The sequence below is a fragment of the Streptomyces sp. NPDC001532 genome (assembly GCF_040298625.1).
Taxonomy (GTDB): Bacteria; Actinomycetota; Actinomycetes; order Streptomycetales; family Streptomycetaceae; genus Streptomyces.
This window is the reverse complement of sequence record NZ_JBEPAL010000035.1, coordinates 1-93,009: the sequence shown is the minus strand read 5'-3', so window position 1 is coordinate 93,009 and position 93,009 is coordinate 1. Positions and strand designations below refer to the sequence as shown.

The window sequence follows — 93,009 nt, the reverse complement described above, 5'->3', positions numbered from 1 at the left end:
GGCTGCCGTACCCGATGAAGCGCTCCATCGGGACCCCTGGTGACCAGGGGCGCCCCCACCGTCGTACTCCCGCAGGGCCTGTCGCGCCCGGCGCGGGGCGCGGGCTCAGCCCGCGAGGAACTTCTTCACCGCGGCGGCGACCCGGCCGCCCTCCGCCAGACCCGCGACCTTCGGGTTCACGATCTTCATGACCGCACCCATGGCCCGCGGGCCCTCGGCACCGGCGGCCCTGGCCTCCTCGACAGCCTGGGCGACGATCTGGTTCAGCTCGTCGTCGCCGAGCTGCCTGGGCAGGTAGCCGGCCAGCAGCTCGCCCTCCGCCTTCTCCCGCTCGGCCTGCTCGGGGCGGCCACCCTGGGCGAAGGCGTCCGCGGCCTCGCGGCGCTTCTTCGCCTCACGGGTGATCACCTTCAGCACCTCGTCGTCGGAGAGCTCGCGCTTCTCCTTGCCCGCGACCTCCTCCTTGGTGATCGCGGCGAGCGTCAGCCGGAGCGTCGAGGAGCGGAGCTCGTCGCGCTCCTTGATCGCGGCGTTGAGGTCTTCCTGCAGCTTCGACTTGAGCGTGGTCATGTGGGTGATTGTCGCAGGTGCCCCAGGGCCGACGCCCGTTCATTTACGGGCCGCCGGGTCTGACACGATGGGCGTATGCGCGCGCGATACGGAGTTCCCCTGGGAATCGCGGCGGTTGGCGCCGCCGGACTGCTCTACTCGGCGGGCTTCGAAGCCCGCTCCTTCCGACTGCGGCGGGTGACCGTCCCCGTCCTGCCTGCCGGGATGCGCCCGCTGCGGGTGCTTCAGATCTCCGACATCCACATGGTCGGCGGACAGCGCAAGAAGCAGCGCTGGCTGAACTCGCTGGCCGGACTGCGCCCCGACTTCGTGCTCAACACCGGTGACAACCTGTCCGACCCGGAGGGCGTCCCGGAGGTGCTGGACGCGCTGGGCCCGCTGATGGACTTCCCGGGCGCGTACGTCTTCGGCTCCAACGACTACTACGGCCCCAAGCTCCGCAACCCGGCCCGCTACCTGATCGAGAAGGCCCAGGGCCGCCACGGCCTGAACGGCAACGCGCCCGCCGTCGGCGTGGTCCACAACCCGTGGGAGGACCTGCGGGACGGCTTCGACGCGGCCGGCTGGCTGAACCTGACGAACACCCGCGGCACGCTGAAGATCGACGGTGTGTCGGTGGAGCTGACCGGCCTGGACGACCCGCACATCAAGCGCGACCGGTACGCGCGGGTGGCGGGTGGCCCGTCGGCCGAGGCGGACTTCTCGATGGGCGTGGTGCACGCGCCGTATCTGCGCGTCCTGGACTCGTTCACCGCCGACGGCTATCCCCTGGTCCTGGCCGGCCACACCCACGGCGGCCAGCTCTGCATCCCCTTCTACGGGGCGCTGGTCACCAACTGCGATCTGGACACCGACCGGGTGAAGGGCCTGTCCACGCACACGGTGGAGGACCGCACCTCGTATCTGCACGTGTCGGCGGGCTGCGGCACCAACCGCTACACGCCGGTCCGGTTCGCGTGCCCGCCGGAGGCGACGCTGCTGACGCTGGTGGAGCGGAAGTAGGTTCCCGGGAGCCGGCCGGGTAACCCGGTCGGCTCACCCGAATAGCCCGGTTTGTCCGGTCTGCCTAGCGTGAGGGCATGACCGCCCCCATACCCAGGGACATCCCGGACCTCCCCGCGGTCCCGGGCATACCCGCCGCGCTGCTGCCCTCCCCCGTCCCGGCGAGGGCGGTGGTGGCACCCGTGCGCCGCCCCCTCGCCGCGGCCTTCCGTCTGCTGACCGCCGTCACGGCCGTCGCCGGCGTCACCATCTACCTGCTGCTCGGCAGTCCGCTCAGGGTCCTGAGCTACTTCACCATCCAGAGCAGTGTCCTGCTGGCCCTGATCATGCTGCTCTCGGCCCGCCGCGCCTGGACCGCCCGCCACCCGCTGCCGGGCGCCCTGACCGGCGCGGTACTGCTCTACTCGGTGATCACCGCCCTGGTCCACCACCTGCTACTGACCGAGACGGCGACCCCCTTCACCATGGCGGACCAGGCGGCGGCATCCTCGTCCCTCTGGCACACCTTCGCCAACCACCTGCTGCACACCGCGGTCCCCGCGGCGGCCGTCGTCGACTGGCTCCTGCTGACCGGACCCGGCGGGCTCCACCTCCGCCAGGCCCCGAGCTGGCTCCTCTACCCCCTGGCCTACCTGGCGTTCTCCTTCGTCCGAGGCGAGCTGCTGCTGCCCGGCACCCCGGGCCGCTACCTCTACCCCTTCCTCGACGTGGAGGCCCACGGCTACCGCAGCATCCTCGGCAACGCCCTCCTCCTCGGCCTCGCCTTCTACGGCCTGGCCGTCCTCCTGGTCGCGCTCGACCACGTCCGCCCCAACCCGATCCGCCACCGCGCGAAAACCGGATTTCGTCTCCAGCCTCCGGTGGGCTAAAGTAAACGACGTCGCCGCGACAAGCAGCGACATCGGGGTGTAGCGCAGCTTGGCAGCGCGCTTCGTTCGGGACGAAGAGGTCGTGGGTTCAAATCCCGCCACCCCGACAGTGGCCAGAGGGCCCGGTGCAGATAACGCACCGGGCCCTCTGTCATGCCCTGGAGCCGGCGGGTCGCTCCCGGGAGCCGGCGGTTCGTGCGGCGCCGCTACCGTAGGCCTCATGAACGGGGGATCAGTGCGGACGGTGCCGTGTGACTGGTGCGGTGCGGCGGTGGTGCAGGTGCGGCGGTGGCGGACGCGGCGGTACTGCAGCAAGGCGCACCGGCGGAGGAACCGGATCATGGAAGCCATCGGGAACTTCCTGGACGGCATCAGCTCGTAGGAGTGCCGGCCGTCAGCCGGTCGGGGAGTGCGCTGCATCACTTTCGGAGTACGGCCGGGGCAGGCGGCGGTTCGGTGGACGGTGGATTGCCGGCTCCTCGCGGACGCAGAAATCTATGGTGTCCGGTGCACTTTTCCGGGGCCTGGGGAGCTAGGGTTGGCGTATCAGGCGGAACGAAGGTGCCATGCCCTCTGAGAACCCCCCTTCCGGCGGAAATCTCGACGATGACGACTACCCCGCTTACACCATGGGCCGGGCGGCGGACATCCTCGGCACCACACCCGCCTTCCTGCGGGCCGTCGGTGCGGCGCGGCTGATCACGCCGTTGCGTTCGGAAGGCGGGCACCGGCGCTACTCGCGCCGGCAGCTGCGCATCGTCGCGCGGGTCCGGGAGCTGGTGGACCAGGGGACACCGATCGAGGCCGCGTGCCGGATCGTCGACCTGGAGGAGCAGCTCCGCGAGACGCGGCTGCGGAACGACGAGCTGCGGAAGGTGCTGGAGGAGCGCGCGGCAAATATCTAGTGTCGCCGGTACAGGAATGTGCGGGTCGGGCGGCACAGGAATTTCGACGTGGCGTTTTTGCGTCCCGAGCGCGACGGGGTCCGCCGTGTTAGCCTCGCTGTAGTTGCAGTTTTGGTTACCGATGACTTGTTTCTTTGCGGAACTTTCCGGGACTTTCCGGAGGCTTCCTGCGGGGTGATCAACGCGGCGACTCGGGTTCGCAAAGTGCGGATTCCGGCACTGCCCCAAAGGGAGATTCAATATGGCATCTGGCACCGTGAAGTGGTTCAACGCGGAAAAGGGCTTCGGCTTCATCGAGCAGGACGGCGGCGGCGCTGACGTGTTCGCGCACTACTCGAACATCGCCACCTCCGGCTTCCGCGAGCTTCAGGAAGGCCAGAAGGTTACCTTCGACGTCACGCAGGGCCAGAAGGGCCCGCAGGCCGAGAACATCGTTCCTGCCTGACGCTGACGCAGACAGAACTTGTGACTGGGGCCCACACCCTTCGGTGTGGGCCCCAGCCCTGTGTCCGGACTAGGCTTCACTGGCATGTCGCACTCTGACGGTCTCCTCCTCGGTATCGCCGAGATGGTGGAGTCGCAGCACAGCAGTCATATGTCCCTGACCGTGGTGGTCCCCGGAGCCGTCATCACCGGACGGCTGGCGCCCGAAGCCCTCTGGCGGGAGCGGGTCGCGGAAGTCCTGCGGGACTCCGAGCACCTACGGCCCTTCTCCGCCGTCTTCGCCGCCGCCCCCGGCGTCGACGACGCGTCCTCGTACGCCGGGCGGCCCACCCACCTTCATTTCCATCTCGCCCGGATCCTCCAGGGCAACTTCGGGATTCCCGACACCGGAGGCATGTACCGGGTCGCGCTCCAGGACGTGAGCGCCTGGACCGTGGGAGACATCGGCTACTCGGAGACATGAGTGACGCGGACCACACTCCGGGCGCGATGACTTTCCCGGCCGCCCGCGGTCTTCCCCTGTGACGCAGACGACCTCACAGACGGGACACCGCCGCTCATGACCGCAGCCGTGAAGGGCCCCGCCAGCTACTTCCCCTCCATCGAGAAGAAGTACGGCCGGCCGATCGCCGAGTGGAAGGAGATCATCCGGACGTCGGGGCTCACCCGGCACATGGAGCTGGTCGGCTGGCTCAAGGCCGAGCACGGTCTCGGACACGGCCACGCCAACGCGCTCGTCGCCCACACCCTCGCCGAAGGGCTCTAGGCAGACGCCGGGGCCCTCGGCCCGACCAGGACCTCACCTTCACGAACCGTCTCGGTTCGGACACGAACTGCGAGTGCCCGGTTCCGGTCCCTCCCCTCGTGGGGACCGGTACCGGGCACTCGGCTGTCGTGCTCGCGCTGCGTGGTGGAACGGCTACCGTGGTCGGAATCCGCGTCGTGATCCTGCCATCGACGGCCTCCCAGGAGGAGGCTCCGGTCCTGAAATCAGGACTAAGCCGCAGGTCAGACCTATAGAGTGAGTTTTCCGGTCCGGATGTCCAGGTGCGGCGGAAGTAAGGGGTGGAGGCCTTGGGTTCCGACTCAGGGGCACGCACAGCCTTCGCTGAACGGCTCGCGCTGCTCTACAAGGAGGCCGGCAACCCACCGCTGAAGCGGGTGTCCGAGGCGGTCGTCCGGCTGGAGCGGGTCGACGAGCGGGGGCGTCCGGTACGGGTCTCCGCGCAGCGCATCAGCGACTGGCGGCGGGCGAAGAACGTACCCGCGCAGTTCGCCGCGCTGGCCGCGGTGCTGCTCGTGCTGATCCCGCAGGCCCGCCGGGCCCGGCCGGTGCCGGTCAGTCCGGGGCTGTACGACGTGGCCGAGTGGCAGCGGCTGTGGGAGCGGGCGCTGGCCGATCCGGTCGGGGAGCGGCCCGCGGGCGATCCGGAGGAGCAGGCGGAGCCCGCCGAGACACCGGCCGTGCCGGGCGGGGTGTGTCCGTACCGGGGGCTCGCGGCCTACCGGCAGGAGGACGCCCGGTGGTTCTTCGGACGGGAGCGCAGCACCGACGCGCTCGTCACCCAGCTGTGCGCGGTGGAGGAGCGGACGACCGGCTCCGGTGGGCTCGTCATGCTGGTCGGTGCCTCCGGTGCGGGGAAGTCCTCGTTGCTGAACGCCGGTCTGGTGCCCGCGCTGCGCGGCGGCCGGGCCCGCGAGGTGCTGCAACTGGTGCCGGGCGCCGATCCGCTCGGTGAGCTGTGCCGCCGTGTACCCGGACTCTCGGCCGTGGTGGCGCAGGCCGCGGACGCGGAGGAGTGCACCCCGGAGTTCGCGCGGGCGGTGCGGGAGGTGTTCGCCCGGTGGGCGCCGGCCGGGGCGCGGCCGGTGGTGATCGTGGACCAGTTCGAGGAGGCGTTCACGCTCTGCGCGGAGGAACGGGTCAGGCGGTCGTTCGTGCAGGTGCTGCACGCCGCCTGCTCCCCCGGCGGGCCGGACGATCCGGCGCCGGTGCTGGTCGTGCTCGGCATCCGGGCCGACTTCTACGAGCAGTGCCTGCGCTATCCGGAGCTGGCCGACGCGTTGCAGCACCGGCACATGGTGCTCGGGCCGCTGACCACCGCGGAGCTGCGGGAGGCGGTGACCGGTCCGGCGAAGGCGGTGGGTCTCGAACTGGAGCCGGGGCTGGCGGAGCTGATCGTGCGGGAGGTCGGCGCGGACGGGCCGCGCGCGCATGACGCGGGCGTGCTGCCGCTGCTGTCGCACGCCCTGCTCGCCACCTGGCAGCGGCGCAAGGCGGGCCGGCTGACGCTGGCCGGGTATCGCGCCGCGGGCGGGATCCAGGGCGCGGTGGCGGCGACCGCCGAGCGGGCCTGGTCCGGCCTGGACCCGGCGGCGCGGACGGCCGCGCGGCTGCTGCTGCTGCGGCTGGTGCGGGTGGGCGAGGACACCCAGGCGACCCGGCGGCGCGGCACCCGGCGGCAGCTGGCGGAGGAGTCCACGGACCCGGGGAAGACGGAGGAGTCGCTGGAGGCGCTGGTGCGCGCCCGGCTGGTGACGCTCGACGCGGAGACCGTGGAGATCACCCATGAGGCGCTGCTGCACGCCTGGCCCCGGCTGCGGGACTGGATCGACGAGGACCGGGGCGGGAATCTGCTGCGCCAGCGGCTGGAGGAGGACGGCCGGGCCTGGGAGGACTCGCACCGCGACTCGTCACTGCTCTACCGGGGTTCGCGGCTGGAGCAGGCGGAGGGCTGGGCGAAGTCGGCCGGGGACACCTTCCTGACCCGCAGCGCGGTGGAGTTCCTGGCCGCCTCGGTGCGGCTGCGCCGCCGTACGGCGTTATTGAGCCGGGGTGCGGTGGCGGCGCTGGTGGTGCTGGCGCTGGTGGCCGTGGGGGCGGCGGTGGTCGCCTGGCAGCAGCGGGACGACGCGGTGTTCGAGCAGGTGGTCGCCGAGGCGGACCGGGTGCAGTACACGGATCCGTCGCTCTCCGCCCAGCTGGACCTGGTGGCGCACCGGCTGCGGCCGGACGACGCCGGGACGAACAACCGGCTGATCTCGATCGTGAACGCGCCGCTGGCCACCCCGCTGCTCGGCCACACCGGCGCCGTCTACCTCACCTCGTTCAGCCCGGACGGCCGGACCCTGGCCACCGCCAGCTACGACCGGACCGTCCGCCTGTGGGACGTGGCGGACCCGACCCGCCCGAAGGCCCTGGGCCCGCCGCTGACCGGTCATACGAGCTGGGTGAGCAGCGCGGTGTTCAGTCCGGACGGCCGCACCCTCGCCAGCGCCGGCGACGACGGCACGGTCCGGCTGTGGGACGTACGGGACCGCGCGCGTCCGCGTCCGCTCGGCCGGCCGCTGACCGGGCACAAGGGCACGGTCTACCTGCTGGCGTTCAGCCCGGACGGCCGTACGCTCGCCTCCGCCAGCGAGGATCGCACCGTCGGCCTGTGGGACGTGCGCGATCCCGGAGAGGCGGCGTCGATCGGGAAGCTGAGCGGGCACGACGCCGCCGTGCGGTCGGTGGCGTTCAGCCCCGACGGGCGGACCCTGGCGGCCGGCGGCGACGACACCACGATCCGGCTGTGGAACACCGCCGACCCGCACCACCCGCGGCCGGTCGGCGAGACGCTGAGCGGGCACACGGACACGGTCCACTCGGTGGCGTTCAGCCCCGACGGCCGCACCCTGGCCAGCGGCGGCGCGGACGACACGGTCCGGCTGTGGGAGGTGGCCGACGCCGAGCGGGCCGAGCAGCTCGGCGCCCCGCTCACCGGCCACACCGGCCCCGTCTGGTCGGTGGCGTTCAGCCCGGACGGCCGCACCCTCGCCGCGGCCAGCGCGGACAGCACGGCGAGCCTGTGGAACGTCAGCGACCCGGCGTACCCCTCGCAGGTCGGCGAGCCGCTGGCGGGCAGCAGCGGGGAGATGTACGCGCTGGGGTTCAGCCCCGACGGGCACACGCTGGCCACCGGCAGCGGCGACAGCAAGGTGCGGCTGTGGTCGGTGCCCACCTCGGACATGATCGGCCGGGCCGGCGCGTTCCGGCCGGACGGGCGGGTGCTGGCCACCGCGGCCCGGGACGGCCGGGTCCGGCTGTGGGACGTACGGCGGCCCGCGCGGCCGGTGCGGCTGGGTCCGGCGTTCGTCGCGGGCGACGGCGGCGACCGCTCGCTGGTGTTCTCCCCGGACGGCAAGCTGCTCGCGGTGCTGACCGCGAAGCGGTCGGTGTACCTGTGGGACGTGACCGACCCGGCCCATCCGGTCGCGGCCGGCCCGCCGATCACCCTGCGCACCCGGTTCATGGGCCCCGACGCGCTGGCCTTCACGCCGGACGGGCGGACGCTGGCCACCGCGTACGACGACCGCACGTTCCGGCTGTGGGACGTGACCGACCCGTCCCGGGTGCGCCCGCTGGGCACCCCGCTCACCGGCCACAAGGGGTACGTCAACGCGCTGACGTTCACCCCGGACGGGCGGATGCTGGCGAGCGGCAGCGCGGACGGCACCATCCGGCTGTGGAACGTGACCGACCCGGCCCGCTCCCGGCCGCTCGGCGCGCCGCTCACCGACCACCGGGGCCCGGTCAACGTGCTCGCCTTCGGCCCGGACGGGCACACGCTGGCCAGCGGCAGCGACGACGACACCGTACGGCTGTGGACCCTGACCGGTACCGGCGGCAAGGCCCGCCCGGACGCCACCCTCACCGGGCACACCGAGGCGGTGGTGTCGCTCACCTTCAGCCGGAACAGCCGCATCCTGGCCAGCGGCGGCAACGACAACACGGTCCGGCTGTGGAACGTCGCCGATCCGGCCGACGCCGCGCCGATCGGCCAGTCGATGAGCCCCAACGCCAAGACCGGCAACTTCCTCTCCTTCAGCCCCAGCAGCCAGATGCTCGGGGTGTCCAGCGGCACCGACACCGTGCGGCTGTGGAACCTCGACGTGGAGGCGGCGATCCGGCACATCTGCTCGACCACACGGGGCGTGCTGACCCGCGAGAAGTGGCAGGAGCACCTGCCGCGCCTGTCCTACGACCCGCCCTGTGACGACTGACGACTGACGACGACGGACGACGGACGACGGCTGAGGGCGGCTGGCGGGGACGGCTGACGGCGAGCCGGCGGCCGACGAGGCGACGGCCGGTCGAGTGATACCTCTCACACCGTCTCGGCGGGGCCGAGCACGCGGGTCCCGTCGCGCGGGCGGCCTTGTTAGGCTGGGTGTCAGCCCGATCGCTGGTGTATCCCCCGTCACCAGCGATCGGGCGCTTTCATGGCCTCCGAAGGTCCGCCGGTGGTCCGCCGTGGGCCCGCCCAAGATCCGCGCCGCATAGGCTGATCCCGTGTCCCAGGCGTACGAAGAGACCACGGACGGACGACGGCCGCGGCGCACCCCGGCCGTCCGCGACAACACCAGGCACCAGTGGGAGAAGGACCGCGCCCGGCAGCCACGGTCGACACGCGTGGGCACCGGGGCCACCGAGCGCGACACCGGGCTGGCGACCGACGATCTGACGTTCTGCGCGAGCTACCGCGAGACCGAGGCGACGGAGGAGCTGGCGGAGATCTTCGGCGTCGCGGTGGGCGCGGCGCTGCTGGAGCGCGTCTACCGGACCCGCTGCGCCACCGAGCCGGCGCCCCTCAGCCTCGTCACCTCCTACCTGCGCAGCGATCTGATCGCGGACAACCCGGAGCTGCTGGACCAGGCCAACGAGCCGTGGCCGGGCGGCACCCAGAGCCAGCTGTGCACCGTGGGCATCGAGGTGGACCGCGTCGAGGAGCGCGTCACCGCCCGCCGGCCGACGCCGCGCGAGGCCCGGGAGCTGGACCTGCCGCCGGACACCCCGGTGCTGGCGCTGCGCAAGACCTCGTACGACATCCACGACCGCGCGGTCGACGTGTCCTTCCTGACGCTGCCCGGCGACCGCACCGAGCTGTCCTTCACCACGCGCCTGGAAAGGTGGTGAGCGCCGCCGTGGACCGGCGCGTCACCGTGGTCACCGCCGTGCACGCGCCGTCGGCGCGGTTCCTGCCGGAGGCGTACGAGTCGCTGTACCGGCAGCGGCTGCCCGACGGGTGGGAGTGGCACTGGCTGATACAGGAGGACGGCGAGACGGACGGCGTCCTGCCCTACGTCCCCGACGACGAGCGGGTCTCGTTCCGGCAGGGGCGGCCCGGCGGGCCCGGCGTCGCCCGCACCCTCGCGCTGGCGCACGCCGACGGGGAGTACGTGAAGGTCCTGGACGCCGACGACCAGCTCACCCCGGGCGCGCTCGCCCGTGACCTCGCGGCGCTCGAGGCGGACCCCGGCCTCGGCTGGGCCACCTCCGGCGTCCTGGACCTCTTCCCCGACGGCTCGACTGCCCAGTTCCCCGGCGACCCGGACGAGGGACCGCTCGCGCCCGGCAGCGTCCTCGGCCACTGGGCGGCGCACGACTACCGGGCCCCCGTCCACCCCGCCTCCCTCTTCGCCCGCCGCGACCTGGTGCTCGCCCTGGGCGGCTGGATGGCCCTGCCCGCCTCCGAGGACACCGGTCTGCTGCTCGCCCTCGACGCGGTGAGCCGCGGCTGGTTCACCCGCCAGGCGGGCCTCCTCTACCGCAAGTGGGAGGGCCAGGTCACCGGCCAGGCCGCCCATGTGGACCGGGCGGAGCGCTCGGCCCGGATGGCGGTGGCCGAGGCCAGGGCGCGGGCGCTGGCGGAGTGCGGGTGGCGGTGGCCGGTGTGAGCCGGGCCGCCGGTCGGGCGGTTCAGTCCGCCAGGCGGATCGCCTGCGACGGGCAGCCCTCGGCCGCCTCCCGCACCCTCGGGTCGTCGTCCGTCTCCTCGCGGCCCCGCCGGACGGCGCCGAAGCCGTCCACCACGGTGAAGACGTGCGACGCGCGGTAGACGCAGTCGCCGGAGCCGTAGCAGAGCTCGGGGTCGACGGAGACCTTCATGTGCCCTCCAGTTCCGGTGGCGAACGGGTGTCGTCCTCGCTGAACTGCCCTGCGCGTGCCGCTTCGAACCGGGCGTAGGTTGATCGGGACCGGGAACGTCCGTCGACCCAGGGTGGGGAAATGAGCTCACAGTCCTATGTGTCCGACCTGTTCGCACTCGACGGGCGGGTCGCCCTGGTCACCGGCGGCAGCTCCGGCATCGGACGCGCCGTCGCCGGGGCGCTGGCGCGGGCCGGGGCGCGGGTCGTGGTGGTGGCGCGCAGGGAGGCGGAACTCGTCTCGACCGTGGCGGAGCTGACCGCCGACGGCTGCCGGGCGGGCTGGGTGAGCGCGGACCTCGGCACCCGGGACGGGGTGCGCCGGGCCGCCGAGGAGGCCGTCGAGGTGTTCGGTGAGCCGGACATCCTGGTGAACTCCGCGGGCATCAACCTCCGTCCGCCGATGGACGAACTCGACGACGACGTCTGGGACACCACCCTCGCCGTGAACCTTCGGGCGCCGTTCCAGCTCGGGCGGCGGTTCGGGCCCGGCATGGCCGAGCGGGGCTTCGGGCGGATCATCCACATCAGCTCGCAGCAGGCGCACCGGGCGTTCGTGCAGAGCGGCGCCTACGGGGTGTCCAAGGGCGGACTGGAGTCGCTGGCCCGCTCGCAGGCGGAGGCCTGGTCGCCGTACGGGGTCACCTGCAACACGCTCGTGCCGGGCTTCGTGATGACCCCGCTCAACGAGCGGCTGTCGTCCGATCCGGCGAAGGTCGCCGAACTGGCCGCGCGCACGATGGTCGGCCGCAACGGGCTCGCCGAGGACTTCGCGGGCGCGGCGGTGTTCCTGGCGAGCCGCGCCTCCGGCTATGTCACGGGACAGTCGATCTTCGTGGACGGCGGGCTGTCGGTGCACTGAACACCGGGGTGCGCTCGGTCAATTCCTGGCACCGGTGGTCCTCTTGGGGCAGTGTTTCCTTCCATGGGGAGCGTTCCGAACCAAGGTCAGCCGGGTGCCGCGACCGCGCACATGGTGGTGTGCGGCGACGACGGGCTCGCGCACCGGCTCGCCGCGGAACTGCGGATCGTCTACGGCGAGCAGGTCACGCTCGTCGTACCGCCCGCCGGGCGGCGGGTGCGCCAGCCGGTCGTCGGGCGGGCCCGGGCCGTGTCGGCCGCGCTGCTGGACCGGATGGTGAACGCCGCCGTCGGCGGCGGCCGCGGCACCGGCGCCCCGGAGCCCTCCGGCGCGGAACGGGTCGTCGAGGCGGCCGAGTTGACGGAGGCCGTGCTCGCCGAGGCGGGTGTGGAGCGGGCGGCGGCCCTGGCCCTGGTGTACGACGACGACGAGACCAACATCCGGGCCGCGCTCGCCGCGCGCCGCCTCAACCACCGGCTGCGGCTCGTGCTGCGCCTCTACAACCGGCGGCTCGGCCAGCACATCGAGGACCTGCTCGACCAGGCGGCGGCCCTGGCCCTCGGCGAGAGCGCCGGCGGCTTCGACGCCTCGACGACCGTCCTGTCCGACGCCGACACCGCCGCGCCCGCGCTGGCCGCCACCGCGCTCGCCGGGACCAGCAAGGTCGTGCAGACCGAGGGGCTGCTGCTGCGGGCCGTGGAGCGGCAGCCGCCGGCGCCCGGCGAGGTGGCCGACCCGGGGCTGGCGACGCTGGCGCTGCTCTCGGCGACCAGCAACGACCCGGCCGGCGCGGACGGTTCGGAGAGCAGCGGCGAGCAGGGGCCGCAGCTGCTGCCGGACGCGGCGGCGGTGCGGGCCGCGACCGGGCGCGGCGCGGTGGTGCTGGAGCAGGTGTCGTACTCGAGGTCCGCCGGGAGCACGGGACGCGGCGGTGGCACGCTGCCGTTCGCCTCGCTGTTCTCGCGGCGGCTGCGGTGGTCGCTGGCCGGGCTGGTGGCCTGTGTGGTCGCGCTGGCCGTCGCGCTGAAGGTGGTGACCGGGGAGCATCTGCTCTACGCCACCTACGTCACCCTCCTCGACCTGTTCGCCATCAACGATCCCGCGCTCCAGCAGTCCACCGCCCGGCAGGTGCTGCAACTGCTGTCCGGGCTGGTCGGGTTGCTGCTGCTGCCGGTGCTGCTGGCGGCGGTCCTGGAAGGGCTCGGCACCTTCAGGAGCGCGTCGGCGCTGCGGAAGCCGCCGCGCGGGCTGGGCGGGCACGTGGTGCTGCTCGGACTGGGCAAGATCGGCACCCGGGTGCTGACGCGGCTGCGGGAGCTGGACATCCCGGTGGTGTGCGTGGAGTCCGATCCGGAGGCGCGGGGGCTCGCCACGGCACGGCGGCTGCGGGTGCCGGTGGTGCTCGGCGATGTCACGCAGGAGGGGGTGCTGGAGGCCGCCAAGATCCATCGGGCGCATGCGCTGCTCGCGCTGACCAGCGCGGACACCACGAACCTGGAGGCCGCGCTGTACGCCCGGTCGGTGCGGCCGGATCTGCGGGTGGTGCTGCGGCTGTACGACGACGACTTCGCTACCGCGGTCTACCGGACCCTGCGGGCCGCGCATCCGCAGGCCCTCACCCGCAGCCGCAGCGTGTCGCACCTGGCGGCGCCCGCGTTCGCCGGGGCGATGTTCGGGCGGCAGATCCTGGGCGCGATCCCGGTGGAGCGGCGGGTGCTGCTGTTCGCCGCGGTGGACGTCGGCGGGCATCCGCGGCTGGAGGGGCGGACCGTGGCGCAGGCGTTCCGGCCGGGGGCGTGGCGGGTGCTGGCGCTGGACACGGCACCGGAGCGGGCCGCGCCCGCCGAGGGCGGGGACGAGGCGGCCGGCGCCGGCCGGCCGTCGCCGGCGTCCGGGCTGGTGTGGGATCTGCCGCAGACGTATGTGCTCAAGGACGGGGACCGGGTGGTGCTGGCAGCCACGCGACGGGGCCTGGCGGAGCTTCTGGGACGCAGGGGGCGGGAGCGGGCGGGGGCTTGAGCGGGCGGGGGGCCTGCGTGAGCGGACCAGGCACCCGCGCGAGCGGACCGGTGTTCGGCGGGCGGCCGGGGTGCGAGCGGGCCGGGTCGGTGCGGCCCGCTCGCACGCCGGTTCAGCCCGCTCGCGCTCCGGTTCAGCCCGCCGTGCTCTTCAGGTGGCGTTCGGCGAAGTCGAGTTCGAGGCGGACCTGCTTGAGGCGTTCCTCGACAACCAGGGAGCCGTGGCCCGCGTCGTAGCGGTAGACCTCGTGGACCGCGCCGCGGGCCTCCAGGCGCTTGACGTAGTTCTCGATCTGCCGGATGGGGCAGCGCGGGTCGTTGACGCCGGCCGAGATGTGGACCGGGGCCTTGACCTGGTCGACGTAGGTCAGCGGGGACGACGCCTCGAAGCGCTCCGGGACCTCCTCGGGGGTGCCGCCGAGCAGGGTGCGGTCCATGGCCTTCAGGGCTTCCATCTCGTCGTGGTACGCGGTGACGTAGTCCGCGACGGGGACCGCGGCGATGCCGAGCGTCCAGAGGTCCGGCTGGGTGCCGAGGCCCAGCAGGGTGAGGTAGCCGCCCCAGGAGCCGCCGGTGAGGATCAGGCGGGCGGGGTCGGCGAGGCCGGAGGTGATGGCCCACTCCCGGACCGCCGCGATGTCCTCCAGCTCGATCAGGCCGACCCGGTGCTTCAGGGCGTCGGTCCAGGCGCGGCCGTAGCCGGTGGAGCCGCGGTAGTTGACGCGCACCACCGCGTACCCGTGGTCCACCCAGGCCGCCGGGCCCGCGGCGAAGGAGTCGCTGTCGTGCCAGGTGGGGCCACCGTGGATGTCGAAGACGGTGGGGAGCGGGCCGGTGGCGCCGGCGGGCTTCTGGACCAGGGCGTGGATACGGCCGCCGGGGCCCTCCACCCACACGTCCTCCACCGGCACCGAGCCCGGCGACTTCATGCCGGGCGGGTCCAGGACCACGCCGCCGCGCGTCGACCGCACCGCCGACGGCTCGGCGGCCGACGACCACAGGTACTCCACGCTGCCGTCGGGGCGGGCGGTGGCGCCGGAGACCGTGCCGGGCGGGGTGGGGATCTCCTTGAGGGCGCGGGTGGCGAGGTCGTAGCGGAACAGCTCGCTGCGGGCCTCGAAGCTGTGCTCGACGAGCAGCGCGGAGCCGTCGGGGTACCACTCGGCACCCACGTCGCCGGGCAGGTCCAGGGCGAGGTCGGTCTCCTCGCCGGTGATCACGTCCCACACCAGCGGCTCCCAGCGGCCTCGTCGCTGGTGGCCGATGAGCAGCCGGGAGTCGCCGTCGACCGGGGCGAAGCCCAGCACCTCAAGGCCCAGCTCCTCGGTGCCGTCCTTGGTGTCGTCCAGTTCGGCGACCGGGGTGCCGTCGGGCCGCAGCACGCGCAGCGCCGAGTGCATCGCGTCGCCGTGCTCGGTGTGCTCGATGGCGATCAGCGAGCCGTCGTGCGAGAGGTCGCCGACGCCGGCGGACTCGCGGTGCCGGTAGATCTCCACCGGGGCCTCGCCCTCGCGCGCCAGGTGGATGGTGGTGCCGTCCTCGTCGGTGGAGCGGCCGACCACCGCCGTACGCCCGTCCCTGCCGAGCGCCAGGCCCGCCGGGTAGGACGGGTCCAGGCCGGGCACCGCGAGGTCGTCCTCGCCGCCCTGGAAGGGCTGGCGGCGCCATACCCCGAACTCGTCGCCGTCCTTGTCGTCGAACCACCAGATCCAGGCGCCGTCCGGGGAGAGCAGGCCGTCCGTCGTGCCGTTCGGCCGGTCGGTGACCTGGCGCTGCTCACCGGTGCTGCGGTCCCACGCGTACAGCTCGTACGTCCCCGTCGCGTTGGACACGAACAGGGAGCGGTCCGGAGCGTCCAGCGCCCAGTCGGGCAGCGACACCCTCGGTGCCCTGAAGCGCTTCTCCCAGTCCGGCATGTCCTCGGTCCGCTGCGTCGCGGCGACCCCGTTGCTCTCAGTCATGACCCCATACTGCCCGTCCCCGCCGACATTCCGCCGACGAGGTCCCCGCCCTGTGGAAAACTTCGGCGTCCGCCGCCCGGCCGTGACCCCACCGGCGGTGCCGCACCGCCGTCCCCGTACCGTTGAGGGCGTGTACCGGTTCCTGCTGACGCCTCGCTGGTGGGGCATCAACGTCTTCGTGCTGCTCGCCATCCCCTTCTGCCTGTTCATGGGGTCCTGGCAGCTGAGCCGGTTCGAGGACCGGATGGACTCCCACCGCAGCGCGGGCGAGCAGGCCGCGTCGGCCAAGCGCCAGGCGGCCAGTCCGCTGGCCGAGCTGCTGCCTGTGGACAAGGCGACCGTCGGCAGGCAGACCACCGTGACCGGCACCTACGGCAAGCAGCTGCTGGTGCCCGACCGGGAGCTGGACGGCGAGCGCGGCTACTACGTGCTGACCCTGCTGCGCACCGACGGCGGCAAGGCCCTGCCGGTGGTCCGCGGCTGGCTGCCCGGCACCGCCGACCCGGCGAAGGCGCCCGCGCCGCCGGCCGGCGAGGTCACCGTCACCGGAGCGCTCCAGGCGTCGGAGAACCCCGGCGAGAACGGGGTCAGCGGGGCGGGCGGGCTGCCGTCCGGCCAGACCGCCGCGATCAGCGCGGCCTCCCTGGTCAACCTGGTGCCGTACGACCTCTACGACGCCTGGGTCACCGTGAACGAGGCCGACTCCGGGATGACGACGGTCCCGGTGGCCGCCGCCCCGGACTCCGGTCTCGACCTCAAGGCGTTCCAGAACCTCGGCTACACCGGCGAGTGGTTCGTCTTCGCGGGCTTCGTGGTCTTCATGTGGTTCCGGCTGTTCCGCCGCGAGGCGGAGTTCGCCCGGGACGCGGAGATGGGCCTGGTGCCGGACGAGGAGGAGCGCGTCTCCAGCCCGTCCGGCGTCTGAGGCCCGTCCGGCGTCCGAGGCCCGTCCGACGTCCGAGGCCCGTCCGACGTCCGAGGCCCGTCCGACGTCCGAGGCCCGTCCGACGTCCGAGGCCCGTCCGGCGTCCGAGGCCCGTCCGGCGTCCGAGGCCTGTGAGGCGTCCGAGGCTCGTAAGGCGTCCGAGGCCGTAAGGCGCCTGAGGCCCGTGCCGGTCACCCGGCGGCCGCGGTGGGCCTACGAGGCCGACAGCACCCCGGTGCGGTAGACGGTTCCCGCGCACGCGTTGGAGATCGTCACGCCGGTCGCCGGCGCTCCGCCTTCCGCCGCGTACGTCAGGGCCACGCTGCCGTCGAGCGTGCCGTCCTCGGTCAGCAGCTGGGTGGTCACCCCGGTGTCGCCGCCCGTCGAGGTGCCCTCGGGCGTGGTGCCGGAGGTCTCGGTGGGCGTCGGGTCGGGGGTCGGCTCACCGCTGCCGCCGTTGCCGCCGTTGCCACCGGAGCCGTTGTCACCGTTGCCCGTGGGGCAGGCGTCGGACGGCACCCAGGCGAACTTCACCTCGTACGCCGCGCCCGGCAGCAGCACCAGCTGCGGCACCTCCAGGGAGGGGTCGGGCAGGCCGGCCGCCGGATCGCCGGCGACATGGCCGACGAGAGCGATCCTGGCGGGGTCGGCGGCGCCCTGGGCCAGCGGGGTCATGGCGCCGGGGCCGCTGACGGTGCAGCCGCCGCCGGAGATGTTGGTGATCCGGAAGGTGCCGTAGACCGCGCCCGTGGAGTCGGGGGCGTCCGCGCCGCCGCCCGCGCTCAGCTGGTCGGCCGTGCACGGCGCGGTCGACTCGGAGCTGGGCGCCGAGGGGTCGGCGCTGTCGCCGGAGCCGTTCTCGGTGCTGCCGCCCTTGCCCTTGTCGTCGCCCTTCTCGCCGCCGTCCTTCTCCTCGGTCCTGTCGGAGGAGCCGCCGGAGTCCTGGCCGGTGCCCTCGGTGCTCCGGCCCTCGCTGGTGCCGCCCTGGGCGGCCGAGCCGTGGCCGGCGATGGAGGGGTTGGCGTCGGGGCCGGTGGCGTTGGAGACATGGACGAGGGCCGGGACGGCGGTGCCGATGAACAGGGCGGCGGCCGCCATGCCGACCACTGCCTGCCGTTTGCGCGCGCGTCGGGCGGGCACCGCCCGGCGCAGATGGTCCAGCGTGCCGTCGCGCGGCTCGATCTCCTGCACCGCGCCGTGCAGCAGCCTGCGCAGTGCCAGCTCGTCCGAGTCGAGCCCGTCGGGGCTCTGGTCGTCGGGGCCGTGGTTCACAGTTCCGTTCCCAGCGTGCGGTTGCTTCGGGTCTTGCTCGGGTGCCTTCTTCTGATCTTCGGGGCCTGTCATGCCGCCGCCCCCATGGCCACCCGCAGCGCGGCGATGCCGCGGGAGCCGTACGCCTTCACCGAGCCCAGCGATATGCCGAGCGTCTCGGCGACCTGCGCCTCCGTCATGTCCGCGAAGTAGCGCAGCACCAGGACCTCGCGCTGGCGGCGCTGGAGGCCCTTCATCGCCTTGATCAGGGAGTCGCGCTCCAGCTGGTCGTAGGCGCCCTCCTCGGCGCTCGCCATGTCCGGCATCGGCTTGGAGAGCAGCTTCAGGCCGAGTATGCGGCGGCGCAGGGCCGAGCGGGACAGGTTGACCACGGTCTGCCGCAGATAGGCGAGCGTCTTCTCCGGGTCGCGGACGCGCTTGCGCGCGGAGTGGACGCGGATGAAGGCCTCCTGGACGACGTCCTCGCAGGAGGCGGTGTCGTCGAGGAGCAGGGCGGCCAGACCGAGCAGGGAGCGGTAGTGGGCGCGGTACGTCTCGGTGAGATGGTCGACGGTCGTACCGGCGGCCACCGTGTCCTCGGCGCCGTCACGCTGACTGGGGATGCGGGCGGGCCGCGCTGCGGGCATGGGCGCGATCACCGGCATGCCGCCGGGCGCGCCGGGCATGCGGGTGCGAAGCGGCCGGCGGGCCGGCCTGAGAGCCGTGCCGCGCGTCGGCGCTGGAAAGTCGAGAACCTCTGCCACGCCAGTTGGACACGTTTCCCCCCGAGAGGGTTGTACGTGCCGGACGTCACTTTCGCGTCAGGCAGCACGACCGACGCTGCCTCAAATGCCCTCATGCGTCCCGCTCTTCCCCTATGTCACATATGAACGGGCGTCCCCACGCCGCGCTCTCGGCGTCCCCACGCCTGGATCCCACGCGTTCCACACCCCGGTAAGGGCGACCGCATAGACGCTCCCCGCCCTCCGCGCGGTTGCGGAGGGCGGGGAGCAAATCTTGGAACGCCGACGGGGTCCAGCTCAAGTGGTCCGGACCAACATCCGTCGCACACGTCTTACGCAGATCCTACAAACCGATCAGCACATGTCAGAGACTTTTCTCGTGGGCGCGCTCCCTCACGAGAACTCCGAGGCCACCAGTTCGGCGATCTGCGCGGTGTTGAGTGCGGCGCCTTTGCGCAAATTGTCCCCGCACACGAAGAGTTCCAGCGCCGTCGGATCGTCCAGCGCCCGCCGCACCCGCCCGACCCAGGTCGGATCGGTGCCCACCACGTCGGCGGGGGTCGGGAACTCGCCGGCGGCCGGGTCGTCGTAGAGGACCACGCCCGGCGCGGTGGCCAGGATCTCGCGGGCCCGGCCCACCGTGACCTCGTTCTCGAAGCGGGCGTGGACGGTCAGGGCGTGCGCGGTGACCACCGGCACCCGGACGCAGGTCACCGCGACCGGCAGCTGCGGCAGACCCAGGATCTTGCGGGACTCGTCCCGCAGGGACATCTCCTCCGAGGACCAGCCGTCCTCGCGCAGCGAACCCGCCCACGGCACCACGTTCAGCGCGACCGGCTCCGGGAACGGCCCCGTGCGGTCGCCGACCGCGCGCCGCACATCGCCGGGGTTGGTCCCCAGCTCGGTGCCGGCCACCAGGGACAGCTGCTCACGCAGCGTGTCCACACCGGCCCGGCCCGCCCCGCTGACCGCCTGGTACGACGACACCACCAGAGAGCTCAGCCCGAACTCGGCGTGCAGCGCGCCCAGCGCGACGATCATCGACAGGGTGGTGCAGTGCGGGTTGGCGACGATCCCGCGCGGCCGCATCCGCGCCGCGTGCGCGTTGACCTCGGGCACCACCAGCGGCACGTCCGGGTCCATTCGGAAGGCGTCCGAGTTGTCGACGACCACCACGCCCTTGGCGGCGGCGATCGGCGCCCACTGCGCGGACACCTCGTCCGGTACGTCGAACATGGCGATGTCGACCCCGTCGAAGGCCTCCTCCGACAGGGCCGTCACCTCGACCTCCTCGCCGCGCACGGCCAGCTTGCGGCCGGCCGAGCGCGGCGAGGCGAGGAGTCGGATCTCGCCCCAGATGTCCGCGTGCTGGGACAGGATCTGGAGCATGACCGCGCCGACGGCTCCGGTCGCTCCCACGACCGCGAGCGTCGGTCGTCCGGTCATCGCCCGGTGCCTCCGTAGACGACGGCCTCGTCGCTGTCGGAGTCGAGCCCGAAGGCGGTGTGCACCGCGCGGACGGCCTCGTTGACGTCGTCGGCGCGGGTGACCACCGAGATGCGGATCTCGGAGGTCGAGATCAGCTCGATGTTCACACCGGCGTCGCTCAGCGCCTCGAAGAACCCGGCCGTGACGCCCGGATTGGTCTTCATGCCCGCGCCGACCAGGGAGATCTTGCCGATCTGGTCGTCGTAGCGCAGCGAGTCGAAGCCGATGCCGGACCGGTTCTTCTCCAGCGCGTCGATGGCCTTGCGGCCCTCGGTCTTGGGCAGCGTGAAGGAGATGTCCGTCAGACCGGTGGAGGCGGCGGACACGTTCTGCACGACCATGTCGATGTTGATCTCGGCATCGGCGATCGTGCGGAAGATGGCGGCGGCCTCACCCGGCTTGTCGGGCACACCGACGACCGTGATCTTGGCCTCGGAGGTGTCGTGCGCGACACCGGAGATGATGGCCTGCTCCACCTTCTGTTCCCCTTGCTCGATCGGCTCACTGCTGACCCACGTGCCCTGGAGCCCGCTGAAGGACGAGCGGACGTGGATCGGGATGTTGTAGCGGCGCGCGTACTCCACACAGCGGTGGAGCAGCACCTTGGAACCGGACGCGGCCAGCTCCAGCATGTCCTCGAAGGAGATCCAGTCGATCTTCCGCGCCTTCTTCACCACACGCGGGTCGGCGGTGAACACACCGTCGACGTCCGTGTAGATCTCGCACACCTCGGCGTCGAGGGCCGCGGCCAGCGCGACGGCGGTGGTGTCCGAACCGCCGCGGCCGAGCGTGGTGATGTCCTTGGTGTCCTGCGAGACACCCTGGAAACCGGCGACGATGGCGATGTTGCCCTCGTCGAGCGAGTCCCGGATACGGCCCGGCGTGACGTCGATGATCCGGGCTTTGTTGTGGACCGAGTCGGTGATGACACCTGCCTGGCTGCCGGTGAACGACTGGGCCGAGTGGCCCAGGTTTTTGATCGCCATGGCCAGCAGGGCCATGGAGATCCGCTCTCCGGCGGTCAGCAGCATGTCGAGCTCGCGCCCGGCAGGAATCGGGGAAACCTGCTCGGCGAGATCGATCAGCTCGTCCGTCGTGTCGCCCATCGCGGAAACCACGGCCACCACCTGGTGGCCGTTCTTCTTCGCTTCCACGATCCGCTTGGCGACGCGCTTGATGCCTTCGGCATCGGCTACGGAGGAGCCTCCGTACTTCTGCACGACAAGGCCCACGTGCGCTCCTCGCTCGATGTGTGTTCATTCCGCGTGTACGACGGTGTACTGCGGGTCGGCTCAGTCTAACGAGCGTCCGAAATCCACCTCTGCGCTCCCGCATGGTGAGACGTCGGCGTCGTCCAGGACAGTCCCTGCCCAAAGTCGGGGATTCGATGCGTACGGGTTACGCGCCGAGGAGCGCGGCGAACTCCTGTCGGAGCTGCTGGACGTACGGGGTGTCACCGAGCAGTCGCTCCCAGTCGGCGAGCAGGGGGACGACGACCTCGCGGGCGCGGGCCGGGTCGCCCGCCGGCCCCCAGAGAAACCTGGCGTAATCGGTCCGTGACTGCAGCGTCAGTCTGTCCGTGTCGCCGCGGACCCGCTCACGGCTCTCGACCAGTTCCTCGTACCTGGCCGCCGCTCCCCCGACATCCCCGGCAGCCGTCCTGGCCCACACCAGCGAGTTCCGTACTTTCCAGGTGACACGGCTGTCCGGGCCGGTGGCCGACACCGCCCGGTCCAGCAGCTCCTCCAGCGCGTCACAGGCAGGGCGGGCGAAGCGGCCGGCATCCCCCTCGGCACGTTCGACCAAGGCCTCGGCCCACACCGACCACGCTTCGAGAGTGGTCTCCGCGTCGGCGCCGAGCGCTCGTTCCGCCCTTCTGGCGTTCTTCGCGGCGAGTGACAGCGCGTCCGGCAGCCGCCCGGCGTGTCGCAGCTCGTCGGCCAGTCTCGCCCTCGCCCGGAACGTCCGTGGATCCCGGCGCCCGAACGCCCGCACATGGTCGGCCACGTTCCGTTCGGACAGACTGATGGCCCGCTCGTGGTCACCCGTCAGCCCGTACGTATGGGCCAGGTGGCCGCGTGCCTCCAGCGTCGCCTCATCACGCGGTCCACACACCCGCTCGGCTGCCGCCACGGCTCGCTCGGACAGATCGATCGAGCGCGCGGTGTCGAAGTGGAGCTGGATGCTCGCCCCCACCCCGAACAGATGGACCGAGAACGTCCCGTCGTTCTCCGGCTCCGTGCACGATGTCAGCGCGTCGAGATGGGCGAGCCACCTCCCCTCCGCCGCGACGTGACGCACTTCCAACCCGGCGTCGAGCAACAGCCGGGCGGCCGTGTGGGCGTGGTCCACGCCTTCGGAGCGCGCCACGGCCTGCACCAGCCGGTGCACCGAGATCGTGCCGTCGTCGTGCAGGCTGATCATGCTGTGCGCCGCCAGGCGCCGGATCGCGTCCGTCACGTCGGGCGGGCCGCCCAGCGGATCCAGATAGGCCCGGGGAATCCCGTCGGACGCCCACCAGGCGATGGTCCGCAGCACGACCTCCGCCAGCGGTGTGTCCGCCAGCCGGTCCAGGGTGATACGCCACACCCGCGCCACGGTCCGCTCGCTGCTCCCGCCCTCGGCCGCACTCGCGAACATCCGGTCCGGACAGCGCGCCAGCAGTTCCGCGTACTCGCCCGCCGTGATTCCCGCCTCCGTGCAGTACGCGGCGGCCTGTTCCACGGCGAGCGGCAGGCACCCCAGCTCGCGGCACAGGCCCTCGGCGTCGGCCGCGGTACCGCCCTGGACACGGGCGAACAGCTCGGTGGCCTCGGCGAGCGAGAGCACGTCCAGGGCCAGCGACTCGGCGATGCCCTGCCATCCGGTGGCCCGCCGTGTCGTGATGAGGAAGCGGCCGCCCGCCGCCCGTGCCAGGAGGTCCTTCACATCCGTCGGCGAGGAGACGTTGTCCAGCACCAGCAGCCAGCCCTCGTGCGCCGCCAGCCACTGCACCGCCCGCTCCCGCAGCACCTCCCGCGAGAGCACGTCCGCCGGCACCGGCTGCAACGCGATCGCGAGGTCGGCGAGACCGGCGTCGAGTGCGGCGGTGGTCTCGGCGTTGATCCACCACACCGGGTTGAAGACCCCCGTGTGCTCCGCCGCCCACCGCGCCGCGAGCGTCGACTTGCCGATGCCGCCGAGGCCGTGCACGGCCTGCACGACTACACCGCCGGTGGTCGCGAATGCCTCGTCCAGCGAGGCGAGTTCCCGCTCACGCCCGACGAACAGGCCTGCCCGGTCACGTGGGTTGGCCAGCCCGTCCGGCGGAGCCTTTGGCATCGCGAACGCCTCGGCGGGCAGCAGCAGGGACTTTTCGCTGTACATCCCCACCGAGCCGTCCCCGCTGATCCCCTGCCGGACGTCCCGCCCGGCGGCGATGGCCTGGCCCCCGGATGCCTCCGCCGAAGCGGTCATGTGGCGGGACCGTCGCCGGTGCGCGCGTTGTGGATGTCCCGCCCGGCGGCGACGGACCGGTCGCCGGAGGCCGTCACGTTCCGCGCCGGTGGCTCATCGCCCGCTCCGGTGGGCGCGGGCGGCGCGGGCGCGTTCGGCGGCGTGAGAGTGTCGTTGTCGCCGGTCGAGACGGAACCGATGTCCCGCCCTGCGGCAACGGCTCGCGCACCGCTGGCGGTCACGCTCGGACCGGCTGGCGCGGACGCGTCCCGCGTGAACGCGAAGACCGCCACCGCCAACCCCAGCAGACCCGCCACCCCACCGGCCACGCTCGCCCAGGGATCCGCTCCCTCGACATCCACCACAGCCCCGACGACCAGCCCCACCGCACCGAGCACGCAGAGCCCGAGCCCGGTCCACATCAACACCTTCATGCGCCCCGTCATACGGCCCATGATGACGCCGACGACGGTCGGAGGGCAGGGGTTCGGGTCGATCCGCCGGGGCTCAGACCCCGGACCCAACCGCGCGGACGAAGGCCGCCCAGGCGGCAGCGGCGACGTCCAGCCGGGGGCCGGCGGGGTTCTTCGAGTCGCGGATGTGGATGCGGATGCGTTGTGCGAAGGCGACTTCGAGGCAATCGCCGCCCTCGTCGTCGCTGTAGCTCGACTTGAACCACGTCAGCTGGTCATTCATGCTCGTCCACCATCCGCTCGATGAAACGGGCTGTCTCAGCGGGGCTGAGGGCCTGCGCCCGAATCATGCTAAGCCGCTCGGTGACACGGCTGACGATGTCCGGGTCCGCCGAGAGTTCACTGGCGAACGGACCCTCCGTGAACGCGAACCGCTCGTGGTCACGGGTCTCCAGAAGCACCATGGGGCCTTGGAGCGCGGCGGTGATGGCCCGGTCGAAGGGGAGCACCTGCATGGCGACGTTCCGCAGTCGCCCGACCTCCAGGAGGCGCTGGAGCTGTGCGGCGTTCACCAGAGGACTGCGCAGAGCGGCCTCGTAGAGCACAAAGCTCAGGGACACGAGCGGCTTCTGGTCCGTCAGGATCGCCTGGCGCTCGATGCGGGCCGCGATGCGCTCCTCGACCGTGTCCTCGTCCAGCGCGGGCAGGCGGTTCTCGATGAGCGTCCGCGCGTACTCCTTGGTCTGCAACAGTCCCGGCACCAGAGCGATGCCGTACGACCAGCGGCTGATCGCCTCCCTCTCCCGCTCCATGAACTCCCGCGCCCGCGCCGGGAACTTCTCCCGGCTCAGATACTCCTTCGCCGCGCTCAGCAGGCCCTGCGCCTCGCACAGCTCGTCCGCCACGTCGAGGACGCGGGCCGTCGGCATCCGTACGCCCTGCTCCATCGCCTTGATGGTGTCCGGGGAGTAGTTGGAGGCGGCGGCCAGTTCCTCCCGGCTGACGTTCGCCTTCGTGCGCCAACGCTTCAGCTGGTTGCCACTGAAGCGCCACATGACGGGCGACTGGGACACAGCACGCACCTCCGACCGGTACACCACAGCACGTCACACCTGGGTCACTACCGACCGTAGCCCCACCATCGGCACGGTGTGACCATGACGGACGTAATCAACCCGCCCGAGTGGGTCCCGGCCTCCGGCCATCAACTCCGCGTCGCCGGAGTGCACTTCGACGTCGTACGGATCGAGGGCGTACGAGGTGAGCTGGTCGCCTCGCGGCTGATCGAGGCGACGGACGGCGACCCCGGACCGATCGTGTGCGAGGCCGCCGGCTTCCGGTGGATGTACTTCCTGCTCGCACCCGGCGAGGTGCGCGGGCACGAGTGGCCGCTCGGGGTGCAGCGGTTCGGGGCGCGGGGCTCGCGCACGGTGACGTACATCGGTGTCCCGGCGCTGGACGGGAACACCTGGCCGCTGCGGTGGTACGGCGAACCGACGGCGACCGCGCCGTTCGTGGACGCGGCGGGGCTGCTGAAGGCGGTTCGGGGAGTGGGGCCCGGCTGCCGGGTCACGGGGTGAGGCGACCCGCTCACGTACCGCCCGTCGAGGCCTCGGGGGTCTCGGGCTCAGTGCCTTCGAGAAGATCTTGCGGCAGCAGGCCTCCCGCGGACTCCATCCACGCCAGGACCTCGGTCATCTCCTCGGCCTTGTCGCCGAAGATCTCCCGGAGGCGTTCCACCATCTCGGCCGGCGTTCTGGGGATGTCCTGCGGCGCCACGCCCTGCGGCTGTCCGCTCTGCGCCGCCTGCATGAAGGACAGGAAGATGCTCGTCAGCTGGGCGGTGGTCGTCATGGGGTGGTCGGGTCCCAGGGTCTGCTCGGCGTTGGCGGCGCTCCGTTCGGCATGGTGGAGTGCGTTGTCCATCTCTCCCACCACCATGTAGGCCTGCGACAGCGTGATCTCGGCGTGCACGGTGTCACCGTGTCCGGGCCCGAGGACCGCCTCGCAGTTGGCCAGGTGTTCCTTGAGGCTGTCGATGGATCCGCCCGCCCAGGACTGCATCTCGGCGGGGGTGACGTCCCGCAGACGGGCGAAAAGCGCTTCCACCTGGGTCCGCACCGCGTCCCCGTCCGCCGTGTCCGCCAGCCGCATGACGTTACCCGCTCCGATCACGAAGTCCCCCATGCCGGGTGCGATGACGGCCAGTTGGCCGCGCAGGTCCAGGGCCAGGGGGTGCGTGTCGCCGAGCTGCCGGGCCGCGTCCTCGTAAACCTGTGTCAGGTCCCCGATCGCGTCGGCGACGCCGCCCCGCACAAGCGCCAGTCCGGCGCGTTCCGCTCGCGCCGTCAGCGTGTCGCGGTGTCCTGGTCCAAGGATTTCGGTGCGCAGGCGTATCACCTGGTCGAGCAGGGCCAGGGCCTCCTGGATGTCGTCCCGGACCCCGCACTCCCGGGCGAGCTCGAAGAGCGCCGTGATTGTCTCGGGGTCCTCTTCGCCCAGGTTCCGCGCGCACCGCTCGACGTGCTCCGACGCGTCCTCGACGGAGATGTCGGCGACATGGATCAGACGGTTGCGGGCGGTCAGGGAGAGCCGGTGGTCCGGGCCGAGACGGCGTACGAGCCCGGCTTCCCCGCGTTCCAGGAGGCGTTCCGCGCGATCCGGCATGCCGTAGCCCGCGACGAACTCCCCCATGATGCTGAAGACCCGCGCGAGGTCCACGGAGTCCTCGCCCGCGGGGGCGTGCTCCGCCAGTGCCTCGACATGGGTCAGCAGGCTGCGCCAGCGGGGCCAGAGCGTGGGGTCACCGGTGTCGGCGGGCAGGCCTTCCACCAGCGCTTCCGCCGCCATCTCACGGGCCCGCGCGACCGCGTCGGGCCGGCGGTGCGGGTCGCCCGGATCGCTGGTGCGGGACACGGCCTGCACCAGACGGTGCAGGGACAGGGAGTCACCGCGCAGGGTGAGCATGCTGTGCGCCCGCAGGCGGCCCAGGGCGCGGCGGACCGCGACCGGGGCGCCGAGGGTTTCCGGCAGGGAGCGGGGAATGTCGTCAGGCGCGTACCAGGCGAGGGTGAGCAGGATGTGGACGGCGAGCGGGTCGTCGGCGAGCCGGTCCAGGGTGAGGTGCCAGACCCGGGCGACCGTCCGCTCGACGTCACCGCCCTCCGCCGCCGTCGCGTACATGGCGGCGGGGTAGGAGGTCAGATGGTCCAGGTAGTCGGCCGCGGTCGTGACCGTCTCCGCGCAGTAGGCGGCGGCCTGTTCCACCGCAAGCGGCAGACAGCCCAGCTCGGTGCAGAGGCGGCCGACCTGGTCGCCGGCCTCCGGGCAGATGCGGGTGAAGAGGTCCAGGGCGTCGTCGTGGGCGAGGACGTCCAGGGCGACCGTCTCGGCCAGCCCGTGCCAGCCGGAGGAGCGCCTGCTGGTGATCAGGAACCGGCCGTTGCCGGCCGCCGCCAGCAAGGGCTTGAGGTCGGCCGGGTCGGAGACGTTGTCGAGGACGATCACCCAGTTGTCGTGGACCGCGAGCCACCTCACGGCCCAGTCGCGTAACTGCTGCTGGCTCCCGGTCAGGTCCTGGTCCAGCTTGGCGGCGAGGCCGGCCAGTCCGGCGTCCAGCGCGGCCGGGCTGTCTGCGGTGATCCACCAGGCCGGCGAGTACTGGGGGTGGTCGGCGACCCAGCGCGCGGCGAGCGTGGACTTGCCGATGCCGCCGAGGCCGTGCAGTGCCCGCACGACGGCTCCGCCCGGGGTGGCCAGGGCGGCGTCCAGGAGGGCGAGTTCGCGCTCGCGGCCGACGAACAGGGCGGGCCGTACGGGGAGGTTCGTCAGTCCGGCCGGGGCGTCGACGGCCTCCGGCCGGAGCGAGGGGCGGGCGTACCCCTGGCCGGGCACGATCATGGCCTTGTCGATGTACTGATCGATGTGCTGCTGGGTGTACTGCGTCCCGACCGCACCCGCGCCGGTCACCGCGACGCCGATGTCGCGGCCTGCCGCTACCGCTTCGTCCCCTGACGCAGCCACGCCGGGCCGCCGGTCGAAAACGCCACTCATGTCTCACATCATGACGTTCGGCGCGGCGGCCGTCAGGACTACGGCGGTACTTGACTGCCTGTCAGCGGCGGTCGGGTGCCTAGCTCTTGGCCGGCTTGAGTCCCAGCGGTCCCGCGATCTCCTGGGTCATCACCCGGCCCGCCTCGAACTCCAGGGTGTCGTCGCCGAGGGTCTGGTCCGTGTCCAGGCCGTCCAGCTCCTCCAGGGGCTGGTTCAGGCGGACGTGGGCGACGACGGACTGGAGGGCCCGCAGGGTCGCCGAGGCGGTGGCGCCCCAGTTGGAGAAGTAGGAGAACTGCCACCACCACAGCGCCTCCGAGGTGCGGCCCGCGTTGTAGTGGGCCATGCCGTGGCGGAGGTCGGTGACGACGTCGGTCAGGTCGTCGGAGATCCGGGCCGCGACCGGTGCCTTGCGGGGCTCGTAGGGGTCGAAGACCTCCGAGTAGACGTCGATCGGCTCCAGCAGTCGCGCCAGGTTCTCGCGGAGCGCGTCGACGTCCGGCTCCGGGCCCGGGTCGGGTTCGTAGCGCTCGTCGGGGACGATGTCCTCGTGCGCGCCGAGCCGGCCGCCGGCCAGCATGAGCTGGGAGACCTCCAGGAGGAGGAACGGGACGGCCGAGTCGGGCTCGTCGCCCTTGGCGACCTCGGCGACGGCGACCAGGAAGCTCTCGATCTGGTCCGCGATCTGGACCGCGAAGTCGTCCGGGTTCCGCGTCGTGGAGTGCAGCGTGGCGTCAGACATCTAGGAGTCGTCTCCCCTCGAAGGCGCGGCCGAGGGTCACCTCGTCCGCGTATTCCAGGTCACCGCCCACCGGGAGGCCGCTGGCCAGGCGGGTGACCTTGAGGCCCATGGGCTTGATCATCCGGGCGAGGTACGTCGCCGTGGCCTCGCCCTCCAGGTTCGGGTCGGTGGCCAGGATCAGCTCCGTGACCGTCCCGTCGGCCAACCGCGCGAGAAGTTCTCGTATACGCAGGTCGTCCGGGCCCACACCCTCGATCGGGCTGATCGCGCCGCCCAGGACGTGGTATCGGCCGCGGAACTCGCGGGTGCGCTCGATCGCCACGACGTCCTTGGGCTCCTCCACGACGCAGATCACCGAGGGGTCGCGTCGCGGGTCGCGGCAGATCCCGCACTGTTCCTCCTGCGCGACGTTCCCGCACACCGCGCAGAAGCGGACCTTGGCCTTCACCTCGAGCAGTGCCTGGGCGAGACGCCGTACGTCCGTCGGCTCCGCCTGGAGGACGTGGAAGGCGATCCGCTGGGCGCTCTTGGGACCGACGCCGGGCAATCGGCCCAGCTCGTCGATGAGGTCCTGTACCACGCCTTCGTACAACGGACTGCCGTCCTTCCTGGGGTGCCTTCAATACGTACGGTAGACGGCCCCTGCCTGTCTTCGAAAGGCAGGACTCCGAGTCAGAAGGGCAGGCCCGGGATGCCGCCGCCGCCCAGGCCCTGGGCGAGCGGGCCGAGCTTCTGCTGCTGGAGGGCCTGCGCGTTCTCGTTGGCCGCGTGCACGGCCGCGACGACCAGGTCGGCCAGGGTCTCGGTGTCCTCCGGGTCCACCGCCTTCGGGTCGATGACCAGACCGCGCAGCTCGCCGGCGCCGCTGACCGTGGCCTTCACCAGGCCACCGCCCGCCTGGCCCTCGACCTCGGTGTCCGCCAGTTCCTCCTGCGCACGGGCCAGGTCCTGCTGCATCTTCTGAGCCTGCTGGAGCAGCTGCTGCATGTTGGGCTGGCCACCACCGGGAATCACGATCAGCTCCTGTTTCGTACGGCTGCCGGACGGGTTTTCCCGCCTGGCACGAGCCTACGTGGTCCGCGCGGCCGTCGCCCCAGCACTCTTTCGAGTGAGTTACCCATCGGGCCTATACCTGATCAAGACCCCCTTCCGGGCGGAAAAGCGATGAAAGGCTCACCTTCGCCACCCATTGGGCGGTAGGAAGGGTCCGGCACAACATCATCAGGCGTCACGCAGCGTCAGTACGCCGTCCGTACGCAGAGTCAGTAGGGAGTGCCGGGTGGGTCAGCCGGAGATGCAGCCCGAGGGTCCGCCTCAGGACGGGCGCGGCGAGGGGGCGGCCGGGCTGCGGCCGGGGGATCTGACCGGGCGGGCGTTCCCGCTCGGCGACTGGGCCGAGCCCGCGCAGCGCCTGGACGATCTCTACCGGTGGGTGGAGCGCGGGGCCCTGGACACCGCGGCCTGGTATCTCGCCGACCGGGTGTGGAAGCGGCGCGGGGCGCGGGCGTTGCGCGGGGGTGCGGCGGCGGGCGCGGTGGCGGGGGCCGCGCTGCCGCTGCTGGATCTGACCGGTGTGATGGGCGGGGTCGCCCCGTGGGGGTATCTGGCGCTGATGCTCGCGGTGGCCTGTGTGGGGGTCGACCGGTTCTTCGGGGTCACCTCGGGGTGGATAAGGGACGTGGCGACCGCGCAGGCCGTCCAGCGCAGACTCCAGGCGTTCCAGTTCGACTGGGCCTCGGAGAGCGTGCGCGAGGTGCTGGGCCCGACGGAGGGCACGGCGAGCGAGGCGGCCGACCGGTGCCTCGGGGTGCTGCGGCGGTTCTGCGAGGACGTGACCGAGCTGGTGCGCACCGAGACCGCGGACTGGATGGTGGAGTTCCGCACCGGGTCCGCGCCGCTGGGCATCCAGAGCTCGGTCGGGGCGGGCACCCGCGGGGAGTCGGGGGGCGCGCAGGGACGGTTCCCCATGCCGCCCGGCCCGGCCCGCCCGAACATGCCCCGCCAGCGCCCGCCGGAGCCCCGCTGACCGGTGGGTTCAGGAGCGGGTGTTTCGTCAGCGCTCAGGAGCGGGTGCAGGTCAGCTCAGGAGCGGGTGTAGGTCAGCTCCTCGCCGGTGCTGGTGTTGACGCGCTGGAGCGTGTCCGCCGACAGCAGGGTGATCTCGGTGGCCTCGCCGGGTGAGCAGGAGGAGAGCGGTTCGCCGGTCGTCACCGTGGACGGGCCGATCCGCAGCGGCCCGTCCCCGGCCGGCTTCTCGCTGAGCGCGGCGGCGAAGACGCAGTGGTAGTCGCCGTCGGCGGTGGGGCCGTCCGCGACGAGCGAGAGCACCGTGTCGCCCGGCTCGCCCTGCTGGATGGTCAGCTCGCGGGTGTGCACGCCGTCGGCGTTGTCGATGGTGGTCGTCCAGGTGCCTAGGTAGGCCGCCGGGATCGCGCCGTCCGCCCCTTCGGTGCTCGTCGAAGGGGAGGGCGTGGAGGGCCCTGGGGTGGGCGGGGCGGTGGTCGCCTCGGTGGTCGCGGTCGGCGTCGGGGTCGGTGACGGGCCCGCATCGGCGTCGCCGTCACCGTTCATCAGCGCGTACACCGAGCCCCCGGCGGCCAGCGCGACGATCAGCGCGACGACGACGAGCAGAGCGGTGGCCCGGCCGCTGCGGCGGCCCGGTTCCTGGAGCTGCTGATGGGGCGGGAGTCCGTACGGCGGGGTCGGGCCGAGGCCGCCGTAGGAGGCGGGCCGCGAGGGCGGGCCGCCGTAGGGCTGCTGCGGGTAGGGCTGCTGCGGGTACGGTTGACCGGGCTGCTGGGGATAGCCGTAGCCCTGCTGGGGATAGCCGTGCGGGGGCTGCTGGGGTGGCGGGGCCGGCGGAGGGCCGTAGGCGGGGTGGGCGGGTGGCGGCGGTGCCGCCGGGGCGGCCTGGCCGGCGGTCATGGTCGGCAGGTGGTTCAGCGGCGGTGCGGCGCCCGCGCCGCCGGGGCCGCCGGAGCCGGCCGGGGCGCCGGGACCACCTGGGCCGCCCTGGACGTCCGGCGCACCGGCCGCGCCGTAGCCCGCCGCGCCACCGGGGCCACCGGAACCGGCCGGGACTCCGGCGCCGCCCGGCGCACCCGGCCCACCGTGGCCCGCAGCGCCACCGGGACCACCGGGACCACCGGAACCGCCCGGGACGCCGACGCCGCCCTGGAGACCCGGCGCACCAGGCGCACCCGGCGCACCCGCCACTCCATAGCCCCCCGCTCCACCGGGACCGCTGTGCGCGCCCGCCGCGCCCGCCGCGCCCGGACCGCCCGGCGCACCCGGTCCCGCCGCGCCGCGCGGCACTCCGGCACCCTCGTCGGCCGACGCGGCGTGCTCGGGCGAGGGTCCCGCCGACTCCGGGCTCTCCGTCTCCAGCAGCCGTACCGCGTGCCGTCCGAGCTGGGCGACCAGCGCGCCCGGCAGCCAGGGATCGAGGGCGCGGCCGTCGGAGACGGTGTCCTCCGCGCCGGTGCGTTCCAGGACGGCGTCCAGGGTGGGACGGGCGGCGGGGTCCTTGCGCAGGCAGTCGCGGACGAGGTCGGCGATGCCCTCGGGGACCCGCGACAGATCGGGTTCCTCCTGCGCGATGCGGAACATCAGGGCGTGCACCCCGCTGTCGGCGCCCCCGAAGGGCAGCGCGCCGGTGGCGGCGTAGGCGAGGACGGAGCCGAGGCAGAAGACGTCGCAGGCGGGGGTGATGCGGTCGCCGCGGACCTGCTCGGGCGCCATGAAGCCGGGTGAGCCGACCAGTGCGCCGGTGCGGGTGAGCCCGCCGTCGGTGACCGTCTCCAGGGCGCGGGCGATGCCGAAGTCGATGACGCGGGGCCCGTCGATGGTCACCAGGACGTTGGACGGCTTGAGGTCGCGGTGGATGATCCCGGCGGCGTGGATGTCCTTGAGGGCATGGGCGAGGCCGGCCGCCAGGATCCGCACAGAGCGCTCGGGCAGCGGCCCGTGGTCGTGGCCGACGACCTGCTGGAGGCTCGGTCCGGCGACGTATCCGGTGGCGACCCAGGGCACGGCGGCCTCGGTGTCGGCGTCGAGCACGGGTGCCGTCCAGTGCCCGCCGACCTGCCGGGCGGCCCGCACCTCCTGGCGGAACCGGGCCCGGAACTCCTCCTGGGCGGCGAGTTCCGCGCGCACCACCTTGACCGCGACCGTCCGTCCCCGGTCCGACCGGGCCAGATAGACCTGACCCATGCCGCCGGCGCCGAGCCGCCCGAGCAGCCGGTAAGCGCCCGTCTGCCGCGGGTCCCCTGGCCCCAGTCTCTCCATGCCGCCGCCTCCCCCTCGCCGGGCCACAGCCCGGCGCGAGCCGGGCGACAGCCGGGCCGCGGCCGACGTCCGGCCGTGCCTCGGGCCGAGCCCCAGGCCGAGAATAATGCGGCCCTCACAGGGAGTCGTACGGGCCGCTGTCTACGGTTCCGTAACAGGTGGCCCCAGGTCGTCCAGCGCCTTCGACAGCCGCTCCAGCGCCTCCACCGCGGCGGCGAGTCCGGCCTCGCCGAGGGCGTCGGCGAGCCGGTCGGCGTAGGCCGCGTGGCCGGGGTCGATCCTGCCGACCGCGGCGCGGCCCTCCGGTGTCGGCGCGAGCAGTTTGGCGCGGCGGTGCGCGGGGTTGGTCCGGTACTCGGCGAGGCCGCGCTCGACCAGCAGGTCGGCGATGCGCTGGACGCTCTGCCGGGTGATGCCCATGGCGCGGGCGATCCCGGCCACCGGCAGCGGTTCGCGCAGCACCGCGCCCAGCACCTGCCACCAGGCGGCGGTCAGCCCGGCCGGCCGGGCCAGCTCCTCGGCGACGGCGAGGAACTGGCCGTTCAGCCGGAACACGCCGAGCGCGCCGCGGCTGAACAGGTCCTGGCGGGTGCGGCTCACAGGGCCCCCGCCTTCTCGAGCACCGCGTAGGCCGCCGCGTCGGAGTCGTGGAACAGCCGGTACCAGGCGTCCAGCACCTCGCCCTCGTACACCCCGAGCAGCCGCAGGATCTCGCGGGCGAAGGCGACCGGCTCGGTGGGTCCGGCGGTGATCAGCGGGCCGTCGGTGACGGCGTCCGCGTCGACGTACCGCGCGCCGCCCGCGTAGCCGGTGGCGGCCAGGTAGAAGGAGACGGCGCTGGTGTGGGCGCGGTCGTCGAGCAGGCCCTCGCGGGCGAGTCCGGCGGTGGCGCCGCAGATCGCGGCGACGGGCACGCCGGCCGCCAGGAAGGCGCGGGCCTTGCGGGCGAAGGGGGCGAGGTCGTCCGAGGTGTCCCAGAGGTCGGCGCCCGGGAGGATCAGCAGCGAGCTGTCCTCGGGCCGTACGTCGTCCAGGGCGAGGTCGGGCTGGACGCGCAGGCCGCCGATGCTGCGGACGGGGGCGGTGGTGGGGCCGACGGTGCGGATCTCGTGGCCGGCGCGGGCGAGGTGCGCGGTGGCGTGGCCGGTCTCCCAGTCGGCGAGGGTGTCGTAGACGGCGAGGTGGACGGGCTTGCGGCTCATGGTTCCTCCTCAGACGTTCTCTTGATGACAGCAGACTGTCATTTCGACAGCCTGCTGTCAACAGGCGGCGTCGACAGACTGTCGCAAAAACCCCCCGACCGCAGACAGGACGCCGATACCGCGTCCGTATCGCGGACATTTACGCTCGCCCGCATGACCCCTCATCCCGACCCCCAGGCCGGCGCCGCCGTGAAGGCCGCGGACCGCGCGCATGTCTTCCACTCCTGGTCCGCGCAGGAGCTCATCGACCCGCTCGCCGTCGCCGGCGCGGAGGGGTCGTACTTCTGGGACTACGACGGCAAGCGCTACCTCGACTTCACCAGCGGCCTCGTCTACACCAACATCGGCTACCAGCACCCCAAGGTCGTCGCCGCGATCCAGGAGCAGGCCGCGAAGATGACCACCTTCGCGCCCGCCTTCGCCGTCGAGGCGCGCTCGGAGGCGGCCCGGCTGATCGCCGAGCGCACCCCCGGCGACCTGGACAAGATCTTCTTCACCAACGGGGGCGCGGACGCCGTCGAGCACGCGGTGCGGATGGCCCGGCTGCACACCGGCCGTCCCAAGGTGCTCTCGGCGTACCGCTCGTACCACGGCGGCACCCAGCAGGCCGTGAACATCACCGGTGACCCGCGCCGCTGGGCCTCCGACTCCGGCGCGGCCGGCGTGGTGCGGTTCTGGGCTCCCTTCCTCTACCGCTCCCGCTTCTACGCCGAGACCGAGGAGCAGGAGTGCGCGCGGGCGCTGGAGCACCTGGAGACGACGATCGCCTTCGAGGGGCCGTCGACCGTCGCCGCGATCATCCTGGAGACCATCCCCGGCACCGCCGGGATCATGGTGCCGCCGCCCGGCTACCTCGCCGGAGTGCGCGAGATCTGCGACAAGTACGGCATCGTCTTCATCCTCGACGAGGTGATGGCGGGCTTCGGGCGGACCGGTGAGTGGTTCGCGGCCGACCTGTTCGACGTCACGCCCGACCTGCTGACCTTCGCCAAGGGTGTGAACTCCGGGTACGTGCCGCTCGGCGGCGTCGCCATCTCCGGCGCGATCGCCGAGACGTTCGGCAAGAAGCCCTACCCCGGCGGTCTCACCTACTCCGGGCACCCCCTGGCCTGCGCCGCGGCCGTCGCGACGATCGGCGTCATGGCCGAGGAGGGCGTCGTCGAGAACGCCGCCCGGCTCGGCGCCGAGGTCGTGGAGCCGGCCCTGCGGGAGCTGGCCGAGCGGCACCCGAGCGTCGGCGAGGTGCGCGGCGTCGGCATGTTCTGGGCGCTGGACCTGGTCAAGGACCGCGAGACCCGTGAGCCGCTGGTGCCGTACAACGCCGCCGGCGAGGCGAACGCCCCGATGGCCGCGTTCGGGGCCGCCGCCAAGGCACACGGCATCTGGCCCTTCATCAACATGAACCGCACTCATGTCGTGCCGCCGTGCAACGTCACCGAGGCCGAGCTGAAGGAGGGCCTGGCGGCGCTGGACGCGGCCCTCACGGTGGCCGACGAGTACGTCGTGTAACCGGTTACCCCGGGTGGGGGGACCGCGTAAGGTGGCGTGCTCGTGGGCACACCAGTGCACGCCATTCGAACGTGAGAGCAAGAGGGAGTCCCCCCACCATGCCCGGCACCAGCGGCAACGGCGCTGTGACCCGTAGCACCCTGCGGCAGCAGATCGCGGACGCGCTGCGCGACGAGGTGCTGGCCGGGCGGCTCCAGCCGGGGCAGGAGTTCACGGTGAAGGAGATCGCCGAGCAGTACGGCGTCTCCGCGACCCCGGTGCGCGAGGCCCTGGTCGACCTGGCCGCGCAGGGACTGCTGGAGGCCGACCAGCACCGCGGCTTCCATGTCCGCGAGTACTCCGTCGACGACTTCCGCGGGCTGGTGGAGGCCCGCAGCCTGGTCACCGACGGCATGTTCCAGGCGCTCGGCGCCGGCCACCGCGGCTTCCGCGACCCCGACGACCCGGGCACGGCCGCCGCGCTCGCGGGTGTGCGCCGCCGCGGCGAGGAGGCCCAGCGCGCCGCCACGGCCGGCGACCTCACCGTCCTCATCGGCTACGACCTGCGCTTCTGGCGCGAGCTGAGCGGCCTGTTCGGCAACCCCTACCTCGCCGACTTCCTGCACCGGCTGCGCGTCCAGTCCTGGGTCTGCGCGGTGCAGCACCTGCGCCGGCTGCCCGATCTGCGGGGGCTGCTGTGGGCCGGGCACACCGAGCTGATGGACGCCCTGGCCCGCCGGGACACCGACGAGGCGCGCACGCTGATCGCCGCGTACAACACCCACTCGCTGGCACTGATCGAGCGACTGGCGGGCGGCTGACGGCAGTTCTGGGTATGGGACCGGTACGGGAGGGGACCCGTCCGGGCCCCACCCATTACGCTGCCCTGACCACCGTGCGCGCGCCCGTACCCGAGGAGCCCTCTTTTGGCCTGTGACCTGTGGCTGGTCCCGCTCGTCGACCTGTTGTGCCACACGCCGGACAACCCGTTCGCCGAGGAACTCGCGCAATACGACAAGGCGCTCGCCGAGGCCGGGCTGCCGCCGGTGCCGGTGTACCAGTACATGCCGGGGCTGTCCGGCGAGGTCGCCCCGGTCGCCGGATTCGACTACGACGCCCTGCACTTCCTGCGCCGCGCCTACTTGTTGCAGGTCTGCGGCCTGCCGGTGACCCCGGTCGACGAACTGGGCGGGGACTACGAACAGCTGCTGGAGATGTTCGAGACGACGGCCCAGCAGTCCCACCTGGTCTGGCACTACGACCACGCGGGCGCCTATGTGCCGATCGACTTCCCGCACCCGCTCTCCAACGACGAACTCCTCGCGGGCGGCGGCCCGCTGGGCTCCGCCAGCGGGCTGCTGCGGGAGTTGGAGACCGTCGCGCCGACGCTCGGCATCGACCCGCTCAACCCCCCGGCGCCCCCGCAACCCCCGCTCGGCCCGACCGAGTTGGAGGAGCCCGCCGTGCCGGCCCCGTACGACCCGAGCCCGTTCGCCCGCGAGCGGCACGTCTGGCTGGGGCTGCACGCGGCGGCAACGCGGAGTCTGGCGCAGGGATCGATGATCGTCTTCAGCTGACGACCGCGCGCCTGCGGCTGACGCCGGCTCAGCGGCCCAGCTGGGCCAGGCCCTTCTGCACGTCGTCGTAGTTCATCACCGGCGTGTAGGTGATCTCCGCGCCGAGGTGGAGGAAGAACGGCTCGCTGAGCACCGGCATCTGACTGCTGTCCTGCATGTCGAACACCATGTAGGCGGTGCGTCTGCCCTGGTCGGAGGTGAAGTACGCCGCTTCCGGCTTGATCTGCTCCATCGACTCCGCGAGCAGCTTGGGGAGGGTGCCGTTCCGGATGGCCTCGTTGGCCATGGCCGTGTCCATCCGCACCTTCAGGAGTACGCGCATCGCAGTCACCTTCTTCTGCCGGTTCCGGCTCGTCCGCCGACGCGTCCGTACACCCTCACCCTATGCCCGATACGCACCGGATGCCCGGCTGGTCGAGGTGAGCGCCGATACCTCATGAGCAGGCCGTCGGGGTCGTCCGTTCGGTCGACCCCGGCCTCGTCCGTTCCGGTCGCCGGAGGCAGCCGGTACGCCGACGGGCGCGGCCGGTGTCCGGACCCAGCATGGAGGGCATGCAGCAGCACAAGAAGATCTCGAAGCGCACCCGTCTCGTCACCGGCGGCGCCCTCGCCGCCGCCGTCGCCCTCACCACCGTCGGCGCGGTCTCGGCCAACGCCACCTCTCCCGCCGAGGGCACCCCGGCCGCCGTCACGGCGGACGTCCGGAACCAGGACCTGTACCAGTCCTCGCATCTGAGCATCGACGCCGCGACCGAGGCCGCCCAAGCCGCCCTGGAGGCCGCCGAGAAGGAGAACCAGCGCGTCACCGTCGCCGTCGTCGACCGCAACGGCAACACCGTCGTGACCCTCCGCGGCGACGGCGCGGGACCGCAGTCCTACGAGTCCGCCGAGCGCAAGGCCTACACCGCCGTCTCCTGGAACGCCCCCACCTCCGAACTCGCCAAGCGCCTGGAGCAGACCCCGAACCTGAAGGACATCCCCGGCACCCTCTTCCTCGCGGGCGGCGCCCCCGTGACCGCCAAGGGCGCCCCGATCGCGGGCATCGGCGTCGCGGGCGCCCCCTCCGGAGCCCTCGACGAGAAGTACGCCCAGGCCGGCGTGGCGGCACTCGGCCGGTAACGGCAGGCAGCCGGCACCTTGAGCAGTACGCCCCTCCCGATCCCGGCGGCGCACGGTACCCCCCGGGCCGTGCGCCGCCGGCCGTTCGCCGCGCTGCGCGACCTGACCCGCCCGAGGAGTTCGACCATGACCCCCGCCGACCGTGCCCTGCTGTCCGCCGCCGAGGCGGGCGACGCCGGTGCCGTCCGCGCCGCCCTCGCAGCGGGCGCCGGCACCGGGACCCGCGACGCGCACCGCCGCACACCCCTGCTACTGGCCGCGCTGGGCGACCATGTGGCCGCCGCCGAGGTGCTGGTCGCCGCGGGCGCCGACGTCGACGCCGCCGACGACCGGGCGGACAGCCCCTGGCTGGTCACCGGCGTCACCGGCAGCGTGCCGATGATGCGCACCCTGCTCCCGGCGGGGCCGGACCTGACGCAGGTCAACCGCTTCGGCGGCGTCTCCCTCATCCCCGCCGCCGAACGCGGCCACGTCGGCTACGTCCGTGCCGTGCTGCGCGAGACCGCCATCGACGTCGACCACGTCAATCACCTCGGCTGGACCGCGCTGCTGGAGGCGGTGATCCTCGGCGACGGCGGCCGGGCCCACCAGGAGATCGTGGAACTCCTCGTCACCGCCGGTGCCACCCCCGGCCTCCCCGACGGCGACGGCGTCACCGCCCTGGAACACGCCGAGCGGCGCGGGTTCACCGAGATCGCGGGACTGCTGAGGGCCGTACGACGGCCCGAGCGGTAAGGACCCGCAGGAAAAACGGAGCTGGGCACCGCCCTGCTGCGACGCAGCGGCGATGCCCAGCTCAGAGGCGTTTCTCAGGGCCTCGGCCCGCAGGCCTCAGATGAACGAGTTGATCTCGATCGTCTCGTCCCGGCCCGGGCCCACGCCGATCGCGGAGATCGGGGCGCCGGACATCTCCTCCAGCGCCTTCACGTAGTTCTGGGCGTTCTTCGGCAGGTCGGAGAAGGACTTCGCCTTGGTGATGTCCTCGGACCAGCCCGGCAGCGTCTCGTAGACCGGCTTCGCGTGGTGGAAGTCCGACTGCGAGTACGGCAGCTCCTCGACGCGCTTGCCGTCGATCTCGTAGGCGACACAGACCGGGATCTGCTCCCAGCCGGTGAGCACGTCGAGCTTGGTGAGGAAGAAGTCCGTCAGGCCGTTCACCCGGGTCGCGTACCGGGCGATCACCGCGTCGAACCAGCCGCAGCGGCGGTCACGGCCGGTGGTCACGCCCCGCTCGCCGCCGATCCGGCGCAGCGCCTCGCCGTCCTCGTCGAACAGCTCGGTCGGGAACGGGCCCGCGCCGACACGGGTCGTGTACGCCTTGAGGATGCCGATGACCCGGCTGATCTTCGTCGGGCCCACGCCGGCGCCGGTGCAGGCGCCGCCCGCGGTCGGGTTCGACGAGGTGACGAAGGGATACGTGCCGTGGTCGATGTCCAGCAGCGTGCCCTGGCCGCCCTCGAACAGGACGACCTTGTCCTCCTCCAGTGCCTGGTTCAGCACCAGCACCGTGTCCGCGACGTACGGCCGCAGCTTGTCGGCGTAGCCCAGCAGCTCCTCGACGACCTGCTCCACGGCGATGGCGCGGCGGTTGTAGAGCTTGGTGAGCAGCTGGTTCTTGACGTCGAGGGCCGCCTCGACCTTCTGCTCCAGGATCGACTCGTCGTAGAGGTCCTGAACCCGGATGCCCACGCGGTTGATCTTGTCCGCGTAGGTCGGGCCGATACCGCGGCCGGTGGTGCCGATCTTGCGCTTTCCGAGGAAGCGTTCCGTCACCTTGTCGACAGTGACGTTGTACGGCGTGATGATATGCGCGTTACCGCTGATCAGGAGCTTGGACGTGTCGACGCCGCGCTCGTTCAGCCCACTCAGCTCGGAGAGCAGGACAGACGGGTCGACGACGACACCGTTACCGATGACCGGCGTACAGCCGGGAGACAGGATTCCGGAAGGGAGCAGGTGGAGGGCGTACTTCTGGTCACCCACGACTACCGTGTGGCCGGCGTTGTTGCCGCCCTGGTAGCGCACCACATAGTCAACGGATCCGCCGAGCAGGTCCGTCGCCTTTCCCTTGCCTTCGTCACCCCACTGAGCACCGAGCAGCACAAGTGCGGGCACGCGCGTACACCCCTTCCGGGCGGGGCATGTCCAGGGTCAGGGGCGCGCGCGGTAGGTCTTTACCACCGCGTGCACCGCGCGACCGTCATTGGCCGCAACCGTAGGACCGGGTGCCCCGGAATAGACGAAGCCCCTGGCGCAATAGCGCAAGGGGCTCTTGCACAAAGATGCTACCCGAGGAAGCGAGGCATGACCGAGGTGGCGACTTCCGTGACGTCCGAGCAGCTGTTGGTGATCATCGATCCGGTCGCCATGCGAGTGGACTCGGAGTCCACGCGAATCGCAAAAGACGTGCTCAGGGCGGGTGCCGCCGCCAAGGTGTGTCTCCCGGACGGCCCCGAGGAATTCGCCCGGGCACTGGCCCGGCGCGGCTCGCGGCGACCGGTCGTGATCGGTGACGACCGCGCCCTGGTCCGGGCCGTGTCCCTTTTGCACCGGCAGCGGGAGCTGGCCGGATGTGTGCTGTCCGTGGTGCCGGTCGGCTCCGGCTCCGGGATGTCGCTGGCCCGGTCCCTCGGGGTCCCGGCCGGTGCCGTCGCGGCCGCGCGGGCCGTGCTGGAGGGCGCCGAGCGGCGGCTGGACCTGCTGGTCGACGACAGCGACGGGGTGGTGGTCGGAGCGGTCGGCATCCCGCCGCTGCCGGGTGGACGGGACGCGCCGGAGGGGGCCGGCGCGGTGGGGCGGCCCTGGCTGCGGACCTGCCAGTCCCTCGTCCGCACCCTGGTGCCGGCCCGGCCCACCCGGGTGACCTCCGCCTCCGTGCCGAGCGCGGCCGGGCCCGCCCGGCTGCGGGTCGAGGTCGACGGCCAGACCCTGATCGACCTCGGCCAGCCGGTGGAGGCCGTCTCGCTGACCCCGGCCGGCTCCGGCGAGGCCACCGTGGAGGTCCGCCCCCTCTCCGTCGGCGCCGAGGCGACCCCGCTGCTGGCGACGGGCCACCGGGTGACGGTGTCCGGCACGGACTTCCGCTACCGGGCCGACGCGCTGGTCTCCGGCCCGGTCCGCCGGCGGACGTGGACGGTGTGGGAGGGCGGCTTGGGACTGACGCTGCCGGCGTCTTAGGGGCGTTCTGGGGGGCGTGGCGTCTCAGGGGGCCTGGCCTCTCAGGGAGCGGCGTAGGCGGCGCAGGGAGGCCTGGGTGGTGCGGGAGGGCCTGGGTGACCGTAGAGGGCCTGGGTGACCGTAGAGGGCCTGGGTGACCTCAGGGAGGGCGTGGGGAGCCGCACAGGCGGGCGTGGGGGTGGCGCGGGAGGAACTGGGGCGCGCAGGACGTCGTAGGCGCCCCAGTGCTCGTCGATGGGCCTGGGACGGGGTGTGGCGGGTGGAGGTGTGGCGGGTGGAGGTGCGGCGCTGCCCAGTGCCGCGCCGCCCAGTGCGGCGCTTCCCAGTGCGGCGCCGCCCTCCGGGACCGTCATCGCACCTCGACGCTCAGGCCCTCCAGCCCTCTGATCACGAAGTTCGGCTTGCGGGCCGGTTCCGCCGCCAGGGCCAGGGTCGGGGCCCGCTCCAGAAGGGCCCGCATCGAGGCCGCCAGCTCGATACGGGCCAGCGGGGCGCCGATGCAGTAGTGGATACCGGCGCTGAAGGAGATGTGCGGATTGTCCTCGCGGGTGAGGTCCAGGCGTTCGGGGTCGGCGAAGACGGCCGGGTCGTGGTTGGCGGAACCGAAGAGCAGCGCGAGTTCCGCGCCGCGGGGAACGGTCGTGCCGTCGATCTCGATCTCGTCCAGCACCCAGCGTTCGAAGAGCTGGAGCGGGGTGTCGTAGCGCATCAGCTCTTCGACGGCGGACGGGATCAGGGAGTGGTCCGCGCGCAGGGCGGCGAGCTGGCCGGGGTTGCGGAACAGCGCCCACCAGCCGTTGACCGTGGCGTTCACCGTCGCCTCGTGGCCCGCGTTGAGCAGCAGCACGCAGGTCGAGATCATCTCCTGCTCGGTGAGCCGGTCGCCCTCGTCGTGCGCCGCGATCAGACCGGAGATCAGGTCGTCGCCGGGCTCCTTGCGGCGCTCCGCGATCAGTCCGCGCAAGTAGTCGGAGAACTCCCGCGACGCCCGTACCGCCTTCGCAGCCGTCTCCTCGGACGGGTTCAGCTCGTACATCCCGCAGATGTCCGCCGACCAGGGCCGCAGCGGCGCCCGGTCGGACTCGGGGACGCCCAGCATCTGCGCGATCACCGCCACCGGCAGCGGCTCGGCGACATCGGCGAGCAGATCACCACCGCCGCGCCGGACCAGCCGGTCGGCCAGCTCCCCGGCCAGCCGCTCCACGTACGGCCTCAGCCCCTCCACCGTCCGGGGTGTGAACGCCTTCGACACCAGGCGCCGGATCCGGGTGTGGTCCGGCGGCTCCAGGTCGAGCATGCCGTGGTCGTTGAGGGTGTGGAACGGCTCGTGCTCCGGCGGCGGCGGGGTGCGGCCGAAGTCCTCGTGGGTGAAGCGGTGCTGGTAGGTGCGGCCCAGCCGCCGGTCCCGCAGCAGCGCCGAGACGTCCGCGTGGTGCGGCACCAGCCACTGGTCGGTGGGCGCGTAGTGGATCACCCGGCCCCTGGCGCGCAGCTCGGCGTAGGCGGGGTACGGGTCCGCGAGGAACGCCGGGTCCCACGGGGCGAAGGCGAGGTCGGTAGGGCCTGACATGTGCGGACGCTAACGCGCGCGGGCGGGGTCTGACCAGAGGTGTCCTCGCGGGGCCGTCAGCCGGTGCGGCGGTGCCGCGCCCGGCCGTTGCCGCGCAGCCGCACGGCGACGTAGCCGAGGAGGGCCACGGCCGCCAGCACCAGCACGGCCTTGGAGGCGACCCCGACGTACGTGCCCACCACGGCCCACTGGTCGCCGAGCAAGTAGCCCGCCATGACCAGCACCGAGTTCCAGATCAGGCTGCCGAGCGCGGTCAGCGTGACGAAGACGGGCAGCGGCATGCGCTCCACTCCGGCGGGGACGGAGATGAGGCTGCGGAAGACCGGCACCATACGGCCGAAGAAGACCGCCTTCGTGCCGTGCTTCGCGAACCACTCCTCCGTGCGCTCCAGGTCGGACGTCTTCACCAGCGGCAGCTTCGCCCAGAGCGCGTACATCCGGTCCCGGCCGAGGAGCATGCCGATCCAGTACAGGACGACGGCTCCCGCGACCGAGCCGAGCGTGGTCCAGAACAGCGCGGAGCCCAGGCTGAGGACGCCCTGCCCGGCGGCGAACCCGGTCAGCGGCAGGATCACCTCGCTGGGCAGCGGCGGGAAGAGGTTCTCCAGGGCGATCGCCAGGCCGGCGCCGGGGCCGCCCATCGTCTCCACGAGACCGGTGGCCCAGCCCGCCACACCCTCCGTGGGTTTCTGCGGCGCGGCCAACGGCATGGTGTGCATCTGAGAAGCCTCCGGTGCGGTCGTGTCCTGGGCGGCCGCCCCGGCGGCCCGTCACGCTGGAGAACGCCGCTCGGCGTCGACGAGTGCCCGTCCGGCCCGTTGTGTGGTTCGCGTTACCTGTCCTCCGCACCGCTCACACGTCTTCACAGAACGTCTACGATCACCGGCATGTCGATCACGCCTTCCGTGCCGGTGCTGCGAGGCCGCAAGAACACCGTCCTCCGGTTCGACGGCGCCGCGCTGGTCCTGCGGCAGTCGGACGAGGAGCGTCACATACCCCTGGCGGCCGTCGCCTCCGTGCGGGCGGAGCGGCGCACCGTCGAGGTGGCGCTGCGGGCACCGGCCGGCAGCGCGCCGACCGTCTACCGGCTGGAGGACCTCGGCGAGGCCGCCGCCACCGCCTTCGCCGATGCCGTGACCGCCGCGCTGCCCGGCGCCGCCGAGGGCTCCGAGGCCGTCACCGACGGCCTGGCGCTCGTCAGCGTCCGCACCACCCCCGACGACGAGAGCCAGGAGCTCGCCAACCGGCGCAGGATCAGACGGGGCCTGCTGGCGCTCGCCGCCGTGCTCGTCCTGGAGAGCGTGGCCGTCTCGCTGGCCGGGGATGCGCTGGCGATGATCGCGATCTGGCCGGCCGGCATCCTCGCCGGCCTGCTGATGGTTCCGTGGGCCCGCATGATGCCCGGCATCGCCCGCGTGCGGCGGCTGCGGCGCGACGGGATCACGGTGATCGCGCAGTACTCGGGCTACGTCGACGGCCTCTATGTGTACGACTTCACCGACCTCGGCGGCCGACCGTACGCGTACACCCCGTCCGCCTACCGCGGCGAGCGGATCGAGATCGTCTACGACCCCGCCGACCCCTGCGCGGGAGGCGAGCGCAGCCATCTGCCCGGGCGGTTCGCCCTGCTGTCCCCGGCGCTGCTCCTCGGTCTGCCCGCGCTCTTCTGCCTCCTCGTGACCCTGCTCGTGGTCGCCGCGGCGTTCCTCGCCTGACCGGGTCACGAGCCCGCGCACGGCCGCCGGTCAGCCCGGTGTCACCAGCCGTGCCTCGTAGGCGAACACGGCCGCCTGGGTGCGGTCCCTGAGGCCCAGTTTCACCAGGACCCGGCTGACATGGGTCTTGATCGTCGACTCGGCGACCACCAGCCGCCCCGCGATCTCCGCGTTCGACAGGCCCTGGGCGATGAGGACCAGCACCTCCGTCTCCCGGTCGGTCAGATCGCCGTACGCCTCCTGCGCCCGCGGCAGCAGCCTCGGGGCCTCGGACAGCTTCGAGAACTCGGTGATCAGCCGTCTGGTGACCGACGGGGCGAGCAGCGCCTCCCCCGACGCCACCACCCGGACCCCCTCGGCGAGCTGGCGGGCCGAGGCGTCCTTGAGCAGGAAGCCGGAGGCTCCCGCGCGCAGCGCCTGATACACGTACTCGTCGAGGTCGAAGGTGGTCAGCACCAGCACCTTCGCGCCACCGTCCGCGGCGATGATCTCGCGGGTCGCCTCGATGCCGTTCAGCTCGGGCATCCGGATGTCCATCAGCACCACGTCGGGGCTGAGTTCGCGGACCTTCGCGACGGCCTCGCGGCCGTTCACCGCCTCTCCGACGACCTCCATGCCCGGCATCGCGTTGAGCAGGACGGAGAAGCCCTCGCGCACCATCATCTGATCGTCCGCGATCAGCACCCTGATGGTCATGCGTCGGCCTCGCTCGCCGCCGGGACCGGCAGGAACACCGCCACCTCGTACCCTCCCTCGTCCGTGGGGCCGGCCGTCATCTCGCCGTTCAGCATCGAGACCCGCTCGCGCATCCCGGTGATGCCGTGGCCCGCGCCGGGCGAGGGCTTCACCAGCGACGGCTCCGGCGGCGGGCCGTTGACTATGCGCAGGCCGAGACCGCCGAGGACATAGCCGATCTCGACGCGGGCGTCGGCGCCGGGCGCGTGCCGGAGGGTGTTGCTCAGCGCCTCCTGCACGATCCGGTACGCCGACAGCTCCACGCCCTGCGGCAGTTGCCGCACCGCTCCGGTCACCGTCTTGGTGACGCCCGGGCCGGCCTCCCGCACATTGGCGAGCAGCGCGTCCAGGTCGGCGAGGGTGGGCTGCGGGGCGTCCGGTGCCGCGTAGTCCTCGGCGCGGACCACGCCCAGGACCCGGCGCAGCTCGGTAAGGGCCGCCACCGCGTTCTCCCGGATGGTGGCGAAGGCGCGCTCCAGCTCCGGCGGCGGGTTCTCCACCCGGTAGGGGGCGGCCTCGGCCTGGATGGCGACGACCGACATGTGGTGCGCCACCACGTCGTGCAGTTCGCGGGCGATCGTGGTGCGCTCCTCCAGCAGGGTGCGCCGGGAGCGCTCGTGGGCGGTCACCGTCTGCTGGGCGGTCACCTCCTGCTCGGCCTCCCGGCGGATGTGCCGGACGGTGACGGCGAGCAGGATCAGCGCGGAGACCACCAGCATCGGCGCGGTGTTGGTGCTGTAGGGGCTCCAGCCGAAGAGGCTCTCGGCGAGGAAGCCGTAGACACCGGTCAGCAGCCACATCCAGCCCGCGGTGCGCGGCCGGGTGCGGATCGCGACCACGGTCAGCACCGTCAGGTGGCAGGCGAAGGCGCCGGGCGTCCACGGCCAGTCGCCCCAGACGCCGCCCAGCAGGCTGCCCGCCAGGGTCGCGGCCATCGACGCCCAGAACGCGGCGATCGGCCGGATCATCGTCAGCAGCACCGGGACCAGCGCCAGCAGGCCGAAGACCGGTGCGAGGCCGTCGCCCTGGACCGCGGCCGTCGCGATCAGCAGCGAGAAGAAGCCGGCCACGCAGATCAGCGCGTGCGGCGTCCAGGAGGCGTACTCCCGCATCCGGCCGCCCAGCCGACGGGTGATCGGGCCGTCCACGGCCATGCGCGGCAGCGGACGGTAGGCGAAGGCGTCGAGGAAGAGGTCCTGCCGCAGGCCGCGCAGGGCACCGGCGGCCAGCCGGTACTCGGGGCTGCGCGGCTTGTACGGGCCCGGCGGGGCGGGCTGCGTCTGGGTCGTCTCGGTCACACGAGAACCGTAGGCCCGGGCCGGGGGCGGGGTCGTCACCGTGGAGAGGGGTCCTTCGGCGTCCGTCTCAGGTACTACGGGTCGCCCCCGGTTTCACCAGGATCCGGCCCACAGGGGTCTCGCGAGGGGCGCGTCCCCGGGACGCTCTCGGGTACCGGCGACTCACCACGCCAGCTGCGCGATCTCCTCCGCGACCACCGCGCACGCGTCCGCCGCCGGGTCGATCAGCGGGAAGTGGCCGACCTCCTCCAGCAGCGTCAGCCCGGCCACCTCGCCCGACTTCGCCGCCGCGTCCGCGTAGGACTCGGCGACCGCCTGCGGCACGTCGAGGTCGGCGCGGCCCTGGACCAGGGTCGTCGCGATGCCGGTCGGCAGCAGCAGCGCCGGGTCGGCGTACGGCTGCCGCTCGGCGAAGGCGCCACCGCCGAGCAGCTGGCGCACCGCTCCCCCGCACACGTCCAGCTTCTCGGCGACCGCGAGGTCGGCGATCGGGGCGAGCGCGACGACCCCGCGCAGCGGTGCGGGGCCGCCGGTGCGCCAGGGGGCGCCGGCGGGCAGGACGTGCCGGGCGGCGGCCCACAGCGCCAGGTGCCCGCCGGCCGAGTGCCCGGTGATGACCGTACGGCTGGTGTCGGCCTGCGGCAGAGCCTCACTGACCAGGGCCGGGAGGGCGTCGAGGGCGGCGGCGACGTCGTCGAAGGTGTCCGGCCAGCGGCCCGCGCCCGCCCCGGCGCCGCCCTCCTCGGCTCCTCTGCGGTACTCCACGCTCGCCACCGCGAACCCCCTACGGGCCAGGAAGTCCGCGAAAGGGCTGATGTGCCGGCGGTCGTACGGGGCGCGCCAGGCGCCGCCGTGCAGGACGACGACCAGCGGGGCGGAGGAGGCGGGGCCGACGGGCTCGGTGCCGCGCGGGGCGTAGAAGTCGATCACCTGGTCGGGGTGGTCGCCGTAGGCGGCGGTGGCGTCGGGGGCGACGGGCGGGTGGGAGAAGGCGGACTCCTCCTCGGCGGCGGCCCGTGCTGCTGCGACGTCGTCCGTCATGCTCCAACCTCTCAGCGATGAAACGTACTTGGCGGACCGGGGAGAACAGGCCGTTGGCGGGGACGGTATCAGGCCGGTGACGTGCGCGGACATGTGGTTGTCACGCTCGGTGAGGGTTAAACGGTTCTGCTGTTTCGTTACCCTGACAGGGAGATCCGTACGGGTCCGCGCGCGCACCAAGGAGGCCGATATGTCCGCCGAACCCGGCACCGTACGTCCCGGAGGGCGCACGGCGCGTGTGCGTGCGGCTGTGCTGCGGGCGGCCGGCGACGTACTCGCCGAGCAGGGCTTCGACCGGCTCGACCTCGCGGATCTGGCCCGGCGGGCGGAGGTCGGCAAGACGACCGTGTACCGCCGGTGGGGATCGGTGACCGCGCTGGTGGCGGATCTGCTCGTGGACATGGCCGAGCAGTCGTCGCCCCGGGAGGAGACCGGATCGGTCCTCGGGGATCTGCGGGCCAACGCGCTGCTGGTGCAGCGGACCCTGGCCGATCCCCGTCAGGGGGCGCTGTTCCGGGCGGTGATCGCCGCGGCGACCTGCGACGAGCGGACGGCTCAGGCGCTGCGGCGGTTCTACGAGGTGCGGGTGGCCGAGTGGGCGCCGTGCGTGGTGCAGGGCGTGGCCCGGGGCGAGCTGCCGGCGGGGACGGACGCGCGGGCGGTCGTACGGGCGGTGTCGGCTCCGCTGTACTACGGGTTGCTGACGTCCGGGGTGGTCCCCGACGCCACCGCCGCGGAGACCGCCGCGCGGGCCGCGTACGCGGCGGCGGTGGCGGGGGTGTACGTCACGGAGTGAGCGGGTGCGCCGGACCACCGGTGGGCACGCGGCCGGGGGCGCACGCGGCGGTCGGCTTAGGGGGCCCGGAACGGCACACCGCTGCCGGCGTAGCGGGCCGGGAACGGCACACCGCTGCCGGCGTTGCGCGAAGCCGGGACGGCACCTCGCCTCCAGCCCTCCGCCGCCGACGTGTACGGCACCCCACCACCGGCGTCGCGCGTACCCGGGACGGCACGTCACCTCGGTGTCGCGGGGGGCGGGACGCGCGGCCCGGCGCGACGGGGCGCCGCCGCGCCCACCCGTGCCGCCCCAGGCGGCACGCATGCCCGCGGTTCCAGCGACGCCACGATCGCACGCGCCACGCCCCCGGCGACCCGCACCGCCACGCCCCAGGCGGCACGCATGCCCGCGGTTCCGGCGACGCCACGCCCGCGGTTCCAGCGACCCTCCCCGCCACGCCCCAGGCGCCACGCACGCCCGCGATTCCAGCGACCCGCCCCGCCCCCGGCGGCGCCACGCACGCCCGCAATTCCGGCGACGCCACGGTCGCACGCGCCGTGCCCCCGGCGGCCCGCCCCCGCTTCTACCCCTCCACCACCTCCGCCAGCACCCGAGCCGCCCGTTCCGCATCGCCGAAGCCCACGTACAGCGGGGTGAAGCCGAAGCGCAGGACGTCCGGGGCTCGGAAGTCGCCGACGACGCCCCGGTCGATCAGCCGCCGCATGACCTCGCCGGCGTCGGCGCACCGCAGCGCCACCTGGCTGCCCCGCTCCGCGTGCGCGACCGGGGTCAGGTTCTCCACCCGGTCCCGGCCGACATACCGCTCGACGCACTCCAGGAAGAAGTCGGTCAGGGCCAGCGACTTGGCGCGGACCGCCTCGACCGACACCCCGTCCCAGACGTCCAGCGCCGCCTCCAGGGCGAGCATGGACAGGATGTCCGGGGTGCCGACGCGGCCGCGCAGCGCGCCCGTGCCCGGCTCGTACTCGGGTCGCATGCCGAAGGGCTCCGCGTGGGAGTTCCAGCCGGGCAGCGGGGAGTCGAAGCGGTCCTGGAGATCACGGCGGACGTAGAGGTACGCCGGGGCGCCGGGGCCGCCGTTGAGGTACTTGTAGGTGCAGCCGACGGCCAGGTCGACGCCGTGCTCGTCCAGGCCGACGGGCAGCGCGCCCGCGCTGTGGCACAGGTCCCAGACGGCGACCGCGCCCGCCTCGCGCACGGCGGCCGTCAGGGACGGCAGGTCGTGCAGGCGGCCGGTGCGGTAGTCGACGTGGTTCAGCAGCACCGCGGCCGTGCGCTCGCCCACCGCGCGCGGCACCTCGCCGGGGGTCACCGGACGCAGCGTGCGGCCGGTGAGCCGGGCGGCCGACGCGGCGATGTACCCGTCCGTCGGGAAGGTCGTCGCGTCGACGAGGATCTCGTCCCGGCCCTCGCCGGCCAGCCGCACGGCACCCACCAGCGCCTTGAAGACGTTGACGCTGGTCGAGTCGCCGACCACGACCTGCCCGGCCGCCGCCCCGATCAGCGGCGCGATCCGGTCGCCGATCCGCTCGGGCGCGGTCCACCAGCCGCTCTCCTCCCACGAGCGGATGCGCAGCTCGCCCCACTGCCGGCCGACGACGTCGGCGACCCGGCCGGGCACGCCGGCGGGCAGCGCCCCCAGCGAGTTGCCGTCCAGGTAGACGACGTCGTCGAGGACGAACTCCGCGCGCTTGCCGGCCAGTTCGTCGGCCGCGTCCAGCTTCTCCGCGCGTGTCTCCAGCTCGGAGACGCGCCGTGCCGGCTCAGACATACGACCTCGCCGTCCACAGCTCGGGGAAGACGTTCTTCTGCGCGCGCTTCTCCAGCCAGGCCACTCCGGCGGAACCGCCGGTGCCGGTCTTCGCGCCCATCGCGCGACGGGTGGCGACGAGGTGGTCGTTGCGCCAGCGCCACACCAGTTCGGCGACGTCCGTGAGCGCCTCGCCGAGGCGGGCGAGGTCGTCGGACTCGTCGCCCGAGTAGAGCGCGGTCCACACCGCCTCCACCTCCGGCGACGGCTCGTAGCGCCGGGAGACGTCCCGCTTCAGCACCGACTCGGGGACCGGGTGGCCGCGCCGCGCCAGCAGCCGCAGCACCTCGTCGTACAGGCTCGGTTCGTGCAGCGCCTTCTCCAGCTCCGCGTGGACACGGGGCGCGCCGCGGTGCGGCACCAGCATGGACGCGGACTTGTCGCCGAGCAGGAATTCCATCCGCCGGTACATCGCCGACTGGAAGCCGGAGCCCTCTCCGAGGGCACTGCGGTACGCGTTGAACTGGGCCGGGGTGAGCTGGCCCAGCGGCTTCCAGGAGGCGTTCAGCGCCTCCAGCTCCCGTACGGAACGCTTCAGCGCGGCGATCGCCACCGGGACGTCGTCCTCGCGCAGTGCCTTCGCCGCCGTCTCCCACTCGTGGACGATGACGGTGAACCACAGCTCCATCACCTGGGTGGTGACCAGGAACACCATCTCTCCGGGGTCGTCGGAGAGGGTGTGCTGGAGGTGGGTGAGCACATCCGCCTTGACGTAGTCCTCGTACGGGGTGGTCCCCTGGAAGTCGAGATGCGGGGTCTCGGGCTCGTGGGTTTCCTGAGCCTCGTGGGACATCGCTGTCTCCTGTTATTACTCCGGGTAGCGGTCCGCCCCTGCCGTTACCGGCACGGGGGCCCCGGTCCCCACCCGCATCCTCCGTGAACCTCCAGGACCTCGCAAGGCCCGCCTGATCACAGACGGGCCCCGCGTGCGGGCTCAGCCCAGCGTCTGCGCCGCCGTCGGCGAGGAGTCCTTCAGGAACTGCGAGCAGCGCTCGTACTCCTCCTGCTCGCCGACCGACTGCGCGGCGCGCGCGAGCGCGTGCAGGGCGCGCAGGAAGCCGCGGTTCGGCTCGTGCTCCCACGGCACCGGGCCGTGCCCCTTCCAGCCGTTGCGGCGCAGCGCGTCCAGACCGCGGTGGTAGCCGGTACGGGCGTAGGCGTACGACTCCACCACGCTGCCCCGCTCGAACGCCTCGTCGGCCAGGCGCGCCCAGGCCAGCGACGAGGTCGGGTACTTCGCGGCGACCTCGGCTGCCGGCGTGCCGCCCGCCAGCAGCTCACGGGGCTCCGGGTCGTCGGGGAGGTGGGTCGGAGGCGGGCCCCCGAGCAGGTTCTCGTGAATCGTCATGCGTTCAGTCTGTCACCGGTGCGGACCGCCGGCCGGTGGCCCTCCGGAGGTGGCCGCCCGGTCGTCCTCCAGCGGCGGCGCGGTCAGGCCGCAGTGGGTGCGGCACTCCGGGTGCCGGCAGCCCGGCGCGGGCCGCCGCACCGTGGCGAAGGCCAGCGCCGCGCCCGCCACCAGGACGCCCGCGCACCACAGCATCGCCCGGCCGAACGCGGTGTCGAAGGCCTCCGGCGAGCGGTACGCCTCCGGCCCCATCCCGGCGAGCAGCGGCAGCGCGGCCACCGCGACCAGGCCCGCCGCCCGCGCGGCCGCGTTGTTGATGCCGCTGGCCAGGCCCGCCCGCGCGGTGTCGACGGAGGCGAGGACGGTGGCGGTCAGCGGGGCGACCAGGGTGACCATGCCGAGTCCCAGCACCAGCAGCGCGGGCAGCACGTCGAGGGCGTAGGAGGCCTGCGGCCCGACGCGGAGCATCAGCAGCATGCCCGCCGCGCACAGCAGCGGCCCGACGGTGAGCGGGACGCGCGGCCCGATGCGCTCCGCCAGTTCTCCGGAGCGGGCGGAGAACAGCAGCATCAGCACGGTCGCCGGGAGGAGGGCGGTGCCCGCGCCGAGCGCCGAGTAGCCGGAGACGACCTGGAGCTGGAGGACGGCGAGGAAGAAGAAGCCGCCGAAGGCCGCGTACACGCACAGGGTGACCAGGTTGACGGCGGTGAACTGGCGGGAGGCGAAGATGTCCGGCGGCATCATCGGGTCGGGCCGCCGTCGCTCCACGACGACGAAGGCGACGGCGGCGAGCAGACCGGCCCCGCCCGCGGTGAGCACGACGGCCGGGGAGGCCGTGGGGGCGTCGATCAGGGCGTAGGTGACCAGGGCGAGCGCGAGGGCGCCGAGCAGGGCGCCGAGGACGTCGAAGCGGCCGTGGGAGCCCCCGTCGGACGACTCCGGGACGTGCCGCAGCGCGACCGGCACGCACAGCAGGGCCAGCGGCACGTTGATCAGGAACACCCAGCGCCAGCCGGGCCCGTCCACCAGCCAGCCGCCCAGGAACGGCCCGACGGCGGCACCGACGCCGCCGAAGCCGGACCACAGGCCGACCGCGCGGCCCCGGTCGTCGGGGTGGAAGGAGGCCTGGATGAGGGCGAGGGAGCCGGGGGTGAGCAGGGCGCCGCCGACGCCCTGGAGGGCACGGGCGGCCACCAGCACCCCGGCGTTCGGGGCGATGCCGCACAGCAGGGAGGCTGCGGCGAACCAGATGACGCCGAGCACGAAGATCCGGCGGCGGCCGTAGCGGTCGCCGAGGGCACCGCCGAGCAGGATCAGCCCGGCGAGGGTGACCATGTACGCGTTGGCCGTCCACTGGAGCACGGCCAGGTCGGCGTCGAGGTCCTCGCCGATGCGGGGCAGGGCCACGTTGACGACGGTGGAGTCCAGCAGGGCCATGCCGGAGCCGAGCACCGTGGTGAACAGCAGCCACTTGCCCTGGGGGGAGGTCAGCCGGACGTCGGGCATGTCCCCAGGTATACAGCGAGCCCGGTGCCGGGGCACCGGGCTCGACGCGTACGGGCGGCTACTTCAGCCGGGTGCCCGCGGAGCGCAGGTTCTGGCAGGCCTCGACGACGCGGGTGGCCATGCCCGCCTCGGCCAGCTTGCCCCAGGTGCGCGGGTCGTAGGTCTTCTTGGAGCCGACCTCGCCGTCAACCTTCAGGACGCCGTCGTAGTTGCGGAACACATGGTCGACGACGGGACGCGTGAAGGCGTACTGGGTGTCCGTGTCGATGTTCATCTTGACGACGCCGTTCTCCAGCGCGGTCAGGATCTCCTGCTCGGTGGAGCCGGAGCCGCCGTGGAAGACGAAGTCGAACGGCTGGGAGCCGGCCGGCTTGCCGTACTTGGCGGCGACGCCCTCGTTGAGCTCCTTCAGCAGCTCGGGACGGAGCACGACGTTGCCCGGCTTGTAGACGCCGTGCACGTTGCCGAAGGACGCGGCCAGCAGGTAGCGGCCCTTCTCGCCCAGGCCCAGGGCCTCGGCGGTGCGCAGGGCGTCGTCGACGGTGGTGTACAGCTCGTCGTTGATCTCGTGGGTGACGCCGTCCTCCTCACCGCCGGTGGGGGTGATCTCCACCTCCAGGACGATCTTGGCGGCGGCGGCGCGGGCCAGCAGCTCCTGGCCGATGGCCAGGTTGTCGGCCAGGGTCTCCGCGGAACCGTCCCACATGTGGGACTGGAACAGCGGGTTCTCGCCGCGGGCGACGCGCTCCTCGGAGACCGAGAGCAGCGGACGGACGTAGCCGTCGAGCTTGTCCTTCGGGCAGTGGTCGGTGTGCAGGGCGACCGTCACGTCGTACTTCTTGGCGACGATGTGCGCGAACTCGGCCAGGGCGACCGCGCCGGTGACCATGTCCTTGTTGTGCTGGCCGCCCAGGAACTCGGCACCGCCCGTCGAGATCTGGATGATGCCGTCGCTCTCGGCCTCGGCGAAACCGCGCAGCGCCGCGTGCAGGGTCTGCGACGAGGTGACGTTGATGGCCGGGTAGGCGAACTTGCCTGCCTTCGCCCGGTCGAGCATCTCGTTGTAGACCTCGGGGGTTGCGATGGGCATCTGTCCGCTCCTTGGGTGTGCGGGTTGAGTCTGTGCTGCTTAAGGCCCTGACCTAGACCTGGGGTGCGACGTCATCGTCGGCCCCATCTTTCCAGACTCGGCCGGAAGGTCCACGGGGCCGTCCGAGCCGTGGTCAGTCCAGGCCCAGCTCGTCCTTGGAGAACGCGTACAGGTACGGCACCCCCGCGCCGTCCTGGATCTTCTCCGCGGCGCCGGTCGCCCGGTCGACGATGGTCGCGACGGCCACCACCTCGGCGCCCGCCTCGCGCACCGCCTCGACGGCGGTGAGCGGGGAACCGCCGGTGGTGGAGGTGTCCTCGACGACCAGGACCCGGCGGCCGGCGATGTCCGGGCCCTCCACCCGGCGCTGGAGACCGTGCGCCTTGGCGGCCTTGCGGACCACGAAGGCGTCCAGCCGCTTCCCGCGGGCGGCGGCCGCGTGCAGCATGGCGGCGGCGACGGGGTCGGCGCCCATGGTCAGACCGCCCACCGCGTCGAAGTCCAGGCCGTCGGTGAGGTCCAGCAGCACCTGGCCGACCAGCGGGGCGGCCTCACCGTCCAGGGTGATGCGGCGCAGGTCGACGTAGTAGTCGGCCTCCAGACCCGAGGAGAGGGTCACCTTGCCGTGCACCACGGCCTTGTCCTTGATCTGCTGCAGCAGCGCGCCACGTACGTCACTCATACCGGCCAGCTTAGAGGCGGCTCCAGCTCCAGGTCGTCGTGGCCTCCAGCGGCTCCAGGGGTGTGACCAGGCGCGGGAGGGTGTTCAGACCGTTGGGCGGGCCGGTCTGCGGCTCCACGCACACGGCCGCCTCCTGCTCGTCGTAGACGACGACCCACTCCTCGGGGCTGGTGACCTTCAGGCGCAGGGCGCCGGGCCAGGTCAGCGTCACGTCGACGCCGCCGGGCATCCCGAAGCAGTCGTCCCAGGGGCCGGGCTTCGGGTCGGTCCGGTCGCCGGTCGGCAGATGGTCGTCGCCGCGCTCCTCCTGCCAGCCGGGCGAGAAGTCGATCTCCACGTCCGCGCCGCCGAGGCTGCGGTTGAACCACGGGTGCCAGCCGATCTGGGCGGGGAAGGAGGACTCGTACGTCTCCACCGACATGGTCAGCGTCAGGGCGTCCGGCGTCAGCGCGAACATCTGGGTGACCCGGCCGGAGTACGGCCAGGGCTCGACCAGGTCGTAGGTGAGGACCGCCTCGTCGGCGGTGACCCGGGCGACCTTCCAGGCGCCGTCGCGGGCGGTGCCGTGGATGGCGTGCGGGGCGGCGTTGAGCGGCAGCTGGTGCTCGACCGCGCCGTCCCGGAACCGGCCGTCACGGATCCGGCCGCACCAGGGGACCATCGGGAAGCAGCCGTAGCGGTCGCCCTGGCGGAGCAGCTCGGTGCCGCCGACCCGCAGCCCTCCGACCCGGCCGCCGTTGCCGGGGAGCAGGTTCACCTCCGCGTCGCCCGCGGTCAGCGTGATGTCTTCGTTACTCACGGGACGACCCTACTGGGCTGATCAAGAGGGCGTTCGCGCCGACGGCCGGATGACGTCACCGGCGGCGGCGCAGCGCCCGGCCCGCCACGATCACCGAGGCCACGACCAGCGCCGCCGCGGGTGCGGCCCAGCGCAGGGTGCCGCCCGCGACGACGGTCTGCGGGGCGGGCACGGGGGCGTAGCGGCCCCGGGGCGGGGCGTGGTCGACCTCTTCCGCGCTGCGCCCGATCATCGTGCGGCGGGCGTGCGCCGCCTCGGCGGGGGGTTCGGCGGACTCGGCGAAGTTGCGGGTGACGGAGGCGGCGGCCCTGTCGGCGTCACCGGCGGACTCCGCGGTGTCCGCGTCCTCGTCGGGCTCCCGGTCCAGGGAGGGCGGCGGGATCTCGGTGTCGAAGACGGAGGCGGGTTCCGGGACCTCGCGGGAGGCGTTGTCGTCGGCGGCCTCGGTGGCCAGGTTCTCGGCGAAGCGGTCCAGCAGCCGGGTGACGGCGGAGGCGACCGACTCGGCCGTCAGCTCGGTGATCCGGCCGTCCGCGGCGGCGGTGCCGGCGAAGGCGAGGGTGGTGCCGTCGTCCGTGGCGGCCGGCCGCAGGGTGAGGTCCAGCTTCACCGTGCCGGTCCCGCGGGTCTCGGTGCCCTCGCCGACGACGGCGTACGAGCCGTCCTGGCGCGCGGTGATCCGTACGGCGCCCCGGTAGGTGATGGTGGTGCCGGCCACCCGCAGTCTGAGCCGCCCCGCGACGGGCTCGGCGCCGGCCTCCTGCTGGAGGCCGGGAACCGCCCGGGCGACCCGCGCGGGCTCGGCGAGCACCACCTTCAGCCGGTCGGCCGGTACCGGTACGAACACCTCGTGCTCCATGTCGTCGCAGCCTACCCAGTGACGGCCGGAACACACCCCGTGCGACAGCCGCCCGTCACCCGGCCGACGCGCCCGGCGTCACCAGTCCCGTCTCGTAGGCCAGCACCACCGCCTGGGCGCGGCTGGCGAGCCCGAGCTTGGCCATCGTGCGGTTGAGGTGGGTCTTGACGGTGGCCTCGCTGATGAACAGGCGGTCGGCGGCCTCGGCGTTGGTCAGCCCGCGGGCGACCAGCGTCAGCACCTCGACCTCGCGCCCGGTCAGCGCCTGAAGACCCGGCGGCGGCCCGCCGGACGGCTGACCGGGCCGCCCGGCCTCGCGGCTGGTGTAGGCCTCGACCAGCCGCCTGGTGACGGCGGGCGCGAAGAGGGCGTCGCCGCCGTGCACGGCGGTGACCGCGGCCAGCAGCCGCTCGGGTCCGGCGTCCTTGAGCAGGAAGCCGGAGGCACCGACCCGCAGCGCCCCGTACACGTACTCGTCGAGGTCGAAGGTGGTCAGCACCAGGACGCGCGGCGCCAGGTCGGGGGCCTCGGCAAGGATCCGTTCGGTCGCCTCGATCCCGGTGGTGCCGGGCATCCGGATGTCCATCAGGATCACGTCGGGGCGGGTCTTGGCGGCCATGGCGACGGCCTCGGTGCCGTCGGCCGCCTCACCGACGACCTCCATGCCGGGCGCGGCGCGCAGCAGCGCGACCAGTCCGCTGCGGACGAGAAACTGGTCGTCGACGACGAGCACTCTGATCATTCAGCTGCGATGTCCCCCCGGCGTGCGGTCTGCACCGACGTCGGCAGGGTCAGGTGCACGCCGAAACCACCCTCGTGGCGCGGGCCGACGACGATCGTCCCGCCGTAGAGCTTCGCGCGCTCCCGCATACCGATCAAGCCGTGGCCGCCCTGCTCCCGGAAACTGGCCGGATCCGTCCCCCGGCCGGGCAGCCGCAGGCCCCGGCCGTCCGTGCCCCGGCCGGTGCCGCGGGCCGGGGCGCCGGCCGGGGCCGGTCCGTCGTCGACCACGGACGCCTCGATCTCGCCGGTGCGGTAGGCGAGTCGTACGGCGGCGGTGGCGCCCGGGGCGTGTTTGAGGACGTTGGTCAGCGCCTCCTGGACGACCCGGAACACGCACAGCTGAACGCCGGGTGCCAGCGGGCGCGGGGTGCCGGTGACCTCCAGGGACACCGGGACGCCGCCCGCGCGGACCCGCGCCACCATCTCCGCCAGCTGGTCGAGGCCCGGCGCGGGGGCGCCCTCGGCGGTCGGGGTGCCGTCGGCGCGCAGCAGGCCGAGCATCCGCCGCAGTTCGGCCAGGGCCTCGCCGCTGGTGCCGGTGATGGTGCCCAGGGCCTCGCGGGCGGTGGCGGCGTCGGAGTCGAAGACGAACCGGGCGAGTCCGGCCTGGACGTTGATGACGGCCATGTGGTGGGCGACCACGTCGTGCAGTTCGCGGGCGATGCGCACCCGTTCCTCGGCGACCTCGCGCCGGGCCCGTTCCGCCTGTTCGGCGCGGAGTTGCCGGGACAGCTCGGTGGTCCGGCGGGCGTCGTGCCCGAACCGCCACAGCACCGCCGGGAAGCCGAGGGCCTGGGCGGCGACGGACGCCATCGCGTCGCTGTCGCTGACGATCCCGGCGTAGATCCACACCCCGGCCAGCAGCGCGGCGCACGGGGCGGCGGTGCGGGCGGGGCGCAGCGCGGCGACCGTGTAGACGGCGAGCATGGGGCCGAAGGAGTTCACGACCGGCCAGTAGCCGGCGGCGACATAGACCGCCCAGCAGGTGTGCGCGGCGAGGCAGACGGCGACCGGGGCCCGGGTGCGCAGCGCGAGCGGCAGGTTGACCAGGGCGACGAGCAGCCAGCCGGGCGGGTCGAGGGGCGGCCAGCCCTGGGTCTTCGCCTCGGTGCCGAGCAGGACGGCCACGGTGGCGAGCGCCAGGGCGATCAGGCCGTCGGACACGAGGGGGCGGATCCGCATCGCCGCAGCGTAGCGCCGGTGCCGGGGCGGGGGCGTCACTCTTTCGCCGTACCGCGGAAGTTGCAGGAACCGCGCGGGTACCGCGCGGGTTGGCGGCGGATTCCACCCGGTGCGGGATTCGGGCGGCGGGGCCGCGACCGTACGTTCTGGTGGCAGGACGGGGGACCGAACGGGGGAACCCCGGCTCGGCCGGAAGGAACACACTCATGTCTCTGCACAGGTCACCGCGTGCCGCACTGCGCGCCAAGGTCGTCACCGTCGCCGTGGCCGCGGCGGTCGCCGCCGGGGCGAGCAGAACGGCACGCCGTTAACAGCTTCTGGAGCTGCTTCACCGCGTAGGTGGTGTTGGGGCCGTACTTGCCGTCGATGTCGGAGTGGTCGACAACCGGGACTTCGGGACGGGCCTGACCGTCGACGGCAAGGCCGGGAAGAAGACCCTGGGCTTCGCCGGGGAGCACTTCCTGCTCGACAACGGCGACGGCACCGTCGGCTACATCGGCGAGAAGCACGTCGTGACCTTCAAGCGCAGCGGCGGCAAGTACCTGCTGAAGGTGAACAACTCCCGGGGCTGGAAGGTCGCTTCCTACACCACGCTGAACGCGGTCTGAGCGTCGGACCACACCTGACGGGGGTGACCGGCGGCCCGTCCCGCTCCTGGGGGAGGCGGGGCGGGCCGCCGCGGGTCAGCGGCCGTAGCGGGGGTGCATCAGGGTCGACGGGGGCGGGGCCGGCGGCCGGACCGCCTCGGCGGCGGCGCCGGCGGCGGTCAGCCGGCCGGGGGTGAGGGTGCGGGCGCGCGGGGCGTGCCGGGAGGTGTCCAGCCGCAGCGGCGGGCGGCCGTCGGGGGCGGCGAGGAGCAGGCCGCGGTCGGCGGTGTCCCGGTAGGGGGCGGTGTGCAGACCGGCGGCCTTCAACGTGGCGTCGACCGTCCAGAAGACGCGCGGGCGGGCGGTCAGCGGTCCGGCGTGCACCACCAGCCGTCCGCCGGGCGCCAGGGCGCGGCGGGCCAGCCCGTAGAACTCCTGGGAGTAGAGCTGGGCGCCGCGGGCGAGGCGGGGGTCCGGCAGGTCCGCGATCACCACGTCGTACGCCGCCGTCGGCGCCCCGCGCAGCCAGCGGAACGCGTCGGCGGCCGTGACCCGCACCCGGGGGTCGTCGAAGGCGTGGCCGTTCAGCGCGGCCAGCGCCGGGTCGGTGCGGGCCAGCCGGACCAGGCCCGCGTCGAGCTCCACCACCCGCACCCGCCGCACGTCGGGGAACCGCAGTGCCTCCCGCGCGGCGAGGCCGTCGCCGCCGCCGAGGACGAGGACGCGGGCGTGGGGACCGGCCATCGCGGGGTGGACCAGCGCCTCGTGGTACCGGCGTTCGTCGCGGGCGCTGACCCGCAGCTGCCCGTCGAGGTAGAGGCCGAGGGGCCGGCCGGAGGTGCCGCCGGTGAGGACGACCTCCTGGACGTCGGTGCGCAGCGCCACCCGGACGTCCGTCCCGTACACCGCCGTGCGGGCGGCCCGCTCGAAGTCGTCGACGCAGGCGGCGGCGGAGGCGAGCAGCCCGAGCACGGCGACGTTGGCAGCCAGCAGGAGCAGCCGGGCCCGGCGGGTGAGGTCCCGGCCGAACAGCCCGAGCACCAGCACGCCGCCCGCCACCACGTTGATCGCGCCGGTGAGCAGCGCGCCGGTGAGCTGGCCCATCAGGGGCAGCAGCAGAAAGGGGAAGGCGAGGCCGCCGACCAGCGCGCCGACGTAGTCGGCGGCGAAGAGGTCGGCCACCGCGCCGCCCGCGTCCTGGCGGCGGATGCGCTGGATCAGCTCCATCAGCAGCGGGATCTCGGCACCGATGAGCAGTCCGATGGTGAGCGAGAAGGCGACCAGCAGCCCGCGCGGTCCGTTGGCCCACAGGCCGTCCCAGTCGCCGGTCCAGGCGAAGGCGGCGTAGAGAGTCATCGCGCTGCATCCGCCGACCAGGGCGAGGGTCGCCTCGATGGCGCCGAACCCGACGGCCGCGTGCCGCCGCAGCCGCTTGGCGACCAGGGAGCCGATGCCCATCGCGAAGACCATCACGGACAGCACCACGGAGGTCTGGGTGATCGAGTCGCCGGTCAAGTACGCGGCCAGCGCGACGAGTTCGAGTTCGTACACCAGTCCGCAGGCCGCGCAGACGAACACGCCCGCGAGGACCAGGAACCGCCCGGTCGCCGGGCGGACGGGCAGCCGCGCGGGACCGCGCCAGGACGGCGGGGCGGCTGGACGGGCCGACGCGTGCGGTTCGATCACGTCTGTGACGTTACGTCACGGCTGAGGCGCACTTTGTCACCCACACGTGTGGATCTGACTGTTGGGTGCATCCATCGGGTTTGAAGCCCGCTCACACGGCGGACGCTCTCAGCCGGTGCGCCCGCTCCGGGTCGTCGGGATCCACCGGCCCGCGCATCCCGACCCGGGTCCGGGTGGCCACCAACTGCCCGTCCTGCGGGTACGCGTGCCAGGTCCGCCAGTGGACCTGGCCCTCGTGGCGCTGGGCCAGCAGCGCGGTGAAGGCGTGCGGGCTGCCGGGGAAGACCCCGACGAGGCCGTTGGGATGGTCGGAGACGAGGGCGAGCAGTTCCTGGGCGCGGCCGGCGAAGGAGCCCGGCGACAGCACCTCGACGCGGGCGGCGAACTCGTACTCCCAGTCGCCCATCCGCTTGGCCACGCCGAGCGGGAGCGGGGTGCTGCTGCCGGGGATGCACGCCACCGTCTCCGAGCAGTTGACCTGCGCCTCTTCCAGGAGCACCTGGTGGGAGGCGCCGAGCAGGCGCAACTGAAGCGCGGCACCGTCCAGTCGGAGGTCGAGGGTGGCCAGGGCGGGCAGCGGTTCACGGCCGAGGGCCCAGGCCAGGTCGGCCGCACGCGTGTCGGTGTAGGAGGTGTTCAGGGTCGTGAGCATGGATCGGCTCCGCTAGCACGCAAAGAAAGATCGACGCCGGGAGATCGGCCCGGTCAGCCCAGTCAGGAGAGGTGTCCGCAGAACGTCCGAGGGGCTGCGTTGGTGAGGTAGAGGGAATCATGAACGGTGGCGCTGCCACAGCGTTTTTACCCAACTTCGGAGGGTTTCCATCCCTCAGAGGGCTGCCCAGGTCAACTGTTCAACCAGGGCGTACGCCTGTACGGCACAAGCGTGCGCCGGAGCGGGGACACGGCAGGGCGCCCGCCGGTGGTGCCGGCGGGCGCCCGGGTTGATGCGGTTCCCCCCCTGTCGGAGCTCGGCTGCCCCGTGTCAGCTGCCTCCACCGCATCCGCCGCCACCGCCGCCGCAGGAGGAGGAAGACCCGCCTCCGCACGACGACGAGCTGCTCCCGCAGGAGTGACCGCCCGAGCTGTGGCCCGAGCCGTGGCCTGAGGAGGAGTCCGAGGAGGACGAGTCGGAGGACGACGAACCGCCTCCGCCCGACGCGTCCCCGGCGGACGCCGCTATCACCCACCAGCTGCTGTCACCGCTGCCCGAGTCGTCCCCGTAGCGTCTGCCGCCGGCCCCGCCGCGCGTGCGTCCCCCCGAACGCACCGGTCCGGTCCGCACCCGGCTGCGCCGGGCGCTCCGAGCCGCGAGCGTGCCCACCACGACCACTGCCGCGACGACCGCCAGGATGATGCCGATGACCATGGCGTCACCCTCCTTTCTTCCCCCGAAGCGGCCCCCCGTGGGCGCCTCGTGTGGTGCGTGACCGGGAGATGCCCTTCGCCGACGGCGGTCAAAGCAGAGTTGAGCAAGTTCTGAGGGTCCGCCCAGCGAAAAGGCCCCTGACCTGCGATCACACGCTGGTCGGGGGCCGTTCGGCGGGTGGTGCGGGGCTCAGGCCGCCAGGCTGAATCCGCCCGCGGCGAGGCGGGTGACGCCGGCGATGCCGGTGCGCACGAGGACGGGGGTGCCGCTGTCGGTGGTGCTGCCGTCGCCGAGCCGCCCGTCGCTGTTGTGGCCCCAGGCCCGGAGCGTGCCGTCGGACAGGCGGGCCAGGTTGTGCAGGTCACCCGCGGCGATCTGCCGGACGCCGGTGAGGCCGACGACGGGGGCGGGGGTGCCGCTCGCGCCGCCGACGCTGCCGTTGCCGAGCTGTCCGTCGCTGTTGTCGCCCCAGGCCCGGACGGTGCCGTCGGTGCGCAGGGCGAGGCTGTGGGAGTACCCGGCGTCGACGTCCCGGACGCCGGTGAGGCCGACGACGAGACCGGGGGTGCCGGTCTCGCCGCCGATGCTGCCGTTGCCGAGCTGGCCGTCGCTGTTGTCGCCCCAGGCGCGGACGGTTCCGGTGCCGCGCAGGGCGAGGCTGTGCGCGAGCCCCGCGTCGATGTCCCGGACGCCGGTGAGGCCGACGACGGCGACGGGGGTGCCGGTCGAGCCGCCGATGGTGCCGGTGCCGAGCTGCCCCGAGCTGTTGTCGCCCCAGGCGCGGACCGTGCCGTCGGACAGCAGGGCGAGGGTGTGGTCGCAGCCGGCGGCGATCGCGATCACGCGCCGGAGGGGAGCACCGGGGTTGCCGGGGTCGACGACGGTGACCGGGGTGGTGCTGAGGCCGCCGGTGGTGCCGTCGAGCTGCCCGGAGTAGTTGTTGCCCCAGGCCCGGACGGTGCCGTTGGCGAGCAGGGCGACGCTGTGCAGGCAGCCGGCGGCGACCGCGGTCACGCCGCTCAGGTCGCGCACCGTGCCGGGGGTGAGGTGGTCGGGGTCGGACAGGTCGGAGGTGGTGCCGTCGCCGACCTGCCCGTAGTCGTTGGCGCCCCAGGCCTTGACCGTGCCGTTGGCCAGCGCGGCCAGGCCGTGTCCGCCGCCCGAGGCGAGGTGCGTGACGCCGGCGGCGGTCAGTCCGGCCACGGTGACCGGGGTGTGCCGCTCGTGGGTCGTGCCGTCGCCGAGCTGCCCGTACCCGTTGTGGCCCCAGGACTCGACGCGTTGCGCCTGGGCGGCGGCGGGCGCGGCGGGCAGCGCCCACACGGCCAGGGCGGTCAGCAGGACGACGACTCCCGTCGACAGGGCGGTTCTCGGCCCGCGCCGTCCCGTTCGGAGCAATGGCATGAGTCACCTCGGGGTGTGGGGGTGCGCGGCCGTCCCGGCCGGCCCTGACAAACCGTCACGATTGTGATTCACGCGGTGACGGCGGACCGGGCGACACCGGCACCGGCAGCCCCGGTTGCGGCAGACGGCCTACGGCACCCGTCCGTGGCCGCCGGTTGAGGAAGGCCGGGGCTTCGGCGCAGGATGGCCGGCATGACCTCCACCGAGCGGCCCTTCCTCAACCGCAGCCTCGCAGAGTTCGGGACGACGATCTTCGCCGAGATGTCCGCGCTCGCTCTGCGCACCGGAGCGATCAATCTGGGCCAGGGCTTCCCCGACACCGACGGGCCCGAGGAGATCCGGGAGGCGGCCGTGCGGGCGCTGCGGGACGGGCGCGGCAACCAGTACCCGCCGGGCCCGGGCGTCCCCGAGCTGCGCGCCGCGATCACCGCGCACCAGCAGCGCCGGTACGGGCTCACCTTCGACCCCGACACCGAGGTGCTGGTGACGGCGGGCGCCACGGAGGCGATCGCCGCCGCCCTGCTGGCCCTGGTGGAGCCCGGCGACGAGGTGGTGGCGCTGGAGCCGTACTACGACTCGTACGCGGCCTGCATCGCGATGGCGGGCGGGCGGCGGGTGCCGGTGACGCTGCGGCCGGACGGCGAGACGTTCCGGCTCGACCTGGACGAGCTGCGCGCCGCGGTCACCGACCGCACCCGGCTGCTGCTGATCAACACCCCGCACAACCCGACCGGCACCGTGCTGACCCGCGTGGAGCTGACCGCGATCGCCGAGCTGGCGGTGGAGCGGAACCTGCTGGTGGTGACCGACGAGGTGTACGAGCACCTGGTCTTCGACGACGCCGAGCACCTGCCGCTGGCCGGCTTCCCGGGCATGCGCGAGCGCACGGTGACCATCGGCAGCGCCGGCAAGAGCTTCTCGTTCACCGGCTGGAAGGTCGGCTGGATCACGGCGGCGCCCGGCCTGGTCACGGCCGTGCGGTCGGCCAAGCAGTACCTGACGTACGTGGCGTCCGGGCCGTTCCAGTACGCGGTGGCGGAGGCGCTGGCGCTGCCGGAGTCGTACTTCGCGGAGTTCCGCGCGGACATGCGCGCCAAGCGGGACCTGCTCTCGGCGGGGCTCGCGGAGGCGGGATTCGGAGTGTTCCGCACCTCCGGCACCTACTTCGTCACCACCGACATCCGGCCCCTCGGCGAGAGCGACGGCTTCGCCTTCTGCCGGGCGCTGCCGGAGCGGGCGGGCGTGGTGGCCATCCCCAACGCGGTCTTCTACGACCACCGGCAGGAGGGTGCGCCGTTCGTGCGGTTCGCCTTCTGCAAGCGGACCGGGGTGCTGGAGGAGGCGGCGGAACGGCTGAAGGCCCTCCGAAGCTAGCGGGCCGGGCGAGTTCACCGAGTCCGCCCTGGCCGGCCTCGCCGCACGGCACGTACGGCACGTACGGCACGTACAGACCGACGTCGGCGCCCTCGGCGAGGGTGTCGGCGCCGTCGCTCATGGCACGGTGACCACGGCCTTGCCGCGGGCATGGCCCTGCTCGACATGGCGCACGCCCTCCGCCGCGTCGGCCAGGGAGTAGGTCCGGTCGACCACCGGAGTGAGCGTGCCGGCTTCGATGAGCGCGGTGACGACGAGCAAGTCTTCGTGGGCCGGCCCCGCCGGGGCCGCCGGGAGGATCATGCGGAGCCGCTGCCGGACGAACGCGTCGACCGCGACCAGGCGCAGCATGGCGCCGATCACTCCGAACACGCGGCCGGGCGAACCGCCGCCGTTGGCCACCAGGGTCCCCGTCGGCGTGAGCGCCCGGCGCAGCCGGCGCAGCGGGCGGTTGCCCACGTTGTCCAGGATCACGTCGTAGCGCACACCCCCGTCGGCGAAGTCCTCCCGGGCGTAGTCGACGACGTGCGCGGCGCCCAGTGAGCGCACCAGCTCGACGTTGCGGGCGCTGCACACCCCGGTGACCTCCGCGCCCAGGGCCGCGGCGATCTGCACGGCGAACGTGCCCACACCACCGGCAGCCCCGTTGACCAGCACCCGCTGCCCGGCCTGCGCCCGGCCCACGGTCCGGATGCCCCGCAGGGCGGTCACCGCCCCCATCGGCACGGCCGCGGCCTGTTCGTAGGTCAGGGTCGCCGGCTTGCGCACCAGCAGGTCCGCGGTGGTCCGCGCGTACTCGGCGAAGGAGCCCGGGCAGAATCCCAGGACCTCGTCGCCGGGCCGGAGCCCGCGAACGTCGGCACCGACCGCCTCCACCTGTCCGGCCGCGTCGATACCGGCCACCGTGGACTTGGGCCGGGTCAGTCCCATGGCTCCCGTCAGCCGCGCCACGTACGGGTCGCCGCGCAGCATGTGCCAGTCGTAGGGATTGAGCGCGGCGGCGCGCACCCGCACCAGCACCTGATCGGCCCCGACCTCGGGCCGGTCGACGTCCATCAGCCGCAGGACGTCCGGTGGGCCGAACCGCCCCTGAACGATCGCCTTCATCGGCCTCCCCCATCACCTCGTGATCGATCGGGCGTCAACCGACCAGCGGATCACCGCCGGTGTACGGCGTACACCTACACTGAGCAATGTAGGTGTACGCCGTACACCGGTCAAGGAGCGAAGGAGGTCGTTCTGGGCTGCCACGCGCGAGGGGGGTGCGCACGACCGACGAGCGGGTCACGGGGGGACGGCGGCGACGGCCCGGTCAGGCCATGCCGGTCCTACCGGTGGGTCAGGTCGTCGCGTCCCGGAGCCGTTCGAGGCCGTCCAGCGTCAGGTCCAGAGCGAACTCGAACTCGAACTGGTCGTCGCAGCCGGAGCCGACGACGGACCCGTTGTCGTGGGCGACCGCCATGGCCAGTTCGGTGATGTGGGGATAGCGGGCGGCCATCTCCTCGGGCGGCAGCGCATCCGGATCCGGCTCACGGCCGGAGCCGTCCTCGAACAGCTCCTGCGAGAAGCCCAGCAGGCGACTGCCCATCACGTGCATCGCGTGGTGGACCAGATCGATCGAGAACCCTCCGGCCCGGAAGAGGCCGATCATCGAGTCCAGATACTCCATCACGACGGGAGTCGGAGTGACCCGCGCCTTCATCCGTGACTCGATGACCCCGGACGCCCACGGGTGGCGCAGCAGCATGCGGCGGGCCGACAGCACGCGCCGGCGGACGGCGGTCTTCCAGCCGGCATCGCCTTCCGGCGGGGCGATCTCGCCGACGACGACGTCGATCATGCCGTCCAGCAGCTCGTTCTTGTTCGCCACATGCTTGTACAGCGCCATGGGCACGACGCCCAGCTCGTGCGCGATCTTGCGCATGCTGAGCGCGTCGACCCCGCCTTCGTCTGCCAGCGCGACGGCAGCGGCCAGAACCCGCTCCCTGCTCAGGGGGAGGCGGGGCCGCGCGGCGGCGTCGGCCTGCGTGGCGATCTCCACCATCCCCTCTCGTACGCGCGCCATGCTAGCTCCCGGCCCTCACCTCCCGCGCCTGGGAGGACCGTCCACAGGCCGTGGACGCGAAAGAAGCCCGGCCGGGGCGCGCGGCCGTGACGGTCGCGGCCCTCGCCGGGCTCTCGTGGCGCGGAGGCCTACTCCTCGTCCTCCGGCTTCTCCGCGTCGTCGATCTCCTGCTCCAGACCGAGCTGCTCGATCAGCCACTTGTCGAACTCGATGGCGGCCCGCACCCAGCTGACCGTCGACGAGACGAAGAACTCCAGGTTGACCCCGGGGCCGATCAGCATCTGGGCCTCACCGATGAGACGGACGGTGCCGTCGTCGTGGGTGTGGGTGTACACCTTCGGCCACAGGGTGCGGCGGTTCCAGTCGTCGATCGACTCCAGCAGCTGGGGCTTCTCGTCGATCTGGTGGGGGCGGTCGTAGAAGGTCCGCACCGAGAAGACCTGCTGGTCGCCCTCGCCACGGAACATGAAGTACGTACGGAACTGCTCCCACGGCGCCGCGAGGTCGCCCTCTTCGTCGACGACGTACTTCAGCTCCATCTGGTCCAGGAGCTGCTTCACAAGGTCCTGATTCGGGACGACGGGGCCCGCCGGTCCTTGGGGCTGCGGCTGGGGCTGGCCCCCGAAGTTCGGAATCGAGGACGGGTCGATGCTCACCGTGAATTTCCCTTCGTACGGATTCCGCCATCCTCCCCCATGCGGGGCGGGGGGTGGCAAGCCCTCGCCCCGCCTGTCGGGGGACGGCCGGAACGATCCGGCCGGTCGAGTCAGAGCGTCTTGCCGAGGTCGGCTCCGGCCGGGGCCGCCGGGCCCACGATCAGGCCGTCGCCGAAGGTGTCGACGCGGACCGTGTCACCGTCCTTGATCTCGCCGGACAGGATCTCCTTGGCCAGCCGGTCGCCGATCGCGGTCTGCACCAGCCGGCGCAGCGGCCGGGCGCCGTAGGCCGGGTCGTTGCCCTCGTCGGCGAGCCAGGCCAGGGCCGCGTCGGTGATCTCCAGGGTGAGCCGCCGCTCGGCGAGCCGCTTGGCCAGCCGGTCGATCTGGAGCCGGGCGATCCGGGCCAGCTCGTCCTTGGCCAGCGCGGAGAAGACCACGAGGTCGTCCAGGCGGTTCAGGAACTCCGGCTTGAAGGAGGCCCGGACCACCTCCAGCACCTGCTCCTTCTTCTCCGTCTCACTGGTCAGCGGGTCGACCAGGAACTGGCTGCCCAGGTTGGACGTCAGCACCAGGATGGTGTTGCGGAAGTCGACGGTGCGGCCCTGGCCGTCGGTGAGCCGGCCGTCGTCGAGCACCTGGAGCAGGATGTCGAAGACCTCGGGGTGCGCCTTCTCCACCTCGTCGAGGAGCACCACGGAGTACGGGCGGCGGCGGACCGCCTCGGTCAGCTGACCGCCCTCCTCGTAGCCGACGTAGCCGGGCGGGGCGCCGACCAGGCGGGCCACGCTGTGCTTCTCGCTGTACTCCGACATGTCGATGCGGACCATCGCCCGCTCGTCGTCGAAGAGGAACTCGGCGAGCGCCTTGGCCAGCTCCGTCTTGCCCACGCCCGTGGGGCCGAGGAAGAGGAAGGAGCCGGTGGGGCGGTCGGGGTCGGCGATGCCGGCCCGGCTGCGGCGCACCGCGTCCGACACCGCGCGCACCGCCTCGGACTGGCCGATCAGCCGCTTGCCCAGCTCGTCCTCCATGCGCAGCAGCTTCTGCGTCTCGCCCTCCAGCAGGCGGCCGGCCGGGATGCCGGTCCAGGAGGCGACGACGTCCGCGATGTCGTCGGCGCCGACCTCCTCCTTGACCATGGTGTCCTTGGCGACCTGCTCCTCCGCCTGCGAGGCGGCCTCCAGATCGCGCTCCAGGGCCGGGATCTCGCCGTAGAGCAGCTTGGAGGCGGTGTCGAAGTCGCCGTCGCGCTGGGCGCGTTCGGCCTGGCCGCGCAGGTCGTCCAGCTTCTCCTTCAGCTCGCCGACGCGGTTGAGGGACTGCTTCTCCTTCTCCCAGCGGGCGGTCAGGCCGCGCAGCTCCTCCTCCTTGTCGGCGAGGTCGCGGCGCAGCTTCTCCAGGCGCTCGCGGGAGGCGGCGTCGGTCTCCTTGCCGATCGCCAGCTCCTCCATCTTCAGCCGGTCCACGGCGCGCTGGAGCTCGTCGATCTCGACGGGCGAGGAGTCGATCTCCATGCGCAGCCGGGAGGCGGCCTCGTCGACCAGGTCGATGGCCTTGTCGGGCAGGAAGCGGGAGGTGATGTACCGGTCGGACAGGGTGGCCGCGGCGACCAGCGCGCTGTCGGCGATCTGGACCTTGTGGTGGGCCTCGTAGCGGCCCTTGAGCCCGCGCAGGATGGCGATGGAGTCCTCGACGGTCGGCTCGGCGACCAGCACCTGCTGGAAGCGCCGCTCCAGCGCCGGGTCCTTCTCGATGCGCTCGCGGTACTCGTCGAGGGTGGTGGCGCCGACCATGCGCAGCTCGCCGCGGGCCAGCATGGGCTTGAGCATGTTGCCGGCGTCCATGGCGGAGTCGCCGCCGGCGCCCGCGCCGACGACGGTGTGCAGTTCGTCGATGAAGGTGATGATCTGCCCGTCGGAGTCCTTGATCTCGGCGAGCACGGTCTTCAGCCGCTCCTCGAACTCGCCGCGGTACTTCGCGCCGGCGACCATCGCGCCCAGGTCGAGCGCGACCAGCCGCTTGTCCTTCAGCGACTCGGGCACGTCACCCTTCACGATCCGCTGGGCGAGCCCTTCGACGACGGCGGTCTTGCCGACGCCCGGCTCGCCGATGAGGACCGGGTTGTTCTTGGTGCGGCGGGACAGCACCTGCACGACCCGCCGGATCTCCTGGTCGCGGCCGATGACCGGGTCGAGCTTGCCCTCGCGGGCGGCGGCGGTGAAGTCGGTGCCGAACTTCTCCAGCGCCTTGTACTGGCCCTCGGGGTCGGCGGTGGTGACCCGGCGACCGCCGCGCGCCTTGGTGAAGGCCTCCTGCAGGTTCTTCGCGCTCGCCCCCTGCCGCGACAGCAGCTCGCCGGCCTGGCCGCCCTTGGCGGCGATGCCGAGCAGCAGGTGCTCGGTGGACAGGTACTCGTCGCCGAGGTCGCGGGCCCGGGCCTGGGCGTCGGCGATGACGGCGAGCAGGTCGCGGTTGGGCTGCGGCGGCGCGACGGTGGACCCGGTCACGCTGGGCAGCCCGGCGAGGATCTTCTCAGCGCCCGCGCGGACGGCGGCCTGGTCCGCCTCGACCGCGGCGAGCAGGTCGATGACGTTCTCGTTGTCCTGCCCCTGGAGCAGAGCGAGGAGCAGGTGGGCCGGGGTCAGGTCGGGGTGGCCCTCGGTCACGGCCCGGTTGCTGGCCGCGTTGATCGCGTCCCGGCTCCGGTTGGTCAGCTCGGCGTCCACGTTCGCGTTCTCCTCCTGGCGTCAGCCGTCGTCCGTACCGACGAGCACCTCGTCCGTACTGACTTGAGCAACGTACACAAAGTTGAGTCTATTCCACTCAAGGTGTGGAACGGGAGACGAACGGGCCGGGTTCCACTAGGTTTCGGAGCCATGGCCACACACCTCAGGGATCCGGGTGCCCCGGATCCGGCGTACCTCAGCTTCTGGCGCGAGCGGCACCTGTGCACGCTGACGACCCCCCGCCCGGACGGCAGCCCGCACGTGGTGCCCGTCGGGGTGACCTACGACCCCGAGGCGCGGCTCGCCCGCGTGATCACCAACCGGACCAGCACGAAGGTACGCAATGTGCTGGCGGCGGGGCCGCAGGGGGCGCGGGTCGCGGTCTGCCAGGTGGACGGCAGACGCTGGGCGACGCTGGAGGGGCGGGCGTTCGTGCGCGCCGAGCCGGAGCGAGTGGCGGAGGCGGTGGAGCGGTACGCAGAGCGCTACCAGCGGACACCGCGGCCCAATCCCGACCGGGTGGTCATCGAGATCGAACTGACCCGGGCTCTGGGCAAGGGCTGAGACACATGCGCTTTCAGCCAACCGCCGAACTGGCCGGAACCGTCTTATACCCCGCAAAACTGCAGCGGCGTCACCGTGTTCAGGTCACGGTGACGCCGCTGCGGGGGGAAGTACCTGAGCGATCTTTTACGACGGGGGAATCGCGTCAGGCACTGCGGGGGGTGGCCGAGATGGTCATGGGGTCCGGGGTCTCCGGTTCCGCCAACCGGTGGTCACGCTGGTCGAGATTCACAAAGATCATTCCGTACCGGATGGCGCACCGCACGGGCTGCGGCGCACCCCGGGGCCTGCGCAGACACCGGTACGCCCGTACGTCGTCGTCCTCGTCCCGGGTGACGACGACCGGCTCACCGAAGACGGTCACCATGAGCGAGTCACCGTTGTGGGGGATGGCGGTGGCCAGGTCGATGAAGTGCCAGCCGGAACGGTACGCGGTAGCCATTTCACGCCGGAAGGATCGGTCGTCGGGTGGGGTGGTCATGCGTCCGCGCCCACCGGCTCCGACCAGCCGACGTCCTCGCCGCCGGCCACCGTGCGCCAGCCGACGTCCAGGCTCGCCGCCTCGACGGACCAGCCGACGTCCCCGGTCACCTGCGCCGCGCTCTCCACCTGGGCAGGGGTCCGCCAGCCGACGTCGAGAGGACCGGCCGCACCGAAGGCCAGGGCCGTAGCAACGACGGCAGTAGCAAGCACCGAGCGAAGCATTCTCTTATTCATGGTCGGCTTCGTCCTCACTTGATGGCTTCCTCTCCCCCGCGAAACAAGACGATGGCTCATTCAGGCACGTCAATGCCACACAAGAGATGCATCATGTTCCTGCACGTTCAGGACCCTGGGGGGTGGAGATTTGTCACCGAAGAGCACAAACCCGACACATCCTCACGGCATCACTGAGCTGTGCGCCGACGGAACGCGGCTCTACGCCGCCGCCCTCAGCTCCGGCCGGATCGCCCGCGACGAGGTCAAGCCCGCTCCCTGCCTGCTTGAGTTCGCCCTGCTGCACCCCGACCCGGATGACGCGAACTGGCTGCGCCCCGTCCCTCCGTCGATCGTGCTCGCCCAGCAACTCCAGCCCCTGGAACGCGAGATACAGGACCGTCGACGGCTCTCCGTCGACCTCACGGACACCTTCCAGCCCTTCCTCGCCATCAGCGCCCAGCAGCCGGCCGCCACCCACGCCATCACCGTGCTGGAGGGCATCGACCGGATCCACACCGCCCTGGACGTGGCGATAGCCGAAGCCCGCTCCGAGGTGCTGACCGTACAGCCGGGCGGCAGCAGGCCCGAGCACATCCTCAGCCAGGCGCTCACCCGCAGCAAGCCGCTGATCGAACGCGGCATCTCGGTGCGCACCCTGTACCAGCACACCGTGCGGCACAGCCAGAGCACCTTCGCGTACATGGAGGGCATGGCCGGCGCCAAGGTCGAGATCCGCACCCTGGAGGAGCTGATCGAACGGCTCATCATCTGCGACAGCACGGTCGCCTTCATCCCGGCCCAGGACGACCGGCAGGTCGCCCTCGAACTGCGCCACCCCGGCCTGGTGCAGTACCTCATCAGGGTCTTCGAGCAGCTGTGGCAGCGGGCGGTGCCGCTGATGGAGGAAGTACCGTACGAGTCCACCCCGGAAGGCATCACCGGCGTCCAGCGCTCGATAGCCAAGCTGCTCATCGAGGGCCATGTCGACGAGGCCATCGCCCGCCGCCTCGGCATGAACGTCCGCACCTGCCGGGCCCACATCGCCAAGCTCGCCGCCGCTCTGGGCAGCGGCAGCCGGGCCCAACTCGGCTTCCTCATCGCCCAGTCCGGGATATTGGACCGCGACCGCTGAGCCAGACCTGCGACCGGAAGGGGGACCGGGTGAGGACCGCGACACACCGTCACGAGCCGGAGGAGGTGTGCCCGGCGGGACTGGCCCTGTACGCCCGGGCGCTCCAGGCCGGCCGGATACCGGCCGCGGAGGCGGACCGGCTGCCCTGTGTGGTCGAGGGCGGTCTGCTCCAGCCGGACGCCGACGACCAGCTCTGGCTGCTGCCCGCCGCGCCCTCGGTCGCCCTGCCCCGCCTGCTGTGCGCCGTCGAGGACGACATCGCCCGGCGCAGACGCCACGAGGCCTGGCTCGCCGAGGCGTTCGCGCCGCTGCTGATGCTCGACACCCCGGACGGTGCCGCGACCACCGCCTTCGGCATCCGGGTGCTCAGCGGCCTGGAGCGCATCAACACCGCCATCGGCGAGGCCATGGCGACGGCCGCCGGCGAACTGCTCACCATCCAGCCCGGCGGCAAACGCCCCGCCTCCGCCCTGGAGGTGGCCCTGCCGCGGGACCGGGCGGTGCTCGCCCGCGGCTGCCGGATGCGCACCCTCTACCAGCACACCACCCGCCACGACCCGGCCGTCCTCGCCTACTACGAGCGGCTGTCCGGCGACGCCGAGGTGCGCACCCTCGACGAGCTTCCCGAGCGGCTGATCGTCGTCGACCGCGCCGTCGCCTTCGTCCCCGCCAGCAAGGACCGCGGCCTCGCCCTGGAGATCCGCAATCCGGCCCTGGTGGAATACCTGGTGACCGTCTTCGAGCGCCTGTGGCGGCTCGCCACCCCCATGCACCCGCAGGCCGCCCCACAGCCCGTCAGGGACGGCATCACGGCCCGCCAGCGCGCCATCGCGGGCCTTCTCATAGAGGGCCACACCGACGCGGTGATCGCCGAACGCCTCGGCATGAACATCCGCACCGCCCGCGAGCACATCGCCAAGCTCGCCGCCACTCTCGGCAGCGAGAGCCGGGCGCAGCTCGGCTACCTCATCGGACGCTCGGGGATTCTCGGCCCGGAACGGTGAGCCCGGCGGCCCGCGGCGGCCCGTCCAGCCCCACCTGCGCGATCCGCACCCCCAGCTGGGTACGGCTGGCCGCGCCCAGCGTCTCCGACAGCCGGGCGATATGGGCACGGCAGGTGCGCACGCTGATGCCGAGCCGCTCGGCGATCACCGCGTCCTGGTGGCCCTCGGCGAGCAGCGCGGCGATCGACTGCTCGCGGTGCGAGATGCCCTCGATGCCGGTGTCGGGCAGCGCGGCGGTGAGCGGGACGGCGAGCCGCCACAGCCGGTCGAAGACGGTCACCAGGTAGGCGACCAGGCCGGGGTGGCGCAGCTCCAGGGCCATGGTGCGGTCGGCGTTGGCGGGGATGAAGGCGACCGTGCGGTCGAACAGGATCAGCCGGTCGACCACCTCGTCCAGGGTGCGCGCCTCGACCGCGTCGCCCATCAGCTCCAGGTAGTTGAGCAGGCCCTGCCCGTGCCGGGCCACATGGTTGTACAGGTCCCGCATCCGCACCCCGCGCCCGCGCAGCGCCAGCGCCCGGTGCAGGCCCTCGGACAGCTCGTGCTCGCGCCGGATGCCGCCCGGCTGGACCGTCAGCACCTCGGTCGTACAGGCCGCCGTCGCCTCGTCCAGCGCCGCCTGGATACGGGCCGGGCCGTCGAGGACGCGGATCGCCGCGGTGCCCTCGCCGGGCGCGGAGGCGGTCGTACGGCCGCCCAGGCCCGCGTACCACTCGAAGGCGGCCACCGCCGAACCCATCCGCCGCTGGCTGGCGCTGATCTCGTCGTACACCCCGCGCAGCAGCCGGGTCATGACCTCCTGCGGGGAGGTCGGCACCAGCCATTCCATGTCGTCGGGGTCGGGGTGCAGCAGGGCCAGTTCCAGCAGGCAGGGGACCGCCTCGGCGTCCCGGCGGGGCACGCGGCCGCGCCGTACGGCCCGGGAATACACCCGATCCCCGGCCTCGCACAGTCGGTCAGCACCGTGTGGATGCTCGTCCGTCCCGTGCCCGGCCATCGCCCATCCCACCCCCGGTCTCCGCCTCTTCCGCAGCGCAACTATGCGCGGAGCGAACCTGCTCCGCAACACGCCTCTCTCCACTGTGACCGCCGGAAACCACCGGTATGCAGGTTTTTGATCCGGCGCCGTTCCGTCACAGTCCGACAACGGAAGGCGACCGCTCATTGCCCGGCACGCACATTCCCTCCTTCTCGCCTACGGGGAACGTTCACACGAAAAAAGGGAGTTCACGCCACAATGGCGCGAACTCCCCTTCACAACGGCCCGCACGGGCCGTCCGGGTCCTACTTGAGGCCCAGCTCCGCACAGGCCGCCTGGTACGGGGCGGTGCAGATCTCGGCCACCTTGTAGATGCCGTCGGCGACGACGGTCTGCTCGATGTTGTCCTGCGTCAGCGCGACCACGGACACCAGCTGGGCCGGGATGCCCTTGTCGGTCGGGCTGTCCACCCGGTCCCGGGTCAGCGCGTCGAACTGGATGTCCTTGCCCTGCACCTTGGCGACGGCCATCTCGGCGGCGGCCTCGGCCTCGGCCGGGTAGGACTTGTAGACGCTCATGTACTGCTGACCGGCGACGATCCGCTGCACCGCCGCCAGCTCGGCGTCCTGGCCGGTGATCGGCGGCATCTTGGTCACCCCGGCGGCCCGGAGGGCCTCGATGACACCGGCGGCCATGCCGTCGTTGGCGGAGTAGACGCCGGCGATGTTGCCCACGCCGATCTTCTGGATCGCCTCGGTCATGTTGGACTGGGCGTTCTCCGGCTTCCAGTCCTTGGTGTCGTAGCTCTTCGCGATCTGCACCTTGCCGGTCAGCTCGGACAGCGCGCCCGCCTTGAACTGCTTGGCGTTCGGGTCGGTCGGCGACCCGTTCATCATGACGATCTTGTCGGAGCTGCTGAGCTCCGGGCCCATCGCGTCGAGGAGGGAACGTCCCTGCACCTCGCCGACCAGCTCGTTGTCGAAGGAGATGTACGCGTCGATCGGGCCCTCGGCCAGCCGGTCGTAGGCGATGACCGGAATGCCCGCGTCCTTGGCCTTCGTCACACTGCCGGCGATGGCGTGCGAGTCGACCGCGTCGAGCAGGATGACGTCGACCTGGTCGTCGATCATCTGCTGGAGCTGCTGGGCCTGCTTGCCGGCGCTCTGCTCGGCGTTGGCGTACTCGACCTTGCCCCGGTTCTCGGTGAGCGCGGCCACCTTCGCCTTGATGATGGGGTAGTCGAACTTCTCGTACCGCGTGTTCGCCTTCTCCGGCAGCAGCAGCCCGACCGTGAGGTCGTTCCCCTTGGTGGGGGTCGCGTCGCCGCCGTCGCTCGTCGCGTTCAGCATGCCGCAACCGGCGAGCGACAGGGCCAACGAGCAAGCGGCCACGGATATGGCGATACGACGACGCATGGAGGAGCTCACTTCTGGTGTCTTCCGGACGTGGGCGCAGCCTTGCGACCCATGTGACTGAAAAGCCAACGCGGCGGCAGCCCCCAGCGTCAAGCAAAACTACTTAACGAGATGACAACAGCACATTCCGCTTCACCTCGTACAACCAATCCCGGCCGACGTGAGTCGTGATCAGGAGGGCCCCCTTCCTGGGGGCGGATCCCGACCAGAGGACCGAATGAACCCAGCCAGACGCACCACCGCCACCGCCCTGGTGCTGGCCACGGCAGGCGGAGTGCTGACCACGGCCGCGACCCCCGCCTCGGCGGCCACCACATGCACCTCCCCCGTCTTCAAGCGGCAGTTCTTCGCGAACACGACGTTCTCGGGCACTCCGAAGAAGACGGACTGCGACAGCGCGATCGACCAGAACTGGGGCACGGGCGCGCCCGTCTCCGGCGTCCCGTCGAACAACTTCGGCGTCCGCTGGTCCGTGACCCGCGACTTCGGCTCCGGCGGCCCCTTCAGCTTCGCCGCCTCCGCCCAGGACGGCGTACGCGTCTACCTCGACGGCGTCCGCAAGATCGACCTGTGGAAGAACGTCTCCACCACCGCCAAGCAGACGGTCAACGTGACGATCCCGTCCGGCAGGCACACCCTGCGCGTCGACTTCGTCAACTGGACCGGCACCGCGAACGTCAAGTTCGCCTACACCCCGCGGACGTCGGCCACCGTCGACAAGGTCAAGCCGCTCACCCCGACGGGCACTGCGGTGTCGTACGACACGGCCACCGGCAAGGCCAAGCTCACCTGGTCCAAGAACAAGGAGATGGACCTCGCGGGCTACCGCGTCTACCGCCGGCTCAAGGGGGCGGCCTACCCCGGCGCCCCGCTGGCCACGACCACCGCCACCACGTACACCGACACCGGCCTCCCGATGACCGGCGCCGCGTACTACTACGAGGTCCGCGCGGTCGACAAGGCGGGCAACGAGTCCGGCGGCAGCGCCGACCAGCTGGTCACCACCGTCGACCGCACCCCGCCGAAGGCGCCGGTGCTGACAGCGACCCACCACGACCTGTTCGGCGTCAGCGTCCAGTGGGACGGTCCCGACGAGGGCGGACTGCGCCTCACCACCTACCGCGCCGACTCTCCCACCGGTCCGTGGGTCAAGCTCGGCTCCGGTATAGGCGGCAGCGGATGGACGGACCCGGACGCCCCGTTCGGGAAGACGTCCTACTACCGCGTCACCGCGACCGACCCGGCCGGCAACTCCGCCGAGTCCCAGGTCCTCGCCTTCGACCGTCCGCTGCCCGTGCCGTACCTGGACAGCGTGCGCACGACCGAGGACGAGACCGGCGTCGAGCTGCGCTGGACGGTGGCGAAGAACGCGCCGACGCGGTACCGCGTCTACCGCACCGAGCGCTTCGCCGAGAACCCCGTGACGGAGTCGTTCGACTGCGAGCCGTCGAACGTGGGCCCCGCCGACGACCCGTACACGCGCTACGCGTGCACCGACTTCTCGGCGGCGCCGGAGACCGACTACTGGTACCAGGTCGCCAGCCTCGGCGACGGCGGCACGGAGTCCGTGCGGTCGCAGACGCACAGCGGTGGCCTGTACGACACCACTCCCCCGGCCGCCGTCACCGGCCTGCACCACACCAGCACGGAGTACGGCACGGTCCTGGAGTGGGACGAGAGCCCCGACCCGGGCCTGGCCTCCTACGCGGTGTACCGGGGCACGAGCGCCAACGACACCTTCACCCACGAGCGGATCGCCACCCTGCCGCCCGGCACCACCCGGTTCGTCGACGCACAGGTGCCCGACGACCAGAACTGGGTCTACTTCGTCGACGCCATCGACAAGGAGAACAACTCCTTGTACACGCTGGCCGGTTACCCGGCCGATGTGGTCGCCAACGTGAGCGTCAACGAGTTCTACCTCACCCCGGGCCACACGCCTCATCCGAACACCGCGGCGTGGATCCTGTCCGGCGAGGCCGACCAGGCGGGCCTCGCCGCACTGTCGTGGACCTGCGGCACCGGCTGCGAGGCCACCGGCTTCCACGTCTACCGCTTCGACCGCGCGAGCGACCAGTACGTCCGGCTGACGGATCTGCCGCTGACCGCCGACGCCCGCGCTTACACCGACCCGGCCACCCCGGCCGCCACCACCAGCTACTACGTCATCTCGGTCGTCGCCGCGGACGGCTCGGAGTCCTTCTCCGGCCTCGCTCCCGTCGTCGTCACGCCGAGCGGAGCCTGAACATGAACGCCACCATACGTACGACCGCGACAGCCCTGGTGCTGGCCACCGCGGGCAGCCTGATCACGGTCGCGACGGCCGTGCCCGCTTCGGCGGCGGTCAGCTGCACCTCTCCCGTCTTCAAGAGGGAGTTCTTCGCGAACACGACGTTCTCCGGTACGCCGAAGAAGACGGACTGCGACAGCGCGATCGACCAGAACTGGGGCACGGGCGCGCCCGTCTCCGGTGTCCCGTCGAACAACTTCGGCGTCCGCTGGTCCGTGACCCGGGACTTCGGCTCCGGCGGCCCCTTCACCTTCTCGGCCTCCGCCCAGGACGGCGTACGCGTCTACCTCGACGGCGTCCGCAAGATCGACCTGTGGAAGAACGTCTCCACCACCGCCAAGCAGACGGTCAACGTCACCGTCCCCAGCGGCAAGCACACCCTGCGCGTCGACTTCGTCAACTGGACCGGCACCGCGAACGTCAAGTTCGCCTACACCCCGCGCACCTCCGCCACCGTCGACAAGGTCAAGCCCCTCACCCCGACCGGCTCGGTCGTCACCTACGACGCCACCACCGGCGCGGCCAAGCTCACCTGGTCCAAGAACAAGGAGATGGACCTCGCGGGCTACCGCGTCTACCGCCGCCTGAAGGGCCAGGCGTACCCCAGTACTCCGCTGGCGGCCACGACCGCGACGACTTACACCGACACCCCACCCGCGACCGGCGCCGCCTACTACTACGAGGTCCGCGCCGTCGACAAGGCGGGCAACGAGTCCGGCGGCAGCGCCGACCAGCTGGTCACCACCGCGGACAGGACGGCACCGGGCGTTCCCACGGGGCTCGTCGTGGCCGACGACTTCGACGGGCTGCGGCTCAACTGGGACGCGGTCGAGGGCGCGGTGACGTACAAGGTGTACCGGGCGACGAGCGAGACCGGCACCTACACCGCGGTCGGCACCACCGACCATCCGTCGTACCTCGACACCAAGGCCCCCGAGGAGGCCACCTCCCACTACCGGGTGACCGCTCTCGACGCGGCCGGCAACGAGTCCACGCGGTCCGTCGCCGCGAGCGGCGAGCGCGGGGACAACACCCCGCCGTCCCTCGTCACCGGTGTGAAGGTCGAGCCCACCGACTACGGCTTCTTCGTCAGCTGGGACCCCAACCCGACGCCGGACCTGGCGCGCTACGTGGTGCGCAGGGGCGAGCTGTGGGGGGACGAGGAGGAGCAGGTCTGCTCGCTCTACCCCGGTTACCACGTGTCGGCCGACACCACCTCGTACCGGTACGAGACCGTGCCGGACGGCGAGGAGTCCTGCTTCATCGTCGACGCCGTGGACGACGACTGGAACTCCCGGTTCGAGATGACCGGCGAGGCCACGGTCGTGGTCGCCACCGAGCTGGACCTGACGCCGGCCGAGCCGACGGCCGGCTGAGGTTCGTACAACCATTTGCCCTTCCTTCCGGTCCTGTTCGGCGACGTCTGATCCACTCCGTCGCCGAACAGGACCGAAGGCCCTCATGACCCCAGCCAGACGCACCACCGCCACCGCCCTGGTGCTGGCCACCGCAGGCGGAGTACTGACCGCCACCGCCGCACCCGCCGCAGCGGCGGTGAGCTGCACCTCTCCCGTCTTCAAGCGGGAGTTCTTCGCGAACACGACGTTCTCCGGTACGCCGAAGAAGACCGACTGCGACAGCGCGATCGACCAGAACTGGGGCACCGGCGCACCGATCGCCGGTGTCCCGTCGAACAACTTCGGCGTCCGCTGGTCCGTGACCCGCGACTTCGGCTCCGGCGGCCCCTTCACCTTCTCGGCCTCCGCCCAGGACGGCGTACGCGTCCACCTCGACGGCGTCCGCAAGATCGACCTGTGGAAGAACGTCTCCACCACCGCCAAGCAGACGGTCAACGTCACCGTCCCCAGCGGCAAGCACACCCTGCGCGTCGACTTCGTCAACTGGACCGGCACCGCGAACGTCAAGTTCGCCTACACCCCGCGGACGTCGGCCACCGTCGACAAGGTCAAGCCGCTCACCCCGACCGGCTCGGTCGTCACCTACGACGCCACCACCGGCGCGGCCAAGCTCACCTGGTCCAAGAACAAGGAGATGGACCTCGCGGGCTACCGCGTCTACCGGCGGCTCAAGGGCCAGGCGTACCCCACGGCCCCGCTGGCCACGACCACCGCCACCACGTACACCGACACCCCGCCCGCGACCGGCGAGACCTACTACTACGAGGTCCGCGCCGCCGACAAGGCGGGCAATGTGTCGGCGGGGACGGCGGACCAGCCGGTCACCACCCCCGACCGCACCGCGCCCGCCGCTCCGACCGGGCTCTACGCCAAGGTGGTCCCGGGTTCGGTGAGTCTCGGCTGGGACACCGCCGACGCCCTGCACACCTACCGCGTCTACCGTGCGACCGCGCCGGATGGGCCGTTCACCCGGATCGCCGACGCTCTCGACAGCGCCTGGTACCGGGACACCTCGGCCGACCTCACCCAGCGGCTGTACTACCGCGTCACCGCCCTGGACCCGGCGGGCAACGAGTCGGCCCCGGCCACCCGTGACACCGGCGCACCCGACACCACCCCGCCCGCCCAGGTCACCGGCGTGACCGTGGAGGGCACCACGGCGGGCAACGCGGTGCGCTGGCAGGCCCCGTCCGCCGACGTCCACCACTACGAGGTGTGGACGGCGCCCGAGGGCGGTTCGGACCCGGACGGTCCGCGGACCGTCTACGGCCTCTCCTACCACGACGCGCTCGCGGACACCGGTGCCGCGCTCACGTACCGCGTCCAGGCGGTCGACTGGTTCGGCAACCTCGGCCCCGTCTCCGACCCGGTCACCGCCACCCGGCCGGCTCCCGGCACCGCGTCGGCGCCCACGGGTGTCACCGGCACTCCGCGTGACGGCGGCACGGAGCTGACCTGGGGCCCCGTGAACGCCGGCTATCCGTCCGGCTACCGCGTCTACCGCCGCACCACCGACACCGCGGCCTGGACCCGCCTCGGCGACCGCCCCACCACCGCGTACCGCTACGAGGACACCGAGGCGGCGGACGGGATCACCGACTACTACGTCGTCGCCCTCGACGCCCAGGGCCGCGAGTCGGCGCCCTCGGAGGTGGTGCGGGTGCTGCGGGAGACCCCGGCCACGCCGACCGCTCCCGAGCCGCCGACGATCACGCTGTCTGCGCCGTACACCGAGTGCACGGCGAACGACTGCGTGGCACATGGCGGCACCGGGGTCACGCTCACGGTGACGCTGGAGCACGAGCGGCTGCTCTCCGGCTACCTCTACCGCTTCGTGGGTCCGGTCGACTCCGGCTGGTTCGGCACCGACCAGTCGCCGATCACCTGGAAGCCTCCGGCACGGGGCCTGTACACGCTCGAAGTGGCCGCGGTGGACGTCTACGGCCGCACCGGCCCGTTCACCAGCGTCTCCTTCAAGGTCGCGTGATCCGGCCGGACAGCGGGTGACGAGCGAGGGGCCCGGAGGAACGTGTCCTCCGGGCCCCTCGAACATTCGCGGCCGTACGTCAGTCCGACTGCTGCTGCCGCTTCGGCCGCCACACCACCAGCGCGCTGGTCTGCTGCACCTCCTGGTACGGCACCAGGTCGCGGCGGTACGAGGCGTGCACGGCGGCCTCGCGCTGGCGCATGGCCGCCGCCGCGCCGTCGAGCGCGGCCTCCATCTCGGCCACCCGGGACTGGAGCGCCGCGACCTGGTTCTCCAGTTCGATGATCCGCTTGATGCCCGCGAGGTTGATGCCCTCGTCCTGCGACAGCTGCTGCACCTGGCGGAGCAGTTCGATGTCGCGGGCCGAGTAGCGGCGGCCCCGGCCGGCGGTGCGGTCCGGGGACACCAGGCCCAGGCGGTCGTACTGGCGCAGCGTCTGCGGGTGCAGGCCGGACAGCTGGGCCGCCACCGAGATGACGTAGACCGGAGTCTCCTCCGTCAGTTCATACGGATTGCGTCGACGGCCGTCCATCTGACTCATGCTCCCTTCGCGGCCTGGAACAGCTCCGCCCGCGGGTCCTCGCCCGCGGTCGCCTCGCGATACGCCTCAAGTGCGTCACGAGCCTTCCCCGACAAGTCCGCCGGAACACTCACCTCGACGGTGACCAGCAGGTCCCCGCGGGTGCCGTCCTTGCGGACCGCGCCCTTGCCGCGGGCGCGCATCGTGCGTCCGTTGGGTGTGCCCGGCGGCAGCTTCAGCGTGACCGCCGGTCCGCCCAGGGTCGGGACGCGGACCTCGCCGCCGAGGGCGGCCTCCGTGAACGTCACGGGGACGGTCACGGTGAGGTTGTCGTCCTTGCGGCCGAAGACGGGGTGGGCGTCGACGTGCACCACCACGTACAGGTCGCCCGCCGGGCCGCCGCGCTCGCCCGGCGCGCCCTTGCCACGCAACCGGATGCGCTGCCCGTCGCTCACCCCGGCCGGGATGCGCACCTGCATGGTCCGCGAGGACTTCGCCCGGCCGCTGCCCTTGCAGATCTCGCAGGGGGTCTCCGCGATCAGGCCGCGGCCCTTGCAGCCCGGGCAGGGGTCGGTGAGCGAGAAGCCACCGCCGGAGCCGCGCGCCACCTGGCCGGTGCCGACGCAGGTCGGGCACACGCGCGGTGTGCCGTTCTGGTCGCCGGTGCCGGAGCAGGCCTTGCACGGCGCCTGCGAGGACATCCGCAGCGGGACGGTGGCGCCCTCGATCGCCTCGGTGAAGCTCAGGGTGACCTCGGACTCGATGTCCTGGCCGCGCCGCGGCTGGGTGCGCGTGGTGCCGGTGCCGCCCCGGTTGAACAGGCCCCCGAAGACGTCGCCGAGTCCGCCGCCGAAGCCGCCGCCCGCCCCGCCCTGGGCGCCTCCGAAGAGGTCACCCAGGTCGAAGTTGAACGAGCCGCCGCCGGCGCCGGGGCCGGGCCGGAAGCCGCCGTTGCCGAAGAGGGCGCGGGCGTCGTCGTACTCCTTGCGCTTCTTGGGGTCGCCGAGGACGTCGTTCGCCTCGGAGATCTCCTTGAAGCGTTCCTCGGCCTTGGCGTTGCCCTTGTTGGCGTCCGGGTGGAACTCGCGGGCGAGCTTCCGGTACGCCTTCTTGATCTCGGCCTCGGTGGCGTCCTTGGGGACGCCGAGGACCTTGTAGTAGTCCTTCTCGATGAAGTCCTTGGTGCTCATCCTCGACGTCCCTCCTCTCCGCTCACATCCGACACGTCAGCCCTCTTCAGAGCTGTTGTCCTTCTCCTCGCCCGCCGGCTTCTCGTCGGCGCCTTCGGCCTTGACCGTCTGCGCGCCCGGCTGGGGCTCGGCGACGGCGACCCGCGCGGGGCGGATGGTGCGCTCGCCGATGCGATACCCCGGCTGGAGGATCGCGACGCAGGTCGTCTCCGTGACGTCCGGCGCGTACGAGTGCATCAGGGCCTCGTGGATGGTCGGGTCGAAGGGCTCGCCCTCCTTGCCGAACTGCTGCAGGCCCATCTTGGCCGCGACGGTCTCCAGCGACTCCGCCACCGACTTGAAGCCGCCGACGAGCTCGCCGTGCTCCCGCGCGCGACCGATGTCGTCGAGCACGGGCAGCAGCTCGGTCAGGAGGTTCGCGATGGCGATCTCCTTGACCGCGATCCGGTCGCGCTCGACCCGGCGGCGGTAGTTCTGGTACTCGGCCTGAAGCCGCTGGAGGTCGGCGGTGCGCTCGCCCAGTGCGGTGCGCACCTGGTCCAGCTGGGCCACCAGACCCGCTGTCTCGTTCGCGTCCCCGGCCGGGGCCGCCCCCTCCTCCGAGGAGGAGGCGGCGGCCTTCGGCTCGGCGTCGTCAGGGGTGGCGCCGGAGGGGACGTCGGGCTTCTCCTCGAAGCCCGGGGTCTCCTCCGTCACGCGGCACCGTCCTTGCGCTCGTCGTCCACGATCTCGGCGTCGACGACATCGTCGTCGGCCTTGGCCTCGCCGGCACCGGCGTCACCGGCCGCACCCGCGGCCTGCGCGCCCTGGGCGTCGGCGTACAGCGCCTGGCCGAGCTTCTGCGAGACGGCCGCGACCTTCTCGGTGGCGGTGCGGATCTCGGCGGTGTCCTCGCCCTTGAGCGTCTCCTTCAGCTCGGCGACGGCGGCCTCGACCTCGGTCTTGATCTCGCCGGGGACCTTGTCCTCGTTGTCCTTGAGGAACTTCTCGGTCTGGTAGACGAGCTGCTCGCCCTGGTTGCGGGTCTCGGCGGCCTCGCGACGCTTGTGGTCCTCCTCCGCGTAGCGCTCGGCCTCCTCACGCATGCGGTCGACCTCGTCCTTCGGCAGCGAGGAGCCGCCGGTGACGGTCATCTTCTGCTCCTTGCCCGTGCCCAGGTCCTTCGCGGTCACGTGCATGATGCCGTTGGCGTCGATGTCGAAGGAGACCTCGATCTGCGGGATGCCGCGCGGCGCCGGGGGCAGACCGGTCAGCTCGAACATGCCGAGCTTCTTGTTGTAGGCCGCGATCTCGCGCTCGCCCTGGTAGACCTGGATCTGCACGGACGGCTGGTTGTCCTCGGCCGTCGTGAAGATCTCCGACCGCTTGGTCGGGATGGTCGTGTTCCGCTCGATGAGCTTGGTCATGATGCCGCCCTTGGTCTCGATGCCGAGGGACAGCGGGGTCACGTCGAGGAGCAGGACGTCCTTGACCTCACCCTTGAGGACACCGGCCTGGAGCGAGGCGCCGATGGCGACGACCTCGTCCGGGTTCACACCCTTGTTGGCTTCCTTGCCGCCGGTCAGCTCCTTGACGAGCTCGGCGACGGCGGGCATGCGGGTGGAGCCGCCGACGAGGACGACGTGGTCGATCTCGCCGAGGGCGATGCCGGCGTCCTTGATGACGTTGTGGAACGGCGTCTTGCAGCGCTCCAGCAGGTCCGCGGTCAGCTGCTGGAACTGGGCGCGGGTGAGCTTCTCGTCGAGGTGCAGGGGGCCCTCGGCGGAGGCGGTGATGTAGGGGAGGTTGATCGAGGTCTCGGTGGACGAGGACAGCTCGATCTTCGCCTTCTCGGCGGCCTCGCGCAGGCGCTGGAGCGCCATCTTGTCCTTGGAGAGGTCCACGCCGTGACCGGACTGGAACTGCTTGACCAGGTAGTCGACGACGCGCTGGTCCCAGTCGTCACCACCGAGGTGGTTGTCACCGTTGGTGGCCTTCACCTCGACGACACCGTCGCCGATCTCCAGCAGCGAGACGTCGAAGGTGCCGCCACCGAGGTCGAAGACCAGGATCGTCTGGTCGTCCTTGTCGAGGCCGTACGCCAGGGCGGCGGCCGTCGGCTCGTTGACGATGCGCAGCACGTTCAGGCCCGCGATCTCGCCGGCCTCCTTGGTCGCCTGGCGCTCGGCGTCGTTGAAGTACGCCGGGACGGTGATGACCGCGTCGGTCACCTTCTCGCCCAGGTAGGCCTCGGCGTCCCGCTTCAGCTTCTGCAGCACGAAGGCGCTGATCTGCTGCGGGTTGAAGGGCTTGCCGTCGAGCTCGATCTTCCAGTCGGTGCCCATGTGGCGCTTGACCGACCGGATGGTCCTGTCGACGTTGGTGACAGCCTGGCGCTTGGCCACCTCGCCGACCAGCACCTCGCCGTTCTTGGCGAAGGCGACGACGGACGGCGTGGTCCTGGCACCCTCGGCGTTGGTGATGACGGTGGGCTCGCCGCCCTCCAGAACGCTGACGACGGAGTTAGTCGTGCCCAGGTCGATGCCGACCGCACGTGCCATGGTTGATTCCTCCAGCTGACTTGAGTGGAACAGGCTCAAGTGTGCATGACGCTCGCCGCCGGGTCAACAGACCTGAGTCAGGGCGGCTCAACTCTTATCCGCTCCTTACGCGCAACACCGTTCGGGGCAGGCCGTCACTAGGGTAGAGCCCAAGCGGACATTCAGCACAAACCGCCTGGCGCCGGTGAGGCAACCCTCAGCGACTCAGATCACCTCGCGCCCGGCTACAGTGCGGCGGAAGATACGGGTAGTCTCAGACGGACTGCATAAGCTACCGCTCAGTAATCTCCCTGGCAGGCCCGAGGAGCCCCTCATGCAACTCGCCGCGATCATCGTGTCGCTGGTCCTGACCGTGGTCGGCGTTGCGCTGCTCGCACGCGCGATCGGCCAGTTCGTCAGGTACTTCAAGCTGGGCCAGCCGGTCCCGGCAGGCACCCGGACCGACAACCCCTACCAGCGCAGCGTGACCCTGGTCCGCGAGTTCCTCGGGCACACCCGGATGAACCGCTGGGGCATCGTCGGTGTCGCCCACTGGTTCGTGGCCGTCGGCTTCCTGACGCTGCCGCCGACCCTGGCCCAGGCGTTCGGCCAGCTCTTCCAGGCGGACTGGGTGCTGCCGGTCATCGGCGAGTTCCTGCCGTTCGAGCTGTACATCGAGTTCATCGGCGTGATGACGATCCTCGGCATCGCCGTCCTCATCGTCATCCGGCTGCTGAGCCTGCCCTCGCGCCCCGGCCGCAAGTCCCGCTTCGCGGGCTCCAAGGCCGGCCAGGCGTACTTCGTCGAGTACGTCATCCTCACCATCGGCCTCGCCATCTACGTGCTGCGCGGCCTGGAAGGCGCACTGCACCACGTCGACCACTACGAGGCCGGCTACTTCGCCTCGTACCCGCTGGTGCTCGCCTTCGAGGGGCTGAGCGTCGCGACGCTGCAGAACCTGGTCTACCTGTTCGCGATGATCAAGATCTCGACGTCCTTCATCTGGATGATCGTGGTCTCGCTGAACACCAACATGGGCGTGGCCTGGCACCGCTTCCTGGCGTTCCCGAACATCTGGTTCAAGCGCGAGGCGACCGGCGGGACCGCCCTCGGCGCGCTCCAGCCCATGACCTCGGGCGGCAAGCCGATCAACTTCGAGGACCCGGGCGACGACGACGTCTTCGGCGTCTCCCAGGTCGAGCAGTTCTCCTGGAAGGGCCTGCTCGACTTCTCCACCTGCACCGAGTGCGGCCGCTGCCAGTCGCAGTGCCCCGCGTGGAACACCGGCAAGCCGCTCTCCCCCAAGCTGCTGATCATGTCGCTGCGCGACCACGCCCACGCCAAGGCGCCGTACCTGCTCGCGGGTGGCGGCAAGACCATGGAGGGCGAGGAGAAGGCGTCCGAGGAGCAGCTGAAGGACGTCCCGGCCGCCGCCCTCGCCGAGGCCGAGCGCCCGCTGATCGGCACCGCCGAGGAGAACGGCGTCATCGACCCGGACGTCCTGTGGTCCTGCACCACCTGCGGCGCCTGCGTCGAGCAGTGCCCGGTGGACATCGAGCACATCGACCACATCGTCGACATGCGCCGCTACCAGGTCATGATCGAGTCTGCGTTCCCGTCCGAGGCGGGCACGATGCTCAAGAACCTGGAGAAGAAGGGCAACCCCTGGGGCCTGGCGAAGAAGCAGCGCCTGGAGTGGCTCAAGGAGGTCGACTTCGAGGTCCCGGTCGTCGGCAAGGACATCGAGGACCTGTCCGAGGTCGAGTACCTGTACTGGGTCGGCTGCGCCGGCGCCCTGGAGGACCGCGCCAAGAAGACCACCAAGGCCTTCGCGGAACTCCTCCACATCGCGGGCGTCAAGTTCGCGATCATGGGCGGCGACGAGAAGTGCACGGGTGACTCCGCCCGCCGCCTGGGCAACGAGCCGTTGTTCCAGGAGCTGGGCATGGAGAACGTGATGGCCCTGAACACGGCGTTCGGCGAGGAGCTGGACGACGAGGGCAAGGTCGTCCCCGAGTCCGCGAAGCCGAAGTCGGCGAAGAAGATCGTCGCGACCTGCCCACACTGCCTCAACACCCTCGGCAACGAGTACCCGCAGCTCGGCGGCGACTACGAGGTCATCCACCACACCCAGCTGCTCCAGCACCTCGTCGACGAGGGCAAGCTGATCCCGGTGACCCCGGTCGAGGGCATCATCACCTACCACGACCCGTGCTACCTGGGCCGCCACAACAAGATCTACACGCCTCCGCGCGAGATCATCGGCAAGGTCCCCGGCCTGCGCAACGAGGAGATGCACCGCCACAAGGAGCGGGGCTTCTGCTGCGGCGCGGGTGGCGCGCGGATGTGGATGGAAGAGCGCATCGGCAAGCGCATCAACAACGAGCGCGTCGACGAGGCCCTGTCGGTGAACCCCGACATCGTCTCCACCGCCTGCCCGTTCTGCCTCGTCATGCTGACCGACTCGGTCAACGGCAAGAAGAACGACGGCAAGGCGAAGGAGTCGATCCAGGTCGTCGACGTCGCCCAGCTCCTCCTGGACTCGGTCAAGACCCCGGCCGACCCCGAGGACGCCGCGGAGACGGAGAGCGCGCCGGAGCCGGAGCCGGTGAAGTAACCGTCACGTCACTGCCGTACCGACGCCCCCATGCCCCTCGCGGACATGGGGGCGTCGGCGTTCCCGCCGCTCACTCCCGCCCGCCCAGCCGCAGCCCACGGCTCTCGGCGATACGCAGGGCGTCCTGAAGAGCCTCGGCCAGCCGCTCGGCGAGGAACTTCAGCTCACCGGCGGGGGTGTGCGGAAGGATGCCGTGCGCGTGGGCGAGCATCTGGGCGCCCATGCCCAGCTGGACGTCCTCCGTGAGGTCGGCCAGGCGGGACAGGGGTCCCCCGCGGTCATCGCTGATCAGATAGCTCGGCTTGCCTTCGGGACTCGCCCAGGGCAGCAGCCTGATGTCCCGCCGGACCGCCCCGACCGCTTCGTCGTCAGCCCCCATCAGGCCACCTCCCTCACGGACTCGGCCCACCCCTGCCGCAGCTCGTGGAGCACGAGATACGGCCGCACGGCGACGGTGGCGGCGCCGTCGAGGGGGGTGTCGAGGCCGTAGGGGCTGCGGTGGAGAGGGAGAGGCGGCAGCGGCTCCGGCTGCGGAGCGGAAGGCGCGGGGAACACGGGCGCCAGTCGCTCCTCGCGCAGAAGACCCAGCCAGGCGGCGAGGTGGCGGATAAGGTCGGTCACGTCGTCAGGTTTCATTCACGAGTGCTGATGGCCATGCCCCCGGACGGCTCCACCCGTCGCGGGGGTTCTTTCATCGCCCACTGTAGCGGGGCAACTATGGTGTACTAGGGTTCACTAAGGATCGCACTGATGTACCCAGTCGGGCATGGTGGCGTGGTGATGCAGTTCGCACCGGACATCCCACGCTGGCGCCAGGTCGCCGAAGTCATCCGCGGCCGGATCGAGGACGGGACATACCCACCGCGCACCCGGGTGCCGTCGGTCATGCAGATCATCGCCGAGTTCGGGATCGCCACGGCGACGGCGCAGAAGGTCCTCCAGAACCTCCGCAAGGAAGGGCTCATCTACACCGAGCCGGGCCTGGGCTCATTCGTCGCCCAACGCCCTCCGGAGGAATGAACACCAGCAGGTGGGTCAGCGCGTCACTGCCGTACGTGACGCCCCGTAAGGACGAGCAGGCCGACGCCTGGAGCGCCGAGGCCGCCGCCCAGGGCCGACGCGGTACGCAGCGCATCCTGCATGCCGGCGAAGTCCCCGCCCCGGCGGAGGTCGCCGGCCTGCTGCGCGTCGCGGAGGGCGAGCCGGTCGTCGTACGCCGCCGCCTGATCCTCCTCGACGACGAGCCGAACGAACTGACCGACACCTACTACCCCGCCGAGATCGCCACCGGTACGGCCCTCGCCGGTACCGCCAGGATCCGGGGCGGCGCCGTAACGCTGCTGGCGAGCCTGGGCCATGTCGGCGCCGTCGTCCGCGAGGACGTGACCGCGGACATGCCGACGCCGGAGGAACGGCAAGCCCTGCGGACGGCACCCGCGGAACCGGTCCTACGGCTCACCAGGCTCACCCTGACCGCCGAGGACCGCCCGATCCAGGTCGACCGCATGGTGATGCCGGCGCTGCGACAGCGGCTGCGCTACGAGATCAGACTCGGCTGACTCACAGCCTGCCGAACACCACGCCCCGCCACGTCCAGCCGAGCGCCAGCACCGCGTTCCGCAGCGGCTCGCGCAGTTCGGCGCTGTCGAAGCGGAAGGTCTCCGTCGTCTCCAGCGCGCCGTCGGCTCCGCGCTGGACGGTCCAGTGGCGGGTGACGGTGCGGTCCGGGCCGCGGGAGTACTGGGCGGAGATCTTGAGCCGCGGCGGGTCGCCGACGCGTGTGACCTCCCGCGTCTCCTCGACCACACGCACCTCGCGGTCCGCTTCGACGAGCCGCATCCGGATCCGTACCGCCCGCGTCAGCTGCGACTGGACGAAGAAGTTCTCCCAGGCCGGCTCCGTCATCCGCCACTCCGCGACCAGATCGGCGGAGTCCGGCGCGGCGCCGTTGCGGATGACGTACGGCGCGTCGGCCCGGTTGCAGCCGAGCAGCGCCGCCCGCACCTGCCCCGCCGAGCCCGGCGCGACCCCGTCGGCGGGGTGCCTGGTTCCGGTCAACTTGTCGAGGAAGCCCATGGGTTCAACCTAAGGGACCGGGCGTCCGGGCGTTCGAGCGTCCGGGGAAGGAGCCCCTTCCCCGGACTGCGCTCACTCGCCCTTCGGCCCCGCCTGCTGCACCACCTCGAAGGACCACAGGGTGGAGCCGGAGGCCGCCGGCTTCGGGCGCTCGCCGCTCTCGCCGCGCTCACCCCGCTCGCCGCCGGAGGTGCCCTGGTGTGCCGCCTTCATCGGGCCCTCCATCCACGCCTGGAAGGACTCCTCGTCCCTCCAGCGCGTGTACACCAGGTAGGTGTCGGTGCCCTCGACGGGCCGGAGGAGTTCGAACCACTCGAAGCCGTCGGAGTTCTCCACCGCGTGGGCGCGGGAGGCGAACCGCTTCTCCAGGGTCTCCCGCTGCTCGGCGGGAACCGTCAGGACGTTGATCTTGACTACGCTCATGACCCCATCCTGCCGGACGGCACGCGGCCTACAGGTATTCGAAGAACCTCGTCCACCACGTCGGCTCGCCCTCGTAGGGCCCGTAGCTCGACACGAGAGGGCCGGGTTCGCCGCTCGCCAGCCAGGTCACGCCGTCGTAGGGGAGCTGGAGCAGCCGCAGCGGCACCTGTTCGTAGCCCATGTCCGCGAGGGCGGTCTCGATGCGGCGGCGGTCCGTTTCGGACAACTTGCCGTCCGCGACCGCCGCGTCGAGGCTCGGGTGGCTGTCGGGCCGCGGGGTCATCACCACGGCGAGGTCGCCGTAGTTGCTGAGCCGCACCACGATCCACTCGCCGGCTTCGGTGATCCGCGGCGGGAAGCGCAGGGCGAAGGAGTAGGAGGCGTCCAGGACCTGGTCGTCCAGTCGGCAGGTGCCTCCGAACTCGCTGTTCAGCCGCTGCCTGAGCCGGATGGCCCGCACCTTGCCCCGGTGATAGTCGAACTCGTCGGGATAGTGCAGGTGTTCGGGACCGGGGAGGCGGTCCAGGGCATGGAACAAATCGAGTAGGCGCTGGTCGTCGTCCACGGCGACAGAGTAGGGGTCCCGCTCCCTTCGGACACCCGGTTCGCGACCTCTCCACTCCCAGGGGTGTCCCCCCTTCTCGAACGCGTGCATCATTACTCAGTCGTAGTGAGCGAGGCGGACGAGGTGAGCGATGCGTATGCGAGGTGCCGGGATGGTTGTGACCGGCGTCCTGCTCCTCACCGCCTGCGGCCCCACCGCCCCCGCCGGGCACCAGGCACCGCCCACGCGGAAGGCGGCCGAGGCCGTGCCCCTGCTGCCCGTGCCGCGCGGTGACGGCAGCGAGGTCCCGGACGACTTCAACGGGGACGGCCGACGGGACCTCGTCCTGAACGACCTGGTCAAGCAGCAGAGCCACGCCGACGACGCGGGCATCGGCGTCGTCTACGGCGGCGGACCGCGCGGACTCACGCCGGGCGCCCGGCAGTTGATCAGCCCGGTGGCGCGGGGCGCGCGTACGGACGGACAGTTGCCCGCCGTCTTCGACGCCGAGGCGAGCTGCGATCTCGACGGGGACGGCTTCACCGACCTCGTGGTGTCCACCGACCCGCCGTACGACGGGCAGGGGCAGCCGCCCGTGCCGCTCCAACTGCTGTTCGGCTCTCCGGAGGGACTGACCGGGCGTGCCGTGAAGCTGGTCATCCCGGCCCGCGCCAGGGCCGGCAACGAGTGGCCCGACCAGCCGGTCTGCGGCGACTTCGACGGCGACGGCGCACAGGACCTCGTCGTTCACGCCTCCGAGCAGCAGGTCAGCTATCTGCGGGGCCCCTTCAGCCGTAAGGGTGCCCCCAAGAGCGCGGGTTCGCCGATCGCGGTGCCCGGCAACGTCCCCACGGGGCCGTCCGCCGACGTCGACCGCGACGGCTACGACGACCTCGTCGTCCGTACGACGGAGAGCGCCGGACCGTCGGCCGTGGTCCTCGGCGGGCCCGCCGGGCCGGACCGGACCGGCGTCACCCTGCCCTCCGGCATCGATGTCGCCCTGGGCCGCTTCGGCAAGGGCAAGGCGCTGGACGCGGCGGTCGGAGCGATG

At 72.2% G+C, this 93,009-nt stretch carries 89 protein-coding genes, 1 tRNA gene and 1 pseudogene; 36 read left to right on the top strand and 55 right to left on the bottom strand.

Annotated features, from left to right (window positions below; genetic code table 11):
* Positions 1 to 105 precede the first annotated feature (105 nt).
* Complete coding sequence (locus tag ABT232_RS27820) at positions 106 to 570, bottom strand: GatB/YqeY domain-containing protein (protein ID WP_351844729.1); 465 nt, start codon at positions 568 to 570, stop codon at positions 106 to 108.
* 75 nt (positions 571 to 645) lie between these two features.
* On the opposite strand from ABT232_RS27820, the gene ABT232_RS27815 reads away from it, so the two are divergent.
* The 11 genes from ABT232_RS27815 (at position 646) to ABT232_RS27765 (ending at position 10,510) form a co-directional block, all read left to right on the top strand.
* Positions 646 to 1,572 carry a metallophosphoesterase gene (locus ABT232_RS27815; protein ID WP_351844727.1) on the top strand — a complete coding sequence of 309 codons (927 nt, stop codon included), beginning with the start codon at positions 646 to 648 and terminating at the stop codon, positions 1,570 to 1,572.
* A gap of 77 nt (positions 1,573 to 1,649) precedes the next feature.
* Complete coding sequence (locus ABT232_RS27810) at positions 1,650 to 2,441, top strand: Pr6Pr family membrane protein (protein WP_351844725.1); 792 nt, start codon at positions 1,650 to 1,652, stop codon at positions 2,439 to 2,441.
* A gap of 33 nt (positions 2,442 to 2,474) precedes the next feature.
* Positions 2,475 to 2,548, top strand: a tRNA-Pro gene (locus tag ABT232_RS27805).
* Positions 2,549 to 2,661: 113 nt separating this feature from the next.
* On the top strand, positions 2,662 to 2,823 hold the full coding sequence (locus ABT232_RS27800; RefSeq protein ID WP_351844723.1) for a hypothetical protein: 162 nt from the start codon (positions 2,662 to 2,664) through the stop codon (positions 2,821 to 2,823).
* Positions 2,824 to 3,007: 184 nt separating this feature from the next.
* On the top strand, positions 3,008 to 3,346 hold the full coding sequence (locus ABT232_RS27795; protein WP_351844721.1) for a MerR family transcriptional regulator: 339 nt from the start codon (positions 3,008 to 3,010) through the stop codon (positions 3,344 to 3,346).
* Positions 3,347 to 3,587: 241 nt separating this feature from the next.
* Positions 3,588 to 3,791: a cold-shock protein gene (locus tag ABT232_RS27790; RefSeq protein WP_007383480.1), complete on the top strand. Its 204-nt coding sequence runs from the start codon at positions 3,588 to 3,590 to the stop codon at positions 3,789 to 3,791.
* A gap of 84 nt (positions 3,792 to 3,875) precedes the next feature.
* Entirely contained in the window at positions 3,876 to 4,253 is a 378-nt protein-coding gene (locus ABT232_RS27785; protein WP_351844719.1) for a GvpU-like protein, read from the top strand.
* A gap of 96 nt (positions 4,254 to 4,349) precedes the next feature.
* Complete coding sequence (locus ABT232_RS27780; protein WP_351844717.1) at positions 4,350 to 4,556, top strand: DUF4287 domain-containing protein; 207 nt, start codon at positions 4,350 to 4,352, stop codon at positions 4,554 to 4,556.
* A 299-nt stretch (positions 4,557 to 4,855) separates the two neighbouring features.
* The gene (locus tag ABT232_RS27775) at positions 4,856 to 8,836 is read left to right on the top strand and encodes an nSTAND1 domain-containing NTPase (RefSeq protein WP_351844715.1); all 3,981 of its coding nucleotides are present in this window, start codon (positions 4,856 to 4,858) and stop codon (positions 8,834 to 8,836) included.
* A gap of 289 nt (positions 8,837 to 9,125) precedes the next feature.
* On the top strand, positions 9,126 to 9,749 hold the full coding sequence (locus ABT232_RS27770; RefSeq protein ID WP_351844713.1) for a UTRA domain-containing protein: 624 nt from the start codon (positions 9,126 to 9,128) through the stop codon (positions 9,747 to 9,749).
* On the top strand, positions 9,746 to 10,510 hold the full coding sequence (locus ABT232_RS27765) for a glycosyltransferase family 2 protein (RefSeq protein ID WP_351844711.1): 765 nt from the start codon (positions 9,746 to 9,748) through the stop codon (positions 10,508 to 10,510). Before ABT232_RS27770 ends, ABT232_RS27765 begins: the two co-directional genes overlap by 4 nt.
* A 22-nt stretch (positions 10,511 to 10,532) precedes the next feature.
* On the opposite strand, the gene ABT232_RS27760 is transcribed toward ABT232_RS27765, so the two are convergent.
* Positions 10,533 to 10,721 carry a ferredoxin gene (locus tag ABT232_RS27760; protein WP_351844709.1) on the bottom strand — a complete coding sequence of 63 codons (189 nt, stop codon included), beginning with the start codon at positions 10,719 to 10,721 and terminating at the stop codon, positions 10,533 to 10,535.
* Positions 10,722 to 10,841: 120 nt separating this feature from the next.
* On the opposite strand from ABT232_RS27760, the gene ABT232_RS27755 reads away from it, so the two are divergent.
* Both ABT232_RS27755 and ABT232_RS27750 read left to right on the top strand, forming a co-directional pair.
* The gene (locus tag ABT232_RS27755) at positions 10,842 to 11,621 is read left to right on the top strand and encodes an SDR family NAD(P)-dependent oxidoreductase (RefSeq protein WP_351844707.1); all 780 of its coding nucleotides are present in this window, start codon (positions 10,842 to 10,844) and stop codon (positions 11,619 to 11,621) included.
* A 111-nt stretch (positions 11,622 to 11,732) separates the two neighbouring features.
* Positions 11,733 to 13,640 (top strand): NAD-binding protein, encoded by a 1,908-nt coding sequence (locus tag ABT232_RS27750; protein WP_351844735.1) that lies wholly within the window; start codon positions 11,733 to 11,735, stop codon positions 13,638 to 13,640.
* A gap of 133 nt (positions 13,641 to 13,773) precedes the next feature.
* Here ABT232_RS27750 and ABT232_RS27745 read toward each other — a convergent pair whose 3' ends face one another.
* Entirely contained in the window at positions 13,774 to 15,600 is a 1,827-nt protein-coding gene (locus ABT232_RS27745; RefSeq protein WP_351844705.1) for a S9 family peptidase, read from the bottom strand.
* A 130-nt stretch (positions 15,601 to 15,730) separates the two neighbouring features.
* On the opposite strand from ABT232_RS27745, the gene ABT232_RS27740 reads away from it, so the two are divergent.
* On the top strand, positions 15,731 to 16,525 hold the full coding sequence (locus ABT232_RS27740; RefSeq protein WP_351844703.1) for an SURF1 family protein: 795 nt from the start codon (positions 15,731 to 15,733) through the stop codon (positions 16,523 to 16,525).
* A gap of 213 nt (positions 16,526 to 16,738) precedes the next feature.
* Here ABT232_RS27740 and ABT232_RS27735 read toward each other — a convergent pair whose 3' ends face one another.
* The 8 genes from ABT232_RS27735 to ABT232_RS27700 form a co-directional block, all read right to left on the bottom strand.
* Positions 16,739 to 17,797, bottom strand: coding sequence for a hypothetical protein (locus ABT232_RS27735; RefSeq protein ID WP_351844701.1), 1,059 nt, complete (start codon positions 17,795 to 17,797; stop codon positions 16,739 to 16,741).
* Positions 17,798 to 17,865: 68 nt separating this feature from the next.
* Positions 17,866 to 18,462 (bottom strand): SigE family RNA polymerase sigma factor, encoded by a 597-nt coding sequence (locus tag ABT232_RS27730; protein WP_351844699.1) that lies wholly within the window; start codon positions 18,460 to 18,462, stop codon positions 17,866 to 17,868.
* Between the two features lie 450 nt (positions 18,463 to 18,912).
* Positions 18,913 to 19,965: an aspartate-semialdehyde dehydrogenase gene (locus ABT232_RS27725; protein ID WP_351844697.1), complete on the bottom strand. Its 1,053-nt coding sequence runs from the start codon at positions 19,963 to 19,965 to the stop codon at positions 18,913 to 18,915.
* The gene (locus ABT232_RS27720; protein ID WP_351844695.1) at positions 19,962 to 21,239 is read right to left on the bottom strand and encodes an aspartate kinase; all 1,278 of its coding nucleotides are present in this window, start codon (positions 21,237 to 21,239) and stop codon (positions 19,962 to 19,964) included. The genes ABT232_RS27725 and ABT232_RS27720 overlap by 4 nt, the downstream gene beginning before the upstream one ends.
* Before the next feature lie 166 nt (positions 21,240 to 21,405).
* Positions 21,406 to 23,463 carry a tetratricopeptide repeat protein gene (locus ABT232_RS27715; RefSeq protein WP_351844693.1) on the bottom strand — a complete coding sequence of 686 codons (2,058 nt, stop codon included), beginning with the start codon at positions 23,461 to 23,463 and terminating at the stop codon, positions 21,406 to 21,408.
* Positions 23,460 to 23,888, bottom strand: coding sequence for a hypothetical protein (locus ABT232_RS27710; protein WP_351844691.1), 429 nt, complete (start codon positions 23,886 to 23,888; stop codon positions 23,460 to 23,462). The genes ABT232_RS27715 and ABT232_RS27710 overlap by 4 nt, the downstream gene beginning before the upstream one ends.
* Before the next feature lie 61 nt (positions 23,889 to 23,949).
* Complete coding sequence (locus tag ABT232_RS27705; protein WP_351844689.1) at positions 23,950 to 24,138, bottom strand: DUF397 domain-containing protein; 189 nt, start codon at positions 24,136 to 24,138, stop codon at positions 23,950 to 23,952.
* On the bottom strand, positions 24,131 to 24,910 hold the full coding sequence (locus ABT232_RS27700; RefSeq protein ID WP_351844733.1) for a helix-turn-helix domain-containing protein: 780 nt from the start codon (positions 24,908 to 24,910) through the stop codon (positions 24,131 to 24,133). Before ABT232_RS27700 ends, ABT232_RS27705 begins: the two co-directional genes overlap by 8 nt.
* A 96-nt stretch (positions 24,911 to 25,006) precedes the next feature.
* Between ABT232_RS27700 and ABT232_RS27695 the strand changes: the two genes are divergently transcribed.
* A complete protein-coding gene (locus tag ABT232_RS27695) occupies positions 25,007 to 25,435 on the top strand; it encodes a hypothetical protein (protein ID WP_351844687.1) in 429 nt (142 codons plus the stop codon).
* Between the two features lie 10 nt (positions 25,436 to 25,445).
* Here ABT232_RS27695 and ABT232_RS27690 read toward each other — a convergent pair whose 3' ends face one another.
* From ABT232_RS27690 to ABT232_RS27675, 4 genes are all read right to left on the bottom strand, one after another.
* Positions 25,446 to 27,908, bottom strand: coding sequence for an NB-ARC domain-containing protein (locus tag ABT232_RS27690; protein ID WP_351844685.1), 2,463 nt, complete (start codon positions 27,906 to 27,908; stop codon positions 25,446 to 25,448).
* A 79-nt stretch (positions 27,909 to 27,987) separates the two neighbouring features.
* Positions 27,988 to 28,650 carry a DUF5063 domain-containing protein gene (locus ABT232_RS27685; RefSeq protein ID WP_351844683.1) on the bottom strand — a complete coding sequence of 221 codons (663 nt, stop codon included), beginning with the start codon at positions 28,648 to 28,650 and terminating at the stop codon, positions 27,988 to 27,990.
* Positions 28,643 to 29,242 carry a recombination mediator RecR gene (gene recR / locus ABT232_RS27680; RefSeq protein ID WP_351844681.1) on the bottom strand — a complete coding sequence of 200 codons (600 nt, stop codon included), beginning with the start codon at positions 29,240 to 29,242 and terminating at the stop codon, positions 28,643 to 28,645. Before recR ends, ABT232_RS27685 begins: the two co-directional genes overlap by 8 nt.
* 80 nt (positions 29,243 to 29,322) lie before the next feature.
* On the bottom strand, positions 29,323 to 29,664 hold the full coding sequence (locus ABT232_RS27675; RefSeq protein ID WP_351844679.1) for a YbaB/EbfC family nucleoid-associated protein: 342 nt from the start codon (positions 29,662 to 29,664) through the stop codon (positions 29,323 to 29,325).
* A gap of 265 nt (positions 29,665 to 29,929) precedes the next feature.
* Here ABT232_RS27675 and ABT232_RS27670 point away from each other — a divergent pair, with 265 nt between their 5' ends.
* Positions 29,930 to 30,676, top strand: a complete 747-nt coding sequence (locus ABT232_RS27670) for an SLATT domain-containing protein (protein WP_351844677.1) — start codon at positions 29,930 to 29,932, stop codon at positions 30,674 to 30,676.
* A gap of 56 nt (positions 30,677 to 30,732) precedes the next feature.
* On the opposite strand, the gene ABT232_RS27665 is transcribed toward ABT232_RS27670, so the two are convergent.
* The 3 genes from ABT232_RS27665 to ABT232_RS27655 form a co-directional block, all read right to left on the bottom strand.
* Positions 30,733 to 32,937: a serine/threonine-protein kinase gene (locus ABT232_RS27665; protein ID WP_351844675.1), complete on the bottom strand. Its 2,205-nt coding sequence runs from the start codon at positions 32,935 to 32,937 to the stop codon at positions 30,733 to 30,735.
* Between the two features lie 141 nt (positions 32,938 to 33,078).
* Entirely contained in the window at positions 33,079 to 33,537 is a 459-nt protein-coding gene (locus ABT232_RS27660; RefSeq protein WP_351844673.1) for a MarR family winged helix-turn-helix transcriptional regulator, read from the bottom strand.
* Positions 33,534 to 34,139 carry a type 1 glutamine amidotransferase family protein gene (locus ABT232_RS27655; protein ID WP_351844671.1) on the bottom strand — a complete coding sequence of 202 codons (606 nt, stop codon included), beginning with the start codon at positions 34,137 to 34,139 and terminating at the stop codon, positions 33,534 to 33,536. The genes ABT232_RS27660 and ABT232_RS27655 overlap by 4 nt, the downstream gene beginning before the upstream one ends.
* A gap of 153 nt (positions 34,140 to 34,292) precedes the next feature.
* On the opposite strand from ABT232_RS27655, the gene ABT232_RS27650 reads away from it, so the two are divergent.
* The 3 genes from ABT232_RS27650 to ABT232_RS27640 all read left to right on the top strand — a co-directional run bounded on the left by ABT232_RS27650 (position 34,293) and on the right by ABT232_RS27640 (position 37,204).
* Positions 34,293 to 35,648: an aspartate aminotransferase family protein gene (locus ABT232_RS27650; RefSeq protein WP_351844669.1), complete on the top strand. Its 1,356-nt coding sequence runs from the start codon at positions 34,293 to 34,295 to the stop codon at positions 35,646 to 35,648.
* A 98-nt stretch (positions 35,649 to 35,746) separates the two neighbouring features.
* On the top strand, positions 35,747 to 36,448 hold the full coding sequence (locus ABT232_RS27645; protein WP_351844668.1) for a GntR family transcriptional regulator: 702 nt from the start codon (positions 35,747 to 35,749) through the stop codon (positions 36,446 to 36,448).
* A 105-nt stretch (positions 36,449 to 36,553) separates the two neighbouring features.
* Positions 36,554 to 37,204: a putative DNA-mimic protein gene (locus ABT232_RS27640; RefSeq protein WP_351844667.1), complete on the top strand. Its 651-nt coding sequence runs from the start codon at positions 36,554 to 36,556 to the stop codon at positions 37,202 to 37,204.
* Positions 37,205 to 37,232: 28 nt separating this feature from the next.
* On the opposite strand, the gene ABT232_RS27635 is transcribed toward ABT232_RS27640, so the two are convergent.
* Positions 37,233 to 37,526: a hypothetical protein gene (locus ABT232_RS27635; RefSeq protein WP_351844663.1), complete on the bottom strand. Its 294-nt coding sequence runs from the start codon at positions 37,524 to 37,526 to the stop codon at positions 37,233 to 37,235.
* A gap of 230 nt (positions 37,527 to 37,756) precedes the next feature.
* Between ABT232_RS27635 and ABT232_RS27630 the strand changes: the two genes are divergently transcribed.
* Together ABT232_RS27630 and ABT232_RS27625 are read left to right on the top strand one after the other, a co-directional pair.
* A complete protein-coding gene (locus ABT232_RS27630) occupies positions 37,757 to 38,323 on the top strand; it encodes a GlcG/HbpS family heme-binding protein (RefSeq protein ID WP_351844661.1) in 567 nt (188 codons plus the stop codon).
* A gap of 126 nt (positions 38,324 to 38,449) precedes the next feature.
* A complete protein-coding gene (locus ABT232_RS27625) occupies positions 38,450 to 39,058 on the top strand; it encodes an ankyrin repeat domain-containing protein (RefSeq protein WP_351844660.1) in 609 nt (202 codons plus the stop codon).
* A gap of 96 nt (positions 39,059 to 39,154) precedes the next feature.
* On the opposite strand, the gene ABT232_RS27620 is transcribed toward ABT232_RS27625, so the two are convergent.
* Positions 39,155 to 40,438, bottom strand: coding sequence for an adenylosuccinate synthase (locus ABT232_RS27620; protein ID WP_351844659.1), 1,284 nt, complete (start codon positions 40,436 to 40,438; stop codon positions 39,155 to 39,157).
* 189 nt (positions 40,439 to 40,627) lie between these two features.
* Between ABT232_RS27620 and ABT232_RS27615 the strand changes: the two genes are divergently transcribed.
* Positions 40,628 to 41,500 carry a diacylglycerol kinase gene (locus tag ABT232_RS27615; RefSeq protein ID WP_351844657.1) on the top strand — a complete coding sequence of 291 codons (873 nt, stop codon included), beginning with the start codon at positions 40,628 to 40,630 and terminating at the stop codon, positions 41,498 to 41,500.
* A 349-nt stretch (positions 41,501 to 41,849) separates the two neighbouring features.
* On the opposite strand, the gene ABT232_RS27610 is transcribed toward ABT232_RS27615, so the two are convergent.
* Positions 41,850 to 43,070 carry a cytochrome P450 gene (locus tag ABT232_RS27610; RefSeq protein ID WP_351844655.1) on the bottom strand — a complete coding sequence of 407 codons (1,221 nt, stop codon included), beginning with the start codon at positions 43,068 to 43,070 and terminating at the stop codon, positions 41,850 to 41,852.
* A 56-nt stretch (positions 43,071 to 43,126) separates the two neighbouring features.
* Positions 43,127 to 43,789, bottom strand: coding sequence for a DedA family protein (locus ABT232_RS27605; protein WP_351844653.1), 663 nt, complete (start codon positions 43,787 to 43,789; stop codon positions 43,127 to 43,129).
* A 168-nt stretch (positions 43,790 to 43,957) separates the two neighbouring features.
* Between ABT232_RS27605 and ABT232_RS27600 the strand changes: the two genes are divergently transcribed.
* A complete protein-coding gene (locus tag ABT232_RS27600) occupies positions 43,958 to 44,785 on the top strand; it encodes a hypothetical protein (RefSeq protein WP_351844651.1) in 828 nt (275 codons plus the stop codon).
* Between the two features lie 30 nt (positions 44,786 to 44,815).
* On the opposite strand, the gene ABT232_RS27595 is transcribed toward ABT232_RS27600, so the two are convergent.
* From ABT232_RS27595 to ABT232_RS27585, 3 genes are all read right to left on the bottom strand, one after another.
* Complete coding sequence (locus tag ABT232_RS27595) at positions 44,816 to 45,481, bottom strand: response regulator transcription factor (RefSeq protein ID WP_351844649.1); 666 nt, start codon at positions 45,479 to 45,481, stop codon at positions 44,816 to 44,818.
* A complete protein-coding gene (locus ABT232_RS27590; protein WP_351844647.1) occupies positions 45,478 to 46,818 on the bottom strand; it encodes a sensor histidine kinase in 1,341 nt (446 codons plus the stop codon). The genes ABT232_RS27595 and ABT232_RS27590 overlap by 4 nt, the downstream gene beginning before the upstream one ends.
* Before the next feature lie 162 nt (positions 46,819 to 46,980).
* Complete coding sequence (locus ABT232_RS27585) at positions 46,981 to 47,859, bottom strand: alpha/beta hydrolase (protein WP_351844645.1); 879 nt, start codon at positions 47,857 to 47,859, stop codon at positions 46,981 to 46,983.
* Positions 47,860 to 48,049: 190 nt separating this feature from the next.
* On the opposite strand from ABT232_RS27585, the gene ABT232_RS27580 reads away from it, so the two are divergent.
* Positions 48,050 to 48,655 (top strand): TetR/AcrR family transcriptional regulator, encoded by a 606-nt coding sequence (locus ABT232_RS27580; protein WP_351844643.1) that lies wholly within the window; start codon positions 48,050 to 48,052, stop codon positions 48,653 to 48,655.
* A 565-nt stretch (positions 48,656 to 49,220) separates the two neighbouring features.
* Here the strand turns inward: ABT232_RS27580 and kynU are convergent.
* The 10 genes from kynU to ABT232_RS27530 all read right to left on the bottom strand — a co-directional run bounded on the left by kynU (position 49,221) and on the right by ABT232_RS27530 (position 58,717).
* Positions 49,221 to 50,429 carry a kynureninase gene (gene kynU / locus ABT232_RS27575; protein ID WP_351844641.1) on the bottom strand — a complete coding sequence of 403 codons (1,209 nt, stop codon included), beginning with the start codon at positions 50,427 to 50,429 and terminating at the stop codon, positions 49,221 to 49,223.
* A complete protein-coding gene (locus ABT232_RS27570) occupies positions 50,422 to 51,261 on the bottom strand; it encodes a tryptophan 2,3-dioxygenase family protein (RefSeq protein ID WP_351844639.1) in 840 nt (279 codons plus the stop codon). Before ABT232_RS27570 ends, kynU begins: the two co-directional genes overlap by 8 nt.
* Before the next feature lie 141 nt (positions 51,262 to 51,402).
* Entirely contained in the window at positions 51,403 to 51,816 is a 414-nt protein-coding gene (locus tag ABT232_RS27565; protein ID WP_351844637.1) for a DUF3151 domain-containing protein, read from the bottom strand.
* A gap of 12 nt (positions 51,817 to 51,828) precedes the next feature.
* Positions 51,829 to 53,322: an MFS transporter gene (locus ABT232_RS27560; RefSeq protein ID WP_351844635.1), complete on the bottom strand. Its 1,494-nt coding sequence runs from the start codon at positions 53,320 to 53,322 to the stop codon at positions 51,829 to 51,831.
* 58 nt (positions 53,323 to 53,380) lie between these two features.
* The gene (gene fbaA, locus ABT232_RS27555; protein ID WP_351844634.1) at positions 53,381 to 54,412 is read right to left on the bottom strand and encodes a class II fructose-bisphosphate aldolase; all 1,032 of its coding nucleotides are present in this window, start codon (positions 54,410 to 54,412) and stop codon (positions 53,381 to 53,383) included.
* A 133-nt stretch (positions 54,413 to 54,545) separates the two neighbouring features.
* Positions 54,546 to 55,094, bottom strand: coding sequence for an orotate phosphoribosyltransferase (gene pyrE, locus ABT232_RS27550; protein ID WP_351844632.1), 549 nt, complete (start codon positions 55,092 to 55,094; stop codon positions 54,546 to 54,548).
* Positions 55,095 to 55,104: 10 nt separating this feature from the next.
* A complete protein-coding gene (locus tag ABT232_RS27545) occupies positions 55,105 to 55,893 on the bottom strand; it encodes an aldose epimerase family protein (RefSeq protein ID WP_351844630.1) in 789 nt (262 codons plus the stop codon).
* 55 nt (positions 55,894 to 55,948) lie between these two features.
* On the bottom strand, positions 55,949 to 56,752 hold the full coding sequence (locus ABT232_RS27540; RefSeq protein WP_351844628.1) for an SRPBCC domain-containing protein: 804 nt from the start codon (positions 56,750 to 56,752) through the stop codon (positions 55,949 to 55,951).
* 55 nt (positions 56,753 to 56,807) lie between these two features.
* Positions 56,808 to 57,494, bottom strand: coding sequence for a response regulator transcription factor (locus tag ABT232_RS27535; protein WP_351844626.1), 687 nt, complete (start codon positions 57,492 to 57,494; stop codon positions 56,808 to 56,810).
* Positions 57,491 to 58,717 (bottom strand): sensor histidine kinase, encoded by a 1,227-nt coding sequence (locus ABT232_RS27530; protein ID WP_351844624.1) that lies wholly within the window; start codon positions 58,715 to 58,717, stop codon positions 57,491 to 57,493. Before ABT232_RS27530 ends, ABT232_RS27535 begins: the two co-directional genes overlap by 4 nt.
* A 374-nt stretch (positions 58,718 to 59,091) precedes the next feature.
* On the opposite strand from ABT232_RS27530, the gene ABT232_RS27525 reads away from it, so the two are divergent.
* Positions 59,092 to 59,325, top strand: a complete 234-nt coding sequence (locus tag ABT232_RS27525) for a hypothetical protein (RefSeq protein WP_351844622.1) — start codon at positions 59,092 to 59,094, stop codon at positions 59,323 to 59,325.
* A 75-nt stretch (positions 59,326 to 59,400) separates the two neighbouring features.
* Here the strand turns inward: ABT232_RS27525 and ABT232_RS27520 are convergent, their stop codons facing one another.
* From ABT232_RS27520 to ABT232_RS27510, 3 genes are all read right to left on the bottom strand, one after another.
* Entirely contained in the window at positions 59,401 to 60,990 is a 1,590-nt protein-coding gene (locus ABT232_RS27520; RefSeq protein WP_351844620.1) for a polyamine aminopropyltransferase, read from the bottom strand.
* 91 nt (positions 60,991 to 61,081) lie between these two features.
* Positions 61,082 to 61,642, bottom strand: a complete 561-nt coding sequence (locus ABT232_RS27515; protein ID WP_351844618.1) for a DUF2617 family protein — start codon at positions 61,640 to 61,642, stop codon at positions 61,082 to 61,084.
* A gap of 903 nt (positions 61,643 to 62,545) precedes the next feature.
* Positions 62,546 to 63,760 carry an RCC1 domain-containing protein gene (locus ABT232_RS27510; RefSeq protein WP_351844616.1) on the bottom strand — a complete coding sequence of 405 codons (1,215 nt, stop codon included), beginning with the start codon at positions 63,758 to 63,760 and terminating at the stop codon, positions 62,546 to 62,548.
* A 183-nt stretch (positions 63,761 to 63,943) separates the two neighbouring features.
* Between ABT232_RS27510 and ABT232_RS27505 the strand changes: the two genes are divergently transcribed.
* Positions 63,944 to 65,134: a pyridoxal phosphate-dependent aminotransferase gene (locus ABT232_RS27505; protein ID WP_351844614.1), complete on the top strand. Its 1,191-nt coding sequence runs from the start codon at positions 63,944 to 63,946 to the stop codon at positions 65,132 to 65,134.
* 117 nt (positions 65,135 to 65,251) lie between these two features.
* Here ABT232_RS27505 and ABT232_RS27500 read toward each other — a convergent pair whose 3' ends face one another.
* The 4 genes from ABT232_RS27500 to clpB form a co-directional block, all read right to left on the bottom strand.
* On the bottom strand, positions 65,252 to 66,241 hold the full coding sequence (locus ABT232_RS27500; RefSeq protein ID WP_351844612.1) for an NAD(P)-dependent alcohol dehydrogenase: 990 nt from the start codon (positions 66,239 to 66,241) through the stop codon (positions 65,252 to 65,254).
* A 232-nt stretch (positions 66,242 to 66,473) separates the two neighbouring features.
* Positions 66,474 to 67,178, bottom strand: a complete 705-nt coding sequence (locus tag ABT232_RS27495) for a TetR/AcrR family transcriptional regulator (RefSeq protein WP_351844731.1) — start codon at positions 67,176 to 67,178, stop codon at positions 66,474 to 66,476.
* Positions 67,179 to 67,327: 149 nt separating this feature from the next.
* Positions 67,328 to 67,855, bottom strand: a complete 528-nt coding sequence (locus ABT232_RS27490) for a YbjN domain-containing protein (protein WP_351844610.1) — start codon at positions 67,853 to 67,855, stop codon at positions 67,328 to 67,330.
* Positions 67,856 to 67,965: 110 nt separating this feature from the next.
* Positions 67,966 to 70,581, bottom strand: coding sequence for an ATP-dependent chaperone ClpB (gene clpB / locus ABT232_RS27485; RefSeq protein ID WP_351844608.1), 2,616 nt, complete (start codon positions 70,579 to 70,581; stop codon positions 67,966 to 67,968).
* 150 nt (positions 70,582 to 70,731) lie between these two features.
* Here clpB and ABT232_RS27480 point away from each other — a divergent pair, with 150 nt between their 5' ends.
* On the top strand, positions 70,732 to 71,145 hold the full coding sequence (locus ABT232_RS27480) for a pyridoxamine 5'-phosphate oxidase family protein (RefSeq protein ID WP_351844606.1): 414 nt from the start codon (positions 70,732 to 70,734) through the stop codon (positions 71,143 to 71,145).
* A gap of 145 nt (positions 71,146 to 71,290) precedes the next feature.
* Here ABT232_RS27480 and ABT232_RS27475 read toward each other — a convergent pair whose 3' ends face one another.
* Together ABT232_RS27475 and ABT232_RS27470 are read right to left on the bottom strand one after the other, a co-directional pair.
* Positions 71,291 to 71,626 carry a hypothetical protein gene (locus tag ABT232_RS27475; protein WP_351844604.1) on the bottom strand — a complete coding sequence of 112 codons (336 nt, stop codon included), beginning with the start codon at positions 71,624 to 71,626 and terminating at the stop codon, positions 71,291 to 71,293.
* A complete protein-coding gene (locus ABT232_RS27470) occupies positions 71,623 to 71,862 on the bottom strand; it encodes a hypothetical protein (RefSeq protein WP_351844602.1) in 240 nt (79 codons plus the stop codon). The genes ABT232_RS27475 and ABT232_RS27470 overlap by 4 nt, the downstream gene beginning before the upstream one ends.
* A 130-nt stretch (positions 71,863 to 71,992) precedes the next feature.
* Between ABT232_RS27470 and ABT232_RS27465 the strand changes: the two genes are divergently transcribed.
* Positions 71,993 to 72,976, top strand: coding sequence for a helix-turn-helix transcriptional regulator (locus ABT232_RS27465; protein WP_351844600.1), 984 nt, complete (start codon positions 71,993 to 71,995; stop codon positions 72,974 to 72,976).
* Positions 72,977 to 73,005: 29 nt separating this feature from the next.
* Entirely contained in the window at positions 73,006 to 73,980 is a 975-nt protein-coding gene (locus ABT232_RS27460) for a helix-turn-helix transcriptional regulator (protein WP_351844598.1), read from the top strand.
* On the opposite strand, the gene ABT232_RS27455 is transcribed toward ABT232_RS27460, so the two are convergent.
* Together ABT232_RS27455 and ABT232_RS27450 are read right to left on the bottom strand one after the other, a co-directional pair.
* Entirely contained in the window at positions 73,943 to 74,977 is a 1,035-nt protein-coding gene (locus tag ABT232_RS27455; RefSeq protein ID WP_351844597.1) for a helix-turn-helix transcriptional regulator, read from the bottom strand. The two genes, ABT232_RS27460 and ABT232_RS27455, sit on opposite strands and share 38 nt — an antisense overlap.
* Positions 74,978 to 75,264: 287 nt before the next feature.
* On the bottom strand, positions 75,265 to 76,374 hold the full coding sequence (locus ABT232_RS27450; protein WP_351844595.1) for a substrate-binding domain-containing protein: 1,110 nt from the start codon (positions 76,372 to 76,374) through the stop codon (positions 75,265 to 75,267).
* Positions 76,375 to 76,591: 217 nt separating this feature from the next.
* Here ABT232_RS27450 and ABT232_RS27445 point away from each other — a divergent pair, with 217 nt between their 5' ends.
* The 3 genes and pseudogenes from ABT232_RS27445 to ABT232_RS27435 all read left to right on the top strand — a co-directional run bounded on the left by ABT232_RS27445 (position 76,592) and on the right by ABT232_RS27435 (position 82,069).
* Entirely contained in the window at positions 76,592 to 78,619 is a 2,028-nt protein-coding gene (locus tag ABT232_RS27445) for a fibronectin type III domain-containing protein (protein WP_351844593.1), read from the top strand.
* 2 nt (positions 78,620 to 78,621) lie between these two features.
* A pseudogene (locus ABT232_RS27440) lies at positions 78,622 to 79,432 on the top strand (PA14 domain-containing protein); the annotation flags it as partial.
* Between the two features lie 693 nt (positions 79,433 to 80,125).
* Entirely contained in the window at positions 80,126 to 82,069 is a 1,944-nt protein-coding gene (locus ABT232_RS27435) for a fibronectin type III domain-containing protein (protein WP_351844591.1), read from the top strand.
* A 79-nt stretch (positions 82,070 to 82,148) separates the two neighbouring features.
* On the opposite strand, the gene ABT232_RS27430 is transcribed toward ABT232_RS27435, so the two are convergent.
* The 4 genes from ABT232_RS27430 to dnaK are packed head-to-tail and all read right to left on the bottom strand — an operon-like array spanning position 82,149 to position 86,319.
* Positions 82,149 to 82,601 carry a heat shock protein transcriptional repressor HspR gene (locus tag ABT232_RS27430; RefSeq protein ID WP_351844589.1) on the bottom strand — a complete coding sequence of 151 codons (453 nt, stop codon included), beginning with the start codon at positions 82,599 to 82,601 and terminating at the stop codon, positions 82,149 to 82,151.
* Positions 82,602 to 82,606: 5 nt separating this feature from the next.
* Entirely contained in the window at positions 82,607 to 83,779 is a 1,173-nt protein-coding gene (dnaJ, locus tag ABT232_RS27425) for a molecular chaperone DnaJ (RefSeq protein WP_351844587.1), read from the bottom strand.
* 36 nt (positions 83,780 to 83,815) lie between these two features.
* Positions 83,816 to 84,475 (bottom strand): nucleotide exchange factor GrpE, encoded by a 660-nt coding sequence (gene grpE, locus ABT232_RS27420; RefSeq protein WP_351844585.1) that lies wholly within the window; start codon positions 84,473 to 84,475, stop codon positions 83,816 to 83,818.
* Complete coding sequence (gene dnaK, locus ABT232_RS27415; protein WP_351844583.1) at positions 84,472 to 86,319, bottom strand: molecular chaperone DnaK; 1,848 nt, start codon at positions 86,317 to 86,319, stop codon at positions 84,472 to 84,474. The genes grpE and dnaK overlap by 4 nt, the downstream gene beginning before the upstream one ends.
* 313 nt (positions 86,320 to 86,632) lie before the next feature.
* Here dnaK and ABT232_RS27410 point away from each other — a divergent pair, with 313 nt between their 5' ends.
* On the top strand, positions 86,633 to 88,915 hold the full coding sequence (locus ABT232_RS27410) for a (Fe-S)-binding protein (protein ID WP_351844581.1): 2,283 nt from the start codon (positions 86,633 to 86,635) through the stop codon (positions 88,913 to 88,915).
* 70 nt (positions 88,916 to 88,985) lie between these two features.
* Here the strand turns inward: ABT232_RS27410 and ABT232_RS27405 are convergent, their stop codons facing one another.
* On the bottom strand, positions 88,986 to 89,294 hold the full coding sequence (locus tag ABT232_RS27405) for a hypothetical protein (RefSeq protein WP_351844579.1): 309 nt from the start codon (positions 89,292 to 89,294) through the stop codon (positions 88,986 to 88,988).
* Positions 89,294 to 89,536, bottom strand: coding sequence for a hypothetical protein (locus ABT232_RS27400; RefSeq protein ID WP_351844577.1), 243 nt, complete (start codon positions 89,534 to 89,536; stop codon positions 89,294 to 89,296). The genes ABT232_RS27405 and ABT232_RS27400 overlap by 1 nt, the downstream gene beginning before the upstream one ends.
* A gap of 129 nt (positions 89,537 to 89,665) precedes the next feature.
* Between ABT232_RS27400 and ABT232_RS27395 the strand changes: the two genes are divergently transcribed.
* Both ABT232_RS27395 and ABT232_RS27390 read left to right on the top strand, forming a co-directional pair.
* Positions 89,666 to 89,935 (top strand): GntR family transcriptional regulator, encoded by a 270-nt coding sequence (locus tag ABT232_RS27395; RefSeq protein ID WP_351844575.1) that lies wholly within the window; start codon positions 89,666 to 89,668, stop codon positions 89,933 to 89,935.
* A complete protein-coding gene (locus ABT232_RS27390) occupies positions 89,932 to 90,474 on the top strand; it encodes a GntR family transcriptional regulator (RefSeq protein WP_351844573.1) in 543 nt (180 codons plus the stop codon). Before ABT232_RS27395 ends, ABT232_RS27390 begins: the two co-directional genes overlap by 4 nt.
* 1 nt (position 90,475) lies before the next feature.
* On the opposite strand, the gene ABT232_RS27385 is transcribed toward ABT232_RS27390, so the two are convergent.
* The 3 genes from ABT232_RS27385 to ABT232_RS27375 all read right to left on the bottom strand — a co-directional run bounded on the left by ABT232_RS27385 (position 90,476) and on the right by ABT232_RS27375 (position 91,979).
* On the bottom strand, positions 90,476 to 90,991 hold the full coding sequence (locus ABT232_RS27385) for a hypothetical protein (RefSeq protein WP_351844571.1): 516 nt from the start codon (positions 90,989 to 90,991) through the stop codon (positions 90,476 to 90,478).
* Between the two features lie 72 nt (positions 90,992 to 91,063).
* Positions 91,064 to 91,414: an antibiotic biosynthesis monooxygenase family protein gene (locus ABT232_RS27380; protein WP_351844568.1), complete on the bottom strand. Its 351-nt coding sequence runs from the start codon at positions 91,412 to 91,414 to the stop codon at positions 91,064 to 91,066.
* 28 nt (positions 91,415 to 91,442) lie between these two features.
* Positions 91,443 to 91,979 (bottom strand): hypothetical protein, encoded by a 537-nt coding sequence (locus tag ABT232_RS27375; protein WP_351844566.1) that lies wholly within the window; start codon positions 91,977 to 91,979, stop codon positions 91,443 to 91,445.
* A gap of 151 nt (positions 91,980 to 92,130) precedes the next feature.
* Here ABT232_RS27375 and ABT232_RS27370 point away from each other — a divergent pair.
* On the top strand, positions 92,131 to 93,009 hold an 879-nt coding region (locus ABT232_RS27370; protein ID WP_351844564.1), incomplete at its 3' end, for an FG-GAP repeat domain-containing protein.

Excerpts from the sequence above, each read along its gene's own strand:
- ABT232_RS27820 (WP_351844729.1), bottom strand. The coding sequence starts at position 570 with ATGACCACGCTCAAGTCGAAGCTGCAGGAAGACCTCAACGCCGCGATC.
- ABT232_RS27815 (WP_351844727.1), top strand. The coding sequence starts at position 646 with ATGCGCGCGCGATACGGAGTTCCCCTGGGAATCGCGGCGGTTGGCGCC.
- ABT232_RS27810 (WP_351844725.1), top strand. The coding sequence starts at position 1,650 with ATGACCGCCCCCATACCCAGGGACATCCCGGACCTCCCCGCGGTCCCG.
- ABT232_RS27800 (WP_351844723.1), top strand. The coding sequence starts at position 2,662 with ATGAACGGGGGATCAGTGCGGACGGTGCCGTGTGACTGGTGCGGTGCG.
- ABT232_RS27795 (WP_351844721.1), top strand. The coding sequence starts at position 3,008 with ATGCCCTCTGAGAACCCCCCTTCCGGCGGAAATCTCGACGATGACGAC.
- ABT232_RS27790 (WP_007383480.1), top strand. The coding sequence starts at position 3,588 with ATGGCATCTGGCACCGTGAAGTGGTTCAACGCGGAAAAGGGCTTCGGC.
- ABT232_RS27785 (WP_351844719.1), top strand. The coding sequence starts at position 3,876 with ATGTCGCACTCTGACGGTCTCCTCCTCGGTATCGCCGAGATGGTGGAG.
- ABT232_RS27780 (WP_351844717.1), top strand. The coding sequence starts at position 4,350 with ATGACCGCAGCCGTGAAGGGCCCCGCCAGCTACTTCCCCTCCATCGAG.
- ABT232_RS27760 (WP_351844709.1), bottom strand. The coding sequence starts at position 10,721 with ATGAAGGTCTCCGTCGACCCCGAGCTCTGCTACGGCTCCGGCGACTGC.
- ABT232_RS27755 (WP_351844707.1), top strand. The coding sequence starts at position 10,842 with ATGAGCTCACAGTCCTATGTGTCCGACCTGTTCGCACTCGACGGGCGG.
- ABT232_RS27750 (WP_351844735.1), top strand. The coding sequence starts at position 11,733 with ATGGTGGTGTGCGGCGACGACGGGCTCGCGCACCGGCTCGCCGCGGAA.
- ABT232_RS27745 (WP_351844705.1), bottom strand. The coding sequence starts at position 15,600 with ATGACTGAGAGCAACGGGGTCGCCGCGACGCAGCGGACCGAGGACATG.
- ABT232_RS27730 (WP_351844699.1), bottom strand. The coding sequence starts at position 18,462 with ATGCCCGGCGCGCCCGGCGGCATGCCGGTGATCGCGCCCATGCCCGCA.
- ABT232_RS27725 (WP_351844697.1), bottom strand. The coding sequence starts at position 19,965 with ATGACCGGACGACCGACGCTCGCGGTCGTGGGAGCGACCGGAGCCGTC.
- ABT232_RS27715 (WP_351844693.1), bottom strand. The coding sequence starts at position 23,463 with ATGACCGCTTCGGCGGAGGCATCCGGGGGCCAGGCCATCGCCGCCGGG.
- ABT232_RS27710 (WP_351844691.1), bottom strand. The coding sequence starts at position 23,888 with ATGACGGGGCGCATGAAGGTGTTGATGTGGACCGGGCTCGGGCTCTGC.
- ABT232_RS27705 (WP_351844689.1), bottom strand. The coding sequence starts at position 24,138 with ATGAATGACCAGCTGACGTGGTTCAAGTCGAGCTACAGCGACGACGAG.
- ABT232_RS27700 (WP_351844733.1), bottom strand. The coding sequence starts at position 24,910 with ATGTGGCGCTTCAGTGGCAACCAGCTGAAGCGTTGGCGCACGAAGGCG.
- ABT232_RS27690 (WP_351844685.1), bottom strand. The coding sequence starts at position 27,908 with ATGAGTGGCGTTTTCGACCGGCGGCCCGGCGTGGCTGCGTCAGGGGAC.
- ABT232_RS27685 (WP_351844683.1), bottom strand. The coding sequence starts at position 28,650 with ATGTCTGACGCCACGCTGCACTCCACGACGCGGAACCCGGACGACTTC.
- ABT232_RS27665 (WP_351844675.1), bottom strand. The coding sequence starts at position 32,937 with ATGGAGAGACTGGGGCCAGGGGACCCGCGGCAGACGGGCGCTTACCGG.
- ABT232_RS27655 (WP_351844671.1), bottom strand. The coding sequence starts at position 34,139 with ATGAGCCGCAAGCCCGTCCACCTCGCCGTCTACGACACCCTCGCCGAC.
- ABT232_RS27650 (WP_351844669.1), top strand. The coding sequence starts at position 34,293 with ATGACCCCTCATCCCGACCCCCAGGCCGGCGCCGCCGTGAAGGCCGCG.
- ABT232_RS27645 (WP_351844668.1), top strand. The coding sequence starts at position 35,747 with ATGCCCGGCACCAGCGGCAACGGCGCTGTGACCCGTAGCACCCTGCGG.
- ABT232_RS27635 (WP_351844663.1), bottom strand. The coding sequence starts at position 37,526 with ATGCGCGTACTCCTGAAGGTGCGGATGGACACGGCCATGGCCAACGAG.
- ABT232_RS27630 (WP_351844661.1), top strand. The coding sequence starts at position 37,757 with ATGCAGCAGCACAAGAAGATCTCGAAGCGCACCCGTCTCGTCACCGGC.
- ABT232_RS27625 (WP_351844660.1), top strand. The coding sequence starts at position 38,450 with ATGACCCCCGCCGACCGTGCCCTGCTGTCCGCCGCCGAGGCGGGCGAC.
- ABT232_RS27615 (WP_351844657.1), top strand. The coding sequence starts at position 40,628 with ATGACCGAGGTGGCGACTTCCGTGACGTCCGAGCAGCTGTTGGTGATC.
- ABT232_RS27610 (WP_351844655.1), bottom strand. The coding sequence starts at position 43,070 with ATGTCAGGCCCTACCGACCTCGCCTTCGCCCCGTGGGACCCGGCGTTC.
- ABT232_RS27605 (WP_351844653.1), bottom strand. The coding sequence starts at position 43,789 with ATGCACACCATGCCGTTGGCCGCGCCGCAGAAACCCACGGAGGGTGTG.
- ABT232_RS27600 (WP_351844651.1), top strand. The coding sequence starts at position 43,958 with ATGTCGATCACGCCTTCCGTGCCGGTGCTGCGAGGCCGCAAGAACACC.
- ABT232_RS27595 (WP_351844649.1), bottom strand. The coding sequence starts at position 45,481 with ATGACCATCAGGGTGCTGATCGCGGACGATCAGATGATGGTGCGCGAG.
- ABT232_RS27585 (WP_351844645.1), bottom strand. The coding sequence starts at position 47,859 with ATGACGGACGACGTCGCAGCAGCACGGGCCGCCGCCGAGGAGGAGTCC.
- ABT232_RS27580 (WP_351844643.1), top strand. The coding sequence starts at position 48,050 with ATGTCCGCCGAACCCGGCACCGTACGTCCCGGAGGGCGCACGGCGCGT.
- kynU (WP_351844641.1), bottom strand. The coding sequence starts at position 50,429 with ATGTCTGAGCCGGCACGGCGCGTCTCCGAGCTGGAGACACGCGCGGAG.
- ABT232_RS27570 (WP_351844639.1), bottom strand. The coding sequence starts at position 51,261 with ATGTCCCACGAGGCTCAGGAAACCCACGAGCCCGAGACCCCGCATCTC.
- ABT232_RS27565 (WP_351844637.1), bottom strand. The coding sequence starts at position 51,816 with ATGACGATTCACGAGAACCTGCTCGGGGGCCCGCCTCCGACCCACCTC.
- ABT232_RS27560 (WP_351844635.1), bottom strand. The coding sequence starts at position 53,322 with ATGCCCGACGTCCGGCTGACCTCCCCCCAGGGCAAGTGGCTGCTGTTC.
- fbaA (WP_351844634.1), bottom strand. The coding sequence starts at position 54,412 with ATGCCCATCGCAACCCCCGAGGTCTACAACGAGATGCTCGACCGGGCG.
- pyrE (WP_351844632.1), bottom strand. The coding sequence starts at position 55,094 with ATGAGTGACGTACGTGGCGCGCTGCTGCAGCAGATCAAGGACAAGGCC.
- ABT232_RS27540 (WP_351844628.1), bottom strand. The coding sequence starts at position 56,752 with ATGGAGCACGAGGTGTTCGTACCGGTACCGGCCGACCGGCTGAAGGTG.
- ABT232_RS27535 (WP_351844626.1), bottom strand. The coding sequence starts at position 57,494 with ATGATCAGAGTGCTCGTCGTCGACGACCAGTTTCTCGTCCGCAGCGGA.
- ABT232_RS27530 (WP_351844624.1), bottom strand. The coding sequence starts at position 58,717 with ATGCGGATCCGCCCCCTCGTGTCCGACGGCCTGATCGCCCTGGCGCTC.
- ABT232_RS27515 (WP_351844618.1), bottom strand. The coding sequence starts at position 61,642 with ATGCTCACGACCCTGAACACCTCCTACACCGACACGCGTGCGGCCGAC.
- ABT232_RS27510 (WP_351844616.1), bottom strand. The coding sequence starts at position 63,760 with ATGCCATTGCTCCGAACGGGACGGCGCGGGCCGAGAACCGCCCTGTCG.
- ABT232_RS27505 (WP_351844614.1), top strand. The coding sequence starts at position 63,944 with ATGGCCGGCATGACCTCCACCGAGCGGCCCTTCCTCAACCGCAGCCTC.
- ABT232_RS27500 (WP_351844612.1), bottom strand. The coding sequence starts at position 66,241 with ATGAAGGCGATCGTTCAGGGGCGGTTCGGCCCACCGGACGTCCTGCGG.
- ABT232_RS27495 (WP_351844731.1), bottom strand. The coding sequence starts at position 67,178 with ATGGTGGAGATCGCCACGCAGGCCGACGCCGCCGCGCGGCCCCGCCTC.
- ABT232_RS27480 (WP_351844606.1), top strand. The coding sequence starts at position 70,732 with ATGGCCACACACCTCAGGGATCCGGGTGCCCCGGATCCGGCGTACCTC.
- ABT232_RS27475 (WP_351844604.1), bottom strand. The coding sequence starts at position 71,626 with ATGACCACCCCACCCGACGACCGATCCTTCCGGCGTGAAATGGCTACC.
- ABT232_RS27470 (WP_351844602.1), bottom strand. The coding sequence starts at position 71,862 with ATGAATAAGAGAATGCTTCGCTCGGTGCTTGCTACTGCCGTCGTTGCT.
- ABT232_RS27455 (WP_351844597.1), bottom strand. The coding sequence starts at position 74,977 with ATGGCCGGGCACGGGACGGACGAGCATCCACACGGTGCTGACCGACTG.
- ABT232_RS27450 (WP_351844595.1), bottom strand. The coding sequence starts at position 76,374 with ATGCGTCGTCGTATCGCCATATCCGTGGCCGCTTGCTCGTTGGCCCTG.
- ABT232_RS27445 (WP_351844593.1), top strand. The coding sequence starts at position 76,592 with ATGAACCCAGCCAGACGCACCACCGCCACCGCCCTGGTGCTGGCCACG.
- ABT232_RS27435 (WP_351844591.1), top strand. The coding sequence starts at position 80,126 with ATGACCCCAGCCAGACGCACCACCGCCACCGCCCTGGTGCTGGCCACC.
- ABT232_RS27430 (WP_351844589.1), bottom strand. The coding sequence starts at position 82,601 with ATGGACGGCCGTCGACGCAATCCGTATGAACTGACGGAGGAGACTCCG.
- dnaJ (WP_351844587.1), bottom strand. The coding sequence starts at position 83,779 with ATGAGCACCAAGGACTTCATCGAGAAGGACTACTACAAGGTCCTCGGC.
- dnaK (WP_351844583.1), bottom strand. The coding sequence starts at position 86,319 with ATGGCACGTGCGGTCGGCATCGACCTGGGCACGACTAACTCCGTCGTC.
- ABT232_RS27410 (WP_351844581.1), top strand. The coding sequence starts at position 86,633 with ATGCAACTCGCCGCGATCATCGTGTCGCTGGTCCTGACCGTGGTCGGC.
- ABT232_RS27405 (WP_351844579.1), bottom strand. The coding sequence starts at position 89,294 with ATGGGGGCTGACGACGAAGCGGTCGGGGCGGTCCGGCGGGACATCAGG.
- ABT232_RS27395 (WP_351844575.1), top strand. The coding sequence starts at position 89,666 with ATGTACCCAGTCGGGCATGGTGGCGTGGTGATGCAGTTCGCACCGGAC.
- ABT232_RS27390 (WP_351844573.1), top strand. The coding sequence starts at position 89,932 with ATGAACACCAGCAGGTGGGTCAGCGCGTCACTGCCGTACGTGACGCCC.
- ABT232_RS27385 (WP_351844571.1), bottom strand. The coding sequence starts at position 90,991 with ATGGGCTTCCTCGACAAGTTGACCGGAACCAGGCACCCCGCCGACGGG.
- ABT232_RS27380 (WP_351844568.1), bottom strand. The coding sequence starts at position 91,414 with ATGAGCGTAGTCAAGATCAACGTCCTGACGGTTCCCGCCGAGCAGCGG.